The organism is Streptomyces sp. NPDC031225 (assembly GCF_055570355.1).
On record NZ_JBVIHJ010000006.1, the window covers coordinates 56733 to 172075 of the forward strand.

The window sequence follows — 115343 nt, forward strand, 5'->3', positions numbered from 1 at the left end:
CGAGCGGTCCAACCGCCTCGCCCACCTGCTCGCCGACCGCGGTGCCGGCCCGGAGCGCCTGGTCGCGCTGGCACTGCCCCGCACACCGGACCTGGTGGTGGCCGTCCTCGCGGTCCTCAAGACCGGTGCCGCCTATGTGCCGATGGACCCCGAGTATCCAGCCGAGCGGCTGGCCCACATGCTGGCCGACGCGGATCCGGTACTGCTGGTCTCGGCGGACGCGACGGCGCCAACGGGGAGCGAGACCCCCGTCGTCACGGTCGCCGAGTCGCTGGACCACCCTTCGACCCCACCGCGGTCGCCGCTCCCGGACCCCGCCAACACCGCGTACGTGATCTACACCTCCGGCTCCACCGGCCGCCCCAAGGGCGTCGCCGTACCGCACCGCAACGTCGTACGGCTCTTCACCTCCACCCGCCAGTGGTTCGACTTCGGCCCGGACGACGTGTGGACCCTCTTCCACTCCTACGCCTTCGACTTCTCGGTCTGGGAACTGTGGGGAGCGCTGCTGCACGGCGGCACGCTCGTGGTCGTCCCGTTCGCGGTGAGCCGTGACCCGGAGGAGTTCCGGCGTCTCCTCGTGCGCGAACAGGTCACGGTGCTCAACCAGACACCGTCGGCCTTCGGCGAACTCCTGCGCGCGGACGCCGCCCTGCCGGACACCGGAGACCAACTCGCCCTGCGCTACGTGGTCTTCGGCGGGGAGGCACTGGACATGGCGCGGGTCGCCGAGTGGTACGCCCGGCATCCCCAGGACGCGCCCGTCCTGGTCAACATGTACGGGATCACCGAGACGACGGTCCATGTCACCGCTCTGCCGCTGAGCGAGGACATGGCGAGCGAGGGCAGGGGCAGGATCGGGCACGCGATCCCCGACCTTCGCACGTACGTCCTGGACGCGAGGCTGCGACTCGTACCGCCGGGCACGACCGGCGAGTTGTACGTCGCCGGAGACGGTCTGGCGCGCGGGTACCTGGGACGGCAGGATCTGACGGCCGGGCGGTTCGTCGCCGATCCGTTCGGCGCACCCGGCGCCCGCATGTACCGCACGGGCGACCTGGCGCGACGGACGGCGGACGGTGGGCTGGAGTACGTGGGCCGGGCCGACGACCAGGTCAAGCTCCGCGGCTTCCGCATCGAACCCGGCGAGGTCGAGACCGCGCTCACCGGTCACCCGGACGTGTCCCGGGCGGTCGTCCTCGTCCGTGACGGGCGGCTCGTCGCGTACGTCGTCGCGGCGGCCGTCGACGCCGACGAGCTGCGCCGCCACGCGGCACGCACCCTCCCCGAGCACATGGTCCCGGCCGCGGTCGTACGGCTGGACCGGCTGCCGCTGACCCCCAACGGCAAGCTGGACCAGGCGGCCCTGCCGGCCCCGTCGGCGCAGAGCAGCGGGAGCCGTGCCCCGCGCACCCCGCAGGAGGAGATCCTGTGCGGCCTTTTCGCCGATGTGCTCGACGTGCCGCCGCACCGGGTGGGAGCCGACGACGCCTTCTTCGACCTCGGTGGCGACTCCCTGCTCGCCATGCGTCTCGCCGACCGCATCCGGGCCTCTCTCGGTACGGCGTTGCCCGTCCGGTCGGTGTTCGAGGCGCCGACACCCGCCGGGCTGGCCGAACGGCTGCGCGAGACCGACGGCGTACGACGGCCCGAACTCGCCCCGTGCGAACGCGGCCACGCGCCGATCCCGCTGTCGTACGCCCAGCAGCGCCTGTGGTTCATGAGCCGCCTCGACGGGGGCGGCACCACCTACACCGTCCCCTGGGCCCTGCGTCTGACCGGCCCACTCGACCGGGAGGCGCTGCGGGCCGCCCTGGCCGATCTCGTCGAACGCCACGAACCGCTGCGCACCCTCCATCCCGACTTCCAGGGCACCCCGTACCAGCGGATCCTCGCCCCGCAGGCAGGCCGCCCGGACCTCGACATCGTGCCCACCACCGAAGCCGAACTCCCCGCGCTGCTCACTGCCGCCGCACGCCACCGCTTCGACCTGTCGGCCGAAACCCCGCTGCGGACCACCCTGTACGCGCTCGGCGCCGACACCCACGTCCTGCTGCTGCTCGCCCACCACATCGCCGTCGACGGTTGGTCCATGGCACCGCTGATGCGCGACCTGACCGCCGCGTACGCGGCACGCACCGCCGGCGATCTCCCGCAGCAGGCCCAACTGCCCGTCCAGTACGCCGACTTCGCGCTGTGGCAGCGCGAGCTGCTGGGGTCCGCGGGTGAGCCCGGCAGCCCGATGAGCCGTCACATCGCCTTCTGGCGTGCCGCGTTGGCAGGCGCGCCGGAAGAACTGCCCCTGCCGGCCGACCGGCCGAGGCCCGCCGAGCCCAGCGGCGACGGCGACCGAGCCGGCCTCACGATCGACGCCGACCTGCACGCGCGGCTCGCCTCCCTCGCCGCCGAATCCAGGGTCACCCTCTTCATGGTCCTCCAGGCCGGTTTCGCAGCGCTGTTGACCCGGTTCGGCTCGGGCCCGGACGTCGTCCTCGGCACCCCGGTCGCCGGGCGGTCCGATGCCAGGCTGGACGACCTGGTCGGCTTCTTCGTCAACAGCCTGACCCTGCGCACGGACACCTCGGGCAACCCCACCTTCCGGGAACTGCTGCACCGGGTGCGGGAGTTCGACCTCGCCGCCTACGCCCACCAGGACGTGCCGTTCGACGTGCTCGTGGACGCCCTCACGCCGAAGCGCAGCCTCGCCCGGCATCCGCTGTTCCAGGTCGTGCTGGCGTTCACCGGACACAGTGCGCAGCCCGCACCCTCCCTGCCCGGACTGGAGGTGGGCGTCGAGACCGTCGAGACCGGGGCCGCCCGCTTCGACCTGTCCCTGTACCTGAAAGAGCACCGCGACGCCGCGGGCGCACCGGTGGGCATCGAGGGCATCGCCGAGTACAGCACCGACCTGTTCGACGCGGCCACGGTCGAGCGGCTGGCCCGGGCGTTGGTGCGCTTCCTGAGCGCCGTCGCCGCCGATCCCGGGGCGCGGATCGAGGGCGTGGACCTCGGGAGCGACGGCGCACGGCGGCCCTCACGGGAGCCCGAGCGCGCGGAGCCCGAAGCCCTGCCCGTGCCCGCGGCGCAGGAACCGGCGTCCCCGGCCGAGCGCATCCTCGCCACGCTCTTCGGTGAACTGCTCAACCTGTCGCACGTCCCCCTCGACGAGGACTTCTTCGCTCTAGGTGGCGACAGCATCTCCTCGATCCGCCTGGTCAGCCGGGCGGCCGAGGCCGGGGTCGTGATCACTGCCCGGGACGTGTTCAAGCACCAGACCGTGCGGGAGCTGGCCGCGGTGGCCCGTGGCCCCGTCGCCACCGCGGGCGGCACGGACGACGCGGTAGGTCCGGTGCCGCTCACCCCGGTGATGCGGTGGCTGCTCGAACGCGGCGGCCCGATCGACCGGTTCAGCCAGTCCGTCCTGCTGACGGTGCCCGCCCAGGCCGGTGCGGACGGCCTGGCCGACGCCCTCCAAGCCCTGCTCGACCACCACGACATGCTGCGGTCCAGGCTCGTCATCGGTCCGCAGGCGCAGAGCCTGCCGAGCCTGGAAGTCGCCGCGATCGGCACGGTCCGCGCCACCGACCTGCTCGACCGGCGGGACGTCTCCGGCACGGCCGACCTCCACGGCGCCGTGGCCGAGGAGTTCGAACGGGTCCTGGGGCTCCTCGATCCGGTGGCCGGCGTGATGGTGCGTGCCGTGTGGTTCGACGCCGGCCCGGACCGTCCAGGCCGGCTGCTGCTGTTCGTCCACCACCTGGCCGTGGACGGTGTGTCCTGGCGCATCCTCGTACCGGACCTCCAGGCTGCCTGGGAGACCCTCACGGCCGGGGGGCGTGCCGAACTTCCCCCCGTGGGCACCTCGTTCCGGCGCTGGGCCGCCGTACTCGAGGAGGAGGCGAGTGCGCCGTCGCGGGTTGCCGAGGCCGAACTGTGGCAGCGCGTCGCGGCTGCCCGGCCCCTGCCGCTGGGCTCGCGCCCGCTGGACGCCGACCGGGACACCACCGCCACGACGCGTTCGCTGCGGCTGACGCTGCCGACCGAGACCACGGGCCCGCTGCTCACCACGGTCCCGACCGGCTTCCGTACCGGTGTCCAGGACATCCTGCTGACCGGCCTCGCGCTGGCGGTCGCCGACCGCTACGGCTCTCCGCACGTCGTACTCGACGTCGAGGGCCATGGCCGGGAGGAACTGGCACCCGGGCTGGCGCTCTCCCGGACCGTGGGCTGGTTCACCTCGCTGTACCCCGTCCACCTCGACCTGGCGGGCGTCGACGTGACCGACGCGCTGACCGCCGGGCCCGCCGCCGACCTCGCCGTCGCCCGGGTCGCGGAGCACCTGCGCGAACTGCCCGACCGCGGCCTGGGATACGGCCTCCTGCGCCACCTCAACCCGGACACCGCAGCCGAGCTCGCCAAGTCGCCCGCCCCGGCGATCGGCTTCAACTACCTCGGCCGGTTCACCACCCCCGACCCCACCGGCACCACACCCTGGGCCTTCGCCCCGGAGTCGGCGGCCCTCGGCACCGGCGCCGACTCCGCCCTCGCCGCCGCCCACGTCCTGGAACTCGGCGCGGTCGTCCGCGACACCGGCACGGGGCCTCAGCTGCTGGCCCACTGGTCCTGGCCCGACGGTGTCCTGGCCGAGCCGGAGGTGCGCGCGCTGGCCGAGTCCTGGTTCACCGCACTCACCTCGCTCGTCTCCCGTGCCGGTGGCACGGCCGGACCGTCGGCCGCGGACATGACGGTGGCCGGCATGTCCCGGGACGAACTGGCCGAGCTCGCCGCGGGCCTGGACTCCTGAACGAGGGACGAGTTGGACGAGACCGTGAGACGAGATGACGACATGACACAGCCCATGCCGGCCGACGTACTCCCCCTCACCCCGCTCCAGGAGGGCCTGCTCTTCCACGCCCTGTACGAGCACGAACGGGACGCCCCCGACGTGTACATCGTGCAGTTGGTGTTCGAACTCGACGGGCCGGTGGACGCCGGCCGTCTCCGAGCCGCCGCACAGACCTTGCTGGAGCGGCACCCGAACCTGCGGGCGGCCTTCCGGCGGCGCCGTGGCGGCCAGCCCGTCCAGGTCGTCCCGCACCGGGCGACACTGCCGTGGACGGAAGCCGACCTGACCGCGCCGGGCGTCGACACCGAGAAGGCCTGGACGGAGTTGCTGGACCGGGACCGGGAGCGCGGCTTCGACCCGGCGACCCCTCCCCTGCTGCGGTGCACCCTGGTCCGCACCTCGGAGCGGCACCACCGGCTGCTCGTCACCCACCACCACATCCTGCTCGACGGCTGGTCGGTCTCGGTGCTCCTGCGGGAACTGCTCGCCCTGTACGCCACCGGGGACAGCGCGGCCGCCCTCGCACCCGTGCCGCCGTACCGCGACTTCCTTCGCTGGCTGGACCGAAGGGACCGCCGCGCAGCCGAAGCCGCCTGGCGGGACAGGCTGACCGGCGTGACGGAGCCGACCCGGCTGGCACCGGGCGCTGATCCGGGCGCGGGCGAGTCGGCACAGGCCCGAGCCGAACTGTCGGCCGAGACCGCCGCCGCGCTCCACGCGCGCGCCCGCAGCCTCGGCGTCACGCTGAACACCTTCGTCCAGTCCGCCTGGGCGGTCCTCCTGGGCCGGCTGACCGGACGCGACGACGTCGTCTTCGGCACCACCGTCTCCGGCCGCCCGGCCGAACTGCCGGGCGTCGAGTCCATGGTCGGCCTGTTCATCAACACCGTCCCGACCCGGGTCCGGCTGCGCCCCGCCACCCTCGTGAGCCGCCTGCTCCACGAGGTCCAGGACGGCTACGCCCACCTCCTGGACCACCATCACCTCGGGCTGGCCGACATCCAGCGGGCGGCCGGTGTCCCGGAACTCTTCGACACCCTCGTCGTCTTCGAGAACTACCCGGTGGACCCGACCGCCACGGGTGACGGCACCGAGCGCGACGGCGAGCTCCGGCTCGTCGGTTCGAGCGGCCGCGACTCCACCCACTACCCCGTGACCCTGGTAGCCCTTCCCGGCACCCGCCCCCGGTTCCGACTCGCCTACCGCAGCGGGCTGTTCACCACCGACTGGGCCGACAGGACGCTCGCCAGTCTGGTGCGGATCCTGGAGGCCATGGCCGCCGATCCGGACCTCCCCCAGGGGCGGCTGGAACTCCTGGCCCCCGACGAACTCCCGCACCGCGGCCCGTTGCCGCCTCCCGCGGGCCGCACGCTTCCCGAGCTCTGGGCCGCCCAGGTCGCGGCCACCCCGGAAGCCGATGCCCTGCTCCACGGCAGCCGCTGTCTCACGTACGGCGAACTGGACGCCCGGGCAACGCAGTTGGCCCACCGGCTCAGGGCGCTCGGTGCAGGCCCTGAGCGTGTCGTCGGCATCGCGCTGCCCCGTACGGCTGAGCTGGTCGTGGCGGTACTCGCCGTCCTCAAGTCCGGTGCCGCGTATCTGCCGCTCGACCCCGCCTATCCGGCCGACCGGCTGGCGTACATCGTCGCCGACGCCCGCCCGGTCGTCGTCCTCACCGGTGCCGAGTCGGTCCGGGCGCTGCCCGAGGGCACACCGACGCTCGACGTCGACCAGGAACTGACAAATCATCACAGTGCGGGCTGTGCGCGTGCGTTGACCGACCTCGACTCCGCGAGTGCACCGACACCCGACAGCCTCGCCTACATCACCTACACCTCCGGCTCGACCGGCCGCCCCAAGGGGGTCCTGGCCACGCATCGCAACGCCGTCGAGTTCGTCGAGTGGACGCACACCGCGTTCGGTTCCGAGCGGCTGGCCAGGGTGCTGTTCTCGACCTCGCTCAATTTCGACGTCTCGGTGTTCGAGATCTTCTCGCCGCTGCTGTGCGGGGGCCGCCTGGAGATCGTCGAGAGCCTCCTCGCCCTCACTGACGGCGTGCCCCGGGACGCCGGGCTGATCAGCGGCGTCCCCACGGTCATGGCCGCTCTCCTGGCCGAACAGCCCGCCGTCGTACCGCACACCGTGGCGCTCGGCGGCGAACCGATCCCGGCCCGGCTGCGCGCCGACATCGAGGCCGCCTTCCCCGGCGCACGGCTCGTCAATTTCTACGGCCCCACCGAGGCGACCGTCTACGCCACCGCGTGGCAGTCCGACGTCGACCCCGTCGTCGGTGCTCCGCACGACAGCAGCGGGCCGCCCATCGGCCGCCCGCTCGCCCGCAATCACGTCCATCTCCTCGACCACGGTCTGCGTCACGTGCCCGACGGGGCCGTCGGCGAGGTGTACGTGGCAGGCGGCGGCCCTGCCCGCGGCTACCTCGGCCGACCCGGTCTGACAGCCGAGCGGTTCGTGGCCGACCCCTTCGGCGAACCGGGGGAACGCCTGTACCGGACGGGCGACCTGGCGGTACGCGGACCCGACGGGATGCTGCGTTTCCTCGGCCGGGCAGACCAGCAGGTCAAACTCCGCGGCTTCCGTGTCGAACTGGGCGAGATCGAGGCCGTACTGACCGCGCATCCGGCCGTCGCCAAGTCCGCGGTGACAGTTCGTCAGGATGACGACGGTGAGAAGCAGTTGGTCGCCTACGTAGTCCCGGCCGGAACATCAGGCCGTGGGGTGGGTACGTCGGCGGTGCCCTCGGCACCGCCGACCGGGCCCGCGACCGAGCCCTCCAAAGCCGCCGGAGCCGCCGGGCCCGGGGTCGCCGCCCCGCCCGCCGACGACCTCCGCGAGCACCTCGCTCGCGCCCTGCCCGCCCACATGATCCCGTCGTCGTTCGTCACGCTCGACGCGCTCCCCCACACCGCCAGCGGCAAGCTGGACCGCAAGGCGCTGCCCGCCCCCGACAGGTCCCGGACCGCCACGTGCACCCCGCGCACCCCGCGCGAGGAGACGCTGCGCGGAGTCTTTGCCGAGGTGCTCGGACTCGACCCGACTCGGGTCGGCGTCCACGACGGCTTCTTCGACCTCGGCGGCCACTCCCTGCTGGCCCCACGCCTGACCTCCCGTATCCGCGCCGTGCTCGGACTGGAAGTACCGCTGCAGGTCCTCTTCGACACACCGACGGTGGCCGCGCTGGCCCGCCGAGCGGACGGAGACGTCGACAACGCCGCTCCCCTCGGCCCGCTGCTGCCGCTTCGGCCCCGAGGGCACCGCGAGCCCCTGTTCTGCCTGCCGCCGGCCTCCGGTCTGTCCTGGGGTTTCGCCGGTCTGGCCCGGCACCTCGCCCCCGGCCGCCCGCTCTACGGTCTCCAGTCCCACGGTCTGATCCCGGGCCGCCGGCCGGTCGCCACCCTGGCCGCGGCGGTCGCCGAGCACACCGCACTCATCCGCGAGACCCAGCCGCACGGCCCGTACCAGCTGCTCGGCTACTCCATGGGCGGGCTCGTCGCGTACGAGGTGGCCGTCGGCCTCCAGGCGGCCGGGGAGGAAGTCGCCCTCCTCGCGCTGCTCGACGCCTTTCCCGGCAGCTGGATCCGGCAGGGCCCACCCCCGGCCGACCGCCCGGCGCTGCTGCGCAGCCTCCTCGCCATCCTGGGCCGCCCGGTCCCCGGGCCCGAGGCCCAGCCGCTGACGGACGCCCGGTGGGCCGAACTGGTCCGTGGCGTGCCCGACATGGCCGGCAGTCTGAGCGATGCCGAACTGGCTGCCCTGGTCGACGTGACGGCGAACAACCGACGTCTGCTGGGCGAGTTCACCCCCTCGTCCTACCGCGGCGACCTGCTGGTCTTCACCGCCGCCCGGGATCCGGACGCGGTCCCCGGCCAGTACGGCGCGTGGCAGCCGTACGTCCGAGGCCGTGTCGTCAACCACGACATCCCGTGCGCGCACGGGGAGATGACCAGGCCGGCGTCGCTGGACGCCATAGGCCCGGTACTGGACAGCCATCTCGCGAAGTGATCCGGCTGGTTCCCGGCCGCCCGACCCCTGGAGGAAGTTCCGATGACCACCAACCCCTTCGACGACGACAGCATCGAGCACCTGGCCCTGGTGAACGACGAGGGCCAGCACTCCCTGTGGCCCGCCTTCGCCGAGGTCCCGGCCGGCTGGACCCTCGCCCATGGCCCCGCGAGCCGCCGGTCCTGCCTGGACCACATCAACGAGCACTGGACCGACATGCGCCCCAAGAGCCTGATCGAGGCCATGGGCGAGTGACTGCCCGCGCCCCTCACGCACAAGGAGATCTCCGCACCATGACCACGCAGGACACGACCAAGCTGGTGTGCCTTCCGTACGCCGGAGCGGGCGCTTCGTTCTTCCGTCCCTGGACCGCCCTGGCCGGGGACACGGTGGAGATCGTGGCGCTGCAACTGCCGGGCCGAGAACGGCAGATCGATGAGGAACCGTATCGGGACGTCCACCGGGCCGTCGACGGACTGCTCGCCCAACTGCGGGAAAGGCTCGGCGAGAGCGGCAGCAGGGTGGCCCTCTTCGGGCACAGTCTCGGCGCCGTGCTCGCCTACGAACTCGCCCACCGGCTGGTCGCCGAGCCCGGGTTCGAGGTGACCCACCTGTTCGTCAGCGGAGCACCGGAACCCGACCACGACCGTGCCCGACGGGCCACCGGACTGTCCGACGAGGACTTCCTCGCCCGGGTCGCCGAGTTCGCGGGCTACAGCCATCCCGCGCTCGACGACCCGGAGATGCGCGAGCTGCTCCTGCCCACCCTGCGCGCGGACGTCGAGATGCACGAGAACTACGTGCGCAGCACCCGGCTTCCCCTGGACGTGCCCGTCATGGTCGTCCGGGGTGAGGAGGACGACCTGGTCAGCCTCGACGCCGCCGCGTCCTGGAGCAAGGTGTCCGGCCGCGACTTCGACCATGTCGAGGTCCCCGGCGGTCACATGTATCTGACCGAGGCCGCAGCCGAGTTGGTGCGCGTGATCGTCACGAAGCTGGTCTGACCCCTTTCCGACCCTTTGAGGAGTTCCCCCATGCGTCTGGACGGCAAGACGGTCCTCGTCACCGGCGCCGCCCGCGGACTCGGCCGGGCGATCGCCCTCGCCTGCGCCGCCGAGGGCGCCGACCTCATGCTGCTGGACATCTGCGCCGACCTGCCCGGAGTGCCGTATCCGCTGGGCACACCAGGCCAGTTGGAACACACGGCCACGCTGTGCCGGGAGGCCGGCGCCGCCGCTCTCACAGCCCCGACGGACATCCGTGACCTACGAGCCGTACGGGAGGCGGTGACCCTCGCCGAGGACCGGTTCGGACGGATCGACGTCGCCGTGAACAACGCGGGTATCGCCGCACCCTCGGGCAAACCGGTGCACGAGATCGACGAGGAGGAGTGGTCCCTGATGATCGACGTCGATCTCTCCGGCGCCTGGCGGGTGATCCGAGAGGTCGGCAAGGCGATGAGCGCCCGGCGGGCCGGCAGCATCGTCAACGTCGCCTCCACCGCGGGCATCGTGGGCTACCGGCACTTCGCCGGCTACGTCGCCGCCAAGCACGCCGTCGTCGGGCTGACCAAGGCCGCCGCACTCGACTACGCGCCGACCAAGGTGCGGGTGAACGCGGTCTGCCCCGGGTCGGTGCGCGACGACCCTCAGGCCGAGGGGCGCATGCTCGCCGAGATCGCACGCGCGCTGGACGTGCCGGTGGACGAACACGAGAAGACGTTCGTCGAGGCCCAGCCGATGAACGCACTGATCGAACCCGACGACGTCGCCGCCGCGGTCGTTTTCCTCGCCTCCGACGACTCCCGGCAGATCACCGGCTCGGTCCTGACCGTGGACGGCGGATTCAGCATCCGCTGAACACCCAGCGCGTCCCCCGAACGACAAGGAACCCCCCGATGTCAGGACCGCTCCTCCCCGCGGCCCACTGCCACGCCCTACGCGTACGGACCCCGGGTACGGCCGCCCGGCCGGGACTGTGGGTCGAGGACGTCCCCGCGCCTGCGACGGCCCCTCTCGCCGCACGCCGACGGGCCGTCGAACTCGCCCGAACCGCAGGCGGGCCGCGCCAGGTCCTGTTGCGCTACTCCGACGGCCTGTCCGACCTGATCGCCGTCGCACCTCGGGGACCTCTGGGCCGCACGGCCCTCGACCGACTGACGGCCGGGGAGTCCACAGGGCCGCAGGAGACCGCCCCGGTCTTCGTGACGGTCCCCCAGGCGCCCCCGCCCTCCTGGGGACTGGGCGGAGACGGGTTGGGCGGAGCCTTCGTCCTCCCGCTGGAGCACATCGGTGACGAGGCGAGCTGGCTCGTCGCCCTCGCCGTCACCCTGCGCCGCTACGACCCGGACACCCCACCGGTCATCGGCACCGACCGGGGCGGCCTCACCGTCGAACCGGCCGCCACACTCGGCCGGTCGAGGCCCGTCACAGCCACGGGACCCGTGCTCGCGGGCCTCCTCTTCGACAACTCGGATCCCCCTGCCGGCAGCGTGGCGGAGACCGAGTACGTGCCCTGTCTCGCCCCCGCGTTTCCCCTCACCGTCTCGGTCCACCGGGACTCCGGCGGGCTGCGGCTGCGCTGCGACCACCTGGGCAGTCACGTCTCCGCCGAGATCGCCGCACAGTTCGTACGGCACCTCGTGCACGTACACCGGCAGGTCGTGCACCACCCGGAGACTCCGATCGAGGACGTCGAGCTGCTCGACGAGGCGGAGACCACCCGCCTGGTGGCGCTCGGCCGTCCGCCGAACCCCCTGGCCGGCGGACCCGCGAGCGTGACCGAGGTGTTCGCGCGGGTCGCGGCAGCGGCGCCCGACCGCGTTGCCGTGACCGACTCCGGCGTCCGCCTGACCTACTGCGAACTAGATGCGCGGGCCAGCCAGTTGGCACTCGGTCTGCGGGCACGTGGAGTGGCCGCGGGCAACCGGGTGGGCGTATGTCTGGAGCGGACGGCCGACCTCGTCGTCACCCTGCTCGCCGTGCTCAAGGCGGGAGCGACCTATGTGCCGATCGATCCCTCCTACCCGGCGGACCGGATCGCCCACACGGTGCGGGACGCGGGGCTGGTTGTGATGGTCACACACCTGTCGGAGATACCGGGCTGCGCATGCGTCACGCCGGACGAACTCCTCCATGCACCGGCCGAGTCGACGCTTCCGACCGCCGCCCCGGACGACCCGGCCTACGTCATCTACACCTCGGGCTCCACGGGCCGACCCAAGGGCGTAGTAGTACCGCACCGCAACGTCACGGCCCTCATCGACGCGACCCGTGAGGAGCACGGCTTCGGTGACGACGACGTGTGGACCTGGTTCCACTCCAGCGCCTTCGACTTCTCCGTCTGGGAGATCTGGGGCTGCCTGCTCACCGGCGGACGCCTGGTGGTGGTGCCGTACTTCGTCTCCCGGGAACCCGAACGCTTCCGCGACCTGCTCGTCGCGGAACAAGTCACCGTGCTGAGCCAGACCCCGTCCGCCTTCGCGCAGTTGCTGGATGTCGACCACACGCCGATCGGGGTCCGTCTCGTCGTGTTCGGCGGAGAGCCGCTCGACACGCGCATGCTGCTTCCCTGGTTCGACCGGCACCCGGAATCAGCCTGCCGGGTCGTGAACATGTTCGGCATCACGGAGACCACCGTCCACGTCACCCAGCAGACACTCACCAGGAAACTAGCCCTCGCCGCCACCCGCTCCGTCGGACGCGCCCTGCCCGGCTGGCACTTGTACGTCACCGACCCGGCCGGACGACTGCTGCCGCCCGGCATCGCTGGCGAGATCTGCGTCGGCGGCGCCGGAGTCGCACTCGGCTACCTCGGCCGACAGGACCTCACGGCACAGCGTTTCGTTTCCGATCCCGTCACCGGCGCCACCATGTACCGCAGCGGCGACCTCGGACGCCTCCGCCCGGACGGCCGCCTCGAACACCTCGGACGCATCGACAGCCAGGTCAAGATCCGCGGCTTCCGGATCGAACTGGACGAGATCCGGGCAGTCCTGCTGGAGAACCCGGACGTGCGCACAGCCGCCGTCACGGTCCGCCGCGACGACCCGGCCGACGCCGCCACCGCCAGGATCGACGCCTATGTGACCCTGTCCTCCGGCGGCGCTCCCGCCGCCGTCCGCAACCGAGCCGCCGCCCTCCTGCCCGACTACATGGTCCCCGCCACGGTCACCGCCCTGGACACCCTTCCTCGGACATCCAACGGCAAGCTCGACACGGCACGACTCCCCGCACCGGCGCCTCCCGCCCGGGACACCGAACAGGTCACCACCGGCGACGAGTTCACCGACGAACTCCGGGACATCTGGAGCGAGGTGCTGGGTGTCCCGGTCGGCCTGGACGACGACTTCTTCGAGCTGGGCGGCAACTCCCTGTTCGCCGTTCGCATCGCTGCCGCCCTGCGCGCCCGCGGCCTGCCGTCCGTCCGACTGCGCGAGCTGTACCGCAACCCCACGGTCCGAGGAACCGTCGCCCACCTCGATGGGGCCTATTCGTCGAGAAATCGATAATCCTGGCTCGCGGCCCGGATCAGCACCGTGCCGTCGCGGACCTGCCACTCGCTCATGCCGTCGACTTCATGGCTGACCAGAAACAGGCCGGTGATCCGGTCGTTGTCATCATCCGAGGCCGGAATCCGGGCCACGCTCCGCAGTCGGTCACGAAACCAGTCGACGGACTGGGCGCGCATGTCGGCCCCGTAGAAGACCCAGTTGACAAAGTTGTACTGCCTGGGGGGAAAGGCCCAGCCACCGCTGTACGTATGGTCCGCATCGTCCGCCAGGACTATCTCCTTGACCAGGGCGAGCTGCTGGTCATCACACTCCAGCCAGCCTCTGACCCGGACGAAAACACCCACGCCGTTCCCTCTCTCCCGCATTCCGCATTCCGCATTCCGCGTCGCGAACCGTACCGTCTGGTCGAGTTCATCACATCCCTGGAGGGTGCGCTGTCGAACCGTAAGTGCAGTGTTCCGCCCGAGGCTGCGGACACTTATGACCGCATCGAATTCATGGTCCTTCAGGTGTAGGAACTCCGCTTGGGGCCGACCGCCGACCCTGTTCGCCGGCAATTCCGCGTTCGGATCGAACTACTTCGTCGACTTGACCAGTACTCCAGCCGCAGGTCGTGATGTTTGTGTTCGCCACCATTGTCGCTGGTAGTGGCTGGTTTTCGCGCAGTGTTGTTGGCGGCCTCGCCATATCGACCAGGCCAGTCGGTGGGTGAGGTCTGGAGTCTCAGCGTCGCACGCGGTAGCGCAGGTGCGTCGCGCCCTTGCCCTGGATCACGACCGGGTCGTCGAAGCGGTGCGGTGCACCGGTCAGCCCGGCGAAGTGTGGGATTCCCCTGCCGAGCAGCACCGGTACGAGACTGATGCAGACCTCGTCCACCAGCCCCAGGTCAAGCGCCTGCCTTGCGATGTCGGCGCTGGCGATGCTGACGTGTTTGTCACCGGCGATGTCCCTGGCGCGCGCGATGCCTTCCGCGACGCCGTCGACAAAGGTCGTGCGCGGCCACTTCGCGGCGTCTTCGGGCGCGTTGTGGGTCACGACGACGACTGGCGCGCCGATGGGGTGGCTGTCGTTCCAGCCGTTGGTCAAGTCAAACAGCCGACGGCCGCAGACGAGCGCACCGGCCCCGGCGAGTACCTCGCGCAGCATCTCCGCGCTGTTCGCGTCGACCTGGAACGACCAGTGCTCGTCGGCACTCGGCACGGTGACATCGCCGGCGTCGTACCAACCGAACAGCTCACCGGTTCCGTCTTTGGGGTCGGCGATGTAGCCGTCCAGCGACATCGTCATGTGCGAATAGACCTTGGCCATGGCGGACCTCCTTTGGATTTTCCTGCTGGATGGACCCCCCTGAAGACTCGAATTCATCGGTCCGGTGGCCCTGGACGGCAAGGCGATCATGGAGCTGCTTGCCGTGCCGCCAGGCCCGGTGATCGCTTCCGCCATTCGCTTCCTGCAGGATCTACACCTGGAACGCGGGGCGCTGACACGGGAAGAGGCCGCAGCCCGTCTGCGAACCTGGGCCGTGGAGCAGCGGACGGCCCGCTGCCGTCCATGATGCCCTCACCGTGTCACGAGCTCGTTTTCCGACGGGCCCGGAAAGCGAGGATCGGCAGAACCGCTCCGCTCGCCGCGGCGATCACTCCGAGGATGCTCGGCACAGCATCGCCGGCGACAGTTCCCGCGACGAGCACGCATATACCCCCAGCGATCAGAATCGCGGAAAAGACCCTGACTCCGCTTACTGCATCGCCCACCGACACGCCCTGCTGGCGCGTTCCCTCACCCCTCCTTCCCTCCACAGGAAGAAAGAACCCGTAACCCCGGCGGTCACAGGCGACGCGCAAGCTGTCACGAGGGACACGGACACCGCCCCTCTCTACGCTGGTGGCGTGACGTTGGTGTGGGTGACGGGCAATTCAGGAACCGGTAAGTCCACGGTGTGCGAGGTGTTGCGAGCGCGTGGCCACCTTGCGCTCGATGCCGACAATGACGGCTTCAGCCGTTGGATCGACCGAGCCGGCGGCGAAGCCGTGACGAGTCCCCCGGATCCGGTCCCCGAGGGCTGGCTCGACCGGTACGGCTGGCTGATCGTTCGCGAACGCGTCGAGACGCTCGCCGCGGAGTCTCGTGGACGCATCGCGTTCTTGTGCGGGTCGGCGGAGAACGAGGCCGACGTCCTTGATCTGTTCGACCTCGTCGTGTGCCTGGTCATCGACGAGGCCACCCTCCGCCACCGGCTCGCGACCCGCACCACGAACACGTTCGGCCGACACCCTGAAGAACTCGCGGCAGCACTGCAATGGAACCCGCGGATGCACGCGCTCTACGGAAGCTTCGGCGCGACGATCCTCGATGCGTCGAGGCCGCTGACCGAGGTGGTGGATGGGGTGGTCGGCGCGGTTCAGGGGCCGACGGAGGTCACCTGACGATGGTGAGCACATCCCGTGATTCAGTGGGGGCGGCCCAAGGTGATGGGGCCCAACTCGACTGCCTGCCGGCCCTGATGGGGCTGTCCGCCGCATTGGACAGCCCCACAGCCGCGTCCTCGAAAGGCCCGAAACGCCATGCGCCTCTCCTCTCAGACGTCATCCGACGGCGTCCTGGAACAGCTCTTCCACCTCGACGACATCCCGGGCTCGCTGTGGACTCCACGCGAGGCCGACGGCATCCGCCCCCTGATTGCCATGGGGCACGGCGGCGGTCAGCACAAGAAGGCCCCTGACATCGTGAAGCGGGCGCGCCGTTTCGTGGCCGAGCGCGGTTACTCCGTGCTGGCCGTCGATGCGCCCAGCCACGGTGACCGCCCGGACCATGCGGAGTTCACCCGGATCGCGACCGAGTACGAGGTCCGGCTTACCGCCGGTGAGGGACTGGCTCCCCTGATCGCCGACTTCCAGGCCCTCGTCGTTCGCCAGATCGTGCCGGAATGGCGGGCAGTCCTCGACGCGGTCCAGGAACTCGGTCACATCGGCATCGGCCCGGTCGGCTACTGGGGTGTGTCCCTGGGCTGCGTGATCGGTGCCCCGCTTGTCGCCGCCGAGCCCCGGATCCGGGCGGCGGTGCTGGGTCTGGCCGGTGCCGAGGTGTCATCCGAGACCGCCGCCCGGATCGACGTCCCCGTGGAGTTCCTCATGCAGTCGGCCGACGAGCGGGTGCCACGGTCCCAGAGTCTCGCACTGTTCGATGCCTTCGGCTCAGCCGAGAAGACGCTGCACGCCAACCCTGGCAAGCACGGCGAGGTCCCGGCCTTCGAGACGGACAGCACGCTCCGATTCTTCGCCCGGCACCTCGCCTGATACCAGCTTCTCCCCCCGTGACACATGGGGCATCTCGGCGCCGCGGTGTTGTCTCACTCGGTCACCATGCACTTTCGTGGCCCAGCGAAGCGAAGACCTCAGCGGTCTCGTCCACGACGGCACACAGTTGCAGCACGGCCCTTCGGCAGTTCTGCGGGTGGAGTGCCGCGACGGCTCGGGCCTCGAACCATCGGTCCCAGGGACCGCCTGGGACCAGGAACCGCGTCGCGTGCTGGGAGCCGAGCATCTCATCGAGGTACAGGAGCGTCCCCAGGACGACTGCCTGGCCGAAGTCGAGGTCGGGACGCGCCAAGTAGCGATCAAGGTGTGCGCTGAGCAGTTCGGCATCTGCCGGGGTGCCGAACTTCCCGAGGGCGACGCGGTACGCCGCGCCGGCGTACTGCCCTTCACCGGCCGGCAAAAGCTGGCCTATCAGCTCACGAAACTCGGTCCGGTGGGCCACGGCGACCAACCACGCGGCGGTCTTGCGCTCGCGCCATCCGCCTTCGAAGAGGATCCCGAGTTCTGCCGGGGTGATGGCGTGGGCATCCTGAGCCAGGTCCTGTACGAACGTGGAGCGCTCAGCCGGGTTCAGCCGGGTTCAGCCGGGTTCAGCCGAAAGATGCCACCGCCCAACCTCAGGTATCGCCGGCTGGGCGTGACGAACCGCTGGACCAGCTCCCGCAACTCGGGATCGCTCCGGACAAGCCGTCCGGGATCGGCTTCGATCCGTACGCGTAGCGCCGGAGGCGCCCAGGGACGGGGAGAGGGGGACGGCTTGTAGAGGCCGTCCCCCTTTCCCACGGTGCGGCGACAAGCGCGTGACGGAGTGCTCCTGGCGGCACTCACACTCGCGGCAGGAGTACCAGGATTGGCCGGCCGCCTCGTACGGAGCGGCGGGGTTAAGCAGTGCTCCAGTTGGGGTCGCGGCCGAGATAACGCAGAAGGACCGCCACGTCGTCGTCGCCCTCCTCGGGGGCCAGCGCGGCGGCGTACGCGCCGTATGCGCGCAGCGGTTCGACGATCTCCCTGGCGACCGTGAGGAGGGAGCGGGCCAGCTCGGGCCTGAGCGGGGGCGGCCGGCCCGTCGCCAGGGCGATGTCCCAGGCATGGACCGCTGCGTCCAGCCCGCACGCCGCCGAGCCGGACCAAGGGGACATCGTGTGGGGCGGCACGGGCACGGGCACCTCGACGGCGTCCCGGTCGACCCCCGCCCACGCCTTCGCGGCGCGGGCCAGGGCGTCCTCCAGGAACGTCACCGGGTCCACCCCCTCCATCTCCCCAGACGGTTCGAACGGGTTGAAGCCGGGGCCGGGTTCGCCGGTCAGCGCGGCGGCGTAGCCGATCTGGTCGCCGACGGCGTGCTGGAAGACCTGGGCGACGGTCCAGGCCGCGCAGGGCGTCGGCCGGTGCCAGCCGTCGGCGGGGACGGCGCGGGCCGCCGTGCGCAGTGCTTCGTGGGAGTCGTCCAGGACGTCCCAGCCGCTGGAGACGATGTCATCGCTCATCGGAGAGTCCCCTTTCTTGGTGCCCTCACGGTGATGAGTGTTGTTGGCCGACCGACGAGTCCGGCCAGAGACGGAGACCTGTCGAGCAAGGGCATCAACTCCTTGAGGTCTCCCACGGTTTCCACCACCCCGCTCTGTCGTCGGCCAACGCCATCACCGAAGTCATCCAACAACCGACAGGAGCTCCCAGTCTGCCCGTTTCGGCTCTCGCCGAAAGGCATTGGTCCGTCTTACTGACCGCGGACATCCTTATGACGTGCAGCGACGGTGGAGGCGCACCGTCTTGGTCACGGCATGTCCGAGGGGAGGTTTGCTCAATGCGTGCCCGTGGGCGCTTCGGCGCAGCCACAGCCGCCGTTCTGGAGACAGCTCTGCAAGTCGCGGACGGCTCGCGACGGCAACCTGCCCACCCGCCTGGCCGGCCTCGCCCTGGAACGGCGCGGACATGCCCCACGCCTTGAGGCTGAACCTCTCGGCGCAACGCCGTCCGTAGGAGTCCGACGCACGCGATGTCAGACCACCGTGGGGCGGCCAGGTCCGAAACGCGACTCTCGCCACCGGACGACAACCGCTGTCCCCCAGTCCCGGCCCCCGCAGAACCCGCCCCCACACGAGAGGACGTCATGCTCAAGGCTGTGATCGGGCTGTTTCTGGTATCGGCCGTCCTGACCGGTTGTGCCGACACCGCGGACAGCACGCGCCACACGGTGGCTCTGCCCGCCGCCCAGGCCGCTCCCCTGACCGATGCCGAACAACTGCGGATCTCGGATGCCCAGCAACGGCTGATCGGCACGTGCATGAGACGCGAGGGCTTCGAGTTCTGGGAAGCCGAGCGGCTCAGCCTGGCGGAGAGCCGCACACTCGGCTACGTACTGGACGACGTCGGCTGGGCCCGCGAGTACGGCTACGGCAGTCGCCTCGATGCCGAGGACGCCGTCGCCCGCGCCGCCAACCCCAACCTCGCCTACCGCAAAACCCTCCCCGAGCGGCGACGCCAGGCGTACGACACAGCGCTGGACGGCGGGCTCGACGTGCCTGTGATCTCCGTCGAGATCCCTGGTGGCGGGACCGTGAGCAAGCAAATGGGCGGCTGTGTGGCCGAGTCCGAGAAGAAGCTCTATGGGGATCCCCGGGAATGGTTCCGCGCGGAGAAGACCTCCGGGCATCTCCGGTCGCTCTACGTGCCCAAGGTGCTGGCCGACCGGCGGTTCTCCGCCGCTCAGAACGCATGGTCGCACTGCATGCACTGCATGAAGAAGGCGGGCTACGACTACAAGGACCCGGGAGCCTCCCGCCAGGCGGCGATCGCGCGCTCGGACCGGGTGGCCGAGCCGAAGGTCTTCGAGTCCGAGCGGAAACTCGCAGTGGCCGACGCGAGGTGTGCGCGAGCCACCGACCTTCGCGCCATCGGCGAGGAGCGCGAGCGCCACTACGTCGCCCAGCTGCGCGACCGCTACGGCGACGCCCTCGACACCTACTCCCGGTTGCAGCACCAGGCTCTCGACCACGCCAAGAAGATCGTCGGCCCTCGGGTCTGACCACCTCTCACCTCCACGGCCAGCCCGTGGGAACCGCAAGCCTCGCTCCGAGGCGGACATCAAGGAGTACGTCATGCGCAGAACAGGCACAGCCGCCTTCGTCGTCGCCCTGGCATCCCTCGGCCTCATGACACCGTCCACCTCCGCCTCGGCGGGGACACGGGACTGGGTCTGCGGGAGCAAGTGGCCGGGCCGTGACGGCTATGTGCGGGCATGGCAGGACTACGGCTGTGACGGCGGGTTCCTCGGCCAGGACCAGGGAGACGACCGCTTCTGAGGCGATGACGCCGGCGGGTTCCAGGGGCTGGCCCAGATACTGGCGTCCTCTGTGATGAACAGCGGATTCATCGGAGGCAAGGACGTCGTCGCCTTCTACGCCGAGAAGGACTACCAGTACGACAAGGGCTACGTCTGCCTCGCTCCGGGTGAGAGGTGGGCGGACAACCTCACGGACAACTACTTCGCCAACACGGGGGTGAGCCGCCTCCCCGGCAGGGCCGCACCGGTCGTGGACCACCAGCTTCCCAAGCTGAGGGTGCGAGTTCGAATCTCGTCACACGCTCGATGGTTAAGGCCCAGGTCAGCGACCTGGGCCCTTTTGTTGTCCGTGGTGATCAGTTGTCGTGTGCCGGGAGTCACAGCTCGGTGATCTCCACGGGCTTCAATGCCTGGGCGGGTGTCAGTTCTGGTCGGACGCGTCGCCGTAGACGTTGGCGGGGCTGATCACCTGGGTGACGGCCCGGCCGAGGAGGATGCTGGGATTCTCGGCGTTCGAGGGGATGTCGGTGTTGAGCAGGATCACCATCGTCGCCTTCTGGGCGGGCAGGTGGACGGTCAGGCTCTGGTAGCCGGGCAGGGAGCCCGCGTGGCCGTACTTCTCGCGGAAAGCAGCACAACGCCGTGCGCAGCCCATTGCTCTGGGATCGGACCTTGATCGAGCTCGGCTGGGTGTGGTGTTGACCCTCGTAGCTAATCTGACTAGTCTTTAGCTAACGACATTAGCCATCTTGTTGGAGGACGACATGACCGAGCACCTGAGAATCGGCAAGAACACCATCGCCTTCGACGTGACCGGGGAGGGGCCCCTGGTCGTGCTGGCGCACGGTATCGGCGACAGTCGGCACTCCTACCGCTTCCTCGTTCCCGGCCTGGTGGCCGCCGGTTACCGGGTCGCGAACGTAGACATCCGCGGGTGCGGCGAGTCCAGCCTCGGCTGGGACGGTTACAGCCGCACCGACATCGCCGGAGACCTGGTCGCCGTCGTGCGTCACCTCGGCGGCCCGGCCGTGATCATCGGACAGTCGATCAGCGGCGGCGCCGCGACCATCGCGGCCGCCACCGCGCCCGACGTGATCAGCGCGGTGATCGAGCTGGCTCCGTTCACCCGTGCTCAGCCGGTCGACCTGGGCGGGCTGATCCGGGTCAAGCGCTTCCGGACCGGGTACATGCGGTTGGTGCAGGTCATCGTCCGGGGACGCGTGGCGGACTGGAAGAAGTATCTCGACGTGGCCTACCCGGCCAAGCCCGCTGACTGGAGCAGCGAACTGGCCCGCATCGAGGCCACGCTGAGTGAGCCCGGCCGGATGAAGGCCCTGCAGGACATGTGCAAGTCCAAGCCCACCGACGCCGGTGCCCAGCTCGCCCACGTCACCTGCCCGGTCCTGATCGTCGAAGGCAGTCTGGACCCCGACTGGGCCGACCCCCGCGCCGAAGGGGAGAAGATCATCGCCGACCTGCCCGCCGGCCTCGGCGAGCTTGCCGTGATCGACGGCGCCGGCCACTACCCGCACGCCCAGACCCCCGACCAGGTCCTCGCGCTGGCCCTGCCGTTCCTGGCCAAGGCGGCCCGCCGTGCCTAGGGCCGGACTCACCGCCGCGACGGTCACCGAAGCCGCCGCCGCCCTGGTCGACGAGGTCGGGTTCGACCAGCTCGGCATGGGCCTGGTCGCCGAACGGCTCGGGGTCAAGACTCCCTCGCTGTACAAGCACGTCACCGGTCAGACCGACCTCGCCCACCGGATCGCCATCCTGGCCATGAACCAGTGCGCCGACGCCATCCGCGACGCCATCCAGGGCCGGTCCGGCACCGAAGCCCTGGTCCGCGGCGCACAGGCGATGCGGACGTTCGTCAAGGACCACCACGGCCGATACGCCGCAGCCAACGCCGCCCGCCCGACCGGACCAGACGACCCCCTCATCGACGCCCTCAACCGGGTGGTCGACTCCTGGGCGGCCATGCTGCACGGCTACCGGATCGACCCCGACCAGCAGATCCACGCGCTGCGGATGCTTCGCACGGTCCTGCACGGATACGCGTCCCTGGAAGCAGCCGGCGGGTTCCGGTTCGCCACCGACATCGACGACAGCTTCACCTGGATGATCGACTTCATCGACCACGGCCTGCGGGAGACCACGGCCACCAGCACCCACAGCGCCGCGCCGGGCGGGACCCTCTGACCTGCCGCGCAGCGCGCCCCACGCCGCTGCCCGGCCCCACCGGCCACCGGCGGACCACTCGCTCGCCGAAACCCCGCCCCTGCCCTCCCGCACCAGCCAGAAGTGGAAACCACCATGAAGCCGGTCCTCACCGCGGTCATCGACATCGACGCCACCCCGCAAGCGGTGTGGGACGTCCTCACCGACTTCGCCGCCTACGGCGAATGGAGCACCTTCTCCGCGGCCGAGGGAACCGCCCAAGTGGGAAGCCGGCTCACGATGCGCATGCCGGGCATGACCTTCAGGCCCACGGTCACCGTGGCGACGCCCGGCCAGGAACTGCGGTGGGTCGGCACGCTCGGCATCAAGCAGCTGTTCCACGGCCGGCACTCCTTCGTCCTTTCCCCCAACCACGACGGCACCACCCGCCTGACCAACCACGAGGAATTCTCCGGCGCCCTGGTCACCCTGATCCGGCCCTTCCTCAGAACACCCAAAAAAGACGGGTACGCCGCCTTCAACACCGGCCTCAAGCAGCGGGTGGAAGCCCGCACCGGACTCGGTCCGGATGCGTGAGGTGCCGGTGGTCGCCGGGATCGGGATGGCCGCCGCGATGCCATGCCCCAGCCCTCATACCGCTGACCTCTGCGGTGAAACCGGCCCGCCACGGTGACTCACTCAAGGGCTCGACATGAACGTGGTCCCAGATTCGGTGACCGTGCTGGAGGTGGGACCGCAATAGGGCGACCCGTACGACCCACCAGCGGCCAGTACGTCACTCACGCGAACCGGTGTCGTGGTCGGTGGCGAAGACGTCCGCCGACTCGAAGACACGACACCCGAACACCGAGGTTGTTTCATAGGTGACCGCTCGGGAAACACCACGACACCCGGCGGTCCACGTGGGGCGATCGCGTTTCATGAGTTGGTGCAATTGACTGGACGTCTGAAAGGAACCCCACGAAACAGTCAGGACCGTGAACGACGACTTCAAGCGCGCGAAATCGCACGCCTGCCTGATGTCCACCTGGGCCGCCCCCGCGGGCTTGCCGTGCCGGACCGGCAAGGGCAAGGTGGCCATCCAGTAACACTCCGTCCGCTTCCGCCTCGTGCCCCCACTCGCGAAAGTGCTCGGAGTGCCGACACCGGCCGTACGCAAACCGGGCTCGGTCTGAACCGCGCTGCCCCGGCCCGCGAGCGCCGACGCCGAGCCCGTCGGACACGTCCGACTCGGGTACGCCCGCGCACCCACCACGATCCCCATCAGTGAGTGACGCCGAGCGCGGCGTCTGCCCTTGGTCACTGCGCCATCGGCAGTCCGGGCCCTGTGCAGCGCACGTCCCGTCGGCACCGTCCCGTCGAGAAAGTCCGCGGCCAGCCGTGTCGTCGCGCAGGCGTTGCCGCAGCTGGCGAAGACGCCTTCCGCCGTGGGACAAGCACAGTCCGGTCATGCCGGGCGGTCGCGCCAGTCCGGAATGCGGTCTCAAACCCGCCCCCAGCGGATTCCCCGTCCATCGCGCACAGCCTCCGACGGGTCGCCTCGGGGGCGGCCTCAGAAAGGGACCGCCGTCGAGCCGTCTGCTGCCCGGTGCCGCCAGGACATGCAACGGCGGTGCGAGCCCACCCAGCCCCTGCCTGATCGAGGAACCTCTCGTCGAGTGTCCCCCACGGGCGGCGGCTACTTCGTCGCCCTGCCCGGGCCCGAGCCAGCGAGGACCGGTTCGGACGCGGACTGCTCGCGCCCTGAGTACGCGTAGCCGACATGTCCTAGCCGCCTCGTTACGGGCCGTGCTCCTGAAGTTCGCGGCGATCGTGTTCGCCGAAGCAGAAGTCGGGCCCGTGCCCGTGGTCTTCCGCCGACGGTGCGCCCGCGGAAGCTGCGTACGTCGCGCACTGGGCGCTGTCCATGATCCGATCGCTGTCGGACGCGGCATTGGCGAGGCTCGCGCAGCACACGGTCAGGAGCAGGCCGCCCGCAACCAGCGGCAGCCTGCGACGTGCGGGCGGCGGGGCCAGCAGGGCGCGCACCCGCTGCGGCACCACCCCGCCGGTCGCGGCCAGGGCCGCGGGGCGGGACACGCCGGTGGAGGCCAGGGCAGCACGGCCGACCGCATGGGCGACGACGGTGCGGTCGCCGACCCGAGCTGCGGCCTCCTCGTCGGCCCAGCGTTCCAGGACGAAGTCGCCCGCCACGGCCAACGGCCGCAGCAGGGGGTTCAGGGCCGCCGCGAGCCGCCACAGGCCCTGGAAGAGGTGATGGCGCCCGCGCAGATGGGCCCGCTCGTGCGCGAGCAGGGCCGCGCGCTCCCGGTCGCCGAGGCAGCGCAGCATCCCGCGGGAGACGACGACGCGTCCGGGCTTTCCGGGCAGCGCGAAGGCGATCGGGGCGTCGTCGTCCAGGACCGCCAGCTCCGTCTCCTGTGGTAGCTGGGCGCACTCCCGCCGCGCCCGGACAAGGTGACGGGTCTGCCGTACGGCGGCCACGCCCAGCGAGACGGTGCCCACAGCCAGCACGAGGGCGCTGGCGGCCGCGACGACCAGGTACACCGGGTCCTCCGCGCGCAGTGCGGCCACCGACCAGCGGCCCTGCTCCGCGACCTCCGGGATCTGCGCCACACCGGTGAACGCCAGCAGAGCCAGTGCCCCCGCCCAGCCGACGGAGGTGACGAGCGCGACGCAGGCCAGCGCCCAGGCGGTGGGACGCGGGGGCAGAAGGGGCGCCAGCCGGGGTGCGAGCACGGCCAGGACGGCCGTGACGGCGAACGGGACGTACACGGTGATCAGCACGGCTTCACGACCTCCCGCCAGGGCGGTCGTCCTCGGCACGGGATCCGTTCCCGAACAGGAGCTGCTGGAGCATGTGCTCGTCCTGTATGGACAGCTCCGACACGAAGCGGGCGAGGACCGCTTCTCTGTCGGTGCCGCCCTCCAGCAGTGAGTGCATGCGTTGGGCGGTGTGGGACGCCTCGTCGCGCACCGGCTCGTAGGCGTAGCCGCGCCCCTCGCGGTGCCGGACGAGCATCTCCTTGTCGTGCAACCGGGACAGGATGGTCAGGACGGTCGTGTAGGCCAGGTCGCCCGGCAGCGCCTGCCGGACCTGGCCGGCGGTCAGGGGGCCGTCGGCGGCCCAGAGCGCGGCGAGGACATCGCCCTCCAGCTCGCCGCGGGCTCGCCTGCCAAGCGCCCCGCGGGCGCCGCCGTCCTCTCGCTCCTGCACCGGATGCCTCCGTTCGCCGACCGTCCGCACAGACTACCCGGCCACCTCCTACTAGTTGTAGGAGGTATGCTCCGGGCTTCGAACCGCGAACTACTACAACTCGTAGAGTTCTGCTGCTCCCGTCCCCTGCGGAGGAAACCCATGCCCCACCGCGCGAGCACGGCGTCCAGACACGCACTCACGGGCGCCCCTCCTCCGCAGTCCGCCGCGCCGCCCGGCGCGGGGCGGGTCGCGGTCGCCTCCGCGAGTGTCGGAGCCGGTCACGACGGTGCCGCCGCCGAGCTCGCCCGCCGTCTGACCGCGCAGGGCTACACCGTGGACCGCCTTGATCTGCTGGACCTGCTCCCCGCCCACCTGGGCCGCACCGTTCAGGAGGGCTGTCACCGGATGCTGGTGCGAGCCCCTTGGGCCTATCAGCGGATCTACTCCAGCACCGAGCGCGCCGGGGGCGGCGGGCCGGTGGCGCGGGCGCTGCTGCGCACGGCGCAGGACCGGATGCTGGGCGCCCTGCATCCGGGCACCGGAGCCGTCGTCTCGACGTATCCCGGGGCCAGCCGGGTCCTGGGCGACCTGCGCCTGGACGGTCGGCTGGCCGTGCCCGTCCTCACCTATCTCACCGACTTCTCGGTACATCCGCTGTGGGTCGCGCCGGGTGTGGACGTCCACCTCGCCGCTCACGCCGTACCCGCCGGCCAGGCGCGTGCGGCCGGGGCCCGGGACGTGCGAGTGCGCGGGCCGGTCACGGACCCCCGTTTCCGGCCCTGCGACGCACGGGCGCGTGCCCGCGCCCGGGGGAGGTTCGGGTTGCCGTCCCACGCCCCGCCGGCTCTGCTGGTCGCCGGGTCCTGGGGCGTGGGCCCGGTCCGCACCGTGGCCCGGGAGCTGCGTGACTGCGGCGCCGCCGTCCCGGTCGTCGTCTGCGGCCGCAACGAGGCCCTGGCCGAGCAGCTGCGCGCCGACGGCATCGACCACGCCTTCGGCTGGGTCGACGACATGCCCTCCCTGATGCACGCCGCCGACGTCCTGGTGCAGAACGCCGGCGGGCTCACCTCGCTGGAGGCGTTCGCCTGCGGCCTGCCCGTCGCCAGTTACCGCTGCATACCCGGGCACGGGCTGACCAACGCCGCAGCCATGGACGAGGCCGGTGCGGCCGTGTGGATACGCGACCCGGCCGACCTCAAGGCAGTGCTGTGCGATCTCATCGACGGACCGCTCGGACACCGCCAACGGGCAACCGGATTCGCCCTGTTCGCTCAGTCCCCCGACAGCTGCCCTACGGCCGAGATTGCGCGCGAGCACCGGTCAGGAGTCCCCGACCCGGCATTTCGCCCGGTTGTACACCGGCACCGCACAACGCGCCGGCTCGCTGCCACGGCCGTCCTCGCGTCCGTCGTGTGCGCCTGCGCCGGCGCCACCGGGGTGGCGACGACCTACGACGGTCCCGACCTCATCCACGCCATCAGCCACCGCCTCGACCCGGACGGCTTCCCACCGGAGCACACCTCCCCGTCGCAGGACGACCACTCGTGAACATCGCCCCGACGCTGCGCACGGCCGCCCTCGCCGCCGTACCCGTCCTCGCCGCCGCCCACGCCGCACCCGTCGTCTCCACCTTCGGACCGCTGCGCAACCGCCTCATGCCCCGCCTCTCGGCCCGCGGCCGCGCGAACCACATCGCCCTGACCTTCGACGACGGCCCCGGCCCCCGCTCCACCCCACACTTTCTACGGCTGCTCGCCGGGCGCGGAGTACACGCCACGTTCTTCCTGCTCGGCAGCGAGGCACACCGCTCCCCCTGCCTGGTCCGCGAGATCGCGGCGGCCGGTCACGAGATCGCCGTCCACGGCTGGCTGCACCGCCCCCTGCTGCTGCGTGGCCCGCGCGCCACCCATGACGACCTCCGCGGGGCCCGCGACACCGTCGGCACGATCACCGGACGGCCGCCCGCGCTCTTCCGGCCCCCGTACGGCGTCATGTCCACCGCGGCCCACCTCGCGGCCCGCCGCCTCGACCTGACCCCGGTGCTGTGGACCTGCTGGGGAGAGGACTGGACGGCACGCGCCACCCCGCACTCCGTCCACCGCACCGTCACCGCCGACCTGGACGGCGGCGGCACGATCCTGCTCCACGACTCCGACTGCACTTCCGCCCCGGAAGCCTGGCGTTCGACTCTGGGCGCCCTGCCCCGGATCCTCGACACCTGTGCGGAACGGGGTTTCGGGGTCGGACCGCTGCGCGAGCACGGACGGCCCCGGCCCTGACCGCCACAGGAAACTCTCCTCGGACCTCGGACCTCGGACGCCCTACCTCTCCGACATGCCACGCGCGGCCCGGGTGGTCCACAGCAGGATGAGCGCAGCGGCTTGGACACCGGTGACGGTGACGACCAGAGCGGGGACGGAGACGTCGTACAGGGCCCCGGTCAGCGCGCCGCCGACCAGGGCGGCGGCGCCGAGAATCCCGGCGAAAAGACCATAGGCGGTGGCCCGCCGGCCGCTCGGCACCAGGTCGGCGACGGTGGCGCGCAGGGTGGATTCCTGTACGCCGACGGCGGCGCCCCACACCAGGGCGCCGACCACAGCGATCCACAGCGTGCCGGTGAAGGCGAGGGCTGCAGCCGCGGCGGACAGTACAGGCAGCACGACCAGGACCCGGGCGCCGTACCGGTCGTACAGCCAGCCCGTGGCCAGGGCCGCCAGCGCGTCGGCGGCCATCGCCGCCGCGTACAGCACGGGGACCGTCGCGACGGACATCAGATGGCGGGTCACCAGGTGATAGGAGAGGACACCGAAGGTGGCGAAACCCGTCAGGGTCGCCGCCGTGAAGGCCGCGTAGGCCCAGAAGGCCGGGGGCAGCCTCACGTCCTGAGGCGTGGTGGCGTACGCGACTCCGGGCGCCGGGGCGACGGCAGCCGTCTCGTAGGCGATCGGGTCGGGGACCCTGGCCCGCAGCCACACGAGCAGGCCGATCGCGGCCACGCCGGGCAGCGCGAGAACACCCAGCGCGGGCGCGTAGTCGTCACCGGTGAGGGCGAGGACGCCGGCGACCGTGAGCGGACCGAGCAGGGCGCCGACCTGGTCCAGCGCCTCGTGGACAGCGAATCCCCGCCCGCGGCCGGTGGCGGCGGTGGCGTGCGAGAGCAAGGTGTCCTTGGCCGGGGAGCGCACCGCCTTGCCGATCCGCTCGGCGATCACCAGCGCGCTCGCCACCCACAGGACACCCGCGAGCCCGAGCACCGGGACACTGACCGCGGTCAGGACGTATCCGGCGATCGTCCATGTCCAGAAACGGCGGCTGCGGTCGGCCAGCGGCCCGGAGACCAGCCTCAGTCCGAGTGCGGCGGCCTCCCCCGCCCCAGTGACCACACCTACCACGACCGCCGAGGCGCCCAGCCGGGCGAGCAGTGGGCCGGTGACCGAACGTGCCCCCTCGTAGACGAAGTCCATCAGCAGGCTGACGCCCCCGAACAGCACGACGAACCGCCACGGAGACAGGCGCCGGGCCGGTCCGCCCGCCGGTGCGGACGCGGAGCGGGTGGACTTCACGTCGCCTCCCGGGACTTTGTCGGCCAACCGCGGAACATCTACTACATCATGTAGAGGTAGGCTCTGTCAGCAAGGTCCCCCGCAGGACCGTGGATCTGCGGGAAATCATCTGCTGGAAAGGGCTCCCGCCGATGTCCCCACCCATCCATCCGGCGTCGCAACTGGCCGTGAACGTGCTCGACGCCCATTCGCTGCTGGCGGCGTTCGGCGTACTGGGCGTCGGGGTGGCGATGTTCGCCGAGACAGGGCTGCTGGTCGGGTTCTTCCTGCCGGGCGACTCGCTGCTCTTCACAGCGGGTCTGCTGTGCACCGGCTCGGCGGAGTCGAGTGTGCGCCTGTCGCTGGGACCGCTCTTGTTCGCGGCGGCGGCAGGCGCCCTGGCCGGGGCGCAGTGCGGCTATGTGCTCGGCCGGAAGGCGGGTGGAGCACTGCTGGCCCGTAGCCGCTCGCAGCGTCTGCGCGAGGGTGCGAAACGCGCCGAGGAACTCCTGGAGCGATACGGACACGCGAAGGCGATCACACTGGCCCGTTTCGTGCCGGTGGTGCGGACCGTACTCAATCCGATGGCCGGCGCGCTGGAGGTGCCGGTGCGCGCGTTCACGTTGTGGCAGATCATCGGCGGCCTCGTGTGGAGCCTCGGACTCACCCTCGCGGGGTACGCGCTGGGCTCGTCGATCCCGAACGTCGACCGTTACCTGCTCCCGCTGGTGGCATTGATCGTTCTCGTGTCGCTGCTCCCCCTGGCTGCCGAGGTGTACCGGGCTCGGCGGGATGCTCGATCCAAGGGAGAACGCACGTGATCATGGCTCTTGACGGGTCGTCGGTCGACGGCACCACCTACCTCGACGTGGTGCGTCTGGCCCGGCACGCGCCGGCCCGGCTGGACGGCGCGGTGTCGTTCTGGTCGACGTACGGGCTCGCGGTGTTCGCCGTCCTCGCGGGCATCGGCTGGTGGTCCGCGCGACGGGCCGGTGGCGCGGCCGCGGTGACGGCGCTCGCCGTGCCGGTGGTCGTGGTCGTTGCGTATGGCATGGACGCCCTGACGAAGCTGGCGGTGCGTGAGGACCGGCCGTGCCAGAGCCTTCGAGTGCAGACCCTGGAGACGTGTCCGGTGCCCGGCGACTGGTCCTTCCCCAGCAACCACGCGGCGATCGCCGCCGCGGCTGCCGTGGCCCTGCTGTTCGTCTCGCGTCGGCTGGGGGCGGTCGCGGCCGTGGCGGCCCTGGCGATGGCGGTCTCGCGGGTGTGGGTCGGCGCGCACTATCCGCACGACGTCCTGGCAGGCGTGCTGGTCGGTGGCCTCGTCGCGCTGTTGGCGATGCTCGTGCTGCGACGGTGGTCGCGATCGGTGGACCGCTGGATCGGCTCCGGCCGCCTGCGCCGGCTGCTGAGCGCCTCATGAATCGGCGCGACGCCGCCGACCTGGCCGGGACGGTCGGTCTCGGCGCCTGGGTGGCGTTCGGCGTCCTCACGATGGTGGTGATCGGGCAGAACGGCGCTCCGCTGTGGACGGACGACGGATTCCTGGCCTGGTCGCTCGACCATCGGCCGGAGGTCGCCGGGGCGCTGGCCCGAGGGGTGACCGATACCGGCAGCGGCGCCGTCCCCTACGCCCTCGCGGCGTTGGCCGGTGTGGTCGCGGGGCGAACCGTTCGGCGAAGGATGTGGGCCGCCGCGCTGAGCCTTGCCTGTCTGGGAACAGGTCAGGCGCTGCGCTACGGGGTGATGGCAGTCGTCCAGCGGCCGCGCCCGGCGCATGCCGACTGGGCGGCGTCGGCGGGCGGTTGGGCCTTCCCCTCCGGGCACACCACGACAGCGGCCCTCACCGCCGGGCTGCTGATCGTCGCGGTCTCACTGCGCACCCCGCGCGGCGCCACCCCGCTTCGGGTCGTCGTCGGTTGCTGGGGCGTGCTGGTGGGCCTGTCCCGGGTCTATCTCGGCGTGCACTGGTTCACCGACGTCATCGGCGGCTGGCTGTTCGCCACCGGATGGCTCGGAGTGTGCCTGTACACGATGACCCGGTGGCTGCCCGCATCGTTCGTCTCCGGTACGCCACGCACGCCGGACAATTGAACGGAGGGCCATGCGCCACAAGATCCTGGTCGTCGAGGACGATCACGCCTTGCGTGACGTGCTGCGCCGAGGCCTGCTCGACGAGGACTTCGACCCCGTACCCGCCGCCGACGGCGCCACCGCCCTGCGGCTGGCCACCACCGACATCGCGGCCGTCGTCCTGGACGTCGGGCTGCCCGACGCGGACGGCCGGGACGTCTGCCAGGCACTGCGCGCAGGCGGTTTCGCCGCCCCGATCATCTTCCTGACGGCCCGCCACCACCTCACCGACCGGCTGTCCGGGTTCTCCGCCGGAGCCGACGACTACCTTTCCAAGCCGTTCCATCTCGCCGAACTCGTGGCCCGGCTGCGGGCCGCACTCAAACGGGCCGCACCCGCGGCCGTGGCCACCGCCGGAGACCTGGCCCTGGACGCGATGCGGCACAGCGCGCAGGTCGGCGACGTCCACATCGACCTGTCTCCCACGGAGTTCCGTCTGCTGGCCACGCTCATGGCCGCAGGCGGGGCCCTCGTGTCCCGCCGCGACCTGGTAAGGGCCGCCTGGCCGGACGGCGCGCAGGTCAGCGACAACACCCTCGACCAGTATCTGAGCCGGCTGCGCCGCAAGTTGCGCGAAGCGGGCAGCGGCCTCGGTCTCACCACGACACGCGGGATCGGGCATCGGCTGTCATGAACCGGCTCGCGCGCCGTCTGGCGCCCCGCACGCTGCGCGGTCGGCTCTCGCTCGTAGCGCTGACCACCGCCGCGCTCCTGATGACCGTGCTGACCGTCGTGTTCAACACCGTGATGGACCGGCACCTCCGGCACCAGGCGGACGACGAACTGCGCAACCGTGCCGCCGCCGTCGCCACCACCGTCGACACCAGCGGGCCCCGGGTGCGGGTCCTGGAGACGGTCAACGACAGCCTGCTCGACACGAACGTGTGGATCTACACCGGGACACGGTTGTTGGAAAAGCCGCCGTCCGCCACGGCCCACAGTGCGCTGACTCAGGCCGCCCACCGGCTCGCCGCCCGGGGCAAGCCTGTCTGTGCGACCGTGCACACCGACAACCCCCGTTTCGTCCGCCTGTGCTCCCAGCCCGTGTCCGGCCATCGCAGCACCGCCACCGTCGTCACGGCCGTGGATCTCGCCCCTTACCGCAACTCCGCCGCCACCCTGCTGTCGGGCTCGCTGATCCTGGACGCCGTCATGCTCGCGTGCACCTACGCGCTGACGCGGCTGGCCGTCGGACGGGCGCTGCGCCCCGTGCGCACCATGACCGACCAGGCCACCCAGTGGAGTGCCGTCGGTTCCGACCAGCGTTTCGGCGCCGAGGACCAGCCGGCCGAACTGGCCCGCCTGGGAACCTCGTTGGACGCGCTACTGGACCGCATTCGCACCGTGCTGCGTCACGAGCAGCAGCTGACCGGGGAGTTGTCCCACGAACTGCGCACCCCGCTCACCCGGATCATCGTCGAGCTCGACTGGTGGCGTGCCCGCCCGCGCTCGGCCGCCGAGACCGACGCCACCCACAAGGTGATCGCGGAGGCCGCCCAGTCCATGCGCACCATCTGCGACACCCTGTTGAACGACGCCCGCGATGGCGCGCGGAACACCGCCACGGCCGTCGGTGCCACCGCTGTCGCTCCCGTGCTGCGTCGGCTGGTCGAGGACCTCGACGCACGGACGCGGCTGAGGACCGTCGTCGACGTGCCGGGCCAGCAGCTTGTGGCGGGCGTCGCTTCGGCTCTTCTGGAGCGCGTCGTCAGCCCGCTGCTGGCCAATGCTGTTCGCTATGCCGGCTCCACGGTGACCGCGTCCGCGAGGCAGGTGCCCGGCGGCGTCCGCATCGACGTGACGGACGACGGCCCTGGCGTACCGGAGGAGTTCCTCGACGACCTCTTCCAGCCCGGCCGGCGCGCGGACTCCGGCGACGGGCATGACGGGGCAGGCCTGGGACTGCCGCTCGCGCGGCGCCTGGCCCGCTCCGTCGGCGGCGAGGTCTCCCACGACCCCGGGCACACACCCGGAGCACGTTTCCTGGTCGACCTGCCCGCCGGATGACGTGGTTCAGTCGGCCCGGTGGGCGACCGGCTCCCGGTGGGCCATCTGCGGTGTTCTGCGCTCCTGTACCTGGGCGTACGCCATCATCCCGACCAGAACGGCCAGCAGCACGGCGGAAGATTCCGCCGTACCGAGGTCCAGGCCGCCCCTGGTGACCGGCTTGGTCAGCAGGTCACCGGCGGCGGCTCCCAGGGGGCGGGTAAGGACGAAGGCGATCCAGAACAGCAGCACGTTCGGCACGACCGGCACCTTCATCAGCAGGACGAGGACGGCCAGTGCGCCCGTCACGAGGAGCGCGCCGCCGGCGTAACCGAGGCCTGAACTGTCGGAGAGGAAGTCACCCAGGGAGGTGCCGAGGGTGTTTGAGACGAGGATCGCCGACCAGAACAGAGCCTCGCCGCGGAAGGTGACGATGTCCCGGATCTGGAAGGTCATCCCGGTCGCCTTCCAGACGGCGAAGATGACCAGCAGGATCGAGAGGAGGATCGCGGCACCGGTCGGATAGCCCATGCCGAGGCCCTGCGGACCCCAGCCGAGTGAAGTGGCCCCGCCCGAGAGGTACTTGGCGCTCGCGTCACGGTTCATGAAGTCGGACATCGTGGTGCCGGCCATGCTGGTCGACAGGATCACCGTCCAGTAGGAGAACGGGTTGTAGTGGCTGGACCCGAGCTGGACGACCAGAGTCACCACGAAGATCAGGAACAGCGCGATCGTGGTCAGGAAGTAGCCGAGCCCGAGGGTCTGCGCGAACAGGTCGCCGGCTGTCTCGCCGAGGGTGGTGGCGGTGATCTTCATGATCCAGAACGCCAGCGTCACTTCTGGGAGCTTCTTCATCACCGACTTGGTCGCACTCGCGACGTCGAGGTCGGTGAGCATTTCCGGTTTCTGCAAGGTGGGGGGCTCCAATGCGGTCGAACAGCAGGGTGCCTGCCCGCGACGCGAACAAGCACCCTGTGCGATCAGGCGACTCCGAACAGTGATCGCCGGAACCGACCCTGGCAGCGCCACCCTGAACGCATCCTGAACGGCTGCAGCTTGCCTGCTCAGGCTGCGTGTCGGACGGAGTACTGCGGCTGCGCCACGTCCTTGCGGGTCACCGAGAGGTACACGACCAGGCCGAGGATGACCGTGAGGAACAGCGCGCTGGTGATGACGGTGCCCAGGCCCAGGCCGCCGTCTCCGCTGGGCTGGGAGAGGTAGTCCCCGATGGACGCGCCGAGCGGACGGGTGAGGATGTAGGCGATCCAGAAGCTCCACACCGCGTCCAGACCGAGCTTGAAGTGCGCGAGGGCGACCGCTGCGATGGCAAGGCCGAACAGGACCGCGGAGAGCCAGTAGCCCAGGTCCATGCGCTCCGAGACCAGGTCACCGGCCGCGGTGCCGAGGGCGAAGGTGAACAGCGCGGCGAGCCAGTAGTACGCCTCACGGCTCGTGGTGTCGATGTGGTGGATGGACAGGGTCCGCTCGCGCCGGTACCAGACCACGAAGACGATCGCGAGGATGATCGCGAATACGGTGGTGCTGGTCTCCAGCGGTACGCCCATGTTGTCGGTGAGGTTGTCGCTGATCAGTGTGCCGACGACGCTGATCAGGGCGACGGCGAGCCAGTACACACCCGCGCGGTAGGCGCTGGTACGGAACTGCACCACCAGAACGACCGCCAGAAGCGCGCTCATCAGCACCGACACACCGGTCAGACCGAGACCGGCCTTCTCGTTGAGCAGGTCGGCCGCGGTCTCGCCGACCGTCGTGCACAGCACCTTGATGACCCAGAAGTAGACGGTGACTTCGGGCACCTTGTTCCAGCCCAGTCGGCGACCGGAGGGCGACACCTGGGGGTCGGCCGCCGAGGGCGTGGGCGTCTGTGAGGTCTCGTATGTCATGAGGCCCGACCGTGCCACGGGATACCTGAACGCATCCTGACTGCCGTGCGGCATCGACTGCCCCACTCCCTTCACCCGGGCACGATGATCACCATGACGACCGACGATCACGGCTCCTGCATAGCGGCGTTCCGCCCCGTCCCGTCCGCCGCCATGGAAGAAGGCCGCCTTGAGCCGTCCGGCTGTCCCCCAACCGCCCGCTGACCGGGTGACGGCCTGGCTGCGCTGGTTTCGTAAGCGAGAGCGGGCAACGTTTATCGCTGGTTTTGGGCAGCGCTTAACGATCAGATCGCTCGGAAACATTGATGAGAGCCGACAACACTGGCGCATGTCTGCCGTCATTGGGTGACTTGTTCCGCCATCGTCTGCCAGTGATCTTCGCTGATACGGTCCGATCATGCCGCGCCTGGTGGAAGTCCCTGGGTACGTACGTTTCTTGACCGCCTCGGCTGTGTCTGCGTTCGGTTCTCAGGTCACGGGGCTGGCCTTGCAGATCCTTACCGCCGTGGCACTGAGCGCATCCGCCACAGAGGTAGGCATCGTCAACGCCGCCCGCTGGGTTCCGTATCTGCTCTTCGGACTCATAGCCGGGGTTGTGGTGGACCGCTGGCGGCGCAAGCCGATGATGGTCGTCACGGACCTCGGAAGAGCAGCTCTGCTCGGTGCGATACCGGTGCTGTATGCGCTGGATCGGCTTAGCATCCCCGCTCTGTGCATGTTCGTCTTCGTGTTCGGGGTGTTGTCCTTGCTGTTCGAGGCGGCGAACCAGTCGTATGTGCCACAGCTGGTGCCCAAAGAACTGCTCAACGCGGGATACGCCCGTGTGCAACAGGCCGACGCGGTGGCCGGTTCGACCGGCCCGCTGATCGCCGGGGTACTGATCAAAATCATGGGAGCGCCGCTGGCCGTGCTCGTGGACGCCGTCACCTATCTGATTTCCGGCCTGCTGCTCGCGTCGGTGAAGGCGCCCGACCCCGTTCCCGACCGAGGCGCACGGCGCAGCCTGGGCAGCGAGCTGCGGGAGGGCGTGGCGTGGGTCTACCGGCATCGCACGCTGGCGTCCATCGCCCTGACCTCGCACGCGATGCTCCTCTTCAACAGCATGGTGAGCACGGTCTTCGTGGTCTTCGCCCTGCACAGCCTCAAGATCGGGACGTTCGGTCTGGGGGTCACCTACGCCTTCGCGAGTGTCGGCGTGATACTCGGCGGTGCGCTCTCCGGGCGCGTGGCCAGAAGACTGGACGTCGGCGCCACTCTGGTCGCCTTCCGCCTGCTCGCCGCCATCGGCTGGCTGCCCCTGGTTTTGGCCGTGCGTGGACCGTGGGCGCTTGCCTCCGTGTCGCTCGGCTTCTTCCTCGTGTCCCTGGCCATCGGAGTCGAAAGCCCGGTGGAGATGAGCTACCGCCAGGCGGTGACACCCGATCGGCTGCGCGGGCGGATGAACGCGACGATCCGCTCGATGAACTGGGGAATGGTAGCGGTGGGGGCACCACTTGGCGGAGTACTCGCCGACCAGGTCAGCTATCGCTTCGCCCTGTGGATCGGACTGTCCGGAGCAGTCGTCCAGGCACTCGTACTGACGTTTTCTCCCACCCGAGGGGCCCGTACTGCCGACGAACTCGATCCCTCGACAGCTGACCTGAGTCGGCACGGCGCAGAAGCCGCTGCCTGGGAGAGCAAGGACTGATCAGCTCGCGGTGGCATTTTGGGCCCGGGCGGCCCTGGTGCCGGCGAGCCGGTAGGAGTCGCTGCCGGTCTCGATGATGTTCCCTCCCAAGGTCAGGCGGTCGACGATGGCTGCGCAGAGCCGCGGATCGGTGAAGGTCTTCGTCCACCCGCCGAACGATTCGTTCGAGGCGATGGCGACGCTGTTCTTCTCCTCCCGCTCGGTCAGCACCTGGAACAGCAACTCCGCGCCGCGGCGGTCCAGTTCCATGTATCCGAGCTCGTCGATCGCGAGAAGGTCCACGCGATGAGTCCACTGCCCGCGTCCAGCGGGGCCGTTCACGCTGGGCAGGCGAGCCGACGGTGGCCGCGGCCCGTGCCCTCAGGTCCAGGTCGACCGCGCGGGTCAGTTCGGTGCCCAGCCGGGTGTAGAGGAAGGCGCCCAGCGCGGTGAGCACGATCGCCATCGCCAGGCAGAAGGCCAGGGTCAGGCGGAGCCGGACGGGGAGCCTAGCCAGCGCGCGCATGATCCGCGTCGTCCTTGCGGTCGTCTCTCAGCCAGTAGCCGGCGCCCCGGGTGGTGCGCAGTGACCGCCGTCCGAAGGGCCGGTCGATCTTCTGCCGGAGGTAGCCCACGTACACCTCCACGACGTTCGAATCCGCGTCGAAGGTGAAGTCCCAGACGTGTTCGATGAGTTCGGCCTTGGACAGCACCTGCCCGGGCCGCCGCATCAGGCACTCCAGCAGCGCGAACTCCTTGGCCGTCAAGGTGATCGGCACACCGCCGCGGGCCACGAAGCGGGACGCCGGATCGAGGCTGAGATCGCCCACGGTGAGAACGGCGGGCCGCTCACGGGCGCCCCGGCGCATCAGCGCGCGCAGCCGGGACAATAGTTCGGCGAGCGCGAACGGCTTGACGAGGTAGTCGTCCGCGCCCAGATCCAGACCGCGCACCCGGTCCTCGACGGCGTCCCGTGCGGTGACCAGCAGGACGGGCGCCCACCGGCCGGCGGCGCGGATCTCACGCAGCACACCGAACCCGTCGGCGCCCGGCAGCATCACGTCCAGGACGATCACGTCGTAGTCGGTCTCCCCGGCGTACCAGAGGCCGTCCTCGCCGGTGGCTGCCACGTCGACCGCGAAACCGTTCTCCGCCAGGCATCGCCGCATCAGCTCCGCCATGGGCGCTTCGTCCTCGACCACGAGAATCCGCATGGCGCCTCCTCGCGCAGACCCCGCTCGTGTCCAGCGTAGTGGGGGTGGCTAAGGAGACGCTGAGTCGATCCGAGCAGACCCCTCAGGGGCTCGTGGGGATCGTTTCAGGGTCCCCTTAGCCACTCGCGAGCAGGCTCGAAGCCACAGTTCGACGAGGGAGTCCCGATGATCGGCAAAGGCAGGAAACGCAGCGCACTGGCCCTCACCGTCGCCGCCGGCTGCACGGCCACGGTCGTACTGACGGCCTGTTCCCCGGGTTCGGGAAGCTCCAGCCACCAGTCCGCGGCACCGATGACGACCAGCCCCGCTCCCCGCAGCTTCTCGGCGACCGTCGACAACCCGTGGTTCCCGCTGCCGCCCGGCCGGACGCTGGTCTACAGCGGCATCAAGGACGGTGTGAAGACCACGGAGTACCTGATCGCGACCCGCGAGACCGAGAAGGTCACCGGCATCCCCTGCCGTGTCGTCTCGGACCGCCTCTACACCGGCCGCACCCTCCAGGAGGCCACCCGCGACTACTACGCCCAGGACGCCGCCGGAAACGTCTGGTACTTCGGCGAGGACACCGCGGAACTCGACGCCCACGGCAACATGCTCTCCACCGAGGGCACCTGGCGCGCCGGCCATGACGGCGCCCGCCCGGGCATCTTCCTGCCCGCCCACCCCGTCCCCGGCGCCGCCGGACAGCAGGAGTACTACCCCGGCCAGGCCGAGGACCGCTTCCAGGTCCTGGACCTGACCTCCCGAGTGTCCGTCCCGTACAAGACCTTCACCGGGACCCTGCACACAAAGGAATGGACGCCGCTGGAGCCCGGCGTCGTGGACAACAAGTACTACGTCAAGGGCATCGGCACCGTGAAGGAGGTCACCGTCAAGGGCGGCCCCTTCGAGGAGAACGTGTTGACGGCGGTCAGGGGCTAGAGGAGCTGGACCGGGCCAGGACAGGCACGGGTGTGTCGTCACGGTCTACGGCTGGTTCTGGCGGCACGAGGGTTGCGAGCACAGCCACCGGCTCACAGCGCCGAACGGCGGGCCAGCAACCCCAGGACCAGCAGTCCCGGTGCCATCGGCAGCCATCCGGTGAGCAGGCGGTAGCCGATGACCGCCGAGATCGCCGTGTGCCCCGGTGCTCCGGCGGCCGTGAGCGCGAAGGCGAGCGCGGCGTCCAGCGACCCCAGTCCACCGGGCGTGGGAAGCAGGGCCGCCGCGCCGCTGGCGACGAGGTACGCCAGCACCACATGGCTCGTGGGCAACGCGAGCCCGAGCGCGTGGACCACGGCCACGACCACGGCCGCGTGCAGCAACGCGAACGCGACCGAGCCGCCCCACAGAGCGCAGGCCCGCCCTCGACAGCGATGCACCTCCCGCACGTCGGTCACGGCCCGCCCCACCACCTGCCTGAGCCGGCCACTGGCCACCACCGCCAGCACGACGCTTGCCGCCGCCACCGGTGCCAGGACCAGCACGTGGGGGACCCGCGCCGACAGCGGGACAGCACCCGGTGATGCCACCAGCAGGACGACGCCCAGCACGCACCGGACGATCCCGCCAACTGCCGCCTTCACAGCCAGCGCGGTCGCCGAGCGCCTGGTGGACAGGCCACACCGCGTCAGGAACCGCAGGTTGACCAAGCTCGCCCCGGCTCCTGCGGGCAGGATGTGGTTGGCGGCGCACGCCGCGAACTGGGCGGCCACCAGCCGTCCCCTCGGCAGCCGCTCGATGACCGCCCCCTGCTGTGCCACAGCCGCGCACACCCACGTGGCGACCGTGGCGAAGCAGGCGAGCACCAGCCATTCCCCGTCGGCGGCGGCCAGTTGGTCGGTACCGCTGTCGAGGGTGGCCCGGTGCGCCGCGAGCATGCCGACGGCGGCGACGAGCCCCGCGAGGGTGATGCCCAGCTGCACGTAGTAGCGCCTGCCCACGGTCACGCTCACGCTGTCGGACACAGTCACAGCGGTCACCGCCCCTGCCGGACGAAGGGGGCGACGTAGGCGTGGAGGGCCCGCCAGACGCGCAGGGCAAAGTAGAGGCCCAGACCGGAGAGCGCCGCCGGGTAGAACCTCAGCAGGGCGGCGAAGTCGGACCACGACGCGATCGGCGCGGCAGGCAGAGAGATGCCGGTCTCGCCCCAGCCGAGACCGAGATCCGGTCGTACGAGGACGAGCTGGGCGAGCGTGAAAGCCCCCGCGACGGCCGCGAGCCAAGGTTCGCCACACCGACGCCGGGGCCGGGCCGTCCGGGGTGGGAAGCCGGTGCGAGAGGCACCGGGCGTCGTGACGTTCGGACCGTCGGCCATCCCGCACCTTTCGTCGTCACGCGCCCCGGAACCATGTTCTTCTACATTACGTAGGAGGCCACTTCACCGTACGGTTCGCCGGTTAGAGACGGGTGAGAAGAGGTGGTCTCCCTCACCCGCTACCGGACGAGCAGGCCCTAGTAGGGCTTGGTCATCGGTGGAGATCAACCGGGTGCCGATCCTTGCCTGCCGGGTCCTACCGCGCCCACGTGCCGCCGCTGCCCCGCGCACCGTTCAGGATGCGTTCATGCTCGAAGTGCGATCGTGCGGATCATGAACGCAGAGCCTGTCCTCGACGAACGCCCACTCGCCCCAGCAGGCCGACTGGCGAACAAGGTGCCGGAGGTGACCGTCTATTTCTGGATCATCAAGGTGCTGACCACCGGCATGGGCGAGACGGCGTCGGACCTCCTGGCCCGCACGCTCGGCCCGATCCCGGCGGTGGCGCTCGGCGGCTTCGCCCTGGCGGCGTCTCTGGCCGTGCAGTTCACGCTCCGCCGGTACGTCGCCTGGGCCTACTGGACCGCCGTCGTCATGGTCAGCGTTTTCGGCACCATGGCCGCCGATGTCCTGCACGTCGGCCTCGGCGTGCCCTACGCCGTCTCGACCCCGGCGTTCCTCGTCGTACTGGCCACGGTCTTCGCCCTCTGGTACGCGAGCGAGCGGACCCTCTCCATCCACACGATCCGGACCCGGCGCCGCGAGGCGTTCTACTGGGCGGCCGTTCTCGCCACCTTCGCCCTCGGCACGGCCACGGGCGATCTCACCGCCACGGTCGGCTTCGGCTATCTGGGCTCGGTGGCCCTCTTCGCAGTCGCCATCTGCGCACCCGCTCTGGCCCACCGCTTCGGGGCCCTCGGCGCGGTGACCGCGTTCTGGACCGCCTATGTCATCACCCGCCCCCTCGGAGCCTCCCTCGCCGACTGGATGGCCCTCCCCCACACCCGCGGGGGCCTCGCCCTCGGCCTGGCACCGGTCACCCTCGCCTGGACGGTGGCGATCATCAGCTTCGTCGGCTACCTGGCCGTGTCGCAACGCGACAGGGGTTGCCGGAGCGCTGAGGGAAGCGCCTCCTGCCCGGCCAATCCGTCGCCCGACCTGTTCCGGATTACGCCGGGGCCCTGATCACACAGGGCGGAACGAGAGGCGATGAGACGGATGTCGGGCAGTGTCCCGCACGACGCCGAGCAAGATGGTCTTATTGGGCGCAGGTGCGGCTTGAGAGGGATCGAATGCCTACAGGAGTGGCTGTCGTGTGCGACACCGACGACTGCTTCGCCGTCTATCTGGCGGTGAAGACGGGCCTGGCTCGAGGGCTACCAGGCCCGCCCTCGGATGCTCCTGAGGGAGGGCGGAGGCGTGGGCCCATCGATCCCTTCGGCGATGGATCACCTCGTGGCGGGTCGGTTGCATAGCCGGTGAGCGAGGTTGGCTCGGTGCCAGTCGACTCGTCGTCTCCGGTTCGCCGGTTCACCTGGAAGGCGAGGCAACGGTGCCCGAGATCGGCGCGGCCGGCCGCGCCGGTGAAGCCGTCCAGCCTTTGCTTGGACGAGCCGATCTACTCCGCGCCGGCAGTCCGCTGGAAGGTGACTGGGCGGGTCATACCCGGTCAGCCGGACTGGGAGTGGACGATGCCGGCGAGCCGCTGCCCGTGGCCCACTCGACAGACTCGCGTCGGTCGGTACAACTGCCTTCCCCCGGAGCACGCACCACGCCATTCGGCCGGACAGCCCCGGGCGCCTGTCCGGCCGCCCGAGGCTGCCGGGAACGGCCGGTCACCGGTTGGGCCCCGCCCGGTCTCAGCGAAGCGTGCGCTGATGCCGGCCGGAGCCCCGAATGTGCATGCCCAGGTACACCAGGGCCGCGACGAGCACCGCGATCCCGATGATGAGCAGGTAGAACAGTCCTTCGGCGGCGACGCCGATGATGCCCAGCACGATTGCCACGATGACGAGGATCAGGAAGAGCGTCATGACGTAAGGCACCTCCTCAGGGGTCAGCGGCGGGCAAGCTGCCGCTCACCATTCGCGCCGGGTTGGTAGGGCAGGCCATAGTGCGTGAACACCGCCTCCTCGTCCTCCGCGGGCAGCACATCGTCGGTGCCGATCGCCGGGCACTTCTTCACCAGCGACCGGTCGTAGTCGACCTTGACGTAGCCCGGCCCCACGATCGCGCCGTTCAACGGGACGAAGACCAGGTGGCGGCGGGTAGGCAGCCCGACCTGGACGGTGGCCATAGCGGGCTCGTCGGTGCTGGTGGCCACGTAGACGGCCTCCAGCGTACCGATCTTGTGGCCGTCCGCGTCGACGACGTCGTGAGTGCGCCACTCACGGATATCCGCACTCTGGATCATCCTTGGGTTTCCCTTCGCGCGGCGGTGTACCCCGAAGAGGACACTTCTCGGAGTGCCCGTACCAGCCCTGGTGACACCTCCAGTCGCAGGTTGGCTCGGACTGGTGCCGTGGCGGTACCCCACCAATACCTGTCGAAGCATCTTGGGGGCCTTGCCCCCGGTCGGTCCGGCGGCTTCTCCTCCATGGGCTGGACCATCCCGGCGGCCGTCGGCGCCAAGCTCGCCCGACCGGAAAGCCCGGTCGTCTGCGTCCTCGGCGACGGCGACTTCCTCATGACCTCCCAGGAGATCGCCCTGAGCGTCACCGCCGGCGCACCGGTGATCTTCGTGATCCAGAACAACGCGGGCCACATGTCGATCCGCGGCGGCCGGCGCAAACAGACCTCGCGTCACATCGGCACCGAGTTCTCCCACCCCGACGGCTCGCCCTACAGCCCCGACTTCGCTGCCATGGGGCGGGCCTTCGGGATCGAGTCGTGGAAGGTCAACGACGCCGCGTCCCTGGAGCCGACGCTGCGCAAGGCGGTCCAGTCCGGGGCGCCCGCCGTGATCGAGCTTCCCACGGACCGCGACGCCGCGGGCCCCTGGGTCCCTGGGTCCCTGGGTCCCTGGGTCCCTGGGTCCCTGGCTGGTGGGATTTCCCCATCCCGGCGTACATCACCGACGAACGCCAGGACGAGTACCACCGCACCCGCGCCACCGAACAGCACCTCTGAGACGGCCCCGCGCCCGCAGACGACCGCCCGTGCAGCCGAGACCCGGCCGCACGGGCGGTCGTCATCGCATCCAGGGTGAGTGGACCCGGGAGGAGCCCCGTCCCTCAGCACTCTGCCGCCGCCGCATCCCGTGCCGACGCCCTGCCCGCCCGTCGGTCGGCCACCCAAAGCGATCGCACGCACGCCATCCGGCACAGATCCATTCACATCCCACAGTTCTCAATATCAGAACCAATAGGTGTTGGATTTCCAGATCGGCCATTTCTAGAGTGAACACGCGACGTCGCACTGCACCGCGCACTCGCGAAGGCGTCAGGGAGGAGGAAACTCGTGCAGCATCCCATCCTGGGCGACCGGACCGCCTGCTCGACCTGCCCCACCGACCGGATCGGCGTTGACGCGATCGGCCCCTACCAGTTCCACCGTCCGACCCCGCCGTACCGGTGCGGGGAATACGGGAGTTACTCGACGACGGTGTCGTCATGATGGCCGGCACCTCACGCGCCGGCATCGCACAAATCGACGTAGCCCGAGAACGGCTCGGCGGGCGGCTCGTGTCGGTGCGGGACCAGCTCTCCCCCGCCTTCCGCTCCAGCCGGGAAGACCTCGAACGCTGCACCAAACTCGGCCGTATCGAAAACGCGAAGAGCCTCGCAGAACATCACAACGCGATCCGGCCGGCCGCCGACGAGATGGGCACCAGTGTTCACCGAGTCATGCACGCCCGGGGACTCGCGCCCTCGCCCGCCGTCATTCCGATCCCCGGGGACTCGCGCTCCGCAATCATCGGCGCCTCCACGGCCGATCTCGAGCTCACAGCCGACCAGTTCGCACTTCTTCCGTCTGACACGTTCTAGTCACAGCGAAAGAGTCACATGAAAACCTTCACCCTGCCCGGCACCGACATGGTGGTCCCCAACGTCGTCCTGGGGCTGATGCGCATCCAGGACATGCCCGACGACGCGGTGCGCAGGCTCGTGAACACCGCGCGCGATGCCGGCATCACGTTCCTCGATCACGCCGACGTCTACGGCTCGGACTACCACGGTTGCGAGCGTCGGTTCGCTGAAGCCATGAAACTCAGCTCGTCGGAGCGTGAGCAGTTCGTCATTCAGTCCAAGGCCGGCATCGTCAGGGAGGGGCCGTACTTCGACTTCTCCCACGACCACATCATCGAGTCCGTGAACGGTTCGCTCCAGGCCCTGGGCACGGACTATCTCGACATCCTGCTGCTGCACCGACCCGACGCCCTCGTCGAGCCGGAAGAGGTGGCCCGCGCCTTCGACGAGTTGTCGGCGGCAGGCAAAGTACGTGCCTTCGGCGTCTCCAACCAGACCCCCCGGCAACTCGACCTGCTGCGCAAGCACGTGACACAGCCGCTCGTGGCGAACCAGCTGCAGCTGTCGATCACTCACGCCCCGATGATCGCGCAGGGCGTCGCCGCGAACATGCAGGACCTCGATCAGTCGGTCGTACGTGACGACGGAATCGTCGACTACTGCCGCCTGCACGACATCACCATCCAGGCGTGGTCGCCCTTCCAGGCCGGATTCTTCGACGGCCCGTTCCTCGGTTCCGAACGCTTCCCCGAGCTGAACGCAGTGATCGACCGGCTGTGCGACAAGTACGGCGTGCCGCCCGAGGCGATCGCAGTCGCCTGGATCACGCGCCATCCCGCGCAGATGCAGGTCGTGCTCGGCACGACCACGCCGGAACGAGTCACGGCCGCCGCGCTCGGTTCAGACATCCCGCTCACCCGATCCGAATGGTACGAACTGTTCCGCGCCGCCGGATACAAGGTGCCCTGATATTGGAGGGAGTTCGTGACCTCGGGCGCGGTAGGCCGTTGCGCTTGTCGCGCAAGATGATGTGCAGCCCGCTGCCTGGTCCACGGAACGGGAAGATGTGCTCGTGCGGAATGGCCACCGGTTCGGTCGGGGGGAACTGCGGCGGTGGTTGCACGCCCGTGTTCACGGCCTGATCGGCCCGGCGGGGCGGAAGAACAGCCGGTAGCTGCCTGAGCAAGCCGGCCACCGGACTCCTGCGGGGCTGCAGCACCTCCTGGGCCGAAGGTGCTGGAATCCTGACGAGGTACGCCATGACATGCAGCAGTATGTCGCCGAGAGACTCGGGGACCTCGCGGGAGTGGTGATCATCAATGACACGGGGTCCCTCAAGAAGGGCACGGTCTCCGCTGGTGTGCAGCGTCAGAACTCTGGCGCCGCAGGGACCTGTCCATGAATAACAGTCAGAGTTGACCTGCGGGACGGGTGATTGTGTCGGTGGGACGCTGAAACGTGACGGGTGTAGCTCTCCTGCAGTGAGATCGCCTTGGCGGGTTGTTGTGCGGCGAGTTCGCCACCGCGCGCAAGCTCGGGCCGTATCACACGTGGCAGGGCTTCACCGTGCTGGAGAACGTCTCGCCGGCCCCGCACCGAGGTGGACGAGAACACCGGGCGAGCAGTGGTGCCGGGCATCAGCAAGCGCGAAGGCCTGCTGGAGCCCGTCTGCGAGGACCGGAGCGATGCGGTCGGCTGTGCCGTCTGTGCGGGTTGCGTGAGAGAGAGCCCAAGGGCCTCGCCCCGCCCAGGACCAGAGGGCAGATTACGCATTATGCCCTCTTCGAACACGGCCTCGCAGAAACGAAGGCCGCCACTCCCAGTCATTTTCATGATCGTTTGGGTGGGCCTGTTTGCCGTCGTCCCTGGCGTAGTCGGGATCGTGGTCGCGATCGGCGCGGGTGAACCTCGTGCACTCTTCGCAGTGCTCTTTGCTCTTTTTCCTGGTGCGACAGTCCTCGGCCTGTGGCAGGGCAACAGCGGGGCCCGGTTCGTGGCGACCGTGTTCTTTGGGGTGATACCTGGCCTCCTGCTCCTCGCCGTGCCCAGGTCATCCCGCGCCTGGTTCAACCCTCTCTTCTACGATGACCTGGACGAGCTCGACGACGAGACTGCGCAGTGATTCCAGGGGCTGCCGTTGGACCCAGACACCTGGAAGTGATCACAGCGAGCGCGGGAATACCCACCGCAACCTCAGACATCACAACTGCTCATCGAGTTCCGTCGGTGCACGTTGTTGCTGCAGCTGATCGTTTGCCGGATCGTCGTGTCCAGGTGTCCTGTCTCATCGAACGTTGAGCGTTCTCACTGAACCTCGAGCGGCGCTGAGCTCAGGGTCTGCCATTGCGATGATCTTGTTCGTTACGGCATCAACCGCCGATCCATACGCCGCCGATATGTGCCGCCGGTAAGACTGCTGGTGACAACCGGATAGGAGCAGGGGTGGCAGGGTGCGTCTCGAAGGGTGGCACGGCTGGGTCGGTACGTTCACCGGCGTGGTGCTCCTCACGGTGGGCGCACTGCCGTTGGCGGCGCTGGCGGCGTGGGCTCTGACCCACTGGCGGAGGCTCGCCGGTGCCAGGACGTCGAGGGCGTGGCGCATGTCGCTCGCCGAGGTCGGCATCGTCTATGGAACAGTGCCGTCGGTCTGGTTGATCCTTCTGCCGGGCGACGAGGACGGGGCGGTCGTGACCCTGGTGCCGCTGCGGGACCTGCTCACAATGGACACGGGCCAGATCGTCGGCAACCTGCTGGTGTTCGCGGCGCTGGGGTTCCTTGGCCCGCTGCGGTTCGCGGCGCTGACATCGGTATGGCGGGTTCTCGCGCTCGGGGCCGGCTGCTCGGTGCTGGTCGAGACAGCGCAGTACGTGCTGCAGCTGGACCGGGTGTCGTCCGTGGACGACATTCTGCTCAACACCGCCGGCACCGGCCTGGCCGCACTGGCGTCACGCCGCTGGTGGCGTGCCGGCAGAAGCCCGCTCCCCGCGGGAGGAACGGGCCGGGAACGCGGGGAGGTGAGCGGGAGATCCGCATGATGGTGTGCTGGCGGCCATCGACAAGAAGGCATCCGGGAAGGAACTCCTCGGCGAACAGAGACCTCGAATCAAGGGGCTCACGCCGACGGAGACGACAGCCCGAACTCTAAACCTGGTCCCTGTCGCGGCTTGCCGCTCAAGGTTCAGTGAGAACGCTCAGCCTTCGATGACACAGGTCAGTAGGCCAGAGGCGAGTCGGCCGCGTACGGACAGGTCGCCGCAGTGAGGGTGTCGTGCACGTCGAACTCCCTTCCAGGTATGCGGGGCTGGGCTGTCCGGTCCTGCGCCCACTCCCGTCTCTGCCGTTGGGCGGCGAGGCCGGAGGGGGCGCGGGCTGTCAGACCAGAGCGCTCGCGGCGGCCGCGACCAGCAGGGCCAGCGCGCCCAAACTCGCGTCGCAGCGATAAGGGTGTGGCCTTTGCTGACTTGACCGGGAACTCGGTTTCGGGCAGCGGGCCCGCGCGCCCTCTTCTGGCCGCCTACGCGGCCACGCTCTTGCTGGGGAACGTCGAGGCGTGGCAGAGAGCGCCGCGCGCACGGCCAGGGAGCAAGGATTCTCCTGGGAGGAGATCGCTGACCCTCTCCTGACGAGTAACGACGTTGTGAACGAAGTCGGGTGGGGTTTCTTGATCGAGGCTCGTGGCTTCTGGTGCCCGCGCAACGTCCAGTGGTGGTGATGGTGCACCGAGGCTCGGTGGCTACTCTCGTCTCTCCGTCGATCTGGAGTGGAGGAGAGCAGACTGTGCGCAACGCCGCCGTGACGCCCGAGGGGGGCCAGATCCGCTGGGTCGAACTGCCGGGACAGGAGCCGTCCCGCGTCTACGTCCATGGTCTGGGCGCCACGTCGCCGGCCTACTTCGCGGAGGTTGCGGTTCATCCTCTGCTCGCCGGACGTCGTTCGCTGCTGATCGACTTGCTCGGGCACGGCATCAGTGACCGGCCGACGGGCTTCGACTACACCCTGGAATCCCACGCCGATGCCCTCGCCGCGGCCCTGACCAGCGCGGGTGTCGTGGGCGCCGAGCTGATCGCGCACAGTATGGGTGGCTCGGTGGCCATCGTCCTGGCCGCCCGGCACCCTCAGCTGGTCTCCCGCCTGGTCCTGGTCGACGCCAACCTTGACCCGATCCCGCCCGCACTCGGCTCGGCGGGCAGCAGCGGCATCGCCGCCTACTCCGAGGAGGAGTTCCTGGCGGGCGGCTGGGAGGAGATCCGAGACCGGGTTGGTTCCCACTGGTGGTCCACGATGCGTCTGGCAGGCCGGGAAGCCCTGCATCGCAGCGCGGTGCACCTCACCCGCGGCACCGCCCCCACCATGCGTGAGCTTCTGCTGGACCTGAAAATCCCCCGCACCTACTTGCTGCCCGAGGCCGACGGCCCGCTCCCGGGCACCGATGTGCTCACCGAAGCCGGGGTGGCCGTGGTCTCGGTCCCGGACTGCGGGCACAACATCATGCTGGACAACCCGGAAGGCTTCGCCCGCGCCACCGCGGCGGCGCTCTCGGACCACGTCCAGCAATAGCGCCAAGGCGGCCCGCAACGTGGAGGGAGCCGCGCGGGTTCCTCATGTGTGATGACGAAGGAATGGGCCCGTGCGGCCTTGTCCCATCCTGCCTTCGCCGCCATCTCCCACGCACATCTTGGCGGTTTGATCGAGGAGTTGGCCGGGCCGAGTCACGACCTCGTGTTCACGGACCGGGTGTTGGTCACCTCGGTCCACCTGCGTCACCAGATCCCGCACGCCGCCCTCGCGGAGCTCTATGGCCTGGAGCGGTCCACCATCACCAGGGCGATCGGCGGCACGCACATCCGCGAGCCGGTACAGCGCGTCGCCGGCATCCGCAGCTGGGTCCCGGTCATGTGTAGGCAAGTTTCGGAAGTTCCGATCTTGTCCAGGTACTGCGGTCCCAACGGCAGACCTCGGAGACCAGGAGACGCGGCAGCCCGATCGGCACCCTCCTGCGCCGAGTCGCCGACACTCCGCGTCGGCCATGACTGTCAGACCTCTGCTGTTGGATGCAGATGTGACCATCCACGATGTCGCTCGGCGACTGCCCGAGATTCCCGCGCTTCGCGATCACTGCCGCTCGTTGGCGATGCTCGAAGCGATACTCAGTCCGGAATGGGCCGATCGGTACTACTCCTTCGACGCACACTGGTCCGACGGAGAAGAGATGGCCTCGATGCGCAACGGATCGGGCGACGAGTTCTCCATCGTCTTCTCGGCCGCCGGTGCCTACATCCGTGGCTTCGCCCATGAATCACACATGAGTCCCTATGCCAACGACGGTCCCTGGCCCGGCGTGCTGGACGACGTCCCGGAGGTCTTCCGTTCCTGCGTCGAAGAGCCCGCATTCGCAGACGAGGACGGCATGCCCGCCGTCACCGCCTGCGCATGGCGGGAGCTGGGCGATGAAGCTTGGAAGACGGGGCCGATCGAGTTTCCTGACGACGGTGTCAGCGATCCGGACGGCTCCGAGTACCTGTTCTCACTTCTGACCGACCGGTCTCCGGAAGCGTTCCAGCACTTCGCCGAGGACTACTACGAAAGCCCGGTGCACCTCCCGGCCGTTCAGCACGTGCTTGCGCTGCATCCTTTGACGACCGAGGTGGTTGCGGCCTTGAACCCCCAGATCACGCTGGACGCCCTGACGAAGGACATCGTTGAGATCGGCTACCCACTGGCCGACAACACCAACACCTGATGCAAACGAGCAGCTGCCTACGGGTGACTGGGACGCCGGTCATCACTGCGTCCCAGTCACCCGTAGGCAGCGGAGGTGGCTTCGAACGACTCTTGCGGCCCTTCTGAACGGCTTGGGTTCAAGGAGTCGTCGCAACACGGACAAATACGATCAGGCCCTGGAAGCCGCGCATCAGGTCGTCTTCCCTCTGCTCTGCAGACCGGCCTCACTGCCTGGACCTGGTCCGTACCGGACAGCGCCGCCCTCGACTCGCCCGTCGCGGGCGGCATCCTCCTACTGGGGCAGCGGTGCGACGTCCGCGGCCCTGCGCCGAGCGGTCAGGAAGAGGCCTGCCGCAACGACGGCCGAGGCCAGGCCGAGCAGGCCGACGGCGGCGGCCAGGGTGCCGAGGGCGGCCTTGGCCGCGATCAGCACCAGGGGGCAGATGAACTGGCCGATGAAGAAGGACGCGGTCCACAGCCCGGTGCCACGGCCACGGTCTGCGAAGTCCAGCTTGGACATGGCGATGGTGAGCAGGGAGGGCAGCAGGAGACCGGTGCCGAGGCAGTTGAGTACGGCACCGACGATCAGCACAGGCGTGCTGTCCGCTAGCCACATCACCGCGAACCCGGCCGCGCACAGGGCGAAGACGAGTGGCAGCCGTGGCCCCGGGGCGCCCCGCAGCTTGGCGAAGGTGATCGCGCCGGCCATGGTGGCGGCGCTGGCGATGGCCGTGGCCAGCCCGATCACGCTGGTCGCGGTCACGCCGAGGTCGTCCAGCAGGTAGGACATCTCCACCGGGACGGTGTAGAAGACGAGGGCCCCGAACACGGTGAGCCCGCAGATCCCGGCCAGTCGCCGGAAGGGGAAGGAGCGCTTCAGTGCGACCGTGGTGTCCGTGCTCCCCCCGTCCTCCGCGGCGGCACCGGCGGCACTGGCGGCAGCGCTCGGCTTCGGCAACCCGATGGCCATCAGCGGGGCGATGAGCAGGGCGACGGCGTAGATCCAGAACGGGGTCCGCCAGCCGGCCGAGCCCGCGGCACCGCCGATGACGAAGAAGGCGGTCGCGGAGGCGGAGGCGCACATGGTCTGGAGGGCGAGGTAGCGGTCCCGTACCCGACCGCTGTAGTAGTCGCCGATCAGCGTGGTGCAGCAGGTCATGATGGCGGCCTCGGCGATACCGACCAGGGCGCGGCTGGCCACGATGGCGCCCAGCGACTCCAGCCACAGCGGGGCGGTGCCGAAGATCGCGTACAGCACGGTCGCGACGATCAGCAGCCGCTTGCGGCCGAGCCGGTCGACGATGACGCCCGCGAAGGGGGCCAGCAGGCCCAGCGCCAGGGCCGGGACGGTGAGGGCCATCGGGACCAGGGCGCCCGCGCCTGGCACGTCGGCGAAGTGGTCCTGCATCTTGGGCAGCACGGGGGCGATCAGGACGGCCCCGAGGATCGGCAGACAGCTGCCGGCCATGAGGAGAGCGACGCGCAACCGGTGCGCGGTGCCGGAGGTCGGAAGGATGGCGCCGGGCGGCGCCACCGGTTCCGCGTAAGCGGGCGGGGACGATGGCGGTGGCACGGAAGCGGGCATGCGGGAACTCCACGTGGCGAGGCGAGGGGCGGGCACGCCACCGGGGAACAGACACCCCGAGAAGGGGAGCGTGCGCAGGAACTGGGGTCGACTATGAGTGAACGGCCCAGCCCTGCCTAGCCTCTGTCCGATCGATCTGCCGGATCGCGATCATCCTTGCCGTGGATGGTCGCCGCGACCCGTGCCGCCGTCTCCCGCAGCCAGATGTGCGCCGCGTCGTGCGTGTGGACCGGATGCCACCACAGGGCTTCCCGGAGCGGCACGGCGTCGTAGGGCGGTTCCACGACCCGTACCGGGACAAGTCCGTCGAGCCGGTCGGCGAGATGCCCCTGGATGAGGGCCACCCGCCGCGTCCCGGCAACCAGGAGGGGCATCAGCTGGAAGCTGTCGACGGAGACCTCGACGCGCGGCTCGATGCCGAGCATGCCGATCTGGCGGGCGGCGGGCGCGTCGTACGTGCGCTGGTACGTCACCCACGGCAGCCGGGCCAGGTCGTCGAGGGTGAGGTGCTCGCCGACCTCGGGATTGTCGTCGGCGACGAGGTAGACCCAGCGGTCCCGGTAGAGCTCCACGGTGGGAAAGTCGCTGATGATGCCGTGCGGCAGCAATAGGCCGTCGGCGGTGCTGAGCAGCGCAGCGGTGTTCTCTGTGATGTCCGGCGGGGCCTGTTTGAACCGGAGCCGGATGCCTGGTGCCTCGGCATGCACCGTACGGGCGAGTTCGGCGCCGAAGACGGCCACCGCGTAGTCGGAGGAGATCAGCGTGAACTCGTGCTCTTCGTGGGCGGGGTCGAACTCGGCCTGGCTGGTGAAGACCCGTTCGAGCAGGTCGCAGGCGGTGGCGGTGCGGTCGAGGAGGGCAAGGCCGAGGGCGGTCAGTTCGTAGCGTCCGCCGACCCGGGAGAGCAGGTCGTCGTCGAAGTGACGGCGCAGCCGTGCCAGTGCGGCGCTCATCGCGGGCTGGCTGAGGCCGATGCGTCGGCCGGCTCTGGTGACGTTGCGCTCCTCCAGGAGGGCGCGCAGGGCGACGACGAGGTTGAGGTCAAGGCTGGCCAGGTTCACGAGATGCCCCCCGTGCGGAGTAGAAACTGAGCCCCGGGTATTCGCGGCCTGGATTTGGATCATCCAAGGAATCGATTTCCCCGATCGCAATTTACGCGCCAGATTGGTGACATCGCAATCGGGAGGACATCTCCGTGAAATCCGCAGCCACGTCGGCGCCCCTCTTCACCGGCCCCTTCGCCCTCGGCACCTTCTCCGCCCCGGGCAGGACCCCGTCCGCAGGACTGGTGCTCCCGGACGGCAGGGTGCAGGACCTGCGTACGACCACCCTCGCGCTCCTGGAGCGCTGGGACGAGGAACTGCCGCGCCTGCACGGCCTCGCGAGCGATCCTGCCGGTGACTGGCTGTCGCTCGACGGCCTGAATGTGCACGCGCCCGTCGAGCCCCGGCAGATCTTCCAGTCCGGCGCCAACTACCGGCAGCACGTGATCGACCTGGAGGTCGCGCACCGCGCCCCGGACGACCCGCGCACTGTCGAGGAGGCCCGCGCCGAGATCGCGGCAATCATGGACAAGCGGGCCGCCGAGGACCTCCCATACGTCTTCATCGGCCTGCCGACCACGATCACAGGCCCCTACGACGATGTCGTACTGCCCTCCTGGGCCAAGAAGCCCGACTGGGAGCTGGAGCTGGCAGCGGTGATCTCCCGCCCCACCCACCGGGTCACGGTGGAGGAGGCCCTTCAACACGTCGCGGGCTACACCATCGCCAACGACCTCACCGACCGGTCCACCGTCTTCCGCCGGGACATGCCCGCCATCGGCACCGACTGGCTGCGCTGCAAGAACGCGCCCGGTTTCACCCCGCTCGGCCCCTGGATCGTCCCGGCCGGGTCCATCGCCGACCCGTCCGACCTGCGGGTCACCCTGAAGCTCAACGGCGAGACCATGCAGGACGAGTCCACCAAGGACATGATCTTCGGCGTGGCGCGGATGGTCTCCTACATCTCCGAGACCGCCCAACTCCTGCCCGGCGACCTGGTGTTGACCGGCAGCCCGGCCGGGAACGGCATGCACTGGGGTCGGCTGCTGCGCGACGGCGACGTGATGGACGGCTCTGTCACAGGACTCGGTGCCCAGCGCACCCACTGTGTCGCGGAGGTGGCACCGTGATCGACCGCACGACTGTGCCTGATGCAAAGGACGCCGAGGGTGCGATCGCCGAGGCCGCCAAGGCGTACTCCAACTGGGGCCGTTGGGGTGAGGACGACGTCCTCGGCACGCTCAACTTCCTGAACGCCGAAAAGCGCCGCGAGGGCGCGGCCCTCGTCCGCGACGGCGTCAGCTTCTCGCTCTCCCAGCGCTTCGACATGAACGGCCCGCAGAAGGGCTGGCGCCGCCGTACGAATCCGGTGCACACCATGCTCGACACCGGCACCGACGCCGCCCTGGGCAACCAGGGTTTCCCGCACGGCATCGGCGGTGCCGACGACGTGATCGCGATGCCGCTGCAGTGCTCCACCCAGTGGGACGGCCTCGGCCACATCTTCGACCACGGCAAGGCATGGAACGGGCGGGCCGCCGAGAAGGTCGTCACCTCCGACGGCGACCTCGTCACGGGCATCGAGCACATGGCGCCGTACGTGGCCGGGCGGGGCGTCCTCCTCGATGTGGGCCTGGTCGTCGGCCGTAACGGCGAACTGCCCGACGGCTTCGCCATCACCGAGGAACACCTGACCGCCAGCGCCGCGGCGCACGGCGTCACCGTCGGCCGCGGCGACCTCGTCCTCGTCCGCACCGGACGGCTGGCCCGCGCCAAGCGCGACGGCTGGGGCGAGTACGCGGGCGGTCCCTCGCCCGGCCTGAGTTTCACCACCGCCGGCTGGCTGCACGGCAGTGAGATCGCCGGGATCGCCACCGACACCTGGGGTTTCGAGGTCCGGCCCAACGAGTTCGACCACGCCTTCCAGCCGCTGCACCAGGTCGCCATCCCCAACATGGGCCTGCTCATCGGCGAGATGTGGGACCTCGACGCCCTCGCCGACCACTGCGCGGCCGACGGGCGCTACGAGTTCTGGCTCACCGCCGCGCCACTGCCCATCACCGGCGCCGTCGGCTCCCCCGTGAACCCGATCGCCGTCAAGTAACGCCCCGGACCGGCCGAGTGGGCCGCCCCGACAGCCACACCCATCCGGCCCGCACCACCACCCCTGCCGCTCGAAGCCGCGCGGCCCCACCGCAGGGAGACCTCATGACCGACCCCCGCCCCCGCACCGTCCTCGTCATCGGCGGCGGCGCCTCCGGCAACGCCGTGACCGTGCTGCTGCGGCGAGCGGGCATTGCCGTGGACCTGATCGAGGCCAAGCCCGACTGGAACGTCCTCGGTTCCGGCATCACCCTCCAGGGCAACGCGCTGCGCGTGCTGCGCGAGCTGGGCGTGTGGGACAAGGTCCAGGAGAGCGGCTACGCCTTCGACTCGGTGGGCCTGGCCGCGCCCGACGGCCACGTGTTCCACGTCCAGCAGGACATCCGTACCGGCGGGGAGGATCTGCCCGCGACCATCGGCATGCAGCGGCCCCGGCTCCAGGAGATCCTGTGCGAGGCGGTCCGGGCCAGTGGTGCGGCGGTCCGTCTCGGTACCACCGCCGACGAGCTGGTCCAGGACGAGACAGGCGTCTCCGCCCGCTTCAGCGACGGCAGCGAGGGCCGCTACGACCTCGTCATCGCGGCCGACGGTCTCAACTCACTGACCCGCGCGATGATCGGGATCGGCGAGAAGCCCGAGCCGACCGGCATGGCCATCTGGCGCGTCGCGGCACCCCGCCCGGCGAGTGTGGAGCGCACGGACCTGGTCTTCGGCGGGCCCTGCTACATCGCCGGCCACTGCCCCACCAGCGAGAACACCATCTACGCCTATCTCGTCGAGGCCAACCGCGACCGCGCCTCCATCGACCCGGCCTCGTACGCGGACGAGATGCGGCGCCTGGCAGCCCCGTACGGCGGCGTCTGGCCCGAGATCGCCGCGAGCATCACCGACCCGGCCAAGGTCAACTACACCTGGTTCGACCGGTTGCTCGTCGAGGGTTCCTGGCACCGCGGCCGGGTCGTGCTGGTCGGCGACGCCGCCCACGCCTGCCCGCCCACCCTCGCGCAGGGCGCGGCCATGTCGCTGGAGGACGCCTCCGTACTGGCCGAGTTGCTGAGCGCGGAGGAGTCGTGGGATTCCCCCGGCTCCCTCGACGACCTGCTGACCCGCTACCACGAGCGCCGCATCGACCGTGTCCGCATGGTCGTCGAGGCCTCGGTGCAGCTCGGCCAGTGGCAGCTGGACGGCGTCCGTGACGCCGACGTGCCCGGCCTGATCGGCCGCACGATGTCCGCCCTGAAGGAGACCCCGTGACGACCCCGGACACCTTGGGGGCCCCGGCAACCCCCACCATCGACGTCCACGCGCATGTCCTGCTGCCGCAGGTCGAGGAGGCCGTCGCCGGACACCCCGGGCTGGCCGCCGCCCGCAGTCTCGACGCCCGCCGCAACGGCCCCGAGGCGCTCGCCGTCAGCGGCCCGATGGTCCGCGACCGTATCCCTCGACTGACGGACGTCAAGGCCCGGCTCACCGCGATGGACGCCTCCGGCGTCGACGTCCAACTGGTCTCGCCGTCCCCGTCGCACTACCACTACTGGGCCGACGAGGACCTTGCCCGCACGGTGTGGGAGCTGGCCAACGCCGGCACCGCCGCCCACGTCGCCCAGGCCCCCGACCGGCTTCACGGACTGGGCCTCGTCCCGCTCCAGCACCCGGACCTCGCCGTCGAGGCCCTCGACCACGCCCTCGGCCTGGGCCTGCGCGGAGTGGAGATCTCCAGCCACGCGCCCGGGCGCGAGCTTTCGGACCCGGCGTACGAGACGTTCTGGGCGCTCGCCGAGACGACCGGGGCGCTGCTCTTCCTGCACCCCTTCGGCTGCACGCTCGACGAGCGCCTGGACCGCTGGTACCTGTCCAACACGGTCGGCCAGCCCACCGAGAACGCCGTCGCGCTCTCCCACCTCATCTTCTCCGGGGTGCTGGACCGCCACCCCGGCCTGAAGGTGATCGCCGCACACGGTGGCGGCTACCTGCCCACCCACATCGGCCGCTCCGACCACGCCTGGCGGGCCAGACCGGACACGCGGGGCTGCGCGTCCGAGCCGAGCAGCTACCTCAAGCGGCTGTACTTCGACTCGCTCGTCCACGACCCGCACGTCCTGCGCGAACTGATCCGGGTGGCCGGCCCCGACCGTGTCCTGCTCGGCTCGGACTTCCCCTTCGACATGGGCACCGAGGACCCGGTCGGCGCGCTGCGCGCCGCCACGGACCTGCCCGACCCCCACTTCCACGCCGTACGCGGCGGCAACGCGGCAGCGCTGCTGCGCCTCTCCTGAGGAGCCAGACATGACCAACGACCTGCCCAACCGCCTGCTCACCCACCTGCGGCACGTCGACCTCGCCGTGCCCGACTACGACAAGCAGCTCGACTTCTACGCCGGAGTCTGGGGCCTGACCAAGGTCGCCGAGGACTCGGGCATCTCCTTCCTGGCGGCGGAGGGCAGCCCCGAGCAGTACGTCGTACGGCTGCGCAAGGCAGACGAGAAGCGGCTCGACCTCGTGTCCTACGGCGCCGCGTCGGCCGTCGACGTGGACACGCTTGCCGAGCAACTCCTCGCAGACGGAGTGCAGTTGATCTCACAGCCGGGCAAGGTCGACACCCCCGGCGGGGGCTACGGCTTCCGCTTCTTCGACGGCGACGGCCGCACCATCGAGGTCTCGGCGGAAGTCGAGGCCCGGCGGCACCGGCGTATCGAGGAGAAGGAGGCCATCCCGGTCCGCCTCTCGCACGTCGTCCTCAACTCCCCCGACCTGGACGCCACCCGCGCCTGGTACGAGCGCCACCTCGGCTTCCGGCTGTCCGACACGCTCAGCTCCCCGCACATGGGCGAGGTCATGCACTTCATGCGGATCAGCAACCAGCACCACTCGATGGCCCTCGCCAAGGGCCCGCACACCTCCCTGCACCACGTCTCGTTCGAGATGCGCGGCCTGGACGAGTACATGCGCGGCTCGGGGCGAGTGATGCGCTCCGGTGCCCGCAAGGTCTGGGGGCCGGGCCGGCACATGGCAGGCGACAACACCTTCACGTACTTCCTCGACCCGCACGGCAACACGGTCGAGTACACAACGGAGTTGGAAGAGCTCGACGAGGACACCTGGCATCCGCACGTCTACGACTTCTCCCGGCCCGAGGTCACCGACCAGTGGGGTACGGCGAACCCGATGAACGAGCTGGTCGCCAAGGAGTCCTTCAACGACGTCGACCGCGGTGTCTTCGTCGCCCCGCCGGTCTGATCGCCCTCGGTTCCGGGGGCACGGAACGGTCCATGATCCATGCCCTGACTCCCCCGCTCCCCCGGCCCACTCCTACGCCACACCCAGGAATGCCATGCGCTTCGCCACGTACGAACACCACGGCCGCCGCAGCGTCGCCACCGTGAATGACGACGGCACCCTCCACCCCTTCCCCGGCCGCGCCTCGCTGCTCGACCTGCTCCGGGCGGGCCCCGCGGCCCTGCGTGAGGCGGGCAACGCCACGCCGGCCGTGCCGGGCGGCCCGCATGTCTCGCAGGTGCGGCTGCTGCCGCCTCTCCAGCCGCCGTCCGTACGGGACTTCGTCACCTTCGAGGAACACGTCGAGGGCGTACGGCGCAGCATCGACAACGCGGCGGGGGTCCCGGACGCCTGGTACGACGCGCCGACCTTCTACTTCACCAATCCGTACGCCGTCATCGGCGCCCACGACGACGTGCCCGTGCCGCCCGGCTCCTCGGTCCTGGACTTCGAACTCGAAGTCGCCGCCGTCATCGGCCGCGAGGGCCGCGACCTCACACCCGAGCAGGCCCGCGACCACATCATCGGCTACACGGTCTTCAACGACTGGTCCGCCCGCGACCTCCAATCCGCCGAGATGAGGGTGGGGTTGGGCCCCTGCAAGGGCAAGGACACCGCCGCCACCCTCGGCCCCTACCTGGTCACCGCCGACGAGCTGGAGCCGTACCGGGACACCGACGGTTTCCTGCGGCTGGCGCTGACCGCTTCGGTGAACGGCGAGGTGGTCGGCGAGGACCTGCTGTCCAACATGAGCTGGACCTTCGAGGAGATGGTCGCCTACGCCTCGCGCGGCACATACGTCCGTCCCGGTGATGTGCTCGGCTCCGGCACCTGCGGCAACGGCGGCTGCCTGGCCGAACTGTGGGGCGTACGCGGCCGACAGGAACCCCCATCACTCAAGCCCGGCGACACCGTCACCCTCACCGTCGAGGGCATCGGCACCGTCTCCAACACCGTCGTGCCCGGCGCCGGACCGGTACCGATCCCCCGGGCCCGCAAGCGCCCGCGGCTGCGCCCGTGAACCGCGGGGCCGCGAACAGGCTGGACGGCAAGGTCGTCGTCGTCACCGGAGCCGCGCGCGGGCAGGGCGCGGCCGAGGCCGAGGCGCTGACCCGGGCGGGGGCGGTGGTCGTCGCCACCGATGTGACTCAGGCTCCGGGCTGTCTGTGTCTGGACGTCACGGAGCCGAAGGAGTGGGCGGCGCTCGCCGAAGGGCTGCGTCGCCAGTACGGAGAGGTCCACGGCCTGGTCAACAACGCCGGCATCACCTGGCGCGCGCGGCTCCACGAAGTCACGCCCGAGGACTTCGCCCGCGTCCAGGCGGTCAACGTCACCGGCCCGCTCCTTGCCATGCAGCACCTGGCTCCGCTGATGCCTCCGGGCTCGTCGATCGTCAACGTCGGCTCCTCAGCCGGGCTCACCGGGCACTACCCGGTCGCGTACACGGCCAGCAAGTGGGCGCTGCGCGGCCTGTCGAAGGCGGCCTGTGTCGAGCTGGGCCCGCGGGGCATCCGCGTGAACACCGTCCATCCCGGCTTCATCGAGACCGAGATGACCGCCTCCGCCGTGCCCGCCTTCCGCGAGGCGAACATCCGCCAGACGCCGCTGGCCCGCACCGGCACCGTCGACGAGATCACCCCGCTGGTGGTCTTCCTCCTCTCCGACGACGCCTCCTTCATCACCGGCGCCGAGATCCCCGTCGACGGCGGCTTCACCGCACACGGCGGCGCCAAGTCCATCTCCGACGCCCTGCGGCCGGCCTCCGACTGAGCCTCCAACTATGGTGCCTTCAGGCGCCGGGCTGATCATTCTGCTGACACCACCTCACCCCCTGTGTCAGGGTGCGGTGGTCGGAATCGGCAGACGGAGGGGCGTGCGTGGAAGCGCGGGTGTGGGACGCACTGGTCGGTGTGGCGAAGCAGGCGTATACCGCTGGGCTGGGCGAGGGCGCGGTGCCGCGCCCGTTCATCATGCCGCTGGTGCGGGGCGAGTTGGTCGGGATGATCTGGGTCCGCCCGATCAAGGTCGGGCAGGACGCGCTCACCGGGATCGCGGAACTCGCGAACATCGCCGCGGCCGCCGGCGCGGACGAGGTCGTCCTCGTCTGGGAGACCCACGATGTCGCCACCGCCTGCGAGCTGCCGGTCGTCGGTCCGGCGCCGTGCCTGAACATGGTTCTCGCCACGCCCGACGGGCACGTCCTGCACCAGTTTCCCTACACCGAGCAGCTCCTGGCGCGCAGTGCCGAGGACTGGGCGTCGGTTGCCCCCGACTGGGGGCCGGCCCCGGCGCCGCAGCCAGGCGGCGAGCTGGTGCCGCCGATCCGGGCCGCAGTGGACTTCTCCTTCATCCCGCTTGAGCTGGACCACCCTTCCCCGTTCGGCGTCACCGTCGTGCTGATGGAAGAGGACGGCTACCGGGTACGCCTGACCGAAGCGTTCGCCTGCTGAGTGCCAGGACCACTCCGCAGCTTCAAATGACCTGTCCGCCGCACGGGTTGACCTGACGCGAACAGCCGCTACGTCGTCGCCGCCCACCGGATCAAGCCCGAGCCTGGTGCAGGGCGGCAGGATCCGCAGGGGGCCCACGAGTCGGGACCGCCAGGCTGGCGCGTCCCGCCACGGGATCCAGGAGCTTGCGCATCCGGCACGACAGGCGCTGCCGGCGTCGGCCGACGATGACGGAGTCGAGGTCGTCCTGAGCTCCGCAGCCGTGGAGCGTCAACGAAGGTCTCCCGGGCGAGCCCGCGCCCGCGCGGGCCCCGCCTCCCGGTCGCACGCGGCATGATCAGTGTTCTGGACCGGGTGGTCGAGGCCGCGGTGCTACAGAATCGTGTAGGCCCGACACGACTCGAAGGGGCCGTCGTCCATGCGGCTGCGGGCGCCCGAGACGCTGCGGCCACGCTCGGTACGGCCTTGGGCTATCAGCGGGACCGGTGTCGTCCGTGCTTGCGGCGGTGCCCCGGTTCAGCGGAACCAGTTCAGGCTCTTCCATACGTGCGGCGGCCGCGGCGTCTGTGTCAGCAGCAGTTCAGGTCGCCGATTCCGGTGCCTTCTGGGGCAGCTTCTTGGCGACTTGCTCCGCCATCATCCCGGCGACCTTCCCCACAGCGGCGTTCGCCGACGGGGCGCCGAACAGCACGCCGAAGAACAGCATGAGCACCCCCATGGTCGCGTCATCGACGTCATCGCCCTCGTCGGAAAAACAGATTGGGCCAGCTGTAGAGGTATGCGAGTCTCTGGGCTATACGCACCATGTGACCGAAGTACTGGGCCACATCTGCGGGCACAGTGGCCGGAAGGGCGAAGATGCCGGGCACCCCGGCAGCGGCGGAGAGAGCGCTGACTCTTCCGGTTTCGAATCGGATGGAGTCGTTGGCCAACTCATCGAGAACCTCGACAGTGATGCCCGCAGCAGCGGGGGTCTCCTCTGTCGCCCTTCGAAGGACGCCTTCGGAGCGGTGGCGAGCCAGCACACTCCAGAGGTGCGCCTCCCTGTCGATACGCACACCAGGAAGCTTTGCTGCTGCCAGCAGCACCGCAGAGAAGCGCGACTCGGGGTTCTCGATCCCTTTGCCCCGTTTCATAGCAGGAACCTGCAGTAGCTCCACGCTCCAAGAGCCGTACTGTGTCAGCTCCGTTGAGACCTCCGCACGCAAGTGACGATGGCGTGCGGGGCGGGTCCGTCACGATGTCGATCGCTGCCCAGGAAGGCGACCACAGTCGCAAACTGACCACCTCCGGGCAGACGTTGAGCACTGCGGTAGCCAGTGCCGGCGCGGCACCCGGCAAACAGACGCAAGGACTGCTGAAGGCGCAGCAGCGGGGGCGGACATGCACAGGGCCCTCGACAAGCACCAACCCACCGACAGGCCCTGCCATCGATGCCGCCTCTGGCAGAGTTTCGCGAACTACACGAAAGTGGTCCCCAAAGTGGTCCCCAACGCCGGGCGCTGCGTCGTCACATTGAAGGACGCGGCCTTCGCACCGCCATCAAGCTACCCCCTTGCCATTCGCCAGGCGCTCACGCAGCGGAAGACCCACTTGGGGCCGTGTGACTGAGAGCAGACATTCCCTCGTCCCCCTGCCGAGTGGGCCGAGCACTCCTCAATCGGCGCAGTTGGGTTCAGACGGCCGATCAGGAATCAGATCCACCATCAATCACCCGGGTTACGCAGAAGTTGGCCAACCAGCGCGCGTCCGGGCCATGGCGCGCCCCCCTGTCACTCCAACACTCCCTTACCGGACATGCAAAACGCTGATATTACGGACTTCTGCACAAGGGGTACGAAAGTGACAAGCACTGACTCAGGCTCCGATGATGACACCACGAGCCACGAACCGCAGGGCGAGGCCGACAAGAGGGATAACAGGACCAGGATCCTGATCGCGTCCATCGGCGCACTGGCTGCCGTAGCCGCCGCCAGCGCCGGAGCCTTGTTCGCTCAGGGCGGTGATGCCAAGGAACCACCGCCCCCCTCTTCGGTAGCCTCACGCGTCTCGACCAAGGTTGAGATAGAAGACCCGTGCGATCTGCAACGGCTCGCCGACTCCTGGAATCAGCCACCGTCACAGCGCTACAACGAGACGCTCTTCGCGAACCTCGAGGCGCCCCGTGTCTACACGCAGGTGGGCGGCCCGGCAAGGAGCCCTGAAATCAGCGTGAAGGGGCGGATGAGCCTCAACATCCCGGCGGGCCAGGTTCTCTACCTGGTCACCCGTCCCGACCCCGATTCGAAAGACGAGTTCGGCCACCCAGGAAGCGGCCGCTACTATCCGGGCACACCCGTCAGCCTCACAGCCAGCGGCTGTTGGGAGGACGACAACCACCCGGTCGGCTATCCCGGCGTCGAGGGAATCAGCGAGACCTACCTGCTCGTCCTCGTCGGTTCCGAGCAGGCCGCGAAGTTCCCGGCCGACCGCATGGCGAAGGACTGGGACGGATACAGCGCGGACGACTGGCGTGCGATCAGCAAGATCGACGTCATGAACTTCCATGTCTCGACGGCCTAGCGGATCACGGGCTGCCGAATCACCCTCCGGCCAGGTTCCCCAGCACAGTGAGTAGCCTCTGAGCTGCGGAAACAGAAGACGGCAGACGATTCGGACCTTGCCGGCCTGGTGCACCTGCGCCGATACGACACCGTCACCCGTCGCACCGCTGGCCTCGGCGTCTCCGTCGGCGCCACTCATGCCAGCGCCGCTGCTGTCACCCATCTGCTCGCCAACCGCGCATCCGGCCTGCTGCGCACCCGGCGCAAGGCCGGCCCCAGCTACGTCCGAATCGGTGGCAGCTTCGCCGAGCGCGAGGGGTCGGCGACAGTCGGGCTGGCTTCCGCCACAAGCACCGTCGTCATCTGCGAACTCCAGCCCACCGCAACCCTCGCCGACCGCGCCTGTATGGCAGCCGATCTTTGGGCGACGACAGCCCTCGGAAGGGCGCCCGGCCGTGATGTCCAACCCCCAACAGGCCGTCAGCCGCGCGCTGTCCGCGACCCGGGCACCGACCGAGCGCGGAATCGCACGACTGAAGTCATGGCGCGTCTTCCGTCGACCCCGGTGCAGCCCGATTCGAAGGACGTCGATCTGCTCACCGCATCACACCCAGAACTTGACGGCCTCGAGCCAGCGCGTGTTCTCCACGGTCCCCCCGAAGATGTAGCCGGGGCGCGGCTGGGTGCAGTCCGCGCTGCCCCAGTCGTAGCCGTGGACCTTGGTTGTCCGGCAGACCTGTCCGCTGCCGATGTTGATGGCGAAGCCCGTCATGTAGGGGGCGCCCGACTTCGTACTGCCGATGTAGTTGTTCTTGCCGTCGGCGATGACGGCCGTCCAATCTGGTTTCCACTTGCCCTGGCCGCTGGTCGACTTGGCATCGTGGATGAAGGCGTTGGCGGCCGAGCCGGCTCCGCCGTACACCGCGATGTTGAGGGCTTGGATCGGATGGGTCCCGCTCGTCGTTCCGGCGAGCGTGCCGTCACACACGGGCTTCTGCCAGCCCTGCCCGGAGAGGTACGCGCGGTAGCAGATGTGCCGCCCGGACGGGTCGCTCCGGTGGAGCCGGTTCACCGCGGTGGCGGCGGTGTCCTGCGCGGGCTTCGCGGTCACGGTGGCCCGCGGTGGCTTCGCGGTCACAGTGACGGTGACCCCGCCCCCGCCCCCGGCTCCTACCCCTCTTCCGGCTGCTCCTTCGCTCTTCGGAGCCTTCACCCTCTTCGAGGCTTTCGGCTTGGCCGACGGTGAGGCGGCTGTCACGCTCGGCAGTGCGTGTACGGCCGAGGAGGTGGCCGATGGCGTGTCCTCGGCCAGAGGGGTCCCTGTCTCGGCGCTCGAACGGCCGGCTTGCTTCTGGCGCCCTCCGTCGTCGGGTGCGCTGCTGCCCAGGATCACCAATGGAACGACGACGAGGGCGGCCACACTCAAGGCCACCGGTCCGACGACCAGGGGTTTGTGGAGCAGACCGGGCGACTTGTACTCATCGTCCGACTGACGCGTTCCGTTCCTCGGGGCCGCCTTCGGAGCGAGGCGGACGACAGGCGAGGGTGGCGCGGTGGGCCGACGCTGCTGCTCACGCGGGTACGCCTCGACACCGACGCCGACGCCTTCGCCGCGACCCTCGTCGTCGTCTTCATGGTTGTCGGCGGAGTCGGCGTCGTCGAGATCGTCGGCTTCGGCTTCGTCCTCGTTGCCTTCGACTTCATCCTCGTCGGCTTCGCCAAGGCCGTATACCGCTACAGGTCCGAAGGGCGCCGCTCCTACCCCCTCTTCGGCGGATTCGGGCGGGACATCCTGCTGTTCCTGCGTCTCCTGCTGCTCCAGAAGGCTGCTCGAACCGTCCGGGGCGACCTCGACGAACGCCACGTATCCCGCGGAGGGATCGGAGATGGTCGCCGTCACGCCGACGCTCAGGTCACGTGCGTATCCCTGCAGTCTGTCGAGGATCGCGGTGTCGACCGACTCTCCGTCCGCGACCGGTACGGGTTCTCCGTCGATGGTGGCCGAGCCGTCTCCGGAGATGACCACCGCGTGGCGTGGCACCGGCCCGGACGGCTCCCCGGCGGATTCCGGCTTTCTGAGATCCAGCGGTTCTTCCGGCACTGCGTGCTGGTCCCCCTCGCGCGGCTCGTCCGTTTCTTCCTCTTCACCTCGGCTCATGACTCTTCCTTTCTGACGCGTCCCGGCTGAATGGCCCCGATCGGGAAAGGCGTGACGGTCCGGGTAGCGCAACGGGCCCCGGACCGGAACGGTTCAATTCCTCGGCCCACGGAACAGCGACGACCGGAACGAAAGGTGACATTCCACCAGGCGGCCTCCGCCGGTGGGCTGTTGAGTACAGTCCGGAGGATGAACGGCTACGAGACTTCCGTACGTTTCGCCGTCCTGGGGCCGGTCCGGGCCTGGCGCGGTGAACAGGAGCTGGACCTTGGTTCGCCACAGCAGCGGGCCGTACTGGCAGCGCTGCTGTTGCGGCGGGGACGCGCTGTCGCACTCGCCGAACTCCTCGACGCGGTCTGGGGCGAGGAGCAGCCCGCGGCTGCCGTGTCCGTGCTTCGGACCTACATATCGCGCCTGCGCAAGGCGATCGAGTCGGGGCGGAAGGCGGCCGGGACAGGGAGTGTAGTGGTGTCGGTCGGGGACGGGTACCTGATCCGGCTGCCGGAGGACGGCCTTGATCTCAGCGTGTTCGAGCAACGGGTCGCGGAGGCGAGGAAGCTGCGCGCCACTGGGGAACTGTCCGCCGCCGCCGAGCTGCTACGGGCGGCGCTCGACGCATGGCAGGGCGCGGCACTTGCCGGTCTCCCCGGTCCCCTGGCCGAGTCCGAAGGCTCCCGGCTGAGCGAGGCGCGACTGGTCGCGCTGGAGAGCTGGCTCGACATCGAAGTGGAACGCGGCCACCACAGCGACGTGGTCGCGGAACTGATCGCGTTGACCGGTCAGTACCCGCTGCGCGAGCAGCTGTGCCGACTGCTCATGCTGGCCCTCTACCGGTCCGGGAGGCAGGCCGAGGCGCTGGCGGCCTACCGCGCTACGCGGAGCACCCTGGTGGCCGAACTGGGCATTGAACCCGGTACGCCGTTGCAGAACCTGCACGACCGCATACTGGCGGCCGACGCGTCCCTCGACACCCTCCCGCCGGGACGGCCGGTGCCGCCGGACCCTCCGGTGCCGGCCGCCTCTCACACCGTCTTACACGCGGCCCGCCCGGCACAATTACCCGCCGATCTGCCTACGTTCGTCGGTCGGCACGCCGAACTCGAGCGAGCCCGTGCTCTGTTGTCCGAGCAGGACGGTCCCCCGGCCACCGTGGTGATCAGTGCGATCGGCGGCATGGCCGGCATCGGCAAGACCACCCTGGCCGTGCACTGGGCGCACGAGATGGCCGACCGCTTCCCCGACGGACAGCTCTACCTCAATCTGCGCGGCTTCGATCCGACCGGCTCCCTCGTGACGCCTGACGAGGCCATCCGTACCCTCCTCGACGCACTCGGCGTCCCGCCGATGCGGATTCCCGCCGGCCTCGACGCGCAGACGGCGCTCTATCGCAGCATGCTCGCCCAGCGGCGGATGCTGATCCTGCTCGACAACGCCCGCGACACCGACCAGGTCCGCCCCCTGCTGCCCGGCTCCTCCGGCAGCCTGGTCATCGTCACCAGCCGCAACCAGCTCACCGGCCTGGTCGCCGGCGAAGGGGCTCATCCGCTGCCCCTGGACCAGCTGACACCCGCCGAGGCACATGACCTCCTGACGCGCCGACTCGGCACCGACCGGCCGGCGGCGGAACCTCAGGCGACGGACGAGATCATCACCCGGTGCGCCCGGCTGCCGCTGGCGCTGGCCATCGTCGCCGCCCATGCCGTCGCCCACCCCGGCTTCCCGCTCAGTGCCATCGCCGGGCAACTGCGTGACAGTCACGGCAGCCTCGACGCCTTCGCCTCCGGCGACGACATCACCACCGATGTACGGGCCGTCTTCTCCTGGTCGTACAAAGCGGTGTCAGATCCCGCCGCGTGTCTGTTCCGCCTGCTGGGCCTGCACTCCGGACCTGACATCTCCGCACCCGCCGCGGCGGCCCTCGCCGGGCTCCCCCTGCGGGAGGTCCGGGCACTGCTCGTCGAACTCACCCGCGCCCAGCTGCTCACCGAACACTTCCCGGGCCGCTACACCCTGCACGACCTGCTGCGGGTCTACGCCGCCGAACGCGTCCACGCCGAGGAGGCGCCCCTGGAGCGGGAGCGAGCCGTGGGGCGGCTGCTCGCCTGGTATCTGCACACCGCTGACGCCGCCTACCCGCTCATCACTCCGCAGCGTCGCCGGATTCCCCTCGACCCGCTGCCGGCCCTGTGCAGGCCCCTGGAGTTCACGGCGCACGACCAGGCCCTGGACTGGTGCGAGACCGAGCGGGCCAACCTGGTCGCCGCGGTCCACCAGGCAGCCGGGTCCGGGTGGCCGGGTATCGCGTGGCGACTGCCTGCCGTGCTGTGGGGGTTCTTCTATCTTCGCAGCCATACGCACGACTGGGTCGACACCGCACGGGCGGGCCTGGCCGCCGCGCGTGCCGACGACGACCGCCGGGGCGAGGCGCAGGGTCTCGCGGACCTGGCCGCCGCGCTGCGCGGTTCAGGCCGTTCCGACGAGGCCATCGACCACTTCCGCCGGGCGATGGTCGCCTACCGAGAGCTCGGGGACACGGACGGCAGGGCGTCGGCCGTGACCAATCTGGGCGACGCCTATCTCCAGTGCGGCCAGCTCGGCAGGGCCGCGGAGTACATCCGCCGTGGACTGGCGGTCGAACGGATCATCGGCACTTCCTGGGGAGTGGGAATCTGCCTGTGCAATCTGGGCGACATCTACCAGCGGCAGGGCAGATTCGACGAGGCCGTCGGGTGCCTGGAGGAGGCATTGACCGTCCTGCGCGCCAGCGGCAACCCCTGGGTCGAAGGCGTCACCCTCGACATCCTCGGTACGGCCCACAGCCGCCTCCATCGCCACGACGAAGCCGTCGCGTACTACCACCAGGCCCTCAAGACGCACCGCGACGTCGGCAACCGGTGGGGAGAGGGCCACACCCTGGGCAACCTCGGTGACGTCCAACTGGCCGCCGGCGAGCCGGAGGCCGCCCGTGACAGCTGGCAACAGGCCCTGGCGATCTTCGTGGAGTTCGACCATCAGGACGCCGCCAAGATCCGCGAGCGCCTCGGCCGGCTGGCGGACGCTCCGCCGGACGCCGGGGCGCGGGCCGCGGAGTCGAAGCGCGTCGCCTGACCCGGGCCTCCGATCGGCCACGACCTGGCCGTGGCCCCAGGGGGGAGCGGGGACACGGCCAGGCTGCACCCGTACAACGGATGGAAGGCGAGAGCGGTTCAACCCCCGTTCAGCTCGCGTCGTGGTACACACGGCCGCTGGCATTGGCGGTCGTACCGTCGTAGAGGCCGGTCGGGCTGGTCTGTGTGGACAGCGTGAACCACGCGTAGCGCTCCACGAAGCTCAGACTGTCCAGCATCCGTGTCGACGACTTGATGAAGTCGGTCTGTTCCTGCTCGCTGGGATAGCGGGGAGTGCCCTGGGAGAAGTCGATCAGGCCGTACTCGGTCAGCCAGACCGGCTTGTGGTAGCGGTCCTGGACGGCTTGCAGATAGCCGCGCAGCTGGTTGGCTGCGTCCGGGCCGAAGTCGGAGCCGTACCAGTGCAGCGGGATGAAGTCGACGCGCAGGTTGCGGTCGGCGGCTCCCTTCATGAAGCGGTCCAGCCAGCTGCCGTCCAGGTTGGCGTCGGCGGCGACCGCGGGTGCGCCCAGGCGCAGACCGGTGGCTTCCAGCCGGGGCCACAGGTCGAGGGCCTGCTCGGGCGTCATGTTCGACTGCCGGCCGTTGTCGGGTTCGTTGAAGCCGAGCAGTTCCTTGGTGCCGCCCTGCGTCGCGGCGCTCAGTTCGGCGTCGGTGACGGAGCCGGGGCCCCAGATCATCGGGACGTAGTCGACGCCGTCCGGCTTGGTGACCGCGCCGGTGGAGGAGGCCCAGTTGAGGTACCAGGTGGCGCCCGAGGCGGCGAGCGCCTCGGAGGCACCGTCGACGGGGTTGAGGCTGACGCCCTTACGGATCGCGGCGGCAGTGGTGACGGGTGCGGGCTGGGCGGTGGCGGGGTCGGCCGGGGTGGTGGTGCCGGTTCCGAAGGCGACGGTCAGACCACTGCACTTGGTGCACTGGTACATGACCTTGTTGCCCGGCTCGGCGTCCTGCTTCGACCAGGCGTACGCCGTCGGGCACTTCTGGTTGATCATGTCGCTGTACGGGGTCTTCGCGTCCCGGTTCGGGTTGGTGCACACGAGCGGTTTGCCGGCCGGGTCCTTGGTCAGGTTGTCGGCCGGGCAGGCGGACAGCAGATCCTCGGCACAGCCCGCGACCGCGCACTCGCCGCTCGCGGGAGGCGTCACGTCGTTCGGTGTGATGGTGACGGGCGCGGCGACGGCGTCGACGTAGCTGACGTCGTACCAGGGTGCCGCGGAATCGGCCGGGTCGAAGTTGAACTCGGCCAGTCCGGTGGGCTGTTGGCCGAGGGAACAGTGGTCGGCATACGGTCCGCAGTCGCCCACGGCGCAGTGGAACGTGCTCCCTTCGTCACCGGTGCATCCCTGGCGGGCGAAGAAGGTGCCGCGCCAGTGCCCGGCGCCCTCGTGTTCGGGGACGCTGATCGTGGCGGACTGGCCCGGGTCCAGCGTCGGCAGCCCGGTGATCGCGGTCGAGCCGTCCGCGTTGACCTCGCTGCCGACCCAGATACGGCTGTCGGTGCGGTTCTGCAGGGTGATGGTGTGGTCGGCGGCGTCCGCGGCCGGTGTTCCGTCGATGTGCGTACCGATGCTGGACCGGTGGGCCTGGATGGCTACGGCGGTGCCGGAGACTCCGACGATGACGAGGATCAGGGCGAACAGGAATGATGTGTGTCTGCGCATTGAGCGTGCCTCTCCCTTGGCTTGCGCGGTGGGGTTGGAGGTGGGGGCGACGATCAGTTGTCGCCCCGGTCGGCACGACGGACGAGGGTGGGGAATGGTTCAACCCCCCTCGGATTGTCCTCACCGGCTCATCGGCCGTTTCGGCATGGGGTAGTTGATGCGCGGCGGCGGCGAAGCGGGTCCGGTGGCCTCGGGGCGCGAGGACGGAAATGGGTCGTTCTTCAGGAACGCCAGCCCTTCCGGGCTCACCAGGGATCTGTGCTCGGCGTCGGGCTGAGCACCTCTGGCGTCGTGGCTGGAATCCACCGGCCTCACGGAGCGCGAGATATCGGACGGCGCCTCGCTGTGCGATGTCTCGGGCCGTCCATGGTCCGCACCATAGGGATGATGTTCGGACATGCCACTCACCTGCGAATCCGCGCTGCTGACGGTGTCCCTCAGCTCTCTCTCATGATCACGCCACTGCGCTTCCGCGGTATTGGCGTCAAGGAGCGGCTCGCTGAAATCCTGGAAAGGGGTCAGCCGGCTCGGATCCGACGGCTTCGGCAGGTCAAGAGATTCCCTGTCGACCGACGTCCTCGACGCCATATCGTCCAGGGCGAAGGAATGAACGTCAGACATGTCATCCGCTCTCACGGCAGGACTGTGCGGCGAAGGCGCCACCGTCATGTCTCGGAGAATCCCGTCCATCTCCGGTTCGAAGCGGCTGCCGTTCTGCGACTGGCTCTGCGCGAGGTCCAACATGAATTGTCGACCGCCGTCGGCCCTGGTCACGGGTCTCCCGATAAACGGTGTTTCCGTCATTTCGGGGGCCGCCAGGTCAAGGGGAGCATCGTGGTGCGTCGAGGAACCCGGTGTCCGCATCGGGCCTTCCCGGTTTCGCCGGGTCTCCGCAACCCATTGTTCGTCGAGGTCCGCGGTGCGGAGCGCGTGGGCAAGCTCGGATCGTTCCTCGGCGTCGAACGCCGCGGCCTGGGCGGGTGCGGATGCCCGTGACTCCTCGAACACCCTTTCCGCCGCACTCTCATAGAGGGCCGCGACGACCGGCATGCTGCGGGGGTTCTCCCTGAGCGCCGTCGACATCTTCCGGGACCTGCCCACCTCGCGCAGGAGCGTTTCCTCGAAGGCCGCGCGCTCGGTGACCGGAAGCCGGCTGATCCGCCCTCGGATGTCCTCCATCTCGGCGAGCAGTTCCCGCTGCCTCTCCGTGAGCACCGACCCCGGTTCGGGCGGCGTCCCCGGGGCCCGCTCGCCCACGCCCTGTCCGTACGGGGCCTGGCCTGCCGATTCGGATTCCCGACCACCGACGGGCGCGTCTTCGCCACCTGGCTCCGATCGTCTCCTGAACAGACGTCGCAGGCTCTGCCACAACCCCGTCAGAAGATCCGGTTCCGGCGGCGGAGGCGGCGCGTAGTAGTGGCGCAGCCCGTACTGGGCGCTGAGCAGGTCTCGCGCCAGCTTGGTGTGAGACGCCGGCTTGGTCAGCCGATTCCCGCCCCGGGAAGCCGCATTGTCGAGTGCCACGTTGCCCCTCATTCGAGTCGGAGGTGCTGCGCCGAGGCACAACGGACCGCAGGGGGCAGTGGTTCAATGCCCGGCGCTCGACCACCGGGCCACGCACCGCGATCAGGAAGCCGGCCGGTGCGGCTCGAACCCCGGCGGCAACGGCAACAGGAAAACAGGCGGCTCGGATCGGACGGGCTGCTGGGCACCGGCGTCCGGTCCGGGCGGAGTCCGGCGGGAGGAATTCCCGGACGTCCCGGTCCCGGGCTGCCGTCGCTTCAAGAGCCCCGCCGGTCCGAGCCTCCGGGCGCCTGTGGCCGCCCGATCGCGCTCCTCGTATCCCACCGCGCTGTCGGATCCACCAAGTACGTCATCCTCGTACGCCATGTCGCTGCCCCTCGCGTCGAGGGGGCCGCGCGGGCCGCGCTCGGTGTTCGAGGCACACAACGGGTCGCGGGCCGCCCGGGGTTCACCACCTGAACCGCTCACCTCCCTCTGACCGTTGCTCTGTCCGCCCCCTTCGAAAGGACGACGACATGTCTGAGCCGACCACGGCCGCCGAGAAGCCGACGAGCCCCGCGGCGGAGACGAAGGCGGAGTTCATCCTCTATCTGGAGGGCTCCGAATACGACGACGCATTGCAAGGACTGGTCGACTGGGTACGGTACTTGCTCCTGCCGGTGTACGGCAGGGAGACCACTTCGTCCTCCCCCTGGTGCCCTCGCTGGTGGGAACACCCCGAAGCGGTGGCACAGTTGCACGCCCTGTGGATGTCCTGGCAGCACCTGACGGGCCCCGGTTCCGCGCTCAGCGGCCCGCTCAACTGGCATCGCGACTGCCTGGGCCACGTGATGGCCTCGCTACGCGACCCTTCCGGTCCGTTCGCCGGTTGCAAGAAGGGCAGCCATCGGGCCAAGGAGGTCCCGACGGCGGACGATTACAGCTTCTGACGTCGACGTCGAGGCCCTCGCCAAGATCTCCTCTGAGGTTGTTGAACCCTTCTCCCCTCCGTCCCGTTGAGTTCTCGCCGAAGCACGAACAATTCCGGTTCACACACCGGGAATTCCGGAGGTACGCACCATGGGTGAAAAGCCTGATGGAAGCTGGCAGGGAGAAGGCACCGAGGTATCTCTGAGCCTGAACCCCCAACAGAACGCCGCGGTAAAAGCGTTTCACCAGGCCGGGGTGGATCGTCGGCCGGCCTACGACACGATGATGCGCAGCGTCGCCGCCGCCAACGCGCATCTCGGCATGGTGCTCGTGGGAGACACGGGACAGGGCGACATCGAGCACTCCCTCAAGGGTCTGGACTCCCTGCGGCGAAAGGTCGCGAGTCAGCTCCCCGACTATGAGGGCGTAGTCGAAGATGTCCTCGCCGACGTCAAGGACCTGCACCGCTACTCGTCGGCCACCGAGCCCGCGAACTACACGGAGGCGGCCGAGGGCGCCGTCCGCCATCTGACCGACCAGAACGCCGAGTTCATCAAGTTCAACCACACCTGGCGCCACCCCGTCTACAAGGGCAGCAACGCCGTGATCAAGCCGTCCGTACCGGTCGCCGCCACGGACCCGGAGGTGCGCGCCTTCCAGAACGACAGCCTCGTTCGGGACACCGCGAACACGATCTCGGCGCGTGAGCAGGACCCCACCGACGTCGCGCCCCCCGTCCCGGTGACGACCCTTGAGGTGCAGCCCAACGGGCTCGGCGCCCCCTGCGAGTTCCAGATGCACACTCCGGGCAACCTCAAGGTCAAGGACAAGCTGCATCTGCCCTACGAACTTCAGCGCTCAGGCATGCTGGAGAAGAAGTTCGGTGCCGAGGCGAAGGAATACGTGCGAGCGACCGACTACGTGATGGCCTCGATGTATCAGGGCCGCACCGACGTCGTACCGGACCACCTGGATCGCCTGGACACGCTGACGCGGTCGTTGCCGGTCGGCAAGGTGGTGGACGGTCCCGCGTCCATTCCGGAGCCGAAGCCGCAAGCCCTGGCCCAGGTGCAGAGGATTCTGTACGCCATGGAGACCCTCCAGCGCCAGCAGCCTCTGCAGCGGAGGAACAGCAACCAGTCGCTCTACGAGCAGGCGATCGAGGCGGCGAACAGGCCCGCGGTCACTCGCTCGAACAGCGCGCCGGGTGACATCCCCGTGCATACACCCCCGGCCGTGTCCTCCAGCCACCACGCCGCGGCGCCGGGCCCGGCGCCTGTGGGGCGTTGACAGAACCGCCTCGGAGCAGGTGAAGAAGGGAGGAGCCGGATGTCATACACCTATTGGGCCCACGAGATGGACATGCAGGAACTGGGCACCGCCACCAGCCTGTGGCGGCACTCCGACGCCGCGAGCTGGGAGTTCCGGTCCCTGATGGACGGCAAGTGGCATCAGCACCGTTTCGACGGGGGGCCGAGCGCACCCGACCCGAGCGAGGTGCGCCAACTGACGGAGCAACAGGCCAAGGACATGGTCAGGAACGCTCCGCAGGAGATGTACGTGTACACCCAACGCCTGATCGGCGACTCGCAGAAGCCCGGGGCTGTGTCGCGGCGCGTAGCCAGCCCGGAAAGCTTCCAGGATCAGGTGTTCTCGGTCGAAGGCAATGGGGGCAAATGGAAGCCCACCACGAGCATCGCCGAATTCACCAACACGTACAGCGACGACCGGCCCAAGCACAGACTGATCAGTCATGAGGCCGCCCGACGTCATGTCGGGAGCAGAGGGCCCGAGGCGCTCAAGGAGTTCGACCGGCCGTTCAACCAGGACACCGCGGTGACCCAGAAGCGCGCGGCCATGGCGAAGGCGGGGAAGTTCCAGTCGTCTCTCGGCACCTTGACAGAGGCCGGCGAGAAGCCCAGTCCCCCGGCGTCGCCCCACTTGACCTCCCATCCGAAAGTAGTGGTGAAGTAGTCACGATTCCGGAGGCGGTCCTCGATCACGGGCACTGACCGACGGTCCGCACCACAGCCAGAGCGCCCTGTCCACCACCCAGGTGTGCAGGGCGCTCTGGCGTGCTTGTGGAACGTGGTGACATGGAGACGCCGTTCCCCTCGCAGGCTTGCGAAGGGAACGGCGAGCTGCCCTCGATGTTCACGCGTCCGGCCGCACCACCCCCAATATCTGCATCGAGGCCGCCGGCGACTCATACACGTACCGCCCCGGCCGCGGCGCCGAGATGATGTTCCCGCCCCCGACATAGATCGCCACATGGCTCGCGTCGGAGAAGTAGATGATCAGGTCTCCGGGTCGCATGTCGTCGATGGGGACGTGCTTCAGCTGGGCCCACTGCACTTCCGATGTGCGGGGGATCGTGACGCCGGCCGCCAGCCACGCCTGGCTCGTGAGGCCGGAACAGTCGAAGGAGTCGGGCCCCTCGGCGCCCCAGACGTAGGGCTTGCCGATCTGCTTGACGGCGAAGGCGATGGCTTTCTGGCCGGCGGTCGTCGCGTCGGTGCCGACCTTCTTGAGAATGCCCGTGCTCTCCCACTTCGCCTGGGCCTGGTCGGACTCCCTCTTCTCCAGGTCGGCGAGGCGGGCCCGCTCCTTCGCCGCCAGGGAGGACTCCAGCGCCTTCGCCTCGGCGATGTGGTGCTCGATCGTCCTGCGCTGCGTCGCCATCGCCCGGCGGCTCGCCCGCAACCGCTCCAGTTCCGCAGCCGCCTCTTGTGTACGGGTGCGCAGGGCCGACTTCGTCGTCTTCAGGCCGGTCAGCAGGTTCTGTGTGTTCTGCTGGGCCTGGAGCGCCAACCCCGCGTTGTCCAGGGCCCGACCGGGGTCGTCGGCCAACGCGAACTGGAGCTCGGCGGGCACGCCCCCGCCGCGGTACTGGGCCCTGGCCGTCGCTCCGGCAAGGGAGTTGAGGCGAGCCAGTTTCGCCTCGGCCGTGCGGATCTGGGAGTTGAGTGAACCGACACGCCTCTTCTGTGCCTTCACCTTGCCGTCGGCCGCGTTGTACTTGTCGGTCGCCACCTCCGCCTGGTGGTACAGGCTCTCCAGTTTGTTCTGTACCTCGGTGAGGGTCTGAGGGTCGGCGCGGGCGCCCTGTTGGCTCGCCGCCGTCAGGGCGCAGGCCAGGGCGACGGCTGTCGCCGCCCGGTAGCCGTGTGTGCGCAGGGGCCGTCTCATCTGGGCCGAAGCTCCCTTCGTACGCATTGGTGAGGATGCGTACGCACAACGGGCGCCACCCGTACGGCGGTTCAGTGAAGAGGTGACGGTGTGAACCGGTGGCGGGGTGAGGACGTGAACCCGTGGCGCGCGGGAGACGTTGTGCGCGAAGAGGTAGGACGGCCGGTGAAGGAGACCGTATGGACGCCAAGTTGCTGCTGCTCGCCCTGTGCACGGGGGCGGGTCTCGGGTTTCTCCTTCTTGCCGTACGGCAGTTGTCGGCCGTGGCGCGGTTGTGGGTGCGGGGAGTGCTCGTGACGGGCACCGTGATCCCGCGTGTCTCCGGTGATCGGCGGCGGACCGGGCTCGTGATGTTCACCGACCATTTGGGGCGGCCCGTCGTCGTCGACGCGGGCGCGTACGGGCCGCTGCGCGGACTGCCGCAGGTCGGCGGGACGGTGCCCGTGTGTTATCCGCGCAACCGGCCCACGGCGGCCCGGCTCTGGACACCCCGGTATCTGCTTTTGCCGGCGTTCGGGTGGTTCCTGACGTCGACCGTGGTGTTCGTGTGCGGAACCCGGCTGACGCGGTGAGCGCACGCGAGGTGGCGGTCGGTTCCCGGCGGGTCCAGGACGTCGATGTGCTGCGCGGATTCGCCCTGTTCGGCATCCTGCTCGTCAACGCCCAGCTGATGGCGAGTCCTTACACCGCGTTCGGCGGTGGTCCTCATGCCTCCGGCGTCGACCGGGCCGCCGCCTGGGCGGTGACTGCGACCACCACCCTCTATCAGCTGTTCTCGTTCCTCTTCGGCTACAGCTTCGTCCTCCAGGAGCGCTCCGCGGGGCAGTCGGGCAGCGGGTCCGCCGGACGCCATCTCCGGCGTACGGCCGGACTGTTCGGCCTCGGGTTCGTGCACGCGGTGCTGCTCTACAGCGGCGACATCCTGATGACGTACGCCGCGCTGGGGCTGGTCCTGTACGGCCTGCGCGGGCTGAGTCCGCGGGCCGCGCTGCGGGTCGCGGTCTGTCTGGTGGTGGGCCTCGCGCTGCTGCTGCTCGGGTACGGGTTGCTGACCGTTGCCTTCACGCTGCCGGTCACCCCGGGGCAGTACGCCCCCGAGGTCGCGCACAGTGTGGCCGCGTATCGCGGCGGTTTCCTGTCGGTGGTCGGGGCACGTCTGCGCGAGCTGCCGACGGCCATGGGCGCGAACGTGCTGTACACCCCCGACATGCTGGCCGCGTTCCTGGCAGGCCTCGCGGCGGCCAAGGTGAGCCTGGTGGAGCGGCGCGGCCGGGACCGGAAGTGGCTCAAGGATGTCGTCGTCAGGTGGCTGCCGGTCGGCCTGGCCGGCGGTGTGGTGACGGCGTGCTGTGCGAACGGACCGCTGGACAGCCGCTGGTTCCTGGTCGGACACGCGGTGTCGCTGCTGACCGCGCCCGCGCTCACGGCGTCGTACGCCTGCGGCCTGCTCCTGCTGCTGACCGCTGTGCGCCCGGCGGCGGCGCGTGTGCTGGCCGCCTCCGGGCGCATGGCCCTCACGCAGTACCTCTCCCAGTCACTGGTCCTCGCGCTCGTCTTCACCGGCTACGGCTTCGGTCTCTACGATCGGGTCGGCACCGCCGTCGTCCTCGCCTGCTGTCCGCTGCTGTACGGCGCCCAACTCGCCCTGGGCGTATGGCTCATGGGGCGCATGCGGTACGCGCCGGCCGAGCTGGTGCTGCGGGCCGTCACGCTCGGGCGGCGTCCCGGTAACTCTCCGACTCCATGGCGTTCCCCTTCTCGAGGGTCAGGCCCGGACCCGGCAGCAGACGAGCCGCTGCGCGTTCCGTGATGGCCGCCGTCTCCGCCTTAGCGGCCGCCGAGATCTCTGCGGCCCCGGGCTCCTTGTACCAGGGGCGCAGCCGGATGAGGGCCGGCTTGACGCCGGTGGCGAGGAGCAGGGCGGTGCCCTTGGGAAGGGCGCGGATCCTGTCGGGCGGCAGGACGGACTCCTGGCGGTAGGAGTAGGAGCGTGACGTGCCGTCCTTGCTGCGGGAGATGCTCGGGGTCTTCACGTCGTGCTGGCCGACCAGGGTGGAGATCTTCTGCACGAAGTCGGCGTCGTCCAGACCGGCGCCGAGGAGTTTGACGGTCGCCGCGCTCCACAGCGCGTCCATACCGACGTCGCCCCACACGCGGGCACCCTGGCGGTAACTCTGCAGCAGGGTCACGACGTTGATGCCGCGCGAGCCGAAGTGGGAGTACAGGTCGGGGAGATCGGAGATACGGCATACGTTGGCCGCCTCGTCGAGGACCGCGGTCAGCGGCGGGTCGAGCCGGCCGCCCATCCGCTCGGCGGCCACGACACCCGCCCGCATCGTCGCGTCGGCGAGACCCGCGATGACGCCGGCCGCCGAACCACCGCCGTCCTTGGACAGCAGGTAGAGGGTGTCGGTGCCCAGGACGTGCTCGTTCGGGCGGAACTCCGGGAGTTCGGGATCGGGTGTGACCCAGGCGAGGATCTCCGGGTCGAGGAGGCAGGACGCGGTCTGGCGGGCGGTCTCGTAGATGCCGTCCCGGGTCTCCACCGCGCCACGCACCGTGCCCTGCAACTGCTCGGCCATCGCGACCAGTCCGACCTCGCGGAGCAGGTCGATCGGGGTGCGGTCGGCGGGGTCGGCGAGCCAGGCCAGCAGCTCGGACAGCGGGGCCCGGCCGCGGGCGGCCGCCAGGAAGAGCGCGGTCAGGGTGTTCTGGGCGGCCGAGATCCAGAAGTCCTTCTTCGCGGTGTCGTCGTTGACGGACGCCACGAAGTGACCGGCCATCCGGCGGGCGCCCTCGATGCTGTGGCACTCGCCGAGGATGTTCCACCACATGGCGCGTGGGGCGTGGGCGATGCCCTGCGGGTCGAACGTCCATACCGTGCCGGCCTTTTCGCGCTGGGCGCGGGTGACGGCGTACACGTCGGACTTGTTGGAGGTCAGCAGGACCGCGCCTTGGGCTCGCAGCACCCGGGGTACGGCGATGCCGGTGGACTTGCCGGCACGCGGCGCCATCAGGTCGAGTTCCACGTCTTCGTAACTGCTGCGCAGTTCGGGGCCCTTGGGGTCGAGGTCGCCGAGGAGGTTGCCGGTCTCGTCGGGGTGGAGCTCGTCGCGGCCCTTGAGGGTGGGGCGCAGTTCGCGCGCGCGGGCTTCGATGCCCTTGGGGCACATGGCGGCGAGTTCACGCTTCCCCGCGAGGCCCTTGGGCGCCTTGCCGCGGTCCATGAAGAAGGTGACGGCGAGGGCGGCGGGCACGGCGAAGAGCGCCAGCATGCCGAGCATGCCCACGTAGAGCACGGCGACCGGGGCACCCGGCCACAGCGCGGTCGGCCCGTCGGAGACCAGGGTGGAGACGGTCGACATGGCGAACGGCGGGGCGTCCCATCCGACGCCGGAGAGACCGGCGCCGAAGGTGCCGCCGGCCCACACGACGGTGAAGGCGAGGACGCCGAAGCCGGCCAGCGCGGCGATGGCCCACTGCATCTGGTCGCCGAGGTCGGTGCTGCGGGGTCCGCTCACGCCGTCCACCCCCTGGCCGAGGCCTCCACGACGGGGATGCCCGGGTCGCCGGGGAGCGCGAGGGGGGCCGACTCGCCCGGGAAGGCCAATGGCAGCGGCCCCTCCTGGGAGAGCCGTGCGACCTCCAGGGCGGTGCGGGCGGCGGCCTGCTCGATGGCCGCCTCGTTGGTCGTCCAGCGGGTGTTGGTGTTGTGCAGCTCGCGCTCGGCGTCGGTGATGGCGACCTTGATCGGGATGCCGGGGCGGCCACCGACCTTGATGAGGAAGCGCCCACGGCCCGGGGGTTCCTCGTCCTCGCCCCGCACGCCCCAGCCGGGCGGCGAGGACCAGGACGACACGAGTTCGATCTCGCGGCGGGAGAGTCCGACGACCTTGCCGAGGTCCTCCATCTCGGTCTTCGGCAGTCCGGCGCAGACGACCATGCCGGCGCGCTCGACGAAGCCGCGCGCCTTGGCACGGTCGGCGTCGGTGCCGAGGGCCTCGGCGTCCTTGAGGGTGTGGGTGATCTTGGCGTCGCCGAGGCCGAGGGAGCGGTTGAGACGGGTGAGCGCGTCGATGCGGTCGACGATGCCGGAGGCCGCGCGCAGCGGGCGCCACAGTTCGTCGAGGACGGTGAAGAACCAGCGCCGCGGCGCCAGTCCGGCGTCCGCGAGGGCATGGGAGGCGGCGACCGTGCCGAGGCCGTCGGACCAGGCGGCGAGCATCGCGGCGGCGGTGAGCTGGGTGTCGGCCTCCCCGATGCCGGAGATGTCGATGCACACGGCGGGTGCGTTCGCGTCGATGCGGGTGGACGTCTCGGAGGCGAAGGTGTCGCCGAGCGGGCCGTCGAGGATGCCGAGCAGGGAGCGGTGCAGCGGGTCCACGGCGTCCCGGTAGCGGGTGTCGTCGCCGCGGTCGAGGGTGACCGCGCGGACCCGGTCGGGGCCCTCGGTGAGGACCCGCAGCACGTCGGGCAGCAGCACCGTGCGGCCGGGCGGGGTGCGTTCGCGCAGGTGGTGCAGGACGGCGGAGAGCACGGACTGCTCGTGGTCGTCCATGGGCCGGCCGCGCACGATGGTGATGAGGGCGGCGACCATGTTCAGTACCCGGCCGTGGGCTTCCGCCTTCAGCACCTCGCCGGCCTCGCCGCCGATCTTCGCGGCGGCCTCCCCCATGGCGCCCGGGTCCAGGACGTTGATGCCGCCCCGGCCGCGGCCGATGGAGATGACCTGGCCGCCCAGGGCGCGGACGGTGTCGGCGTAGTCGGGCTTGAGGTCGCCGAGGACCAGCGGGACGACACCGGTCGCGGCGAGCCCGATCAGCATCCGGTTGATGAGGGTCGACTTGCCCAGGCCCGGCATACCGAGCATGAACAGGGAGGGGTTGGAGATGTAGCGGGCCCGGGTGAACCAGTTCAGCGGGTCGCCGCAGACCGTGGCACCGGTGGTCAGATGCTGCCCGAGCGGCACTCCGGTCATGGGCGAGCCCGAACCGGCGGCAAAGGGCCACATACCGCAGGCCTGCACCGTGGTGGCACGCCACATGGTGGGCGGGTCCATGTAACCGACTCGGCCACCGCCGGCCCCCTGCCAGCCGCGGGCCGGGATGTACAGCTCCCGGGGCTTGGCGGGGCCCTTCTCCTTGCCGCCACGCTTGGCGTCGGACGCGGCCTTGGCCTTCGCGGGCTTCTTCGCGGCGGCCCCGGCGCCGTATCCGTCCAGGCCGACCAGTCCTGATCCGCCTGCGGCCAGGTCCCGGAGCGACTCCTCCTCGGCCAGCCGGTCCGCGCGCTCGGCCAGCTTCTCTTCGCTTCGGCGGCTCACAGCGCCTCCTGCAGTTCGTGCGGGACGAGGGTCTGTTCCCACGGAAGGATTCCGGCGGGCAGGGTGCAGCTGAACGCGGCTGCCTGCATCCGGTCGGCGGGGCGCATCAGCACCCGGGACGCCGCGGTCAGGTTGCGTACGGTGACGCTGGCGTCGGCGAGTTCCTCCAGGTTGTCGACGGTGACCGTCAGCATCAGGGAGAACTCCACGAGTCCGGCGCCGGACGCTTCCTCGGCGGCGGTCTGTTCGGCCGCACGCACCTCGGAGGCCGCGCGTGCCTGGACCATGCCCTTGCCGGACGTGGCCATGAACTGGGCGCTGCGCCGGTCGGCCTCGACGATACGGGCCGAGGTGGCGGGATCGATGGCCCGGTAGACCAGGGCGACCCGCTTGCGCCGGGTGCCGGGGGCGGCCTCCAGCATGCCGCGCAGCACCGAGGAGCGGACGGTGCCGCGGGGTGCCAGGGTCAGCATCCAGGTGCGGGAGACACCCGAGTCGTGCTGGTAGGCGTTCACCGTCTCCACGGCGGCGGCGGGACCGGCGTCGTCCCACTCCAGGCCCGTTCCGCCTTCCATGGCACGGGCGTTGAGGACGTCGGCGGCGACGGCGGGGTCGTAGGCGACCCGGACCACCTCGGCGATCCGCTCGGCCGACAGCGGGTAGGCGGCGCCGCCGCCGGCCGCGACGAGCCCGCTGAGCAGGCCGGGGATACGGATGGCCAGTTCGGTCATCACGTCCTCCTTCTTGCGCTTCTGGCCCGCCGGGTTGCCGTAGGTGAGGGTGACGTAGGTGTGCATCTCGGAGGAGGCGCTCGGGTAGCGGTCGACGACCTCCTCCATCACGGCGCGGGCCGCGGCCGGTGCGTCGGGGTGGATGCGGGGCAGCACCTCGTGGGCGAGCCGGGTGCCGGGGTCGGGGGCGGTCTCCACGATCACGGTGGCGCCCTTCAGTCCCGGTTCGTGGGAGAGCCGGGCCAGCCACTCGCCCCACAGCGCGACCCAGACGTCGACCTGGTCCGGATCGATCAGCGAACCACCGTCGGGGTCGCAGCCCAGGACGATCGTGTACAGGTCGCGCTGCGGGTGGTGCAGGATCCCGAAGGGCCGGTCGTAGGCGTCACGGCCCTCGCTCGCGGTGACCTTGTTGAGCAGCCCCGGCGGGCGGAACCGGCCGCCCGGCCGCGCGGACAGCGGGCCCGAGACGTAGAGGTGCGCGCCCGCGGCCTTCCGGCGCCACCAGCCGACGCGCAGGGCGAAGAGCTGGTAGACGTTGCGGCCGTCCTGGGTGCGGATGGCGAGCGGGATGAGGAACAGGACGACCGGCACGAACACGATGATCGCCGCGTACAGCGAGATCAGTGACGCCAGCAGGGTGGCGACGAGGCCACCGAAGATCACGAAGGTGCCGAGGAGTCCGAGCGGTCCGAGCCCCGCGCGCCTCGGCCTGCGCCAGTTCCCGTAGGTCGGATGGGAGACGGCTTCCGTGGACATGTGACCGGTTTCCTCTCGTGAAGTGACGCTGGTACGACGTGGGTTGAGGCCGATGGGGAGCCGCCGGACGCCCTGGGGGGAGGGCGCCCGGCGGCCGTTCGTCAGGGGAGGCGACGCCGGGAGGAGGTACGGGCGTACCGCCTGGGTGTCGTGGACTCCCCCGGGTTCACTTGTTGTTGCCGAGTTCTCCGTCGCCGCCCTCGACGGCGCCGGAGACGGTGGAGCCGGCGACCTGGGTCGCGGCCACGGCCGCGAGGATCGCGATACCGGCGGGGCCGCCCATCGCCGCCGCGGCTTCCTTGCCTCCAGCGCCCGCGGCCTTGCCGGCACCGCCACCGCCCTTGCTCGCACCGCTCGGACCGCCCGGGCCGGACGCGCCGTCCTGTCCGCCGCCGCCGGACGCGCCGTCCGCACCGCCGCCGCCGGACGCGCCGCCGGACCCGCCGGTGCCGCTCGCTCCGCTCGGGCCCTTCTGCCCGCCGCCGCCGGACGCGCCGGACCCGCCGCTCATGGCGCCGATCTGCACGGCACCGCTCGCCAGCTGGTTGCCCGCCTGGCCCACGGTGGCCATCGGGTTGCCGGTGCCCATGGCAGCGGCGGCGGGTACGACGAGCTTCAGCAGCGCGGGCAGCGCGATGGCGGAGAGCAGCATCACGCCGATGCCGGCGATACGGGTGTTGACGTTGGGGTTCGTGCCGGTCTTGCCCTGGCTGATCATCGTCATGCCGGCGTTCAGCACGAGAGCGACCGCGGGCTTGTAGAGCAGCCAGGAAATCATCCAGCCGATGTGCTTGCGCCACCAGCCCGCGCCCCAGTCCGTCATCGAGGCCGCGGCGGCCAACGGCAGGGTGCCGAGCATGATCATCATGACACCGAGCCGGATGTACATCAGGATCGTGTGCAGGATGCCCGCGAGCAGCAGCAGGAAGGCGAGGATCAGCAGCAGGAAGGACTGGATGTCGCTGTTGTCCCCACAGGCGCCGATGTTGTCCAGCGCGTTCTGCACGGAGTTGTTGAACAGGTAGGTGGAGTAGTCGTCCGCGACCTTTGCCGCGGCCAGGCAGATGGTGGTGGCGGCGCCCGAGACGAGGACGACGCGCATGATGCCCTTCAGCGCGGTGACACCGGCGGTGCCCTTGCGCTCGATCGCCATCTTGCCGGCCGCGAACAGGAGCGAACCGACGGCCAGATAGACCACGATCCACGATGTCTTGTTACTGAGGTCGTGCGAGGTGGTCGTGTCGTTCAGGGTCGGGACACTGTCGGCCAGCCCCGCGAACACCGCGATCGCGGCGGCAAGGATCGACTTCGCGATCAGACCGATGACCGTCCCGACCGGGTCGCCGAGAAAGCTGAAGAACCCGGTGATCGCGTCCGCGAGCGGATTCCCGTTGCTGCAGGCCGCCACGTCAGACCCCCCAGAGTGTGTAGCCGACGGCGCTCTGCTCGGTGGCCAGCTGCGAGTACAGGCCTCCGCTTCCGTCGGGCTGGACCTTCCAGTCGCCACCGCTCCAGCGCACGGAGACGCTGGTCGCGGCATAGCCCTGCTCGTTCCTGATCAACAGCCTGACGGTCGCCGCCTCGCTGGTGTACGAGGTCACCTGGAACCCGGTGTAGGACGACGTGACCGGGGCGCTGTTCGAACTGTCCGTGTCCGGCACCGCGGTGCGCTGGAACACGAACAGTTCGCGTCCCTGCCCGGCGACCACCTGCTGGTCGGTGACGGTGCGCCACTGCGATCCGCTCATCTGGGTGGGGATGTCGGTGGCGGCCAGCGCGGCGCCCATGGGGGTGTGCGCGAAGCACCACCACACGGCACCCTCGATCCTGGTCGGCCCCGCCGAGGCCGAGACCGGCACACGCCCGATGCTGAGCGGGTGCCAACTGATGTCCTTCGGCACGGCCGTGGGGATCGCGTCGCCCGCGCTGTCGTCGGTACGGCACCCGCCGGGACGGCCGTCCTTCTTGGTGACGCTGGAGGACAGCGGGCCTTTGGACACCGGCGCCCCGGCATGGCCGTCGGAGCGCGAGCCCGACGTCAGCGTGGTGATCACGCCGAGGACGACGACCAGCGCGAGGAACCCCGCCGATGCCTGCCAACTGCGCTGCCTCCAGTACGGCCCGGACTCCTCGGACCGCTGTTCTCCGCGCTTGAAGATGCGCACTGTCCCGCGCTCTCTAGTTGAAGACGAACTGGACGATCGGGCCTGCCGTGGCCACAAGGACACAGCCGCCGAGCACCATGCCGAGGCGGCTCATGTGCTCCGAGCTCTCACCCCGCTTGACGGAGATGGCCATCATCGCGCCGGTGATCAGCACGCCGCAGACACCTGCCGCGGTGCCGGCCCAGGCAAGAATGCCGAGGACGACGTTGACCTTCTTGACCAGTGGGTCGGGGGCGCCACTGGTCGGCTGCGGGACGTTGGCGCCGCCCGACGGTGCGGGGACGACGGCGGCAAGGTAGTTGGAGGCTTCGTGGAGCAGTGCGGACATGAGGATTCTCCGAGGAGTCGGCGCCCGGCCCGAGTGGGGGCGGGGCGGTGAACTGGCAGTACTGGAAGGCTTGTTGGTCTCAGGGACCTTGAAGGGTCAGGTCGCCGAGGAACGTGACGAGCGGACCGGCCGTGGTGGCGATCACGCAGCCCAGGACGACGAAGAAGACACCCCGGAAGTGCTCACCGCCCTCGCCCGGGTCGCCCCGGCGCAGCTGGAGCGCCATCTGCATACCGACGATGATCAGTCCGGCGACGCCACAGGCCGAGGCGCACCAGGAGAGGGTGTTGAGGATCAGGTGACCGTCGTCGCCCGGGTCGTACCCGTCGGCCAAGTACTGCATGGCGGAGGGGTGTTGCATCACGACATGGCTCCCTCGCCGTAGACGTCGCTGCCCACCAGCCGCGAGAGCGTGACGAGTTGCCTGGGGATGTACTTCATCGGGCTGTCCGTGCGCCACGCCGGGATCCAGGGCACGCGGTGCACGCGGGAGACGGAGCGCAGGACCCGGATGCGGCGCAGCAGACCGATCGGCAGCCGCCCGGGGGCGTCGGCGACGAGCACCACGGCCAGCAGTTCGAGCCCCTGCGGGGCGTTGCCGTCGTTGAGCTCACCAAGTGCCCGGGACACGGAGCGCAGTCCCCTCGCGCTGGTCCGGCCGACCAGGACGACCCGGTACGGCTCGCCCCGCGCGGGCTCCGGCCAGCGGGCACCCACGTCCACGCCGCCGAGGGCCTCGACCAGCGAGGTCGCGCCGGAGCCGCCGTGGGCCTTGACCCACCCGACGTCCTCCCGCGACCTGCCGCGCGCCGCCGTCCTGGGCCGCTTCGACTGGCCCCTGCTCTGTTCCGCCGGGCGGTCCGAAGAGGCCTTGCGTGCCAGGGCGTTGGACCGGGGGGCAGCCTGCCGCGCGGCGGGCGCCGCAGGCCGGGGGGCGATGGTCTGCCGTGCGGCGGGTGCCGCGGGCCGGGGAACGGCCGGAGCCGTCCGGCCCGGGGCGGGCTGTACGGCATGCTGCGGGGCCGGTGCCCCCTGCCGCACGGGTGGGGACAGCAGCCCGCCGTCCAAGCCCCGGTGCGGGGAGTGCGCCGTCTGCCCGACGGGGGCGGCCGTGCCGCCGTCCGTTCCCGGGCGTGCCGGCTGTGTGGACTGCGTGGACTTGGGTCCCCGTACCCATGGCTGTGGGCTCGGTTGTGGTGCTGATGGCGTGCCCATGATGTTCCGCCCCCCTCATGGCTCGTGCTTCCACTGCTCTGAACTCATCCGGTTTCCGCTGTTTTGAACTTTTTCGCCGCTGGGCCCGTTTCGGTCTACCGGGTCCGTTGGACAGCACAACGGGCCATGTGGCCACAGCGGTTCAAGACGAGTCGAAGAAGGCGGAGGACGCGGATGGGTGCCGCAGAGAGCGAAGACGGCGCAGGCTCGAACGCCGTCATGTACGGCGTGGCCGGCGCCGGCGTGGGCGGCTGTGTGATGATCCCGCTCGCCGTGGCGGGCGCCGTGCCGCTGATCATCATCTTCGGCGGGCTCGGGGTCCTGCTCGCCCCGCTCATCGCGCTGATCCTGCTCTTCGGCGGAGGCGGCGGCAGCGCCGACGACTACAGCAGCGACAACGACACGGCGAACCAGATGGTGACCGTCCTCCAGGGCGACGGAAAGGGCGAGCTGGACACCGCCACCGTCCCCTCGGACCTGGTGGACCCCATCCAGAAGGCCGGCGAGCAGTGCGACGCGATCGGCCCGATCGTCATCGCCTCCCAGCTGGAGAAGGCGTCCGGCTTCAACTCGACCCTGGTCGGCCCGCACGGCGAGACCGGCATCTCACAGCTGACGCCGGACAACTTCAGCAAGTACGGCAAGGACGACGACGACAACGGCAAGACGCAGGCGACGGACAACAAGGACTCGATCATGGCCCTGGGCCGCTACATGTGCGATCTGGCGGGCCAGGGACAGACGTTGCTCGACGACGGCACGGTCGTGAAGACCACCGACAAGGACGGCAACACCACCAACAGCGTCCTGGACCTCGCCCTGGCCGGCTACGCCGTCGGAATGGACGCCGTCAAGACGGCCAAGGGCGTCCCGGCGTCGAACGACGCCCTGAGCTACGTCCTCGCCATCCGCGCCCAGTTCGCCAAGTACCAGGGCATCGCCGCTCCGCCCTCGGGCGCCACCCCCGGTGTCACGCCCACCTCGACGCCGACACACACGAACTGACGAACCCCCCTCCACCAGACCCGCCGTACGAGAAGGACAGCCATGGACCTGGACCGCTTCAAGGTGTACGTCTCCGACGACGGCCTCGCCGAGATCAATGGCGACCCGCTCGTCCCCGCCCCCGGTCAGTCCGTGCACGAGGCCGTGCTCGACGCGTTGCACCGGTACGCCGAGGAGTCCGGCGCGGCCGTGGAGGCCACGGTCGGCGACGGCCCCGGTACGGCCCACTTCGTCCTCCGGGTACTGCCGGACGGCTCCAGCCACGTCCTCGCGCACGAATCCGGGGAAGCACAGGAACCCGAACCGCGGTCGGCCTCCCAGCCGGAACCCGAGCCGTCCGCCGACATCGCGTCCCCGCCCGCCGTCACCGCCTCCGCCACCTTTACCTCCGCCATCGCCGACGCGGTCGCCCGCGCCCGCGCCACTGCCGCCACCGGTACCGCCGTGCAGGAACCCGTCCCCGCCGTCGACCTGCTCCCCGCCCAACTCTCCGAACAGATCGGCCGTATCAACGCGTTGGGGGCCGCCGGCCGGCTCGACGAGGCGTTCGCCGGGGCGACCGCGCTGCGCGAACGCCTGACCGTTTCGGTGGGCGCCGAGCATCCGCACGCGCTGGAGGCGCGGGCCCTGGAGGCATACCTCGCGTACCTGCGCGGCGACCACCGCGAGGCCGTCGTACTGGCGCTGGCCGTGGCCAGGATCCGGTGCGGTGCCCGCGACGAGCGGGCGCCGATGGACGTGGCGCGGGCGGCGGCGGCCTGGCAGCAGCTCGACGACTCCCGGGCCGCCGTCACCCATGGACACGAACTGCTGCACATGTGGGACATGTTGAGCCGTCGGGGCGCGCTGCCGCCCGGCCACACCGAAATCGTCGAAGAGGTCCACAGGCACGTGAAGGTGCTGGAGGGCGCCTACGTCTGAACCCTCCCGCGCGACCACGCGCACTCCGGTGCACCGGCGCTGACCGGCCCGTCAATCGCCTCGTACACCAGGCGTCAAACAGACGTGGACCGTCCCTCGGAACACTCCCCTCCCACGAGCACCACCCCGGCCCGCAATCGGCCGGGGCGGTCAACCCGAGGAGCAGGAGCACTTCCATGAACGTGACGGCCATCGGATCGGCCAGCGCGGTCTCGCCCGAGGAGCGGGCGCTGCGCGACCTCTATCTGGAACACGGGCCGGCCCTCTACTCGTACGTGCTGCGCATGCTGGACTGGGACACGCACCGCGCGGAGGACATCCTTCAGGAGACGCTGCTGCGCTGCTGGAACAACGGGAACCTGACCGACGCCGAGGGAATGGCCGTCCGTCCCTGGATGTTCCGGGTCGCCCGCAACCTGGTCATCGACGCGCACCGGACCCGGATGGCGCGCCCGTTGGAGATCAGCGGCACCAACTGGTTGGGCGACATGACTTCCGAGGTGGACGACATAGAACGGATGCTGTCGTCCATGGTGTTGCACAAGGCTCTGCAGATGCTCACGCCCGCGCACCGTGAGGTGCTGCAGGCGACGTTCTTCGCGGACCGCACCACCCAGCAGGCCGCGGAAGACCTGGGGATTCCGCGGGGCACCGTGAAGTCCCGCGTGTACTACGCGCTGCGCAGCCTGCGCCTCGCCCTGCGGGAACACGGAGTCGTGGTGGAGGAGACGTGGCAGGAAAGGGCGGAGACGGAGGTGGCTTGCTGAGCCGGAGGCCGAAGCTCAGGAAGGCGTCAACGGCCTGACGGTGCCTCCGGCACGTCGGTGTCCAGTTCACGCAGGATCGATCCCACCTCCTCGGCGTCCGGATGACCCATCTCCTCCAGCAGCGCGAGGGCCGACCGCAGCGCCTCGACGGCCGCGTCGAGGTCACCGGTGGCACGGCGGGCGTCGCTGAGGTGACGCCGGACGTCGGCTTCGAGATAGCGGTCGCCGATCACGGCGAACAGGCTCGCCGACCGCTCGAAATGCTCGATGGCATCCGCGTACCGGCCGAGGTGGTGATAGGCGTAGCCGAGGGTGTCCTGCGTCGAGGCCGCTCCGTAGGGGTCGCCCATCTCGTCGTAGAGGGCCAAGCCCTGCCGACAGCAGTCGAGGGCTTTCGCGTGGTCGCCGATCAGGATGTACGTCCAGGCGACCTGGTTGAGCACACCGGCTTCGCCGTTGCGGTCGCCCTCGGCCCGGAACAGCGCGCGAGCCTCTGCGTAGTGGTCGAGGGCGGCCGTGCGCCGGTCCGTCCGATTGGCCAGGTAGGCCAGGCCACGATGGACCCGGGCCTGACCGAACGGGTCACCGGCGGCACGGAACAGGTCCAGGGCGCCTTCGAGGCACCTCAACGCGGGCTCGGCGTGGTTGAGCTGTGAGTGGGCCACGCCCAGACCGCACAGGGAGTACGCCTGGCCGACGGGATCGCCGAGTTTCCGTGCCGCTCCCAGCGCCACGCCGTTGATCTTCAGGAGGTCGTGCCAGAACCCGAGCCGGTTGAAGTAGACGTCCAGGGCTGCGGCGATGCGCCAGGCGTGTTCGTCGTAGCCGTGGGCGGCGGCGTGTTCGACCATCGCGCTCAGGACGTACCGCTCCGTACGCAGCCAGGCGGTCGCCTCCCCCCGGTCGTTGAACCGAAGGGGCTCGCTGCCCGTTGTGCCCGGCGGCAGGGCGATGGTTTCGCGGAACGGATCGAGGACCGAGGAGGCGTTGTGAGCGGTCCGCAGGAAGTGGTCGTGCATCCGCAGCAGAGCCGCGCCCCGGACACTCTCGCTGTCCTCGATCTCGCCGAGTTCGGCGGAGTAGGCGCGCAGCAGGTCGTGGAAGACGAACCGGCCCGGAGCGTGTTCGATGAGCAGGCTCGCCCTGGTGAGTTCGGTCAGCAGGGCGCGGACTCCACGGGGTGGTGCGCCGGTCAGCGCGGTGGCCGCGACGGTGGTGATGTCCGGGCCCGGATGCAGGGCGAGACGGCGGAAGAGTCCGGCCGCCTCGGGCGACAGGGCCTGGTACGACCAGGAGAACACGGCACGGGCGTCGGTGCCGGCGTCGTCGCCGACGAACGCGTCGAGGCTGCCGTGGTGGTTTCGGAGTTCCTGCGCGACGTCGACGAGCCGGAAGCCGGGATGGTGGGCCGCGCGGGCCGCCACGATGGCCAGGGCCAGCGGCAGCCGGGCGCACAGTTCGGTGATCGCGGCGACGGCCTCCGGTTCGGCGTCGACGCGGGCGCCCAGTCGGCGGGACAGGAACTCGTACGATTCCTCGGCGCTCAACAGGCCCGTGGTGAGCGGATGGGCGCCGTGCCCGGCGACGAGACCGCCGAGCCGGTTGCGGCTGGTGACGATGACCAGACTGCCGGGTGTGCCGGGCAGCAGCGGCCGTACCTGGTCGGCGTCACGGGCGTTGTCCAGCACGATCAGGACGCGACGGTCGGCGAGGACGCTGCGGTAGAAGGCGGCCTGCGCGTCGAGTTCGTCCGGGACGGCCTGCGGGGGCACGCCGAGCGCCACGAGGAACATCTCGATCGCGGAGTCCGGAAGCATCCGGGAGCCGTGCGGGTCGTAGCCGCGAAGGTTGACGTACAGGCAGCCGTCGGGGAAGCGATGGGCGACCCGGTGGGCCCAGTGCACGGCGAGGGTGGTCTTGCCGGTCCCCGCCATTCCGTCGACGACGCCGATGACCGCGGTGGCGGGCGGGCCGTCTCCTTCGGGCAGCAGCGTGGCGAGGTAGTCGAGTTCGGTGCGGCGACCGGTGAACAAAGCCAGATCGGCGGGGAGTTGGGAGGGGCTCACGGCTCCGGTCCGGCGGCCGGGAGAGGAGGTGTCCGGCTCCGTACGAGGCGCGGCACCAGGGCTGTGCGGGGCATGGGTGTCGGCGGCCGGTCCGTTGAGCATCGGCCGGGCGAGCGTGAGGTCTCCGGCGAGAAGCCGTGCGTGTACGGCACGTAAGGACGGCCCCGGTTCGATGCCCAGTTCGTCGACCAGCACGCGGCGCGTGCTCGCGTAGGCCTCCAGCGCCTCGGCCTGCCGGCCGCACCTGTACAGGGCGGTCAGCAGCAGCTCGACCGCTGCCTCCCGCAGCGGGTGCGCGTCGCGCAGCGCCAGCAGTTCCGGCACCGCCGCCTCGTGGTGGCCCAGCTCCAGCTCCATGGACAGCCTCAACTCCAAGGCGCCCAGACGCCGTTCGGCCAGGTCGGTCCGCGCGGACTCGGCGTACGGGCCGGGCACACCGGACAGTGCCGCACCGCTCCCGGCGGCCGACACGGTACGCAGCAACCGGACCGCGCCGCTTGTGTCACCGTCGGCCCGACGGCGCTCGGCCTGCGTCACCGCCTCCTCGAACTCGGCCAGGTCACTGGAGATCCGGTCGGTCCGCAGGGCGTATCCGTCCCCGATGGAGACCAGCAGCCCGGACGGCCGCCCTGGCGTCCGCTCGGGCTCGAACAGCTTACGGAGCCGTGAAACGTAGGTGCGCACCATCGCGACAGCGCCCGGAGGCGGCTGCGCGCCCCAGATCCCGTCCACGAGATCGGCCACCCCGACCGCCCGCCCCCGGCTGAGCAGCAGCACCGCGAGCACCGCACGCTGCTGAGGGGACCCGAGCGCCAGTTCGGCGGGACCCCGCCAGGCACGCAGCGGGCCGAGCAGGGAGAACCGGAAGCTGTGTGGTCTGTTTTCCTCCACGGTCCAGCACAGTAGTGGTCAAGACGCCGAACGTCCGATCGAATAGGCGATTCCGGCCACGTGTTCGCACGGACGACACACTCCGGAAATCCGCGCACGTCCCACCACTGCGACGCCCATGCGGAGGCCACCGAGCATCCGGTGCACGTACGGCACGGTGAGGGCGCCCACGGGACCGCCCGCCAGGCAGCGGTCAAGGTCGTGTCAGTCGATGGCCTGGTAGAGCGTGGTCCAGAAGTCGTTCATGGCACGCGGCGCATCGGGGGTGGCCGGCCCGACCTGGGTGAGCAGAATTCCGGTGAGCTGGTGGGTCTTGTCTGCGTATGCGGTGGTGCCGGTACCGCCGAACCAGGCGAACCGGCCGACGTGCGCATAGTCGCCGCGATGGTTGCGCATCGCCATCCCGAAGCCCCAGCCGCTGTTCGATCACTGGCCACACGACAGGTGGGCAACATGGCTGAACATGTCGTTCCGGTCTGCCAGTTGGCCGGGCGACAGCACCGGACTGACGGCCGCCGGCGCCACCACCGTCATCGCCGGGATGGCCACCCCCAAACATTGCCTACGCCGTACAGAACGGCAGCGGCGGTGGCGGGGACGGGATGCCCAACGAGGCATCGGACAGGAACGATGGTCCGGACGCCGAAACACTGAAGGGGTATGCCCGCACTCTCGTCAAGGAACACGACGGTGGCGGGAAGGGCGGAGCCGGCCAACCCAGGGCTGATTCAAAGTCAGATTGGCCATGCCGCGTCGCAGGTCAGGACAGTCCGAGCAGGTCCAGCGGGCGGGTGAATGGTGCGCCGGAGACCTCCCGCAGTCCTGCGGCGATGCTGCGACAGCCGGCATCCCGAAGGATGTTGATCGCGAGGTTCCGCAGCGTCGCCATGTTCTCGGGCCCGCGCCCGGTCCGGATCAATCAACGCGACATCACGGACGCAAGATCAACCGACTGCCACCATGGAACAACGAGGTCTACGCCACACACCACCTGTCAGGCCTGTACGGAATGACATCTCTTTACCATTTCATTGCTTCCTCTTGACAACTCACTCAGCTTCCGCTCCGTCTCTCCAGCCAGCCACTCAGGGCGCCTTGATCCGTTGCCCTGAGGTCGACAGTCCGTTGATTGCCCTGGAAAGGAACGATCCTGTGACCTACAAGCGACTCATCCAGCGAGCGGCCGCGCCAGCAGCGGTGTTGGCCGCCATAGCGGGCGGCAGTTTGGTTGCCGCGCCCCCCGCGAGCGCCGCCAACACCGACTGCCCCGACTTCTACATATGCATTTTCGAGAACTCGAATTACACGGGTCGCTGGATCGGTGTTCATCAAGGCTACGACAACCCCAATGTCGGTGACTTCATGAACGACCGAACAACGTCCATCATCAACAACACCAATGAACAATATCGTCTATTTGTGGACTCGAATTACCGAGGAGCTGTTCTCGTGAGTGGACCTCGCACTCAGTACAGTAACGTCGGATCGGCCTGGAACGACAAGATCACCTCATTTCGACGGACCATATGGAGTGACCTGGTCTGATCGGGTGACCTTGCACCCACCACCGACCCGTCCCTCAGCAACGCCCCGAACCCTCCGAAACGATCACTCCGGAATCAAGCCGGTGGATCGGGGCTGAGTGGTCCGTCGCGCGACCAGTGCATGCCGAAGTCATCGAGATCACCCCGGGGACAGCCATGTTCGCCCCGGTTTGACCATGCAGGGCGTGAGCACAGGGCCGGAGCGGGACGAACACGGCACCTGCCGATCATTGCGTTCTCTGAGCTTCAAGATCCGCAGGGTTGCCGTGCTCGTTGCTCCGTCTTCTCCTACGCCCGTCGCACCCAAGGTTTCGCAGCGGCGACGATGCTGCGACACCCAGATCCGCCCGCCGGGCCGGGTCCATCCGGTCGACCACGACGGACCAGCCGGCCGATTGGCCGCCACACTCCTCGCCCTTCGATCGTCGACCGTACGGCCGACGCCTGGCTGCCCGACGCAATCCAGTCGTCGACCAGTAACACCCGGTCTCCCCAACCCACGCTATCCGTTGTCCGGACGAAGGACACGACACCACCTGATGCCACGTCACCTTCGCCCGGTTACGGGCACGGATCCGCCTGCCTGCCGCCCGCCTCCGTGTCCGCGGTGTGATCCTCACGGACTTCCTCCGCGATTTCGTATGCCCGAGCCGGGTCGTAGACCGTCACCGTCTTGTCCGGGGAGTACATCGCGGAGGTTCGGGGCGTGTACCGGTGGCTGCGGACGCCGTGACGGACAACCAGCTCGTCGACCGCTCCGACGGGCACATGCCACAGGGCAGCCAGCTGTGATCGGGTCCACCACTCCCCCGGGCATGCGAAGCTCCGGTCAACCTGTGCCCGGTACTCCACCGCTACACCAGTCGAACCGAGTTGGCTGGTCAACCAGGCGAGCAGGCCCTCTACGCCGACCTGCGACATCGGCGCTTGAAACCCCGGTGCGCACTCCACCGTCCCATCACGCGTGTGCAACACCACTTTGAACGACTTCCGTTGGCCCAGCCTGAGCCCCTCGACTACGACGACGCGTTGCAGATCAGCCGCAGCAACGGTCGACGAGCGCAGGCAGTGAGCGATCACGAGGTCCTTCGCAACCCCTCGCTGGCGGAACTCGATCCATCGCACCATCGTGGCCGACACCGTGAACAGCAAGGCCACGACGAGCCCGATCACGGCCAGGACTGTCACACCGAGACCAATCCAGATGATGGCCCAGAGCAGACCGGACTCCGTGACCACTGCGATCACCAGTAGCGGCAGCAAGAGGGGGGTCGCGATCCACACCGGGACCATGACGCTTGCGCCGAGTGTGACACCGAACTCCCGGACTCGACTCGGCACGAACACCAGCCGGTCGCCCCCAGGCGTCACCGACGCGACTCCCGCCAGCGAGTCCGCGCTTCGAGCAGCCATGGGCCAAATGTAGGCATCCGTCGAGGAATACATAAGAGGGCTGCCCGCAAGGCCCGGTCTGTACATGGTCTCCAGAATGACATCACCGAAGTGGGCGGCGATGTCGCGGGGCTGGAACAGACGCGTGGGGTCTTCCTGGAGCAGGGCCAGGATGCGGTACCGGCGCCGCGCGGCTGGGGCGGCGTGGACACGCTCTTCGTCGTACCGGCGCCGGCGGGCAGGTCCGGATCTCTGCGCACGGACACGGCCGCCGTACCGATGCGGGACGGCGACAGCACCCACTGGCTGCCGCGGACCGAGATCCAGCAGTTGCTCTCCGCCGGTGTCCGAGCCTCGGGCATGCCCCCCGCCCAGGCCCTCACCACGCTCGTGCACCGGGCCATGTCCGCAGCCGGAACGGGCGGGCTGCGAGTCGGGCAGGGACTGCCCGACCGCGAGCGGGAGATGCGTGCAGCTTACGAGCAGCTGGCCGAAGCTGGGCTGGGGCAACCGGCCGCCGAGGCATGGGCTCATGGCTCGGCCGCTCTGCAGGACCTGCATCACGAGCGGGACGGCGAGCTGGGCTGGATGCTGCACCTGGTCGCCCTGCGGCCGCAGTCGCCGCGCCCGTCTGGCAGGCGATCGTCGACGCCGGGCGGCACGCGCCGGGCTCAGGCCCGCTCGCGGCCATCGGCTTTCCCCGCCCGGGCGAGGACATAGACACGCCGTGGGTGATCCCGGCCGACTCCCGAAGCGTGGACCTCGACGGCGGATCGTGGGGCGCGGGCCGCCTGACGCGCTCGGGGTTGCGGCGTGTGGCGATGGCAGCCGCTGCCCCGCATCAGCCTCGACCAGGGCCGCTCCGCGGAGATCGGAACATCCGGACAGACGCCGGCGCTGCGCGTGCGCGCTGTTTTGGATCTTCACCCGGAGGGTTCCAGGCGGTCGATAGAGTGCGCACCGTGGGCATACCCGGCTGGTTCGTCTGGATCTTTCTCATTCTGTTCTTATGGCAGGTCCTCGGTCTCTTCCCCGTCATCCATCGACTGCGGGAAGCCAACTCCGCGCCGAGTTTCAAGGCGCGACTTGACCTGCTGGAGGTCGTAGGCTCCCTGCTGCTCTTCGGCGGCAGCCTGCTGGGTTTCATGGTGGGGGAATCCTGGTTCTGGCTCGGCCTCGCGGGTTTCCCACTCCTGACCGCTGTCTACGCCATGAAGGGTGTCCACTGGTTCCGCGCCCGCCGCCATCCCACGCCCTGATCCGAACGACGGGGCCCGCTGCGCAAGCTGGTTGGCAAGCTGCAGTCCACGGCGTGCGGGCCCTCGACGACGTCTCCTTCGATCTGAACCTCTTCTCCCGTGACGTGCCCGCGCCGAGAACAAGACGCGGACCTCACTGCGGGGTACCGTTTCCGCCGACATCGTCGTGGGCCCCCTCCGCGGCAGCGGCACCCCCACGGGGATGCGGGGCAGCCATCACTGAGGTCACCCGGCAACTGTTCGACGCGCTGCGCAGCACCGGGGCGACGACCGGTCGGGCAGCCTGGAGGAGGTCGCCTCCTGCGCAGGCTGTACGACCCGGACGCTCTGAAAAGTCATGACCCGCGGTGCGCGACGGCCGAGGGCGACATCGTCCAGCACCGCTACAACCCTTGTGGGCGGTACTTGGCCCTTTCCCTCGTGGCCTGACCTCACAGGGCCACATCGAACCAGGCCCGATCGACGCTCAGGGAGTTGCCGGACCCGTGTCTCCGTCGGAGTTCGGTGCTGCCGCGGAGGCAACCTGACCGACCGGGTCGGTTTGGTCGGCAACCCAGCTCAGTATCATCCCCAGGGCCTCAGCCGTCGGTGAGCCAGGCTGCGGCAGGTAGGTCAGCAGGGAAGGATCGGGGCGGGCAGGCACGGTCAGCACGTGGTAGTCGAACTCGAGCGTGCCGACGACCGGGTGCACGATACGGATGACGCCCAGCCGCTTCTCCCGTACGTCGCCGGTCGCCCACAGCTGCCGGAACGGCTCGCTGCGGATGGCCAGTTCACCGACCAGCGCTGCCAGCTTGGCGTCGTCGGGACGGCGCCCGGTCAGCAGGCGCAGTCGGGCTGGTGGAAGGTGGCGTGCGGGATGTCCAGGAACCGCTCGACCCGCGCGCCTTACTGCGCGGCGCCGCCGTGGCGTCGCTGGCGTCGGCTGTATTCCGTGATGGCCTGCCACAGATCACGCCGGTCGACGTCGGGCCAGTAGTCGGGGGTGAAGTACAACTCGGCATATGTGGTGTGCCAGGGGAGAAAGTTGGAGGTGCGCTGTTCGTTGCCGGTGCGCCACAGCAGGTCGACGTCCGGCATGTCGGGGTGGGGCAGGTGGCGGGAGAAGTCGTCTTCAGCGATGAGTTGGGGGTCGATGTCCCCTGCCTGGGCTGCCCGGGCAAGAGCTGCGGCTGTCCGTGTGATCTCGTCGCGGCCGCCGTAGTTGATGCAGACGGTGAGGGTGAGGCCGGTGCGGTTGCGGGTGCGGCGCTCCTCGCGCAGGAGAGCCTGGACGAGTTCCTCGGGCAGTTTGTCGGGGCGGCCCAACCAGCGCTGGCGTACGTCAAGGTCACGGATGGGTCCCCCGTCGAGGTCGCGCCGGATCGCTTCCAGGATTGTGGTGGTCTCCTCGGTGTCGCGTTTCCAGTTCTCGGTGGAGAACGCGTAGAGGGTCAGGTGGCGCAGGCCGATCTCCAGGGCGCCGTTGACCATCTCGCGGGCGGCGGCGGTGCCGGCGCGGTGGCCTTCCAGGCGGGGCAGGCCGTGCTGCTCGGCCCAGCGGCCGTTGCCGTCCATGATGACCGCCACATGGGCAGGCATCCGGTCGGCCGCGATCTGCGGGGGCCGGGCACCGGCGGGGTGCGGTGGCGGGGGCCGCAGGATGGTGCTTTCGGCTTCAGGGTTTGGACCGCTCACGGTCATTGCTGGTCGTCGAGGTCCGGGCACGGCCAGGGGCGTCAGGCTCCAGGCCAGTTTCGAGCGGATGCGGGCGGGGGTGAGGATGCGGGTGCGGGCCGCGAGAGAGGGGCGCGGGGCGCGCTTGAGCAGGGCGTGGCCGGCCGCGTCGACGGAATCGAGCTGGGCTCGCATGAGGCAGGTGGCCGTGTCGAGCACGGTGGCGGCGCCCGGGTGCATACCCGTGGTCATTGCGGGCCTGGTGACCCATTGACGGGCCAGAGCCGTCAGGTCCCGGATCAAAGCCGCCGTGGCCGGGGTCCAGCTCCCTTGCCGCAGGGCGTCCTCGGCGCCGGGGAAGGCGTCCAGGGCCTCCTGCGGCAGCAGCAGGTCGCCCTGTGCGAGGTCGGCGCTCAGGTCGGTGAGGACGTCGGTGAGTTGGGCGCCGTCGATGAACCGCTGGTAGTCCTGCTGCCGGTCCAGCCGGAGTGTCATCGGCACTCCGGCCCGTTCGAACAGGTGCCGTACCTGGTCGACCCAGGGCACGACTGCCTCGCCGCACCAGGACCGCCACGCGGCCCAGTCGGCGAAGTGCCGGCCGCGGGTGTCATCGCGTGTGCTGTTCATGGCACCTCGCAGGCCGGACAGGTCCAAGCGCCATCGCAGGGCGGTGTCCACCAGGGCGTGCCGGACCGGATTCCCGCTCGTGCCGGCCGCCAGGTCGCACTGCAGGGCTTGGGTCCACGCGTCGACACGGGCCGCGCGTTCGGCCGCCTCCGCATCCCGCTGGTCGGCCAAGTCGTCCAGGACGCTCGCTGCCGCCCACAGGGCCCACCCGGCCGGGCGCAGCACGGCAGGCATCAGCTGGATGAGGACGTAGATTCCGGGATCGTGCTGTCGCGCGGTGCGTCGGCACAGCCGGTACGCCGCCTGCAGAGACGGATCCTTGCCGGTGGGCGGGCGGTGGGTGGGGCGCCCTCGTTGTGCCGACGGAGCGGCGTCGAGGTCTGCCGTAGTGGAGTGCGTGGTGGTGCGCATGTCGGGAGCGGGGACCTCAGTGTGTTTCCGTGTTGGACGCCGTGGCCGATGGGCCGGCGGTTTGGCGGGGTGCGGGGATGTCGCCCTTGCTGTTTCCCGGCCCGGGCGGCGGAGTGGGGGCGGTCGGCAGGCAGTTGCGGGTGCTGTGGCGGAAGCCCAGCAGGGCGACCAGGGCGGTCAGCCCGAACCAGGTGAGCTGGAGGGCCAGATGGCCGGGGACCGGGTTGGTGGAGAATCCGGCCGCCGTACTGCCCTGCATGGCCCCGTACGAGGGCAGGTAGCGCATGAACGGGTTGTCAGCCCCGGAACTCGTGATGGGGTTCTGCAGCGCGAGATCGATGATGCTGGTCATCACGATGGCGAACATCCCCTCGACCTCCCGGCGCAGCAGGGACCCGAAGACGACTCCCAGAGCGCCGTAAGTGAGTCCGGCGCAGAACAGGGAGGCGGCAAGGAGGAAAGGCTGGCGGGGGGTCCAGGCCAGGCAGATGACCGCGGTGGCATAAGCGGCCACCGCCGCCGAGACCAGAGCCAGAGCGGTGACTTTCGCCAGGACGAGGTGGGCGCGGGGGTAGCCGGCCATCGCCAGGCGGCGGTCGAAGCCGCTGCCGGAGAAGGTGGCGGCGAACATCATGAACCCGGTGATCAGGGTGACGGCGTTGAGCGCTCCGCTGATCGCGGTCAGTTCATTGCCGTGCGGGGCCAATGCTTCCCCGGTTGCGCGAAGCCGCATCCGGGCCGGGGTGTCAGGCATCGCCAGGTACGCCAGGGAGGTCCAGACCGGGACGAAAAGGATCACCAGAATCATGGCGAATCGGTTGCGGCCGTGTTCGAGGAGCGTGAACCGGGTGGCGACAGCGAAACGGGTCAGGTGAAACCTCACGCGGCGGCCCCCGACTTGTCCGCGCGCAGCATTCCGTTGTCCAGGCGCCACAGTTCGTCCAGGCGCTCTGTGTCGTACGCGAGGTGGGACACGACCAGGACCGAGCGTCCCGCGTCCCGCAGCTTCGCAGCCAGATCCCAGAACCGCTGGTAGGTGTCCCAGTCGAAGCCCTGGTACGGCTCGTCCAGCAACAGGACCTGCGGATCGTGCATGAGCGCCAGCGTGACGTTCAGCTTCTGCCGCGTGCCGCCGCTGAGAACCCCGGCCCGCTCGTCGGCATATCCGGTGAAGCCCAGCACGTCCATGATCTCTTCGGCGTACCGCACATCGGTGAGCCGGTAGGCCCTCTGGAAGAACGTCAGATGCTGCCGGACGGTCAGAGCGTCGTTGAGGACCACATGCTGCGGGCAGTAGCCGAACCGACCCCTGTGCCGGACCGAGCCGCGAGTGGGCCGCAACTCGCCGGACAGGACTTTGAGAAGTGTGGACTTGCCGGCGCCGTTCTCCCCGACAATCCCGCACAGCGTCCCGGCCCGGAGCCGCAGGTCAACACCGCGCAAGACCACACGCCGACGGTAGGCGTGATAGACGCTTTCAACCTCCATGCCAGCTTCCTCCTGTCGACACGACACGACCGCGCCCGAACGGCCTAACGATCAAGGGGTGGAACAGACACGAGCCTCACGTCTCCGCGTAGCCGCACCCCAAGATCACGCAGGGGATGTCGCTGAACTACACCGCCCCCCGCAACCAGCAGTTGACGGCGAAGACCACGCTGAGTGTGACCAGCCGCGACCATGTTGTTCATGGTCGCGGCCCATGGGCCGGCAACTCGGACGATGCGCCCGTTGAGCGCCTGCTGCACCGACAGGCCGGCCCCGGTGGCCATCGGGATGGCGGCGGCCAGAACGGTTGTCCAGGCAGCGCCTGCTGCGAGTTGCTCAGGCTTGTGGCCGTACCCCGCCCGGGGACGCTGTGAGGTGTCGGCCGTGTCCTGCCGAAGCGGGTCGGAACGGATCTCGGTGAGGTCGGAGGCCCGCTTCAGATCTTCGACGAGGGCGGGCTTCACGCCTTCGACGAGGGCGGGCGTATTCCAGTAGAGGCGTACGCTCTCGTCGCGCTCCAGCAGCTGGGGGCGGTTGTCGAGGCGGATCCGGCTCCGGACCGCGCGGACGCTGGTGAGCGTCCCGCCGATCTTCTTCGGCTCGATCGGTGTCTCGGGGTGGTCGGCGAAGTGGGCCTGGACGTCGTCGTAGGTGCGGTACCACCCACTTCCACGAGTCGGCGCAGTACGGCGCGGGCGCCGGGCATGACCGCGGCGACGGTGTCGAACAGCAGCTGCTCCGTCCAGCCCTCCCCGAGACTCGCCACCGAGGGTCTCCGGGCCCGGCCGGGGCTCGCGCGCGGGTGGGTCCGGCCAACTGTTGGTGACGACGGCGGGGTTGAGGCCGTAGGTGCCCTGCACGGCCGCGATCGCCTGCCCCTACGTGTCCCTCTGGGTGTCGATGGTCAGCTGCACACCCTCCCCCTCCATGTGCTCCTTGCCCGTCCCCACCCCCTCCCCGGCCATTGGTCCCTCAGGGGCGGGAGTCGGCCGCGGCGGAAGTCGTTCGCGGCGCCCTGCATGTCACCGGCGCCCTCCAACCGCTCCTCGTATTACGCCTCGGTGATCTGGCGGAAGCGTACGAAGTGTCCGGCGACGTAGGCCACCGCCTCGAAAGTAGCGATGGCCGCCGATGCCGTGGTGGCGAGGGGCCCATCAGGCGGACGCTTCGCATGTCAGTCCGTCACCTGTAGATCTTGCCGGGCTTGGCCTTGGCTGGAGTGAGCAGCTGGGAGACGGTCACAAAGGTGTAGCCCTGGTTCCTGAGCGTCTTCAGGATGGAAGGCATGGCCGGCACGGTGCCCTTGTGCAGCGGGTGGAGCAGGATGATCCCGTCGCGGCCTGCGCCGTCGAGCACGCGCTCGGTGATCAGCGGCGTGTCGTCCGTCTCGTAGTCCTTCGCTGTCACCGTCCACAGCACCTGCGCCATCCCCACTTCTTTCGCGACCTTGGAGACGCGGCCGTCGGTGCGGCCCTGGGGCGGGCGCATCAGCGTGGGCTCACTGCCGGTGATGCCGGAGATGGCCCGTGCCGTGCGGCGCAGCTCGTCGCGGATCTGCGCGTCAGACACATCGGTCAGCACCGCGTGCGTCCAGGTGTGGTCCCCGATCTCGTGGCCCTCCCTGGCGATCCGCCGCACCACATCCGGGAACCTGTGGATTCGTCGGCCCTCGAGGAAGAACGTCGACGGGGCCTTGTACTCCTTCAGGAGGTCCATCAGCCGGTCGGTGGGTTCGCCCGGGTTGCCGTCGAAGGTGAGCGCGATGCACCTGGCCTTCCGGCAGTCCACCTGTCCCGACGGGACACCTGCTCCAGAGGCGACCCGGTCACGTTCCTCGCGCGGGGAGAGCGTCTCCATCTTGTGCGCCTGGATGGCCATGGCGACGGTCACCGTCACAGCCGCCACCGCAACCAGGGTCAGGAGTATGAGCAGGCCAGGCCGCCTCTGCAGGATCTTCACGTCAAGGAGAAGATTTCCGCACCGGAAGGGTTGCCCAGCGGCCTCGACAGTGAGGCAGGACACGTGCGTGCATCGCTCTCAAGCGAGCTGCGGCGCGACCTCGGCTGTGATCCGCGCCCCTCGACATGCTCGGCCGCAGTACGCGTGGAGCGCGCAGGCTCCTACGGAGCCGAATGGCCCGGCAATTGCGCGCCGGGCCGGATCACCCGTGGTCGAAGTGGACCGGCCCGAGGCACATCTCCAGGTTCCCGGCCCGGCCGTTGACGTCTGCGGGGCGAGGGAGCCAGTGGTGGGATCGCAGGGAGACCGACCTGGCGGGGTGCGCTCGTGGCCGTGGAACGCACACCCGAAGGCTCTCGGCAGTGAGGCTGCTTGCTGTGTGACGTGGATCACGACGATGGGAAAACCTGTCGTCCGGGCCGGGCGTCTAGCAGGTGTGAGATCAGTCAAAGCAGCGCTGCACGAGGTGGACGAGGAGCGTCTCGTCCGGCTGGTGGCAAAGAGCGACCGTGCCGCGTTCGAGGAGCTGTACCGGCGTACGGCGCCGTGGATGGCGGTGCGGCTGCGCCGTCGGTGTGTGGACGAGCAGATCGTCGCGGAGGTCATGCAGGAGACCTACCTGGCGGTGTGGCGCGCGGCAGGTGCTTTCGCCGGGGCCGCGGTCGGAGGGACGGCCACCGGCTGGCTGTGGACGATCGCGGCTCGCCGCCTCATCGACGCGTTCCGGCGCAGGGCTCACCACGCGGAGCCGCCGCCGGCCGCCGCTCCGCCCGACGTGGCGCCCGCCGCCGAGGAGTTGGCGCTCGCGGAGACCGTCGGCGGTGAGGTGGGGGACGCGCTGCGGCGCCTCGCGCCGGAGCTGAGACAGGTGCTGCAGGCGATGGTGCTGGACGGGCTGTCGGTCCGGGAGACCGCGGTCCTGCTCGGGCTGCCCGAGGGCACGGTCAAGACCCGTGCCCGCCGGGCCCGTACGGAGATGCGGAGGACGCTGGCGTGAGTACCGAACACGCATCGAAGCGGATCATCGAGGGATACGTGCGCGGCGGCGCGGACCTTTCCGCCGACGAAGTGTGGGCTGTGGAGGCGCATCTGGGGATGTGCCGGCTGTGCCGTGACCAGTTGTCTGCAGCTGTCGGTGCCGGGGCGCCCGCCGTGGCGTCGCTGGTCGACACCGTCTGGTCGGACCTCGAACCCCAACTCGCGGTCACTGCCACGATGCCGCAACGACGGCGCTGGTCGGCACGCCTGTCGAGGTGGATGACGCCCACGATGGTGCCGTGGCTGGCCATGGTCGTGGGCATGGCGCTGCTGGCCCCGCTGCTCGAACTGGCCGACACCGGATCCGGCGAGGTGTCATTGGTGCTCCTGCTCGCGCCGGTCCTGCCCGTACTCGGCGTCGCGGCATCCTGGTCGCGAGGTCTGGACCCGGCGTACGAGCTGACAGCCTCGGTGCCCAGGGCCGGGCTCTATCTGGTGCTGCGGCGCACCGCGTCCGTGCTTGCCGTGGTCGTCCCCGTACTGCTGGTGGGCGGATGGGCGACGGGAGTGATGGTGGCCCAGTGGCTGCTGCCCTGTCTGGCCTTCACCTCTACGACCCTGGCGCTCGGCGGTGTCGTCGGTGTGACCCGCGCAGCCGTCGGACTGGCCGCTGTGTGGGCCGGTGTGGTCGTGGCACCGACCATCGCCACCCACCGTACGACCTTCGCCCTTCAGACCGGCGGCCTGCCTGCGTGGGGGCTGATCCTCGCGCTCGGTATCGGTGTCGTGATCGCCCGCCGAGGCGCGTACACCGTGCTGGGAGCTCATCGATGACCATCGGAAAGAACATGCGGAAGGAACACCACATGACGTCCGCCGTGAGCGCGGCCGACATCGCACCGACGGCCTACGCCTGGGAGATCCAGGCCACCGGGCTGAAGGTCAGGGTCGGTAGGAAACGGATGGCCGTCGACGGCCTCGACCTCTCGCTGGGCATCGGCGTCCACGGACTCCTCGGCCCCAACGGAGCGGGCAAGACCACCCTCATCCGTACGCTGGCCACCGTGCTGCGCCCCACCGAGGGCAGCCTGGAACTGCTCGGCGAGTCCGTGGGCCGTATGGGCGAGCACCGTGCGGTGCGCCGCCGAATCGGCTATCTGCCGCAGGACTTCGGCTACTACAAGCGCTTCACGGTGCGCGAGTTCGTCGAGTACATGGCGTGGCTGAAGGAGGTGCCGAAAGCCGACATCCCCGCGGCGGTGCAGCGCGCCGTGGAGCGGGTGGGTCTGGCGGACCGCGCCGACGACAGGATGAAGGCCCTGTCGGGCGGCATGGTGCGCAGGGTCGGTATCGCCCAGGCCATCGTCAACGACCCGACGATCCTGCTCCTTGACGAGCCGACGGTCGGCCTGGACCCGGCGCAGCGGCTGCGCTTCCGGGAGCTGCTGCAGGAGTTGGGTACGGACACCTGCGTGCTCGTCTCGACGCACCTGGTGGAGGACGTGGCCGCCGCCTGCACCGACGTGGTGCTCTTCGCCGAGGGACGCCTGGTCTTCAAGGGGCCTCCGGACGAACTGGCCTCGGCGGGCGGCCCGGAGCACGTGGGTGACAGCCCGCTGGAGCGCGGCTACTCGGCCCTGCTCCTCAACCCCGACCAGGCAAGGGGCACTTGGTGAACGGCCGCGTCCTGCGTATCGAGTTGAGGCGTTCGGTCGCCCCGTGGGCCGGCGTCGTGGTCCTGGTGCCGGCGCTGACGTTCCTGTACCTGCTGGGCGGCGCCTGGTGGAGTGGCACCACGGCATGGACGGCCCAGTGGACGCCACTGGCCCTGTGGACTCGCTCCCTGCTGTTCTACCTGTGGCCCCTCACCATCGGGCTCGGGGCGCTGCAGGGACTGCGCGACCACCGCTCGAAGATGTCCGAACTCCTGACGAGCACGCCGCGGCCCGACCGGCACCGCGCGGCCACCCTGGCGGGCGCCACGGCGATCACGCTGGCCTCGGCTTTCGCGATCCTCGTCCTCGTGGGTGGGGTCCAGGTGCTCAGCCACACCGAGTACACGCACCTCGGTTGGCTGCCGATCTTCCTGGTGGGGGTGCTCTTCCTCGTCGCGGGGGCCGTGCTCGGCATGGGGGCCGCGAGGGCCCTGCCGTCCCCTCTCACCCCGCCCGCACTGGCCATGGGCGCCTTCGTGTTCACAGCCCTCATGCACATGTCGCTGGGCCGAACGGAGACGGACACGGCGGACGGGCTGACGAACACGGAACCGAACCGGATCTCGCTGCTGTCACCGACGGTGGAAAACGTGCGCCAGGCGTTCGTCACCCTCTCCGCCCCCGTGCACGTCGGGCAGACGCTCTGGCTGCTCGGCATGACCGCGACCGGCTTCGCACTCCTCGTCGCCGCGACACCGCGCGCCCGGCTGACCGCCCTGACGCCGGTCCTGGCGGGTGCGGTGATCGCCCTGCTCGTCCTCCCCGCCGACGCGCGCCGGATGTACGTCGTCGACAAGGCCGCCGCGGAGCTGGTGTGCGACGGCCCGGTGTGTGTGACGAAGACGCAGCAGGCACGGCTCGCGGACCTCGAGGGTCCAGGTAAGGAGGCGTTGCGCCTGCTGCACGGTGCCCTGGGTGATCAGGCTCCGGACTCGGTCCGGGAGAACACCGCAGTGCTGCCGGAGGGTTCCACACCGCAGTGGTCCCGCAAGACCGTGCTCATCGACTTCGACGACGGTGTCGTCAGCGCAGCGAAGGGCAACGGACTGACCCGGGCCCTGATCGCCAAAGGCATGGTGCCAGGGTGCACTCCCGTCGGCTGGAGCGGCTTCGGAGGAGATGACTTCGCGCAGGCCGTCGCGGCGGGCTGGGTCCTCGGGGACCTCAAGCCTCTCGACGGCACGCCGGCCAGTCTGCGCAGCACGGTCGAAGACGAGACCCGCCCGGTGTGGAAGAAACTCAAGGCGCTTCCACGAGCCGAGCAGCTCTCACGGATCAACGCGATGCGCGCCGCCGCGCTCTCCTGCGAGGGCAGCCCGTTCGATGTGCTGTCCGGCGGTGCCTCCCGGTGAGGTGGCTGACGTTGTACGCACGTTCGCGTCAGGTACCCGCGTCGCTGGCCGCGATGCTGGTCGGCGCGGTGACAGTGTGGGCACTCGCCCGGCACGGAAGCTCGGGGCCCGGTGATCCGAAGCTGCCCGCACTCATCCTCACCACGGGGGCGATGGCGGTCTCGGTCGGGCTCGGCGGGCAGGACCTCGCACTGGACCGGACGGCCGCGATCCGCTGGATACCTCGCAGGTCGGCACATGTGCTGCTCGCCGGCGCGACCGTCGCCGCGGTGCTGCTGACAGTGCAGACCGTGGGTGTGTCCATGGCCACCACCGCGTTCATAGTCCGGGACAGCGCGGGCCTGATGGGACTGGTCGCCCTCGGCGCGGCGCTCTCGGGCGGGCAGTACGCCTGGACGCTGCCGTTCGCCTGGCTCTCGTTCGCGTTCTTCGCCCCGCCCTCGACAAGTCTGCCGATGCAGGCGGCGATCTGGTTGCTGCTCCCTCCCGGTGCGGCAGTGGGCACCTGGACGGCTCTGGTCCTCACGGTCGTAGGCACCGTGGCGTACGCCGTCGCGGGTCCGAGGCGGTGACCCGGCCCCGCAATCAAGGGAGCGCTGTCCAAGTCGGCGGTACCGGCCGAGAGTCGGGCTGTCCTGTGCGACGACCGAGCTCCTGGCGGCCGGGATTGCTCAGCAAACCAGGTGCCCGGGAGCGGGGCCAACTCGTCATCGGGGCCTTTGAGATGGGGCTCGATCACTGCGTTTGAGATGGGGCTCGGCACCTGCCTCGCTGACGGCGTCCCCGCTGCTGCGCGGGCCGAGAGCGGCTGTGAGGCCCGTATTGCCATGGCCCTGATGTGTGCGGGATGGGGCTATGCGGCCTAGGCCTACGACCGGCCCGGGCGCGCTCCGTCCGGGGTCCGGCGCTCGGCGCCTCAGTCCTCGAACAGGAGCCAGGCGATATGCAGTTCTTCCGCGCCCGGGCGGAAGATCCGCAGGAGTTCGGCGCGCTCGGGGTCGTCTTCGGGGAGGTACTCGGCCAGCAGCGCCTGCGCGGCGATCGTCTGCGGGCGGGCGCCGAGGGCGGAGCGCAGTTGGAGCGAGCGGCGCAGCATCGCCAGCCGCTGCACGGGCTCCTTGTGCGGCGTGAGGTGGTCATAAGCCTGGAACTGGCGAGTGACGGCGTGATCAAATAGGGGATGACATCGTTCTGGACCGGCGAACGGGTGCGTCTGCGCGGTATCGAGCCCGACGACTGGACGGCGTTCATGCGCTTCACTGCAGACGAGGAAGGGCTGGGAGACCTGCTGAAGCCGCCTCGTTCCGCCGAGGGCTACCGCGTTTGGGCGAGGGAGCAAGCCGCTGCCACATCCGATGGCGACTGTTTCCAGTTGGCAATCGAGGCCGTCGACACGGGCGCAATGGTCGGTGCTGTCGGCTCGCACCTTGCTGACTCTCATGCCGGTTGGTTCGAGTACGGAGTGACGATCGGTGCTGAGCACCGACGCAAGGGCTACGCGGTCGAAGCCGTCGTGCTGCTGCTGCGCTTCATGTTCGCCGAGCGCCGATATCACAGGTGCCAGGCGCGGATCTTCGCCCACAACGAAGCATCGCTGACACTCCACCGTCGGCTCGGCTTCACTGAGGAGGGCCGCCTCCGTGATCACGTGTTCGTCGCCGGCCAGCACCGTGATCTCGTCATGATGGGCATGCTGGCTGATGAGTTCGCCCGACTGCATACGATCAGTGAACTGTGAACTGATCGAGGGGCCAGCAATGAACACGGTTCGAACGTGTGGGATCCGGTGCTGGTGAGACGGCAGGTCGCGCAGCGGATGGTGCCCCAGGTCAGCCCGGAAGCGCGGGCAGTGGATGACGTGTCGTTTCCCAAAGAGGCCGGATGTCGGCGGGGATGCGGGGCTGGTCGACGCGGTCTTGTCGCTTCGTGACCGTGACCGGGTCTTGTTGGTCAGCCCTCTGGTCGGGGGCGGTTGCCGACCTGTCGGAGGCGTTTCACGGTACTTGTGGCCGGATTTCGTCACCGGTGGGTTACAGGTCGGAGTGTGGGAGAACTGCCAGCTGCACGGTGCTGTCTGGTTCGACGGGAGCGGCAAGGAGCCGTGCTCCGGACACCTGGAACTCGGGGGACAGCATGCGGTACGTAAACGGAATGCGCGGTGCGGCGATGGCGGTCGTCGTGGCTTCGGCGGCGCTGGCGGTGGCGGGATGTCAGCCTGGCGGGAGCGGTGCGGACACCGCTGACGGCGGCGTCAGCCCGTCCGCGGCCGTCAGCTCAGCGCCCTCCTCCTCCACGCCCGGCGCCCCACAGCCCAGCAGCTCCGCCTCCGGTTCCCACACGCCCTCCGCCCACTCGTCACCTTCCGCCTCCGCGCCCGCCGCCTCCACCCCTCCCTCGTCCGCACCCGCTCCGGGCGGCTCGGCGGCGACCTGTGCCGCGGGCAGTCTGAAGGCGACCGCCCGTCAGGCCGCCGTGCGGCCCGCCGGAACGGGCACCGGGGCAGCCGTCGTCGAGTTCACCAACGTGTCCGGACGGACATGCGTCCTCAAGGGGCACCCCACGGTGGCCGGCGCCGCGAACGGCTCTCCCGAGATGAACGTGCCGCTCACCGTCAAGCCGACCGGAGCCGCGACGTCTGTGAAGGTGGCCCCCGGCGGCAAGGCATGGGTGAAGCTGACGTTCGTGCAGGTGCAGGGAGAGGCCGACGGATACTGCGTGTCCGGTTCGGCGCCTGTGGTGTATCCCACGATGGTCGTCCGACTGCCGGGGTCTGGGGCTTACCAAGTGGCCCTGGACGACGGGCAGTTCGCCGAGTGCGACGACACCGTGACCGTCACCGCCGTATCGGCGCTCAGGCCTTCCTGACCGATTCCGGGCACAACACCAGACCGCGCAGCAAGACGCTGTCGAACGGAGCGGAGCCGGCTCTCACCTACCGCCTACGGTGGCGAGTCCGTCGTAGACGACATGCATGTGGCCTGGTGCCCCGCACACAGGACGTCATCGCCATCAGGGCACGGGGGTTACCGCACTCGATGTGAACCACTGCACCAGTGTCGCCGCAGCATGGACGCCGGCACGAGCGGCTTCCAGGGTCTCCGGCACACTGGGCACCCTGCCCACCGTGCCGGGAGGTCTGCCCCTCCCACAGCCTGCGCATCATCGCCTCGGCCGGGGCAGTCGATCCTGCCCCCAATGCGGTGGTGGCCTTGGGCGCCGCATCGCGGATCACGCCCAGCATGATGCCACGCGTCGCCGTGCTGTTGTTCGGTTCCACGACAGCGTGTTGGGCGGACTTGACTGCCTTGATCGCTTCGCTGTGCGCCCGTACCGGGTCTGAGCGCGGCCCGTACGCGGCCTGCCAGGAGGGCGGCAGGTGCTCGGCAACGGAACCCGCGTCTGGCACAGTCGATGCGTCGACGACTATCTCGCTCACCGCGTGGAGGACAGTGGGAACGCCGCGCTCCTCCCACCTCTCCCCCAGCCCCCCCGCGTCATTGACGCAGGGGCCGGTGCTCGGGCTCTTGCGGGCAGGAGTACAGAACGGGTCCGCGTCCGCGGCAGCCCTGGCCACGGTCTCGCAGCACAGCGGGTGGCGTTCGCAGACCGGCCGGACAACTTCCGGCGAGAACTCGATTCTGACGGAAATTCATCATGGCAGGTACATGGCGAACCGGGGTGGCAAGGCATACCATCGCAACGCCCCGGAGGGGCGGTCGACGGTACGCCCGGCCCCCACCGGACAACCCGCACCGCTCCTCCGCGTACCCGGCCCCGCCGGGGCTGGATTCCCCCCACGGATGAAGGAGCAGCAATGCCCCTCGGCACTTGGCTCAAGGCAGGCACTTCCGCCGCAGCGCTCGTCCTCGCCATGGCGGGCGCCGCGACCGCCGCTCCCGCGCGTGAATCGTCCGCCGGACAGGCGGCAGCGGTGACCCTTCGCTACGACGACAGCCGCGCCGCAGGCTGGGAGGCCGCGATCACGGCCGGAGTCGCCTCGTGGAACGCGAACGTAAGCAACGTCCATCTGGTGGAAGCGGCGCCCGGCACCGTGGCCGAGATCGTGATCATCGCCACCACGGGCTGGCCGCAGGCCACGCTCGGCCCCGTTCGTCCGGGCCGTCAGGTCCGCGTTGAACTCGGCAGCCAGGCCGTGGACCAGGGCTACAACAAGACCCGGATCGCCGCTCACGAGCTGGGGCACAGCCTCGGCCTGCCGGACACCAAGCCCGGCCCCTGCTCACAGCTGATGTCGGGGTCGAGTGCCGGCACGGCCTGCACCAACGCCGTACCGAACGCCACCGAGCGCTCCCGCGTACAGTCGGCCTACGCAAGCGGAATCGCCGTACTCGCGCCCGCTGACGGCCGGATTCTCGTCGACGCGCCCTGACCACACGGCCATCCAGCGGGTGTAGCTCCCGGGGATCTGGAAGAGATCCCCGGGACGCAGTGATAACGAGCTCACCCGGGCGGTCCGCACACGGGAAGCCGATCTGCGCGCCCTAGCGCAACGCTTGGAGGCTTGGCGCGCCGAGTGACGTTGGCACGTTCGGGAGCAAGTAGTTGGCGTGAGAGCCAGTTGTGCCTGCAGACCGGACAGGGTGCCCGTCGCGTCCCACATCATCGGTGGGTCCGTCACACTCGGTTCAACGCATCAGGGCACCCGTTGACACCCTGCCAGTTAGCCATGATCACGCCGATCTTGTCGTCGTGGTCAGCGAGCTCACTGTGCCGTCGCTGTAGCTCCGGTACGGGCATTGCCCGTACCGGGCCACGGCCAAGTCCCCCCGCCGGCCTGGCTGGTGGGGGCTTTCACCGATTCCGCCATTCGCCCGCCGCCTGCCGGGTGCACGCGGCGACACCTCCGGTCGGACCAGATCGCCCAACCTTGCCGGACTGCCGGCGCCCGTCGCCGTCGTAGCACCTGTCGCGGCACCAGGGACTGCCGCCGCACTACACCCAGCCACGTTGGGAAGCCCGCATCCCCAGCTGGAACCTGCTCGCCGCACCCAGCCGCTCCTGCAGCACGCTCACCCGCCGCCGCAGGGTCCGCAGACTCACTCCCAGATGGCGAGCGACCGCCTCGTCCTTCATTCCGGCCGCCAGCAGCCGGGTCAACGTCTTCTCGCTCTCGGAGAGTTCACCCTCGTCAGCCGCCTGCCCCAGAGGCGTCGCCTGCTGCCAGGCCAGCTCGAAGAGCTTCTGCAGAGCCTCGGTCACCGCCGAGTGCCACACCACGACGGCACAGTAGCCGCCGGCCACGGAGGCCGTCAGCGGCAACAGCGCCCGAGATCCGTCGACCACCAGAAGCTTGAGCGGCACGGACGGCAACACCCGGGCCTGCTCGCCGAGTTCGACCATCCTGAAGGCACGGGACAGCACCTTCGGATCCTCCAGGCCGGTCGCCGCGTAGATCCCGCGAGAGACGATCCCGCGGCTCAGCAGATCGACTTGGAGATCCACCTGCGGAGCGGCCGGGGCCAGATACGGCGGCGTGTCGAAGAGGCACACCTCGTGCTCCGCGCGTGCGTACATCTCCTCCAGGCGAGCCGCGATGGCGCCTTCGCCGGAGGCCACCTCGACCAGCCGGGACGGTTCCTCGCGCAACAGTCCCGCCTCGTACGCGGTCGCCATCTCCTCGGCCGTGGCGGCCAGCAGCTCGGACTCCGTCTCGCGCCGCCGGATCAGCCCGCGGATCGCCACCCGGGGGTCGACCGCCCGTAACCCGCCCATGGAGTCCGGTGGTTGCAGCAGCCCCAGCGTGAGCAGCCGGTCGCAGGCCTCACGGACCCGGGCCGGTGAGGCGCCGGTCAGCAACGCCCATCCGACCGCTCCGGCGTCGGGTTGGTTGAGGACCGCCTGATACAGCAGCTCGTCGAACGCGGAGACCCCCACCGCGGCCCAGGGGCTCGCGGCGGGGATCTGGTCTGCCGTGTCGTACGCGGTGTCCACCATGGCTCGACACGGTAGGCGATATTTGTTAAGGCTGTTAACAGACCGGGGACACCGTCGACTTCAGGCCGGTCACATCAGGTCACCGTCCCCGAACGCCTACTTCAGGCCGAACGCCCGCAGTACGGTCTGGTCGACCACGCTGCCGTTCCGGTCGGCGGCCCGCACTCGCAGCGACACGAAGTCGGCGCCCTTCGGGTGCTTGAGTTCCACCTCGCCGCTTTTCACCTTGACCGCCTTCCAGGTTGCGCCGTCGTCGTAGGAGACCCATGCCTTCAGGTCGGCGCCCGTGACGCTGCCCGCCTGAGTGCGCACCGCCAGTCCGAGCTCCGACTTGTGCCTGCCGTCGACGCGGTTGAGGAGGTCGAGCCCGGCCACGTCGTAGTCGACCGAGAGAAGCGGCAGCGCCGTCCGCTGGTCCGTGTGCGCCGAGGCGAAGGACCATTCGGTGTGGGTGCCGGTCGAATACGTCGCCCAGCCGGCCGTGCGCCGGGCGTCGAGCACGAGACGGTACGAGGCCTTCGCCGCCGGGACGTCGAAGGTGCCGAGTCCGCCGAGCGCGGTGTCACCGACCTGCTGTCCATCCTTGTACAGCGTGCCCTTCGCAGTGGACTGGACGTTGTCCACCGACTCGTAGTGACCGGGCGCCGAGTCGCTCAACTCCGGCATCGCGAAGGTGAGTTTGTCGCCGGTGCGCTGGGAGAGACCGTACTGCGCGCTGGACGCAGGACGGACGACCTGGCGCAGCCAGTCCTCGGCCGGCAGCTTGCCCGCCTTGTCGAAGGTCCGCAGGGCATTCCACTGCGGCTTGTTGGCGGTCGTGTCGGGATAGACGGCGTGCCAGATCCGGCTGTCGGACACGTTGTAGTACTCGGTGCGCTGCGTGCCGAGTTGCACGTTGTTGGTGGTGGCGATGTCGGCGGCCTGCCAGGGGCGGTACCGGTACACGGCGTCCTTGCCGACCTGGCCGGCCCGGCCCGCGTGGTAACGGACCGACTGCCTCACCGTGTTGGAGCTGTTCAGGTTGTACGTCTGGTCGGCCGCGACGGCGCCCGTCTGCGGGAACATCACGCTGTACACGTACGGGCTGACCGCGGTGCCCTTCAGCTTCAGGGTGACCTTCTTGCCGCTCTTGAGCAGGGCCCCGAGCTTCGCGCCGTCCTCGCCGGTGGCGGTCATCAGCGGGATGGTCGCGCTCTTCACCCAGGAGATCCAGTAGCCGGGCGTCTCGTGGTAGGCGAGGACGTAACCGGCCCCGGCCGCGGTGGCGTTGGCCAGCGCCTCGTCCGCCGTAGCGCCGCCGCCCACCCGCACGACCGCCACCTTGCCCTTGACGTCGAGCCCGTCGAAGTCGGCCGCGGAGCCGCTGCCCGCGTCCACCGCCCGGACCGTGCGGTCACCGCTGATCTTCACGGGGAAGCCGCTGGACGTCTGGGCGTAGTCCAGGGGCAACGCGTACTTCTCGGGGCTGGTGACGCTCGCCGTCAGCTCCTTGGCGTACAGACGGAACTTCGAGGAGAACTCGAACATGCCCTCGGTGACCTTCTCGGTGGGCGCCACGTAGACGTGGTCGGTCCACCAGCCCTGGCTGTAGGTCAGACCCCAGGCGGTGCCCGGGCCCTCCCGGTGCCAGTTGGTGCTGAAGCCCTGGAACTCGGAGTTCTCCTTGGTCTTCGGCTTGATCTCGACCGCCTTGCGGGCGTCGAGGACGACCTCGGTGTTCTTGTCGACCTTGATCTGCGGATCGCCGACGACCGAGGTGTTCGCCTCCAGTCCGGCCGCGTCCCGCTGCGAGATCCAGGACGCCACGCTGTACGTACCAGCAGGCACCTTGAACGTGTAGCCGCTGCCGAGGAACCCGTACGTCTCCGGATACGCGCCGTTCAGCTCCTGCAGCATGAAGATGGACGCCGAGGTGGACGGCTTGCCGTCGCGGCCCACCAGCGACACCTTCAGGTCGTAGGTCTTCGCCAGCTTTTCGAAGCCGATGGCGGTGGTGACCTTGACGCCGTCGGCGCTCGCGGTGACGTGTCCTGTGTACCGGCCCGTCGCCTCCTCGGCCGGATCGACCGTGACACCGACGGTGGCAGTGCCCTTCGCCGGAACGGTCACGGTGTCCACGGTCGGCGCAGCCTCGGACAGTGACGAGGCAACTTTCAACTCCACCGCCTTGTCAGTGGTGTTGGTGTAGGTGATGTCCTTGCTGTCCGCTTCGGTGTCGCTCTCCTCGTACCTGCCGAAGCTCAGGGCGGTCGTCGCGAAGACACCCTGGTTGACGGCCCGTACGGCATCCACCCGCCCGTCGCCCTGCTCGAACACGGAGTTGACTGTGTTCGTCTTCGCGGTGGTCGCCAGCGCCTGCTTGATCTGCTGCCCCGTCCAGTCCGGATGGGCCTGGGCGACCAGGGCTGCGGCGCCCGCGACGTGCGGGGTCGCCATCGACGTACCGCTTGACGTCGTGTAGTACTCGTCGACCGGCGTGCCCATGGTGGTGCCGGCCGCGCGGGCCGCCGTGATGGCTGCGCCCGGTGCCGTGATCTCCGGCTTGATGGCCGAGTCGCCGAGGCGCGGGCCGCGGCTGGAGAACGAGGCCAGCTTGTCGGACTTGTCGACGGCACCCACCGTCAGCGCCGAGTCGGCGATGCCCGGGGTTCCCACGGTCTGCTCGGACGGGCCGGAGTTGCCCGCCGCGATCACGAAAAGGGTGCCGGTGGACGCGGAGAGCTCGTCGACCGTCTCACTCAGCACGTCCGAGGGGCCGGAGGCCGTGCCGCCCAGCGACATCGACACGATCTTCGCGCCGGAGTGCGCCGCCCACTCCATGCCCGCGATGATCCAGGAGTCCTGGCCGTGGCCGGTGTTGTCCAGCACCTTGCCGACCAGCAGTTCCGCGCCGGGAGCCGCACCCTTGCGCTTGCCGTCCGAGGCGGCGCCCGAGCCGACGATCGTGGACGCCACATGGGTGCCGTGGCCGTGACCGTCCTGCACCGCCTCGTCGGGCACGAAGCTCTTCGTCTCGCCGATCTTCCCGGCGAGATCCGGGTGGCCGGCGTCCACGCCCGTGTCCAGGACAGCGACCTTGACGCCCTTGCCGTCGTAGCCCTCCTTCCACACCTCGGGAGCGCCGATCTGCGGCACACTCACATCGAGCGATGCCTCGACCTTGCCGTCGAGCCAGATCTTGTCGATGCCCTCGCCGAGCCGCTTCGCGGCGTTCGCCGTGGGGTCGGTGCCGAGTTCGGGGGCGATGTCGGCCCAGAAGGCGGGCGTCTTCTTCGCACTCAGCGCGGCACCGTCGATCGTGGGCAGCGCCAGCGTCCGACGCGCGCCGTCGGGGATCGCGCTGCCCTTCGTGTACGTCGCGATCACCGGGGTGGTGCCGGTCTTCGCGTCCGCGTACCCCTGCTGCACGAGCCGGGTGACGTTGAACAGTGCCGGGTCCAGACGGCCCGCGTTCACCAACGGGATCGCGTCCGCCGGCAGGACACTGACCTCGCCGTCCTTCTCGCTCGACACGAAGGTGGCGGCCTCCCGGCCCTTG

At 69.8% G+C, this 115343-nt stretch carries 103 protein-coding genes, 1 tRNA gene and 3 pseudogenes (2 of these 107 cut by a window edge); 63 read left to right on the plus strand and 44 right to left on the minus strand.

The genetic code is table 11. From position 1 onward, the window contains the following. The 6 genes in view from ACZ48Z_RS12000 to ACZ48Z_RS12025 are tightly spaced (at most 42 nt apart) and all read left to right on the plus strand, a layout consistent with a single transcriptional unit that may run on beyond the window. Positions 1-4804, plus strand: partial view of an amino acid adenylation domain-containing protein gene (locus ACZ48Z_RS12000; RefSeq protein ID WP_468735699.1) — the 3' portion only. Its footprint begins 1442 nt before the window's first position; only the last 4804 of its 6246 coding nucleotides appear in the window; the start codon falls outside the window, past its left edge; it ends in the stop codon at positions 4802-4804. A 42-nt stretch (positions 4805-4846) separates the two neighbouring features. Next, positions 4847-8866 (plus strand): amino acid adenylation domain-containing protein, encoded by a 4020-nt coding sequence (locus ACZ48Z_RS12005; RefSeq protein WP_468735700.1) that lies wholly within the window; start codon positions 4847-4849, stop codon positions 8864-8866. A 42-nt stretch (positions 8867-8908) separates the two neighbouring features. After that, on the plus strand, positions 8909-9121 hold the full coding sequence (locus ACZ48Z_RS12010) for an MbtH family protein (RefSeq protein ID WP_468735701.1): 213 nt from the start codon (positions 8909-8911) through the stop codon (positions 9119-9121). Between the two features lie 38 nt (positions 9122-9159). Then, the gene (locus ACZ48Z_RS12015; protein WP_468735702.1) at positions 9160-9870 is read left to right on the plus strand and encodes a thioesterase II family protein; all 711 of its coding nucleotides are present in this window, start codon (positions 9160-9162) and stop codon (positions 9868-9870) included. 30 nt (positions 9871-9900) lie between these two features. After that, positions 9901-10725 carry an SDR family oxidoreductase gene (locus ACZ48Z_RS12020; RefSeq protein ID WP_468735703.1) on the plus strand — a complete coding sequence of 275 codons (825 nt, stop codon included), beginning with the start codon at positions 9901-9903 and terminating at the stop codon, positions 10723-10725. Positions 10726-10763: 38 nt separating this feature from the next. After that, positions 10764-13376, plus strand: a complete 2613-nt coding sequence (locus tag ACZ48Z_RS12025) for a non-ribosomal peptide synthetase (protein WP_468735704.1) — start codon at positions 10764-10766, stop codon at positions 13374-13376. Here the strand turns inward: ACZ48Z_RS12025 and ACZ48Z_RS12030 are convergent. Together ACZ48Z_RS12030 and ACZ48Z_RS12035 are read right to left on the minus strand one after the other, a co-directional pair. After that, positions 13355-13723, minus strand: a complete 369-nt coding sequence (locus ACZ48Z_RS12030) for a hypothetical protein (protein ID WP_468735705.1) — start codon at positions 13721-13723, stop codon at positions 13355-13357. The genes ACZ48Z_RS12025 and ACZ48Z_RS12030 overlap by 22 nt on opposite strands. 379 nt (positions 13724-14102) lie before the next feature. Then, the gene (locus ACZ48Z_RS12035) at positions 14103-14687 is read right to left on the minus strand and encodes a dihydrofolate reductase family protein (protein WP_468735706.1); all 585 of its coding nucleotides are present in this window, start codon (positions 14685-14687) and stop codon (positions 14103-14105) included. Positions 14688-14751: 64 nt separating this feature from the next. Here ACZ48Z_RS12035 and ACZ48Z_RS12040 point away from each other — a divergent pair, with 64 nt between their 5' ends. The 3 genes from ACZ48Z_RS12040 to ACZ48Z_RS12050 all read left to right on the plus strand — a co-directional run bounded on the left by ACZ48Z_RS12040 (position 14752) and on the right by ACZ48Z_RS12050 (position 16675). Continuing rightward, positions 14752-14934, plus strand: a complete 183-nt coding sequence (locus ACZ48Z_RS12040; protein WP_468735707.1) for a hypothetical protein — start codon at positions 14752-14754, stop codon at positions 14932-14934. Positions 14935-15268: 334 nt separating this feature from the next. Further along, complete coding sequence (locus ACZ48Z_RS12045; RefSeq protein ID WP_468735708.1) at positions 15269-15805, plus strand: AAA family ATPase; 537 nt, start codon at positions 15269-15271, stop codon at positions 15803-15805. 138 nt (positions 15806-15943) lie between these two features. Continuing rightward, on the plus strand, positions 15944-16675 hold the full coding sequence (locus tag ACZ48Z_RS12050) for a dienelactone hydrolase family protein (protein WP_468735709.1): 732 nt from the start codon (positions 15944-15946) through the stop codon (positions 16673-16675). 61 nt (positions 16676-16736) lie between these two features. On the opposite strand, the gene ACZ48Z_RS12055 is transcribed toward ACZ48Z_RS12050, so the two are convergent. Further along, the gene (locus ACZ48Z_RS12055; RefSeq protein ID WP_468735994.1) at positions 16737-17270 is read right to left on the minus strand and encodes a DUF6000 family protein; all 534 of its coding nucleotides are present in this window, start codon (positions 17268-17270) and stop codon (positions 16737-16739) included. Between the two features lie 307 nt (positions 17271-17577). Then, on the minus strand, positions 17578-18183 hold the full coding sequence (locus ACZ48Z_RS12060) for a TIGR03086 family metal-binding protein (RefSeq protein WP_468735710.1): 606 nt from the start codon (positions 18181-18183) through the stop codon (positions 17578-17580). A 623-nt stretch (positions 18184-18806) separates the two neighbouring features. Between ACZ48Z_RS12060 and ACZ48Z_RS12065 the strand changes: the two genes are divergently transcribed. The 3 genes from ACZ48Z_RS12065 to ACZ48Z_RS12075 all read left to right on the plus strand — a co-directional run bounded on the left by ACZ48Z_RS12065 (position 18807) and on the right by ACZ48Z_RS12075 (position 20276). Beyond that, the gene (locus tag ACZ48Z_RS12065) at positions 18807-19721 is read left to right on the plus strand and encodes a hypothetical protein (protein WP_468735711.1); all 915 of its coding nucleotides are present in this window, start codon (positions 18807-18809) and stop codon (positions 19719-19721) included. Positions 19722-19794: 73 nt separating this feature from the next. Beyond that, positions 19795-19998: a hypothetical protein gene (locus tag ACZ48Z_RS12070; RefSeq protein ID WP_468735712.1), complete on the plus strand. Its 204-nt coding sequence runs from the start codon at positions 19795-19797 to the stop codon at positions 19996-19998. 216 nt (positions 19999-20214) lie between these two features. Continuing rightward, positions 20215-20276, plus strand: a tRNA-Gly gene (locus tag ACZ48Z_RS12075). A 124-nt stretch (positions 20277-20400) separates the two neighbouring features. On the opposite strand, the gene ACZ48Z_RS12080 is transcribed toward ACZ48Z_RS12075, so the two are convergent. Next, on the minus strand, positions 20401-20634 hold the full coding sequence (locus ACZ48Z_RS12080; RefSeq protein WP_468735713.1) for a hypothetical protein: 234 nt from the start codon (positions 20632-20634) through the stop codon (positions 20401-20403). A 109-nt stretch (positions 20635-20743) separates the two neighbouring features. Between ACZ48Z_RS12080 and ACZ48Z_RS12085 the strand changes: the two genes are divergently transcribed. The 3 genes from ACZ48Z_RS12085 to ACZ48Z_RS12095 all read left to right on the plus strand — a co-directional run bounded on the left by ACZ48Z_RS12085 (position 20744) and on the right by ACZ48Z_RS12095 (position 22733). Then, positions 20744-21580, plus strand: coding sequence for an alpha/beta fold hydrolase (locus ACZ48Z_RS12085; protein WP_468735714.1), 837 nt, complete (start codon positions 20744-20746; stop codon positions 21578-21580). Next, a complete protein-coding gene (locus tag ACZ48Z_RS12090; protein WP_468735715.1) occupies positions 21573-22178 on the plus strand; it encodes a TetR-like C-terminal domain-containing protein in 606 nt (201 codons plus the stop codon). The genes ACZ48Z_RS12085 and ACZ48Z_RS12090 overlap by 8 nt, the downstream gene beginning before the upstream one ends. Before the next feature lie 102 nt (positions 22179-22280). Beyond that, positions 22281-22733, plus strand: coding sequence for an SRPBCC family protein (locus ACZ48Z_RS12095; protein WP_468735716.1), 453 nt, complete (start codon positions 22281-22283; stop codon positions 22731-22733). Between the two features lie 1203 nt (positions 22734-23936). On the opposite strand, the gene ACZ48Z_RS12100 is transcribed toward ACZ48Z_RS12095, so the two are convergent. Both ACZ48Z_RS12100 and ACZ48Z_RS12105 read right to left on the minus strand, forming a co-directional pair. Beyond that, entirely contained in the window at positions 23937-24944 is a 1008-nt protein-coding gene (locus tag ACZ48Z_RS12100) for a M56 family metallopeptidase (protein WP_468735717.1), read from the minus strand. A gap of 4 nt (positions 24945-24948) precedes the next feature. Further along, positions 24949-25374, minus strand: coding sequence for a BlaI/MecI/CopY family transcriptional regulator (locus tag ACZ48Z_RS12105; RefSeq protein WP_468735718.1), 426 nt, complete (start codon positions 25372-25374; stop codon positions 24949-24951). Between the two features lie 141 nt (positions 25375-25515). On the opposite strand from ACZ48Z_RS12105, the gene ACZ48Z_RS12110 reads away from it, so the two are divergent. Both ACZ48Z_RS12110 and ACZ48Z_RS12115 read left to right on the plus strand, forming a co-directional pair. Beyond that, a complete protein-coding gene (locus tag ACZ48Z_RS12110; protein ID WP_468735719.1) occupies positions 25516-26904 on the plus strand; it encodes a glycosyltransferase in 1389 nt (462 codons plus the stop codon). Beyond that, positions 26901-27635 (plus strand): polysaccharide deacetylase family protein, encoded by a 735-nt coding sequence (locus ACZ48Z_RS12115; RefSeq protein WP_468735720.1) that lies wholly within the window; start codon positions 26901-26903, stop codon positions 27633-27635. Before ACZ48Z_RS12110 ends, ACZ48Z_RS12115 begins: the two co-directional genes overlap by 4 nt. 42 nt (positions 27636-27677) lie before the next feature. Here the strand turns inward: ACZ48Z_RS12115 and ACZ48Z_RS12120 are convergent, their stop codons facing one another. Continuing rightward, positions 27678-28919 (minus strand): MFS transporter, encoded by a 1242-nt coding sequence (locus ACZ48Z_RS12120; protein ID WP_468735721.1) that lies wholly within the window; start codon positions 28917-28919, stop codon positions 27678-27680. A gap of 131 nt (positions 28920-29050) precedes the next feature. Between ACZ48Z_RS12120 and ACZ48Z_RS12125 the strand changes: the two genes are divergently transcribed. The 5 genes from ACZ48Z_RS12125 to ACZ48Z_RS12145 are packed head-to-tail and all read left to right on the plus strand — an operon-like array spanning position 29051 to position 33038. Next, positions 29051-29719: a DedA family protein gene (locus ACZ48Z_RS12125; protein ID WP_468735722.1), complete on the plus strand. Its 669-nt coding sequence runs from the start codon at positions 29051-29053 to the stop codon at positions 29717-29719. Continuing rightward, positions 29716-30321: a phosphatase PAP2 family protein gene (locus ACZ48Z_RS12130; protein ID WP_468735723.1), complete on the plus strand. Its 606-nt coding sequence runs from the start codon at positions 29716-29718 to the stop codon at positions 30319-30321. The genes ACZ48Z_RS12125 and ACZ48Z_RS12130 overlap by 4 nt, the downstream gene beginning before the upstream one ends. Next, on the plus strand, positions 30318-30992 hold the full coding sequence (locus ACZ48Z_RS12135; RefSeq protein ID WP_468735724.1) for a phosphatase PAP2 family protein: 675 nt from the start codon (positions 30318-30320) through the stop codon (positions 30990-30992). The genes ACZ48Z_RS12130 and ACZ48Z_RS12135 overlap by 4 nt, the downstream gene beginning before the upstream one ends. A 10-nt stretch (positions 30993-31002) precedes the next feature. Then, positions 31003-31665 carry a response regulator transcription factor gene (locus ACZ48Z_RS12140; RefSeq protein ID WP_468735725.1) on the plus strand — a complete coding sequence of 221 codons (663 nt, stop codon included), beginning with the start codon at positions 31003-31005 and terminating at the stop codon, positions 31663-31665. Continuing rightward, a complete protein-coding gene (locus tag ACZ48Z_RS12145) occupies positions 31662-33038 on the plus strand; it encodes a sensor histidine kinase (RefSeq protein WP_468735726.1) in 1377 nt (458 codons plus the stop codon). Before ACZ48Z_RS12140 ends, ACZ48Z_RS12145 begins: the two co-directional genes overlap by 4 nt. Positions 33039-33044: 6 nt before the next feature. Here the strand turns inward: ACZ48Z_RS12145 and ACZ48Z_RS12150 are convergent, their stop codons facing one another. Then, positions 33045-33929 (minus strand): COG4705 family protein, encoded by an 885-nt coding sequence (locus ACZ48Z_RS12150; protein WP_468735727.1) that lies wholly within the window; start codon positions 33927-33929, stop codon positions 33045-33047. 152 nt (positions 33930-34081) lie between these two features. Continuing rightward, positions 34082-34921, minus strand: coding sequence for a COG4705 family protein (locus ACZ48Z_RS12155; RefSeq protein ID WP_468735728.1), 840 nt, complete (start codon positions 34919-34921; stop codon positions 34082-34084). A gap of 397 nt (positions 34922-35318) precedes the next feature. On the opposite strand from ACZ48Z_RS12155, the gene ACZ48Z_RS12160 reads away from it, so the two are divergent. Beyond that, positions 35319-36608 (plus strand): MFS transporter, encoded by a 1290-nt coding sequence (locus tag ACZ48Z_RS12160; protein WP_468735729.1) that lies wholly within the window; start codon positions 35319-35321, stop codon positions 36606-36608. Here the strand turns inward: ACZ48Z_RS12160 and ACZ48Z_RS12165 are convergent. Further along, a pseudogene (locus tag ACZ48Z_RS12165) lies at positions 36609-36893 on the minus strand (ATP-binding protein); the annotation flags it as partial. A gap of 203 nt (positions 36894-37096) precedes the next feature. Continuing rightward, entirely contained in the window at positions 37097-37801 is a 705-nt protein-coding gene (locus ACZ48Z_RS12170) for a response regulator transcription factor (RefSeq protein WP_468735730.1), read from the minus strand. Positions 37802-37966: 165 nt separating this feature from the next. Here ACZ48Z_RS12170 and ACZ48Z_RS12175 point away from each other — a divergent pair, with 165 nt between their 5' ends. Beyond that, positions 37967-38722 carry a hypothetical protein gene (locus ACZ48Z_RS12175; protein ID WP_468735731.1) on the plus strand — a complete coding sequence of 252 codons (756 nt, stop codon included), beginning with the start codon at positions 37967-37969 and terminating at the stop codon, positions 38720-38722. Positions 38723-38814: 92 nt separating this feature from the next. Here ACZ48Z_RS12175 and ACZ48Z_RS12180 read toward each other — a convergent pair whose 3' ends face one another. Continuing rightward, positions 38815-39753, minus strand: a complete 939-nt coding sequence (locus ACZ48Z_RS12180; RefSeq protein ID WP_468735995.1) for a lysylphosphatidylglycerol synthase transmembrane domain-containing protein — start codon at positions 39751-39753, stop codon at positions 38815-38817. Positions 39754-39758: 5 nt separating this feature from the next. Continuing rightward, positions 39759-40097, minus strand: a complete 339-nt coding sequence (locus ACZ48Z_RS12185; protein ID WP_468735732.1) for a hypothetical protein — start codon at positions 40095-40097, stop codon at positions 39759-39761. 273 nt (positions 40098-40370) lie between these two features. Here ACZ48Z_RS12185 and ACZ48Z_RS12190 point away from each other — a divergent pair, with 273 nt between their 5' ends. Then, entirely contained in the window at positions 40371-41222 is an 852-nt protein-coding gene (locus ACZ48Z_RS12190; RefSeq protein ID WP_468735733.1) for a COG4705 family protein, read from the plus strand. 674 nt (positions 41223-41896) lie between these two features. On the opposite strand, the gene ACZ48Z_RS12195 is transcribed toward ACZ48Z_RS12190, so the two are convergent. Next, entirely contained in the window at positions 41897-42070 is a 174-nt protein-coding gene (locus tag ACZ48Z_RS12195) for a hypothetical protein (protein ID WP_468735734.1), read from the minus strand. A 23-nt stretch (positions 42071-42093) separates the two neighbouring features. Next, positions 42094-42450: a PRC-barrel domain-containing protein gene (locus ACZ48Z_RS12200; RefSeq protein ID WP_468735735.1), complete on the minus strand. Its 357-nt coding sequence runs from the start codon at positions 42448-42450 to the stop codon at positions 42094-42096. A gap of 183 nt (positions 42451-42633) precedes the next feature. On the opposite strand from ACZ48Z_RS12200, the gene ACZ48Z_RS12205 reads away from it, so the two are divergent. The 9 genes and pseudogenes from ACZ48Z_RS12205 (at position 42634) to ACZ48Z_RS12245 (ending at position 49745) form a co-directional block, all read left to right on the plus strand. Then, positions 42634-43245 carry a thiamine pyrophosphate-dependent enzyme gene (locus ACZ48Z_RS12205; RefSeq protein WP_468735736.1) on the plus strand — a complete coding sequence of 204 codons (612 nt, stop codon included), beginning with the start codon at positions 42634-42636 and terminating at the stop codon, positions 43243-43245. A gap of 251 nt (positions 43246-43496) precedes the next feature. Continuing rightward, positions 43497-43652 (plus strand): hypothetical protein, encoded by a 156-nt coding sequence (locus tag ACZ48Z_RS12210; RefSeq protein ID WP_468735737.1) that lies wholly within the window; start codon positions 43497-43499, stop codon positions 43650-43652. Further along, positions 43649-44023, plus strand: a complete 375-nt coding sequence (locus ACZ48Z_RS12215) for an aldo-keto reductase family protein (RefSeq protein WP_468735738.1) — start codon at positions 43649-43651, stop codon at positions 44021-44023. The genes ACZ48Z_RS12210 and ACZ48Z_RS12215 overlap by 4 nt, the downstream gene beginning before the upstream one ends. An 18-nt stretch (positions 44024-44041) precedes the next feature. Continuing rightward, positions 44042-44974 (plus strand): aldo/keto reductase, encoded by a 933-nt coding sequence (locus tag ACZ48Z_RS12220; RefSeq protein ID WP_468735739.1) that lies wholly within the window; start codon positions 44042-44044, stop codon positions 44972-44974. A gap of 61 nt (positions 44975-45035) precedes the next feature. After that, positions 45036-45395: pseudogene (locus ACZ48Z_RS12225) on the plus strand (transposase); the annotation flags it as partial. Between the two features lie 441 nt (positions 45396-45836). Next, on the plus strand, positions 45837-46127 hold the full coding sequence (locus ACZ48Z_RS12230; protein ID WP_468735740.1) for a hypothetical protein: 291 nt from the start codon (positions 45837-45839) through the stop codon (positions 46125-46127). Between the two features lie 328 nt (positions 46128-46455). Next, positions 46456-47040, plus strand: a complete 585-nt coding sequence (locus ACZ48Z_RS12235) for a VanZ family protein (protein WP_468735741.1) — start codon at positions 46456-46458, stop codon at positions 47038-47040. Positions 47041-47782: 742 nt separating this feature from the next. Next, positions 47783-48562, plus strand: coding sequence for an alpha/beta fold hydrolase (locus ACZ48Z_RS12240; protein ID WP_468735742.1), 780 nt, complete (start codon positions 47783-47785; stop codon positions 48560-48562). A gap of 502 nt (positions 48563-49064) precedes the next feature. Beyond that, complete coding sequence (locus ACZ48Z_RS12245; RefSeq protein WP_468735743.1) at positions 49065-49745, plus strand: hypothetical protein; 681 nt, start codon at positions 49065-49067, stop codon at positions 49743-49745. Positions 49746-50018: 273 nt separating this feature from the next. Here ACZ48Z_RS12245 and ACZ48Z_RS12250 read toward each other — a convergent pair whose 3' ends face one another. Further along, positions 50019-51311, minus strand: a complete 1293-nt coding sequence (locus tag ACZ48Z_RS12250; RefSeq protein ID WP_468735744.1) for an MFS transporter — start codon at positions 51309-51311, stop codon at positions 50019-50021. 116 nt (positions 51312-51427) lie between these two features. Then, positions 51428-52372 carry a LysR family transcriptional regulator gene (locus ACZ48Z_RS12255; protein WP_468735745.1) on the minus strand — a complete coding sequence of 315 codons (945 nt, stop codon included), beginning with the start codon at positions 52370-52372 and terminating at the stop codon, positions 51428-51430. Positions 52373-52506: 134 nt separating this feature from the next. Between ACZ48Z_RS12255 and ACZ48Z_RS12260 the strand changes: the two genes are divergently transcribed. The 8 genes from ACZ48Z_RS12260 to ACZ48Z_RS12295 all read left to right on the plus strand — a co-directional run bounded on the left by ACZ48Z_RS12260 (position 52507) and on the right by ACZ48Z_RS12295 (position 60183). Beyond that, complete coding sequence (locus tag ACZ48Z_RS12260) at positions 52507-53484, plus strand: fumarylacetoacetate hydrolase family protein (RefSeq protein ID WP_468735746.1); 978 nt, start codon at positions 52507-52509, stop codon at positions 53482-53484. After that, on the plus strand, positions 53481-54458 hold the full coding sequence (locus ACZ48Z_RS12265; RefSeq protein WP_468735747.1) for a cyclase family protein: 978 nt from the start codon (positions 53481-53483) through the stop codon (positions 54456-54458). The genes ACZ48Z_RS12260 and ACZ48Z_RS12265 overlap by 4 nt, the downstream gene beginning before the upstream one ends. Positions 54459-54562: 104 nt before the next feature. Further along, entirely contained in the window at positions 54563-55711 is a 1149-nt protein-coding gene (locus tag ACZ48Z_RS12270) for an FAD-dependent oxidoreductase (protein ID WP_468735748.1), read from the plus strand. Beyond that, on the plus strand, positions 55708-56733 hold the full coding sequence (locus ACZ48Z_RS12275) for an amidohydrolase family protein (RefSeq protein ID WP_468735749.1): 1026 nt from the start codon (positions 55708-55710) through the stop codon (positions 56731-56733). The genes ACZ48Z_RS12270 and ACZ48Z_RS12275 overlap by 4 nt, the downstream gene beginning before the upstream one ends. Positions 56734-56743: 10 nt before the next feature. Next, complete coding sequence (locus ACZ48Z_RS12280) at positions 56744-57694, plus strand: VOC family protein (protein ID WP_468735750.1); 951 nt, start codon at positions 56744-56746, stop codon at positions 57692-57694. A 94-nt stretch (positions 57695-57788) separates the two neighbouring features. Continuing rightward, positions 57789-58754, plus strand: coding sequence for a fumarylacetoacetate hydrolase family protein (locus ACZ48Z_RS12285; RefSeq protein WP_468735751.1), 966 nt, complete (start codon positions 57789-57791; stop codon positions 58752-58754). Beyond that, positions 58751-59503, plus strand: a complete 753-nt coding sequence (locus tag ACZ48Z_RS12290) for an SDR family NAD(P)-dependent oxidoreductase (RefSeq protein WP_468735752.1) — start codon at positions 58751-58753, stop codon at positions 59501-59503. Before ACZ48Z_RS12285 ends, ACZ48Z_RS12290 begins: the two co-directional genes overlap by 4 nt. Positions 59504-59610: 107 nt before the next feature. Beyond that, positions 59611-60183 (plus strand): hypothetical protein, encoded by a 573-nt coding sequence (locus tag ACZ48Z_RS12295; RefSeq protein WP_468735753.1) that lies wholly within the window; start codon positions 59611-59613, stop codon positions 60181-60183. Positions 60184-60781: 598 nt separating this feature from the next. Here ACZ48Z_RS12295 and ACZ48Z_RS12300 read toward each other — a convergent pair. Then, a pseudogene (locus ACZ48Z_RS12300) lies at positions 60782-61319 on the minus strand (hypothetical protein); the annotation flags it as partial. A 706-nt stretch (positions 61320-62025) separates the two neighbouring features. Between ACZ48Z_RS12300 and ACZ48Z_RS12305 the strand changes: the two are divergent. Continuing rightward, positions 62026-62745, plus strand: a complete 720-nt coding sequence (locus tag ACZ48Z_RS12305; RefSeq protein ID WP_468735754.1) for a hypothetical protein — start codon at positions 62026-62028, stop codon at positions 62743-62745. A gap of 585 nt (positions 62746-63330) precedes the next feature. On the opposite strand, the gene ACZ48Z_RS12310 is transcribed toward ACZ48Z_RS12305, so the two are convergent. Beyond that, complete coding sequence (locus ACZ48Z_RS12310) at positions 63331-64884, minus strand: hypothetical protein (RefSeq protein ID WP_468735755.1); 1554 nt, start codon at positions 64882-64884, stop codon at positions 63331-63333. A gap of 189 nt (positions 64885-65073) precedes the next feature. On the opposite strand from ACZ48Z_RS12310, the gene ACZ48Z_RS12315 reads away from it, so the two are divergent. Next, positions 65074-67992: an AfsR/SARP family transcriptional regulator gene (locus tag ACZ48Z_RS12315; RefSeq protein WP_468735756.1), complete on the plus strand. Its 2919-nt coding sequence runs from the start codon at positions 65074-65076 to the stop codon at positions 67990-67992. 109 nt (positions 67993-68101) lie between these two features. Here ACZ48Z_RS12315 and ACZ48Z_RS12320 read toward each other — a convergent pair whose 3' ends face one another. Next, a complete protein-coding gene (locus ACZ48Z_RS12320; RefSeq protein ID WP_468735757.1) occupies positions 68102-69676 on the minus strand; it encodes a glycosyl hydrolase in 1575 nt (524 codons plus the stop codon). Positions 69677-69796: 120 nt separating this feature from the next. Continuing rightward, positions 69797-71200, minus strand: coding sequence for a hypothetical protein (locus ACZ48Z_RS12325; protein ID WP_468735758.1), 1404 nt, complete (start codon positions 71198-71200; stop codon positions 69797-69799). A gap of 515 nt (positions 71201-71715) precedes the next feature. On the opposite strand from ACZ48Z_RS12325, the gene ACZ48Z_RS12330 reads away from it, so the two are divergent. The 3 genes from ACZ48Z_RS12330 to ACZ48Z_RS12340 all read left to right on the plus strand — a co-directional run bounded on the left by ACZ48Z_RS12330 (position 71716) and on the right by ACZ48Z_RS12340 (position 74083). Then, entirely contained in the window at positions 71716-72129 is a 414-nt protein-coding gene (locus ACZ48Z_RS12330; protein ID WP_468735759.1) for a DUF4913 domain-containing protein, read from the plus strand. A gap of 235 nt (positions 72130-72364) precedes the next feature. Continuing rightward, the gene (locus ACZ48Z_RS12335; RefSeq protein WP_468735760.1) at positions 72365-73399 is read left to right on the plus strand and encodes a hypothetical protein; all 1035 of its coding nucleotides are present in this window, start codon (positions 72365-72367) and stop codon (positions 73397-73399) included. Positions 73400-73438: 39 nt separating this feature from the next. Beyond that, complete coding sequence (locus ACZ48Z_RS12340; RefSeq protein WP_468735761.1) at positions 73439-74083, plus strand: hypothetical protein; 645 nt, start codon at positions 73439-73441, stop codon at positions 74081-74083. 180 nt (positions 74084-74263) lie between these two features. Here ACZ48Z_RS12340 and ACZ48Z_RS12345 read toward each other — a convergent pair whose 3' ends face one another. Next, a complete protein-coding gene (locus ACZ48Z_RS12345) occupies positions 74264-75298 on the minus strand; it encodes a C40 family peptidase (RefSeq protein WP_468735762.1) in 1035 nt (344 codons plus the stop codon). Positions 75299-75477: 179 nt separating this feature from the next. Here ACZ48Z_RS12345 and ACZ48Z_RS12350 point away from each other — a divergent pair, with 179 nt between their 5' ends. Beyond that, entirely contained in the window at positions 75478-75870 is a 393-nt protein-coding gene (locus tag ACZ48Z_RS12350; RefSeq protein WP_468735763.1) for a DUF3592 domain-containing protein, read from the plus strand. Continuing rightward, positions 75867-77108, plus strand: coding sequence for a DUF418 domain-containing protein (locus ACZ48Z_RS12355; RefSeq protein ID WP_468735764.1), 1242 nt, complete (start codon positions 75867-75869; stop codon positions 77106-77108). The genes ACZ48Z_RS12350 and ACZ48Z_RS12355 overlap by 4 nt, the downstream gene beginning before the upstream one ends. Here ACZ48Z_RS12355 and ACZ48Z_RS12360 read toward each other — a convergent pair. From ACZ48Z_RS12360 to ACZ48Z_RS12395, 8 genes are all read right to left on the minus strand, one after another. Next, positions 77005-78828, minus strand: coding sequence for a type IV secretory system conjugative DNA transfer family protein (locus ACZ48Z_RS12360; protein WP_468735765.1), 1824 nt, complete (start codon positions 78826-78828; stop codon positions 77005-77007). The genes ACZ48Z_RS12355 and ACZ48Z_RS12360 overlap by 104 nt on opposite strands. Then, complete coding sequence (locus tag ACZ48Z_RS12365; RefSeq protein WP_468735766.1) at positions 78816-80621, minus strand: ATP/GTP-binding protein; 1806 nt, start codon at positions 80619-80621, stop codon at positions 78816-78818. Before ACZ48Z_RS12365 ends, ACZ48Z_RS12360 begins: the two co-directional genes overlap by 13 nt. Further along, a complete protein-coding gene (locus tag ACZ48Z_RS12370; RefSeq protein ID WP_468735767.1) occupies positions 80618-82111 on the minus strand; it encodes an SCO6880 family protein in 1494 nt (497 codons plus the stop codon). The genes ACZ48Z_RS12365 and ACZ48Z_RS12370 overlap by 4 nt, the downstream gene beginning before the upstream one ends. A gap of 166 nt (positions 82112-82277) precedes the next feature. Further along, positions 82278-83519: a hypothetical protein gene (locus ACZ48Z_RS12375; RefSeq protein ID WP_468735768.1), complete on the minus strand. Its 1242-nt coding sequence runs from the start codon at positions 83517-83519 to the stop codon at positions 82278-82280. Between the two features lies 1 nt (position 83520). Beyond that, on the minus strand, positions 83521-84276 hold the full coding sequence (locus ACZ48Z_RS12380) for a DUF8175 domain-containg protein (protein WP_468735769.1): 756 nt from the start codon (positions 84274-84276) through the stop codon (positions 83521-83523). Between the two features lie 13 nt (positions 84277-84289). Beyond that, positions 84290-84604: a hypothetical protein gene (locus tag ACZ48Z_RS12385; RefSeq protein ID WP_468735770.1), complete on the minus strand. Its 315-nt coding sequence runs from the start codon at positions 84602-84604 to the stop codon at positions 84290-84292. Between the two features lie 79 nt (positions 84605-84683). Next, positions 84684-84965, minus strand: a complete 282-nt coding sequence (locus ACZ48Z_RS12390) for a hypothetical protein (RefSeq protein ID WP_468735771.1) — start codon at positions 84963-84965, stop codon at positions 84684-84686. Next, positions 84965-85645 (minus strand): hypothetical protein, encoded by a 681-nt coding sequence (locus ACZ48Z_RS12395; RefSeq protein WP_468735772.1) that lies wholly within the window; start codon positions 85643-85645, stop codon positions 84965-84967. Before ACZ48Z_RS12395 ends, ACZ48Z_RS12390 begins: the two co-directional genes overlap by 1 nt. A gap of 348 nt (positions 85646-85993) precedes the next feature. Between ACZ48Z_RS12395 and ACZ48Z_RS12400 the strand changes: the two genes are divergently transcribed. The 3 genes from ACZ48Z_RS12400 to ACZ48Z_RS12410 all read left to right on the plus strand — a co-directional run bounded on the left by ACZ48Z_RS12400 (position 85994) and on the right by ACZ48Z_RS12410 (position 88512). Next, positions 85994-86824 (plus strand): lysozyme family protein, encoded by an 831-nt coding sequence (locus ACZ48Z_RS12400; RefSeq protein ID WP_468735773.1) that lies wholly within the window; start codon positions 85994-85996, stop codon positions 86822-86824. Between the two features lie 42 nt (positions 86825-86866). Next, the gene (locus tag ACZ48Z_RS12405) at positions 86867-87745 is read left to right on the plus strand and encodes a hypothetical protein (protein ID WP_468735774.1); all 879 of its coding nucleotides are present in this window, start codon (positions 86867-86869) and stop codon (positions 87743-87745) included. 176 nt (positions 87746-87921) lie between these two features. Next, positions 87922-88512 (plus strand): sigma-70 family RNA polymerase sigma factor, encoded by a 591-nt coding sequence (locus tag ACZ48Z_RS12410; protein ID WP_468735775.1) that lies wholly within the window; start codon positions 87922-87924, stop codon positions 88510-88512. 26 nt (positions 88513-88538) lie between these two features. On the opposite strand, the gene ACZ48Z_RS12415 is transcribed toward ACZ48Z_RS12410, so the two are convergent. The 3 genes from ACZ48Z_RS12415 to ACZ48Z_RS12425 form a co-directional block, all read right to left on the minus strand. Continuing rightward, on the minus strand, positions 88539-91469 hold the full coding sequence (locus ACZ48Z_RS12415) for an AfsR/SARP family transcriptional regulator (RefSeq protein ID WP_468735776.1): 2931 nt from the start codon (positions 91467-91469) through the stop codon (positions 88539-88541). 204 nt (positions 91470-91673) lie between these two features. Further along, positions 91674-91865, minus strand: coding sequence for a hypothetical protein (locus ACZ48Z_RS12420; RefSeq protein ID WP_468735777.1), 192 nt, complete (start codon positions 91863-91865; stop codon positions 91674-91676). A 364-nt stretch (positions 91866-92229) separates the two neighbouring features. After that, positions 92230-92358 carry a hypothetical protein gene (locus ACZ48Z_RS12425; RefSeq protein WP_468735778.1) on the minus strand — a complete coding sequence of 43 codons (129 nt, stop codon included), beginning with the start codon at positions 92356-92358 and terminating at the stop codon, positions 92230-92232. A 263-nt stretch (positions 92359-92621) separates the two neighbouring features. Here ACZ48Z_RS12425 and ACZ48Z_RS12430 point away from each other — a divergent pair, with 263 nt between their 5' ends. After that, complete coding sequence (locus ACZ48Z_RS12430; protein WP_468735779.1) at positions 92622-93014, plus strand: peptidase inhibitor family I36 protein; 393 nt, start codon at positions 92622-92624, stop codon at positions 93012-93014. A 560-nt stretch (positions 93015-93574) separates the two neighbouring features. On the opposite strand, the gene ACZ48Z_RS12435 is transcribed toward ACZ48Z_RS12430, so the two are convergent. Continuing rightward, positions 93575-94426, minus strand: coding sequence for a hypothetical protein (locus ACZ48Z_RS12435; protein WP_468735780.1), 852 nt, complete (start codon positions 94424-94426; stop codon positions 93575-93577). 90 nt (positions 94427-94516) lie between these two features. On the opposite strand from ACZ48Z_RS12435, the gene ACZ48Z_RS12440 reads away from it, so the two are divergent. Both ACZ48Z_RS12440 and ACZ48Z_RS12445 read left to right on the plus strand, forming a co-directional pair. Continuing rightward, positions 94517-95125: a hypothetical protein gene (locus tag ACZ48Z_RS12440; RefSeq protein WP_468735781.1), complete on the plus strand. Its 609-nt coding sequence runs from the start codon at positions 94517-94519 to the stop codon at positions 95123-95125. Between the two features lie 242 nt (positions 95126-95367). After that, entirely contained in the window at positions 95368-95664 is a 297-nt protein-coding gene (locus ACZ48Z_RS12445) for a hypothetical protein (protein ID WP_468735782.1), read from the plus strand. 466 nt (positions 95665-96130) lie between these two features. Here the strand turns inward: ACZ48Z_RS12445 and ACZ48Z_RS12450 are convergent, their stop codons facing one another. The 6 genes from ACZ48Z_RS12450 to ACZ48Z_RS12475 form a co-directional block, all read right to left on the minus strand. After that, positions 96131-96613, minus strand: coding sequence for an MmyB family transcriptional regulator (locus tag ACZ48Z_RS12450; protein ID WP_468735783.1), 483 nt, complete (start codon positions 96611-96613; stop codon positions 96131-96133). After that, complete coding sequence (gene uppS / locus ACZ48Z_RS12455) at positions 96553-98358, minus strand: polyprenyl diphosphate synthase (protein ID WP_468735784.1); 1806 nt, start codon at positions 98356-98358, stop codon at positions 96553-96555. The genes ACZ48Z_RS12450 and uppS overlap by 61 nt, the downstream gene beginning before the upstream one ends. A 16-nt stretch (positions 98359-98374) precedes the next feature. Further along, a complete protein-coding gene (locus ACZ48Z_RS12460; protein WP_468735785.1) occupies positions 98375-99241 on the minus strand; it encodes an ABC transporter permease in 867 nt (288 codons plus the stop codon). Beyond that, complete coding sequence (locus ACZ48Z_RS12465; protein ID WP_468735786.1) at positions 99238-99846, minus strand: ABC transporter ATP-binding protein; 609 nt, start codon at positions 99844-99846, stop codon at positions 99238-99240. The genes ACZ48Z_RS12460 and ACZ48Z_RS12465 overlap by 4 nt, the downstream gene beginning before the upstream one ends. Positions 99847-99890: 44 nt before the next feature. Continuing rightward, a complete protein-coding gene (locus ACZ48Z_RS12470; RefSeq protein WP_468735787.1) occupies positions 99891-100706 on the minus strand; it encodes a hypothetical protein in 816 nt (271 codons plus the stop codon). Positions 100707-101028: 322 nt separating this feature from the next. Continuing rightward, positions 101029-101805 carry a polysaccharide deacetylase family protein gene (locus tag ACZ48Z_RS12475; protein ID WP_468735788.1) on the minus strand — a complete coding sequence of 259 codons (777 nt, stop codon included), beginning with the start codon at positions 101803-101805 and terminating at the stop codon, positions 101029-101031. A gap of 493 nt (positions 101806-102298) precedes the next feature. On the opposite strand from ACZ48Z_RS12475, the gene ACZ48Z_RS12480 reads away from it, so the two are divergent. Genes ACZ48Z_RS12480 through ACZ48Z_RS12500 form a run of 5 tightly spaced genes read left to right on the plus strand, consistent with a single transcriptional unit; the run spans position 102299 to position 106422 of the window. Next, on the plus strand, positions 102299-102802 hold the full coding sequence (locus ACZ48Z_RS12480; RefSeq protein ID WP_468735996.1) for an RNA polymerase sigma factor: 504 nt from the start codon (positions 102299-102301) through the stop codon (positions 102800-102802). Then, positions 102799-103617, plus strand: a complete 819-nt coding sequence (locus ACZ48Z_RS12485; RefSeq protein WP_468735789.1) for a zf-HC2 domain-containing protein — start codon at positions 102799-102801, stop codon at positions 103615-103617. The genes ACZ48Z_RS12480 and ACZ48Z_RS12485 overlap by 4 nt, the downstream gene beginning before the upstream one ends. A 32-nt stretch (positions 103618-103649) precedes the next feature. Continuing rightward, a complete protein-coding gene (locus ACZ48Z_RS12490; protein WP_468735790.1) occupies positions 103650-104459 on the plus strand; it encodes an ABC transporter ATP-binding protein in 810 nt (269 codons plus the stop codon). Further along, complete coding sequence (locus tag ACZ48Z_RS12495; RefSeq protein WP_468735791.1) at positions 104456-105850, plus strand: hypothetical protein; 1395 nt, start codon at positions 104456-104458, stop codon at positions 105848-105850. The genes ACZ48Z_RS12490 and ACZ48Z_RS12495 overlap by 4 nt, the downstream gene beginning before the upstream one ends. Beyond that, positions 105847-106422: a hypothetical protein gene (locus ACZ48Z_RS12500; RefSeq protein WP_468735792.1), complete on the plus strand. Its 576-nt coding sequence runs from the start codon at positions 105847-105849 to the stop codon at positions 106420-106422. The genes ACZ48Z_RS12495 and ACZ48Z_RS12500 overlap by 4 nt, the downstream gene beginning before the upstream one ends. A gap of 344 nt (positions 106423-106766) precedes the next feature. Here the strand turns inward: ACZ48Z_RS12500 and ACZ48Z_RS12505 are convergent, their stop codons facing one another. Further along, positions 106767-106961 (minus strand): hypothetical protein, encoded by a 195-nt coding sequence (locus ACZ48Z_RS12505; RefSeq protein WP_468735793.1) that lies wholly within the window; start codon positions 106959-106961, stop codon positions 106767-106769. Positions 106962-107030: 69 nt separating this feature from the next. On the opposite strand from ACZ48Z_RS12505, the gene ACZ48Z_RS12510 reads away from it, so the two are divergent. From ACZ48Z_RS12510 to ACZ48Z_RS12520, 3 genes are all read left to right on the plus strand, one after another. Beyond that, positions 107031-107588, plus strand: a complete 558-nt coding sequence (locus tag ACZ48Z_RS12510) for a GNAT family N-acetyltransferase (RefSeq protein ID WP_468735794.1) — start codon at positions 107031-107033, stop codon at positions 107586-107588. Between the two features lie 395 nt (positions 107589-107983). Continuing rightward, on the plus strand, positions 107984-108715 hold the full coding sequence (locus ACZ48Z_RS12515; protein WP_468735795.1) for a DUF4232 domain-containing protein: 732 nt from the start codon (positions 107984-107986) through the stop codon (positions 108713-108715). Positions 108716-109664: 949 nt separating this feature from the next. Beyond that, a complete protein-coding gene (locus ACZ48Z_RS12520) occupies positions 109665-110240 on the plus strand; it encodes a snapalysin family zinc-dependent metalloprotease (RefSeq protein ID WP_468735796.1) in 576 nt (191 codons plus the stop codon). 563 nt (positions 110241-110803) lie between these two features. On the opposite strand, the gene ACZ48Z_RS12525 is transcribed toward ACZ48Z_RS12520, so the two are convergent. Next, positions 110804-111805, minus strand: a complete 1002-nt coding sequence (locus ACZ48Z_RS12525) for a helix-turn-helix transcriptional regulator (RefSeq protein WP_468735797.1) — start codon at positions 111803-111805, stop codon at positions 110804-110806. 96 nt (positions 111806-111901) lie between these two features. Next, on the minus strand, positions 111902-115343 hold the 3' portion of the coding sequence (locus ACZ48Z_RS12530; protein ID WP_468735798.1) for a S8 family serine peptidase. The gene runs 236 nt beyond the window's last position; the window shows 3442 of its 3678 coding nt (coding positions 237-3678); its start codon lies off the right edge, out of view; the stop codon is at positions 111902-111904.

What these genes read in the sequence shown, in the direction of transcription:
- ACZ48Z_RS12005 (WP_468735700.1), top strand. Translation starts at nt 4,847, where the DNA reads ATGACACAGCCCATGCCGGCCGACGTACTCCCCCTCACCCCGCTCCAG.
- ACZ48Z_RS12010 (WP_468735701.1), top strand. Translation starts at nt 8,909, where the DNA reads ATGACCACCAACCCCTTCGACGACGACAGCATCGAGCACCTGGCCCTG.
- ACZ48Z_RS12015 (WP_468735702.1), top strand. Translation starts at nt 9,160, where the DNA reads ATGACCACGCAGGACACGACCAAGCTGGTGTGCCTTCCGTACGCCGGA.
- ACZ48Z_RS12020 (WP_468735703.1), top strand. Translation starts at nt 9,901, where the DNA reads ATGCGTCTGGACGGCAAGACGGTCCTCGTCACCGGCGCCGCCCGCGGA.
- ACZ48Z_RS12025 (WP_468735704.1), top strand. Translation starts at nt 10,764, where the DNA reads ATGTCAGGACCGCTCCTCCCCGCGGCCCACTGCCACGCCCTACGCGTA.
- ACZ48Z_RS12035 (WP_468735706.1), bottom strand. Translation starts at nt 14,687, where the DNA reads ATGGCCAAGGTCTATTCGCACATGACGATGTCGCTGGACGGCTACATC.
- ACZ48Z_RS12050 (WP_468735709.1), top strand. Translation starts at nt 15,944, where the DNA reads ATGCGCCTCTCCTCTCAGACGTCATCCGACGGCGTCCTGGAACAGCTC.
- ACZ48Z_RS12060 (WP_468735710.1), bottom strand. Translation starts at nt 18,183, where the DNA reads ATGAGCGATGACATCGTCTCCAGCGGCTGGGACGTCCTGGACGACTCC.
- ACZ48Z_RS12065 (WP_468735711.1), top strand. Translation starts at nt 18,807, where the DNA reads ATGCTCAAGGCTGTGATCGGGCTGTTTCTGGTATCGGCCGTCCTGACC.
- ACZ48Z_RS12070 (WP_468735712.1), top strand. Translation starts at nt 19,795, where the DNA reads ATGCGCAGAACAGGCACAGCCGCCTTCGTCGTCGCCCTGGCATCCCTC.
- ACZ48Z_RS12080 (WP_468735713.1), bottom strand. Translation starts at nt 20,634, where the DNA reads ATGGGCTGCGCACGGCGTTGTGCTGCTTTCCGCGAGAAGTACGGCCAC.
- ACZ48Z_RS12085 (WP_468735714.1), top strand. Translation starts at nt 20,744, where the DNA reads ATGACCGAGCACCTGAGAATCGGCAAGAACACCATCGCCTTCGACGTG.
- ACZ48Z_RS12110 (WP_468735719.1), top strand. Translation starts at nt 25,516, where the DNA reads ATGCCCCACCGCGCGAGCACGGCGTCCAGACACGCACTCACGGGCGCC.
- ACZ48Z_RS12125 (WP_468735722.1), top strand. Translation starts at nt 29,051, where the DNA reads ATGTCCCCACCCATCCATCCGGCGTCGCAACTGGCCGTGAACGTGCTC.
- ACZ48Z_RS12135 (WP_468735724.1), top strand. Translation starts at nt 30,318, where the DNA reads ATGAATCGGCGCGACGCCGCCGACCTGGCCGGGACGGTCGGTCTCGGC.
- ACZ48Z_RS12140 (WP_468735725.1), top strand. Translation starts at nt 31,003, where the DNA reads ATGCGCCACAAGATCCTGGTCGTCGAGGACGATCACGCCTTGCGTGAC.
- ACZ48Z_RS12145 (WP_468735726.1), top strand. Translation starts at nt 31,662, where the DNA reads ATGAACCGGCTCGCGCGCCGTCTGGCGCCCCGCACGCTGCGCGGTCGG.
- ACZ48Z_RS12155 (WP_468735728.1), bottom strand. Translation starts at nt 34,921, where the DNA reads ATGACATACGAGACCTCACAGACGCCCACGCCCTCGGCGGCCGACCCC.
- ACZ48Z_RS12160 (WP_468735729.1), top strand. Translation starts at nt 35,319, where the DNA reads ATGCCGCGCCTGGTGGAAGTCCCTGGGTACGTACGTTTCTTGACCGCC.
- ACZ48Z_RS12170 (WP_468735730.1), bottom strand. Translation starts at nt 37,801, where the DNA reads ATGCGGATTCTCGTGGTCGAGGACGAAGCGCCCATGGCGGAGCTGATG.
- ACZ48Z_RS12175 (WP_468735731.1), top strand. Translation starts at nt 37,967, where the DNA reads ATGATCGGCAAAGGCAGGAAACGCAGCGCACTGGCCCTCACCGTCGCC.
- ACZ48Z_RS12185 (WP_468735732.1), bottom strand. Translation starts at nt 40,097, where the DNA reads ATGGCCGACGGTCCGAACGTCACGACGCCCGGTGCCTCTCGCACCGGC.
- ACZ48Z_RS12190 (WP_468735733.1), top strand. Translation starts at nt 40,371, where the DNA reads ATGAACGCAGAGCCTGTCCTCGACGAACGCCCACTCGCCCCAGCAGGC.
- ACZ48Z_RS12195 (WP_468735734.1), bottom strand. Translation starts at nt 42,070, where the DNA reads ATGACGCTCTTCCTGATCCTCGTCATCGTGGCAATCGTGCTGGGCATC.
- ACZ48Z_RS12200 (WP_468735735.1), bottom strand. Translation starts at nt 42,450, where the DNA reads ATGATCCAGAGTGCGGATATCCGTGAGTGGCGCACTCACGACGTCGTC.
- ACZ48Z_RS12205 (WP_468735736.1), top strand. Translation starts at nt 42,634, where the DNA reads ATGGGCTGGACCATCCCGGCGGCCGTCGGCGCCAAGCTCGCCCGACCG.
- ACZ48Z_RS12215 (WP_468735738.1), top strand. Translation starts at nt 43,649, where the DNA reads ATGATGGCCGGCACCTCACGCGCCGGCATCGCACAAATCGACGTAGCC.
- ACZ48Z_RS12220 (WP_468735739.1), top strand. Translation starts at nt 44,042, where the DNA reads ATGAAAACCTTCACCCTGCCCGGCACCGACATGGTGGTCCCCAACGTC.
- ACZ48Z_RS12230 (WP_468735740.1), top strand. Translation starts at nt 45,837, where the DNA reads ATGATCGTTTGGGTGGGCCTGTTTGCCGTCGTCCCTGGCGTAGTCGGG.
- ACZ48Z_RS12250 (WP_468735744.1), bottom strand. Translation starts at nt 51,311, where the DNA reads ATGCCCGCTTCCGTGCCACCGCCATCGTCCCCGCCCGCTTACGCGGAA.
- ACZ48Z_RS12270 (WP_468735748.1), top strand. Translation starts at nt 54,563, where the DNA reads ATGACCGACCCCCGCCCCCGCACCGTCCTCGTCATCGGCGGCGGCGCC.
- ACZ48Z_RS12280 (WP_468735750.1), top strand. Translation starts at nt 56,744, where the DNA reads ATGACCAACGACCTGCCCAACCGCCTGCTCACCCACCTGCGGCACGTC.
- ACZ48Z_RS12285 (WP_468735751.1), top strand. Translation starts at nt 57,789, where the DNA reads ATGCGCTTCGCCACGTACGAACACCACGGCCGCCGCAGCGTCGCCACC.
- ACZ48Z_RS12310 (WP_468735755.1), bottom strand. Translation starts at nt 64,884, where the DNA reads ATGAGCCGAGGTGAAGAGGAAGAAACGGACGAGCCGCGCGAGGGGGAC.
- ACZ48Z_RS12315 (WP_468735756.1), top strand. Translation starts at nt 65,074, where the DNA reads ATGAACGGCTACGAGACTTCCGTACGTTTCGCCGTCCTGGGGCCGGTC.
- ACZ48Z_RS12320 (WP_468735757.1), bottom strand. Translation starts at nt 69,676, where the DNA reads ATGCGCAGACACACATCATTCCTGTTCGCCCTGATCCTCGTCATCGTC.
- ACZ48Z_RS12330 (WP_468735759.1), top strand. Translation starts at nt 71,716, where the DNA reads ATGTCTGAGCCGACCACGGCCGCCGAGAAGCCGACGAGCCCCGCGGCG.
- ACZ48Z_RS12340 (WP_468735761.1), top strand. Translation starts at nt 73,439, where the DNA reads ATGTCATACACCTATTGGGCCCACGAGATGGACATGCAGGAACTGGGC.
- ACZ48Z_RS12345 (WP_468735762.1), bottom strand. Translation starts at nt 75,298, where the DNA reads ATGAGACGGCCCCTGCGCACACACGGCTACCGGGCGGCGACAGCCGTC.
- ACZ48Z_RS12350 (WP_468735763.1), top strand. Translation starts at nt 75,478, where the DNA reads ATGGACGCCAAGTTGCTGCTGCTCGCCCTGTGCACGGGGGCGGGTCTC.
- ACZ48Z_RS12370 (WP_468735767.1), bottom strand. Translation starts at nt 82,111, where the DNA reads ATGTCCACGGAAGCCGTCTCCCATCCGACCTACGGGAACTGGCGCAGG.
- ACZ48Z_RS12385 (WP_468735770.1), bottom strand. Translation starts at nt 84,604, where the DNA reads ATGTCCGCACTGCTCCACGAAGCCTCCAACTACCTTGCCGCCGTCGTC.
- ACZ48Z_RS12390 (WP_468735771.1), bottom strand. Translation starts at nt 84,965, where the DNA reads ATGCAACACCCCTCCGCCATGCAGTACTTGGCCGACGGGTACGACCCG.
- ACZ48Z_RS12400 (WP_468735773.1), top strand. Translation starts at nt 85,994, where the DNA reads ATGGGTGCCGCAGAGAGCGAAGACGGCGCAGGCTCGAACGCCGTCATG.
- ACZ48Z_RS12405 (WP_468735774.1), top strand. Translation starts at nt 86,867, where the DNA reads ATGGACCTGGACCGCTTCAAGGTGTACGTCTCCGACGACGGCCTCGCC.
- ACZ48Z_RS12410 (WP_468735775.1), top strand. Translation starts at nt 87,922, where the DNA reads ATGAACGTGACGGCCATCGGATCGGCCAGCGCGGTCTCGCCCGAGGAG.
- ACZ48Z_RS12420 (WP_468735777.1), bottom strand. Translation starts at nt 91,865, where the DNA reads ATGCGCAACCATCGCGGCGACTATGCGCACGTCGGCCGGTTCGCCTGG.
- ACZ48Z_RS12425 (WP_468735778.1), bottom strand. Translation starts at nt 92,358, where the DNA reads ATGGCGACGCTGCGGAACCTCGCGATCAACATCCTTCGGGATGCCGGC.
- ACZ48Z_RS12435 (WP_468735780.1), bottom strand. Translation starts at nt 94,426, where the DNA reads ATGGCTGCTCGAAGCGCGGACTCGCTGGCGGGAGTCGCGTCGGTGACG.
- uppS (WP_468735784.1), bottom strand. Translation starts at nt 98,358, where the DNA reads ATGCGCACCACCACGCACTCCACTACGGCAGACCTCGACGCCGCTCCG.
- ACZ48Z_RS12465 (WP_468735786.1), bottom strand. Translation starts at nt 99,846, where the DNA reads ATGGAGGTTGAAAGCGTCTATCACGCCTACCGTCGGCGTGTGGTCTTG.
- ACZ48Z_RS12490 (WP_468735790.1), top strand. Translation starts at nt 103,650, where the DNA reads ATGACGTCCGCCGTGAGCGCGGCCGACATCGCACCGACGGCCTACGCC.
- ACZ48Z_RS12510 (WP_468735794.1), top strand. Translation starts at nt 107,031, where the DNA reads ATGACATCGTTCTGGACCGGCGAACGGGTGCGTCTGCGCGGTATCGAG.
- ACZ48Z_RS12515 (WP_468735795.1), top strand. Translation starts at nt 107,984, where the DNA reads ATGCGGTACGTAAACGGAATGCGCGGTGCGGCGATGGCGGTCGTCGTG.
- ACZ48Z_RS12520 (WP_468735796.1), top strand. Translation starts at nt 109,665, where the DNA reads ATGCCCCTCGGCACTTGGCTCAAGGCAGGCACTTCCGCCGCAGCGCTC.
- ACZ48Z_RS12525 (WP_468735797.1), bottom strand. Translation starts at nt 111,805, where the DNA reads ATGGTGGACACCGCGTACGACACGGCAGACCAGATCCCCGCCGCGAGC.